At 61.4% G+C, this 115,343-nt stretch carries 108 protein-coding genes (2 of these 108 cut by a window edge); 51 read left to right on the top strand and 57 right to left on the bottom strand.

Annotated features, from left to right (window positions below; all coding sequences use genetic code 11):
- A protein-coding gene (locus tag NG895_RS17860; protein WP_252853880.1) for an inositol-3-phosphate synthase crosses the window boundary here: on the bottom strand, positions 1-10 show its 5' portion. It extends 1,202 nt beyond the left edge of the window; the window shows 10 of its 1,212 coding nt (coding positions 1-10); its start codon is at positions 8-10; the stop codon falls past the left edge of the window.
- A 222-nt stretch (positions 11-232) separates the two neighbouring features.
- Between NG895_RS17860 and NG895_RS17855 the strand changes: the two genes are divergently transcribed.
- Together NG895_RS17855 and glgA are read left to right on the top strand one after the other, a co-directional pair.
- Positions 233-1,429: an amino acid aminotransferase gene (locus NG895_RS17855; protein ID WP_252853879.1), complete on the top strand. Its 1,197-nt coding sequence runs from the start codon at positions 233-235 to the stop codon at positions 1,427-1,429.
- A gap of 271 nt (positions 1,430-1,700) precedes the next feature.
- Positions 1,701-3,182 carry a glycogen synthase GlgA gene (glgA, locus tag NG895_RS17850; protein WP_252853878.1) on the top strand — a complete coding sequence of 494 codons (1,482 nt, stop codon included), beginning with the start codon at positions 1,701-1,703 and terminating at the stop codon, positions 3,180-3,182.
- Between the two features lie 54 nt (positions 3,183-3,236).
- Here the strand turns inward: glgA and NG895_RS17845 are convergent, their stop codons facing one another.
- From NG895_RS17845 to NG895_RS17755, 19 genes are all read right to left on the bottom strand, one after another.
- On the bottom strand, positions 3,237-3,866 hold the full coding sequence (locus NG895_RS17845; protein WP_252853877.1) for a hypothetical protein: 630 nt from the start codon (positions 3,864-3,866) through the stop codon (positions 3,237-3,239).
- A 129-nt stretch (positions 3,867-3,995) separates the two neighbouring features.
- Entirely contained in the window at positions 3,996-4,205 is a 210-nt protein-coding gene (locus NG895_RS17840) for a hypothetical protein (protein WP_252853876.1), read from the bottom strand.
- 150 nt (positions 4,206-4,355) lie between these two features.
- The gene (locus NG895_RS17835) at positions 4,356-4,754 is read right to left on the bottom strand and encodes a hypothetical protein (protein WP_252853875.1); all 399 of its coding nucleotides are present in this window, start codon (positions 4,752-4,754) and stop codon (positions 4,356-4,358) included.
- The gene (locus NG895_RS17830; RefSeq protein ID WP_252853874.1) at positions 4,754-5,599 is read right to left on the bottom strand and encodes a LamG domain-containing protein; all 846 of its coding nucleotides are present in this window, start codon (positions 5,597-5,599) and stop codon (positions 4,754-4,756) included. Before NG895_RS17830 ends, NG895_RS17835 begins: the two co-directional genes overlap by 1 nt.
- Before the next feature lie 6 nt (positions 5,600-5,605).
- A complete protein-coding gene (locus tag NG895_RS17825; RefSeq protein ID WP_252853873.1) occupies positions 5,606-6,112 on the bottom strand; it encodes a hypothetical protein in 507 nt (168 codons plus the stop codon).
- A gap of 215 nt (positions 6,113-6,327) precedes the next feature.
- Positions 6,328-7,485: a phage major capsid protein gene (locus NG895_RS17820; protein ID WP_252853872.1), complete on the bottom strand. Its 1,158-nt coding sequence runs from the start codon at positions 7,483-7,485 to the stop codon at positions 6,328-6,330.
- A 59-nt stretch (positions 7,486-7,544) separates the two neighbouring features.
- Positions 7,545-8,018 carry a capsid cement protein gene (locus tag NG895_RS17815; RefSeq protein WP_252853871.1) on the bottom strand — a complete coding sequence of 158 codons (474 nt, stop codon included), beginning with the start codon at positions 8,016-8,018 and terminating at the stop codon, positions 7,545-7,547.
- A gap of 66 nt (positions 8,019-8,084) precedes the next feature.
- Positions 8,085-8,963 carry a hypothetical protein gene (locus NG895_RS17810; RefSeq protein ID WP_252853870.1) on the bottom strand — a complete coding sequence of 293 codons (879 nt, stop codon included), beginning with the start codon at positions 8,961-8,963 and terminating at the stop codon, positions 8,085-8,087.
- 204 nt (positions 8,964-9,167) lie between these two features.
- Positions 9,168-9,353, bottom strand: coding sequence for a hypothetical protein (locus NG895_RS17805; RefSeq protein ID WP_252853869.1), 186 nt, complete (start codon positions 9,351-9,353; stop codon positions 9,168-9,170).
- Positions 9,354-9,538: 185 nt separating this feature from the next.
- Positions 9,539-10,903 carry a phage portal protein gene (locus NG895_RS17800; protein ID WP_252853868.1) on the bottom strand — a complete coding sequence of 455 codons (1,365 nt, stop codon included), beginning with the start codon at positions 10,901-10,903 and terminating at the stop codon, positions 9,539-9,541.
- A 126-nt stretch (positions 10,904-11,029) separates the two neighbouring features.
- Positions 11,030-12,586 (bottom strand): phage terminase large subunit family protein, encoded by a 1,557-nt coding sequence (locus tag NG895_RS17795; RefSeq protein WP_252853867.1) that lies wholly within the window; start codon positions 12,584-12,586, stop codon positions 11,030-11,032.
- A gap of 38 nt (positions 12,587-12,624) precedes the next feature.
- Positions 12,625-13,089: a hypothetical protein gene (locus tag NG895_RS17790; protein WP_252853866.1), complete on the bottom strand. Its 465-nt coding sequence runs from the start codon at positions 13,087-13,089 to the stop codon at positions 12,625-12,627.
- 48 nt (positions 13,090-13,137) lie between these two features.
- On the bottom strand, positions 13,138-14,268 hold the full coding sequence (locus tag NG895_RS17785) for a hypothetical protein (RefSeq protein ID WP_252853865.1): 1,131 nt from the start codon (positions 14,266-14,268) through the stop codon (positions 13,138-13,140).
- A gap of 94 nt (positions 14,269-14,362) precedes the next feature.
- The gene (locus NG895_RS17780; protein ID WP_252853864.1) at positions 14,363-14,914 is read right to left on the bottom strand and encodes a ParB N-terminal domain-containing protein; all 552 of its coding nucleotides are present in this window, start codon (positions 14,912-14,914) and stop codon (positions 14,363-14,365) included.
- A gap of 4 nt (positions 14,915-14,918) precedes the next feature.
- Positions 14,919-15,176, bottom strand: coding sequence for a hypothetical protein (locus NG895_RS17775; RefSeq protein ID WP_252853863.1), 258 nt, complete (start codon positions 15,174-15,176; stop codon positions 14,919-14,921).
- Positions 15,177-15,347: 171 nt separating this feature from the next.
- A complete protein-coding gene (locus NG895_RS17770) occupies positions 15,348-16,187 on the bottom strand; it encodes a hypothetical protein (RefSeq protein ID WP_252853862.1) in 840 nt (279 codons plus the stop codon).
- Between the two features lie 119 nt (positions 16,188-16,306).
- Positions 16,307-16,507 carry a hypothetical protein gene (locus NG895_RS17765; RefSeq protein WP_252853861.1) on the bottom strand — a complete coding sequence of 67 codons (201 nt, stop codon included), beginning with the start codon at positions 16,505-16,507 and terminating at the stop codon, positions 16,307-16,309.
- A gap of 43 nt (positions 16,508-16,550) precedes the next feature.
- A complete protein-coding gene (locus NG895_RS17760; protein WP_252853860.1) occupies positions 16,551-17,507 on the bottom strand; it encodes a S1 family peptidase in 957 nt (318 codons plus the stop codon).
- A 127-nt stretch (positions 17,508-17,634) separates the two neighbouring features.
- On the bottom strand, positions 17,635-18,210 hold the full coding sequence (locus NG895_RS17755; RefSeq protein ID WP_252853859.1) for a hypothetical protein: 576 nt from the start codon (positions 18,208-18,210) through the stop codon (positions 17,635-17,637).
- A gap of 363 nt (positions 18,211-18,573) precedes the next feature.
- On the opposite strand from NG895_RS17755, the gene NG895_RS17750 reads away from it, so the two are divergent.
- From NG895_RS17750 to NG895_RS17740, 3 genes are all read left to right on the top strand, one after another.
- Positions 18,574-19,080: a hypothetical protein gene (locus tag NG895_RS17750; RefSeq protein ID WP_252853858.1), complete on the top strand. Its 507-nt coding sequence runs from the start codon at positions 18,574-18,576 to the stop codon at positions 19,078-19,080.
- Between the two features lie 158 nt (positions 19,081-19,238).
- Complete coding sequence (locus tag NG895_RS17745) at positions 19,239-19,499, top strand: hypothetical protein (RefSeq protein ID WP_252853857.1); 261 nt, start codon at positions 19,239-19,241, stop codon at positions 19,497-19,499.
- Between the two features lie 150 nt (positions 19,500-19,649).
- Positions 19,650-20,279 (top strand): hypothetical protein, encoded by a 630-nt coding sequence (locus NG895_RS17740; protein ID WP_252853856.1) that lies wholly within the window; start codon positions 19,650-19,652, stop codon positions 20,277-20,279.
- A 644-nt stretch (positions 20,280-20,923) separates the two neighbouring features.
- Here the strand turns inward: NG895_RS17740 and NG895_RS17735 are convergent.
- On the bottom strand, positions 20,924-21,487 hold the full coding sequence (locus NG895_RS17735) for an HYExAFE family protein (RefSeq protein ID WP_252853855.1): 564 nt from the start codon (positions 21,485-21,487) through the stop codon (positions 20,924-20,926).
- Between the two features lie 462 nt (positions 21,488-21,949).
- Here NG895_RS17735 and def point away from each other — a divergent pair, with 462 nt between their 5' ends.
- The 5 genes from def (at position 21,950) to miaB (ending at position 26,107) form a co-directional block, all read left to right on the top strand.
- The gene (gene def / locus NG895_RS17730) at positions 21,950-22,537 is read left to right on the top strand and encodes a peptide deformylase (RefSeq protein WP_252853854.1); all 588 of its coding nucleotides are present in this window, start codon (positions 21,950-21,952) and stop codon (positions 22,535-22,537) included.
- 135 nt (positions 22,538-22,672) lie between these two features.
- Positions 22,673-23,101, top strand: a complete 429-nt coding sequence (locus tag NG895_RS17725; RefSeq protein ID WP_252853853.1) for a hypothetical protein — start codon at positions 22,673-22,675, stop codon at positions 23,099-23,101.
- A gap of 97 nt (positions 23,102-23,198) precedes the next feature.
- Positions 23,199-24,134 carry a methionyl-tRNA formyltransferase gene (gene fmt / locus NG895_RS17720; protein ID WP_252853852.1) on the top strand — a complete coding sequence of 312 codons (936 nt, stop codon included), beginning with the start codon at positions 23,199-23,201 and terminating at the stop codon, positions 24,132-24,134.
- A 248-nt stretch (positions 24,135-24,382) separates the two neighbouring features.
- Positions 24,383-24,571, top strand: a complete 189-nt coding sequence (locus tag NG895_RS17715; protein ID WP_252853851.1) for a hypothetical protein — start codon at positions 24,383-24,385, stop codon at positions 24,569-24,571.
- Positions 24,572-24,679: 108 nt separating this feature from the next.
- Positions 24,680-26,107, top strand: a complete 1,428-nt coding sequence (miaB, locus tag NG895_RS17710) for a tRNA (N6-isopentenyl adenosine(37)-C2)-methylthiotransferase MiaB (protein ID WP_252853850.1) — start codon at positions 24,680-24,682, stop codon at positions 26,105-26,107.
- Positions 26,108-26,173: 66 nt separating this feature from the next.
- On the opposite strand, the gene NG895_RS17705 is transcribed toward miaB, so the two are convergent.
- Entirely contained in the window at positions 26,174-27,484 is a 1,311-nt protein-coding gene (locus tag NG895_RS17705) for a basic secretory family protein (RefSeq protein WP_252853849.1), read from the bottom strand.
- Positions 27,485-27,683: 199 nt separating this feature from the next.
- Here NG895_RS17705 and NG895_RS17700 point away from each other — a divergent pair, with 199 nt between their 5' ends.
- The 5 genes from NG895_RS17700 (at position 27,684) to NG895_RS17680 (ending at position 31,211) form a co-directional block, all read left to right on the top strand.
- Entirely contained in the window at positions 27,684-28,670 is a 987-nt protein-coding gene (locus NG895_RS17700) for a hypothetical protein (RefSeq protein ID WP_252853848.1), read from the top strand.
- A gap of 90 nt (positions 28,671-28,760) precedes the next feature.
- A complete protein-coding gene (locus NG895_RS17695) occupies positions 28,761-29,489 on the top strand; it encodes a MotA/TolQ/ExbB proton channel family protein (protein ID WP_252853847.1) in 729 nt (242 codons plus the stop codon).
- An 83-nt stretch (positions 29,490-29,572) separates the two neighbouring features.
- Positions 29,573-30,151, top strand: coding sequence for a hypothetical protein (locus tag NG895_RS17690; RefSeq protein ID WP_252853846.1), 579 nt, complete (start codon positions 29,573-29,575; stop codon positions 30,149-30,151).
- Between the two features lie 38 nt (positions 30,152-30,189).
- A complete protein-coding gene (locus NG895_RS17685; protein ID WP_252853845.1) occupies positions 30,190-30,606 on the top strand; it encodes an ExbD/TolR family protein in 417 nt (138 codons plus the stop codon).
- Positions 30,607-30,767: 161 nt separating this feature from the next.
- Positions 30,768-31,211 (top strand): ExbD/TolR family protein, encoded by a 444-nt coding sequence (locus NG895_RS17680; protein ID WP_252853844.1) that lies wholly within the window; start codon positions 30,768-30,770, stop codon positions 31,209-31,211.
- 200 nt (positions 31,212-31,411) lie between these two features.
- Here the strand turns inward: NG895_RS17680 and hisS are convergent, their stop codons facing one another.
- From hisS to NG895_RS17665, 3 genes are all read right to left on the bottom strand, one after another.
- Positions 31,412-32,734 carry a histidine--tRNA ligase gene (gene hisS / locus NG895_RS17675; RefSeq protein ID WP_261361294.1) on the bottom strand — a complete coding sequence of 441 codons (1,323 nt, stop codon included), beginning with the start codon at positions 32,732-32,734 and terminating at the stop codon, positions 31,412-31,414.
- 156 nt (positions 32,735-32,890) lie between these two features.
- Positions 32,891-33,373 (bottom strand): hypothetical protein, encoded by a 483-nt coding sequence (locus NG895_RS17670; RefSeq protein ID WP_252853843.1) that lies wholly within the window; start codon positions 33,371-33,373, stop codon positions 32,891-32,893.
- 131 nt (positions 33,374-33,504) lie between these two features.
- Complete coding sequence (locus NG895_RS17665) at positions 33,505-33,951, bottom strand: YkgJ family cysteine cluster protein (protein ID WP_252853842.1); 447 nt, start codon at positions 33,949-33,951, stop codon at positions 33,505-33,507.
- 197 nt (positions 33,952-34,148) lie between these two features.
- Between NG895_RS17665 and NG895_RS17660 the strand changes: the two genes are divergently transcribed.
- The 3 genes from NG895_RS17660 to NG895_RS17650 all read left to right on the top strand — a co-directional run bounded on the left by NG895_RS17660 (position 34,149) and on the right by NG895_RS17650 (position 37,113).
- The gene (locus NG895_RS17660; protein WP_252853841.1) at positions 34,149-34,880 is read left to right on the top strand and encodes a class I SAM-dependent methyltransferase; all 732 of its coding nucleotides are present in this window, start codon (positions 34,149-34,151) and stop codon (positions 34,878-34,880) included.
- Positions 34,881-35,232: 352 nt separating this feature from the next.
- The gene (locus NG895_RS17655; protein WP_252853840.1) at positions 35,233-35,817 is read left to right on the top strand and encodes an HdeD family acid-resistance protein; all 585 of its coding nucleotides are present in this window, start codon (positions 35,233-35,235) and stop codon (positions 35,815-35,817) included.
- Between the two features lie 570 nt (positions 35,818-36,387).
- Entirely contained in the window at positions 36,388-37,113 is a 726-nt protein-coding gene (locus NG895_RS17650) for a hypothetical protein (RefSeq protein ID WP_252853839.1), read from the top strand.
- 361 nt (positions 37,114-37,474) lie between these two features.
- On the opposite strand, the gene NG895_RS17645 is transcribed toward NG895_RS17650, so the two are convergent.
- The 3 genes from NG895_RS17645 to NG895_RS17635 all read right to left on the bottom strand — a co-directional run bounded on the left by NG895_RS17645 (position 37,475) and on the right by NG895_RS17635 (position 40,996).
- Complete coding sequence (locus NG895_RS17645; RefSeq protein ID WP_252853838.1) at positions 37,475-38,857, bottom strand: sulfatase-like hydrolase/transferase; 1,383 nt, start codon at positions 38,855-38,857, stop codon at positions 37,475-37,477.
- Between the two features lie 74 nt (positions 38,858-38,931).
- The gene (locus NG895_RS17640) at positions 38,932-40,200 is read right to left on the bottom strand and encodes a DUF1963 domain-containing protein (protein ID WP_252853837.1); all 1,269 of its coding nucleotides are present in this window, start codon (positions 40,198-40,200) and stop codon (positions 38,932-38,934) included.
- 58 nt (positions 40,201-40,258) lie between these two features.
- Complete coding sequence (locus tag NG895_RS17635) at positions 40,259-40,996, bottom strand: hypothetical protein (RefSeq protein WP_252853836.1); 738 nt, start codon at positions 40,994-40,996, stop codon at positions 40,259-40,261.
- Positions 40,997-41,185: 189 nt separating this feature from the next.
- On the opposite strand from NG895_RS17635, the gene NG895_RS17630 reads away from it, so the two are divergent.
- On the top strand, positions 41,186-41,851 hold the full coding sequence (locus NG895_RS17630) for a hypothetical protein (protein ID WP_252853835.1): 666 nt from the start codon (positions 41,186-41,188) through the stop codon (positions 41,849-41,851).
- Positions 41,852-41,918: 67 nt separating this feature from the next.
- Here NG895_RS17630 and NG895_RS17625 read toward each other — a convergent pair whose 3' ends face one another.
- Complete coding sequence (locus tag NG895_RS17625) at positions 41,919-43,082, bottom strand: tetratricopeptide repeat protein (protein ID WP_252853834.1); 1,164 nt, start codon at positions 43,080-43,082, stop codon at positions 41,919-41,921.
- Positions 43,083-43,268: 186 nt separating this feature from the next.
- A complete protein-coding gene (locus tag NG895_RS17620) occupies positions 43,269-45,686 on the bottom strand; it encodes a hypothetical protein (protein ID WP_252853833.1) in 2,418 nt (805 codons plus the stop codon).
- A 530-nt stretch (positions 45,687-46,216) separates the two neighbouring features.
- Between NG895_RS17620 and NG895_RS17615 the strand changes: the two genes are divergently transcribed.
- Positions 46,217-47,278, top strand: a complete 1,062-nt coding sequence (locus tag NG895_RS17615; protein WP_252853832.1) for a hypothetical protein — start codon at positions 46,217-46,219, stop codon at positions 47,276-47,278.
- Positions 47,279-47,325: 47 nt separating this feature from the next.
- Here the strand turns inward: NG895_RS17615 and NG895_RS17610 are convergent, their stop codons facing one another.
- Positions 47,326-48,033, bottom strand: coding sequence for a hypothetical protein (locus NG895_RS17610; RefSeq protein ID WP_252853831.1), 708 nt, complete (start codon positions 48,031-48,033; stop codon positions 47,326-47,328).
- A 317-nt stretch (positions 48,034-48,350) separates the two neighbouring features.
- Between NG895_RS17610 and NG895_RS17605 the strand changes: the two genes are divergently transcribed.
- Positions 48,351-49,877, top strand: coding sequence for a C25 family cysteine peptidase (locus NG895_RS17605; RefSeq protein ID WP_252853830.1), 1,527 nt, complete (start codon positions 48,351-48,353; stop codon positions 49,875-49,877).
- Between the two features lie 97 nt (positions 49,878-49,974).
- On the opposite strand, the gene NG895_RS17600 is transcribed toward NG895_RS17605, so the two are convergent.
- Together NG895_RS17600 and NG895_RS17595 are read right to left on the bottom strand one after the other, a co-directional pair.
- Entirely contained in the window at positions 49,975-50,490 is a 516-nt protein-coding gene (locus NG895_RS17600; RefSeq protein ID WP_252853829.1) for a DUF6933 domain-containing protein, read from the bottom strand.
- 314 nt (positions 50,491-50,804) lie between these two features.
- Complete coding sequence (locus NG895_RS17595; RefSeq protein ID WP_252853828.1) at positions 50,805-54,872, bottom strand: hypothetical protein; 4,068 nt, start codon at positions 54,870-54,872, stop codon at positions 50,805-50,807.
- Between the two features lie 379 nt (positions 54,873-55,251).
- Here NG895_RS17595 and NG895_RS17590 point away from each other — a divergent pair, with 379 nt between their 5' ends.
- Entirely contained in the window at positions 55,252-55,785 is a 534-nt protein-coding gene (locus NG895_RS17590) for a helix-turn-helix domain-containing protein (protein ID WP_252853827.1), read from the top strand.
- Positions 55,786-55,830: 45 nt separating this feature from the next.
- On the opposite strand, the gene NG895_RS17585 is transcribed toward NG895_RS17590, so the two are convergent.
- Together NG895_RS17585 and NG895_RS17580 are read right to left on the bottom strand one after the other, a co-directional pair.
- Positions 55,831-56,697, bottom strand: coding sequence for an ATP-grasp domain-containing protein (locus NG895_RS17585; protein WP_252853826.1), 867 nt, complete (start codon positions 56,695-56,697; stop codon positions 55,831-55,833).
- Positions 56,694-57,038 carry a P-II family nitrogen regulator gene (locus tag NG895_RS17580; RefSeq protein ID WP_252853825.1) on the bottom strand — a complete coding sequence of 115 codons (345 nt, stop codon included), beginning with the start codon at positions 57,036-57,038 and terminating at the stop codon, positions 56,694-56,696. The genes NG895_RS17585 and NG895_RS17580 overlap by 4 nt, the downstream gene beginning before the upstream one ends.
- Positions 57,039-57,283: 245 nt before the next feature.
- On the opposite strand from NG895_RS17580, the gene NG895_RS17575 reads away from it, so the two are divergent.
- From NG895_RS17575 to NG895_RS17565, 3 genes are all read left to right on the top strand, one after another.
- Positions 57,284-57,547 (top strand): hypothetical protein, encoded by a 264-nt coding sequence (locus NG895_RS17575; RefSeq protein WP_252853824.1) that lies wholly within the window; start codon positions 57,284-57,286, stop codon positions 57,545-57,547.
- Between the two features lie 229 nt (positions 57,548-57,776).
- Positions 57,777-58,571 (top strand): thymidylate synthase, encoded by a 795-nt coding sequence (locus tag NG895_RS17570; RefSeq protein WP_252853823.1) that lies wholly within the window; start codon positions 57,777-57,779, stop codon positions 58,569-58,571.
- Between the two features lie 14 nt (positions 58,572-58,585).
- On the top strand, positions 58,586-59,140 hold the full coding sequence (locus NG895_RS17565) for a dihydrofolate reductase (RefSeq protein WP_252853822.1): 555 nt from the start codon (positions 58,586-58,588) through the stop codon (positions 59,138-59,140).
- A gap of 106 nt (positions 59,141-59,246) precedes the next feature.
- Here NG895_RS17565 and NG895_RS17560 read toward each other — a convergent pair whose 3' ends face one another.
- Positions 59,247-59,945 (bottom strand): hypothetical protein, encoded by a 699-nt coding sequence (locus NG895_RS17560; protein WP_252853821.1) that lies wholly within the window; start codon positions 59,943-59,945, stop codon positions 59,247-59,249.
- A gap of 420 nt (positions 59,946-60,365) precedes the next feature.
- Between NG895_RS17560 and NG895_RS17555 the strand changes: the two genes are divergently transcribed.
- Entirely contained in the window at positions 60,366-60,929 is a 564-nt protein-coding gene (locus tag NG895_RS17555; protein WP_252853820.1) for a cob(I)yrinic acid a,c-diamide adenosyltransferase, read from the top strand.
- Positions 60,930-61,237: 308 nt separating this feature from the next.
- Complete coding sequence (gene glnE / locus NG895_RS17550; protein ID WP_252853819.1) at positions 61,238-64,408, top strand: bifunctional [glutamate--ammonia ligase]-adenylyl-L-tyrosine phosphorylase/[glutamate--ammonia-ligase] adenylyltransferase; 3,171 nt, start codon at positions 61,238-61,240, stop codon at positions 64,406-64,408.
- Between the two features lie 31 nt (positions 64,409-64,439).
- Here the strand turns inward: glnE and NG895_RS17545 are convergent, their stop codons facing one another.
- The 5 genes from NG895_RS17545 to NG895_RS17525 form a co-directional block, all read right to left on the bottom strand.
- The gene (locus NG895_RS17545; RefSeq protein ID WP_252853818.1) at positions 64,440-65,510 is read right to left on the bottom strand and encodes an endonuclease/exonuclease/phosphatase family protein; all 1,071 of its coding nucleotides are present in this window, start codon (positions 65,508-65,510) and stop codon (positions 64,440-64,442) included.
- Positions 65,511-65,648: 138 nt separating this feature from the next.
- Complete coding sequence (locus NG895_RS17540) at positions 65,649-66,053, bottom strand: hypothetical protein (RefSeq protein WP_252853817.1); 405 nt, start codon at positions 66,051-66,053, stop codon at positions 65,649-65,651.
- A gap of 101 nt (positions 66,054-66,154) precedes the next feature.
- Positions 66,155-68,794: a [protein-PII] uridylyltransferase gene (gene glnD / locus NG895_RS17535; RefSeq protein ID WP_252853816.1), complete on the bottom strand. Its 2,640-nt coding sequence runs from the start codon at positions 68,792-68,794 to the stop codon at positions 66,155-66,157.
- 213 nt (positions 68,795-69,007) lie between these two features.
- Positions 69,008-69,346: a P-II family nitrogen regulator gene (locus NG895_RS17530; RefSeq protein WP_252853815.1), complete on the bottom strand. Its 339-nt coding sequence runs from the start codon at positions 69,344-69,346 to the stop codon at positions 69,008-69,010.
- A 135-nt stretch (positions 69,347-69,481) separates the two neighbouring features.
- A complete protein-coding gene (locus NG895_RS17525) occupies positions 69,482-70,957 on the bottom strand; it encodes an ammonium transporter (RefSeq protein ID WP_252853814.1) in 1,476 nt (491 codons plus the stop codon).
- A gap of 284 nt (positions 70,958-71,241) precedes the next feature.
- Here NG895_RS17525 and NG895_RS17520 point away from each other — a divergent pair, with 284 nt between their 5' ends.
- Positions 71,242-71,658, top strand: coding sequence for a flotillin-like FloA family protein (locus NG895_RS17520; RefSeq protein ID WP_252853813.1), 417 nt, complete (start codon positions 71,242-71,244; stop codon positions 71,656-71,658).
- Between the two features lie 47 nt (positions 71,659-71,705).
- On the opposite strand, the gene NG895_RS17515 is transcribed toward NG895_RS17520, so the two are convergent.
- Positions 71,706-72,665 carry a VWA domain-containing protein gene (locus NG895_RS17515; RefSeq protein WP_252853812.1) on the bottom strand — a complete coding sequence of 320 codons (960 nt, stop codon included), beginning with the start codon at positions 72,663-72,665 and terminating at the stop codon, positions 71,706-71,708.
- Between the two features lie 333 nt (positions 72,666-72,998).
- On the opposite strand from NG895_RS17515, the gene NG895_RS17510 reads away from it, so the two are divergent.
- The 4 genes from NG895_RS17510 to NG895_RS17495 all read left to right on the top strand — a co-directional run bounded on the left by NG895_RS17510 (position 72,999) and on the right by NG895_RS17495 (position 77,752).
- Positions 72,999-74,381, top strand: a complete 1,383-nt coding sequence (locus NG895_RS17510) for a phenylacetate--CoA ligase family protein (protein ID WP_252853811.1) — start codon at positions 72,999-73,001, stop codon at positions 74,379-74,381.
- Between the two features lie 90 nt (positions 74,382-74,471).
- Complete coding sequence (locus tag NG895_RS17505) at positions 74,472-74,855, top strand: VOC family protein (protein ID WP_252853810.1); 384 nt, start codon at positions 74,472-74,474, stop codon at positions 74,853-74,855.
- Between the two features lie 654 nt (positions 74,856-75,509).
- A complete protein-coding gene (locus tag NG895_RS30655; protein WP_252853809.1) occupies positions 75,510-76,229 on the top strand; it encodes a PEP-CTERM sorting domain-containing protein in 720 nt (239 codons plus the stop codon).
- A 155-nt stretch (positions 76,230-76,384) separates the two neighbouring features.
- On the top strand, positions 76,385-77,752 hold the full coding sequence (locus tag NG895_RS17495) for a vanadium-dependent haloperoxidase (protein ID WP_252853808.1): 1,368 nt from the start codon (positions 76,385-76,387) through the stop codon (positions 77,750-77,752).
- A 68-nt stretch (positions 77,753-77,820) separates the two neighbouring features.
- On the opposite strand, the gene NG895_RS17490 is transcribed toward NG895_RS17495, so the two are convergent.
- Positions 77,821-79,398 carry a phytoene desaturase family protein gene (locus tag NG895_RS17490; protein ID WP_252853807.1) on the bottom strand — a complete coding sequence of 526 codons (1,578 nt, stop codon included), beginning with the start codon at positions 79,396-79,398 and terminating at the stop codon, positions 77,821-77,823.
- 330 nt (positions 79,399-79,728) lie between these two features.
- On the opposite strand from NG895_RS17490, the gene NG895_RS17485 reads away from it, so the two are divergent.
- The 3 genes from NG895_RS17485 to NG895_RS17475 all read left to right on the top strand — a co-directional run bounded on the left by NG895_RS17485 (position 79,729) and on the right by NG895_RS17475 (position 82,452).
- The gene (locus NG895_RS17485; RefSeq protein ID WP_252853806.1) at positions 79,729-80,421 is read left to right on the top strand and encodes a DUF1559 domain-containing protein; all 693 of its coding nucleotides are present in this window, start codon (positions 79,729-79,731) and stop codon (positions 80,419-80,421) included.
- A gap of 286 nt (positions 80,422-80,707) precedes the next feature.
- On the top strand, positions 80,708-81,049 hold the full coding sequence (locus NG895_RS17480) for a DUF433 domain-containing protein (RefSeq protein WP_252853805.1): 342 nt from the start codon (positions 80,708-80,710) through the stop codon (positions 81,047-81,049).
- Positions 81,050-81,402: 353 nt separating this feature from the next.
- On the top strand, positions 81,403-82,452 hold the full coding sequence (locus NG895_RS17475) for a helix-turn-helix domain-containing protein (RefSeq protein WP_252853804.1): 1,050 nt from the start codon (positions 81,403-81,405) through the stop codon (positions 82,450-82,452).
- Between the two features lie 158 nt (positions 82,453-82,610).
- Here the strand turns inward: NG895_RS17475 and NG895_RS17470 are convergent, their stop codons facing one another.
- The 3 genes from NG895_RS17470 to NG895_RS17460 all read right to left on the bottom strand — a co-directional run bounded on the left by NG895_RS17470 (position 82,611) and on the right by NG895_RS17460 (position 86,472).
- The gene (locus tag NG895_RS17470; protein WP_252853803.1) at positions 82,611-83,534 is read right to left on the bottom strand and encodes a DNA integrity scanning protein DisA nucleotide-binding domain protein; all 924 of its coding nucleotides are present in this window, start codon (positions 83,532-83,534) and stop codon (positions 82,611-82,613) included.
- A 215-nt stretch (positions 83,535-83,749) separates the two neighbouring features.
- Positions 83,750-85,501, bottom strand: a complete 1,752-nt coding sequence (locus NG895_RS17465; protein ID WP_252853802.1) for a prenyltransferase/squalene oxidase repeat-containing protein — start codon at positions 85,499-85,501, stop codon at positions 83,750-83,752.
- 290 nt (positions 85,502-85,791) lie between these two features.
- Positions 85,792-86,472: a HEAT repeat domain-containing protein gene (locus tag NG895_RS17460; RefSeq protein WP_252853801.1), complete on the bottom strand. Its 681-nt coding sequence runs from the start codon at positions 86,470-86,472 to the stop codon at positions 85,792-85,794.
- A 164-nt stretch (positions 86,473-86,636) separates the two neighbouring features.
- Here NG895_RS17460 and NG895_RS17455 point away from each other — a divergent pair, with 164 nt between their 5' ends.
- Entirely contained in the window at positions 86,637-86,831 is a 195-nt protein-coding gene (locus NG895_RS17455; protein WP_252853800.1) for a hypothetical protein, read from the top strand.
- 45 nt (positions 86,832-86,876) lie between these two features.
- Here the strand turns inward: NG895_RS17455 and NG895_RS17450 are convergent, their stop codons facing one another.
- Positions 86,877-87,248, bottom strand: a complete 372-nt coding sequence (locus NG895_RS17450; protein WP_252853799.1) for a hypothetical protein — start codon at positions 87,246-87,248, stop codon at positions 86,877-86,879.
- Positions 87,249-87,477: 229 nt separating this feature from the next.
- On the opposite strand from NG895_RS17450, the gene NG895_RS17445 reads away from it, so the two are divergent.
- The 3 genes from NG895_RS17445 to NG895_RS17435 all read left to right on the top strand — a co-directional run bounded on the left by NG895_RS17445 (position 87,478) and on the right by NG895_RS17435 (position 92,862).
- Complete coding sequence (locus tag NG895_RS17445) at positions 87,478-89,130, top strand: ABC transporter permease (protein WP_252853798.1); 1,653 nt, start codon at positions 87,478-87,480, stop codon at positions 89,128-89,130.
- 158 nt (positions 89,131-89,288) lie between these two features.
- A complete protein-coding gene (locus tag NG895_RS17440) occupies positions 89,289-91,877 on the top strand; it encodes a hypothetical protein (protein ID WP_252853797.1) in 2,589 nt (862 codons plus the stop codon).
- Between the two features lie 58 nt (positions 91,878-91,935).
- A complete protein-coding gene (locus tag NG895_RS17435; protein WP_252853796.1) occupies positions 91,936-92,862 on the top strand; it encodes an ABC transporter ATP-binding protein in 927 nt (308 codons plus the stop codon).
- Between the two features lie 69 nt (positions 92,863-92,931).
- On the opposite strand, the gene NG895_RS17430 is transcribed toward NG895_RS17435, so the two are convergent.
- The 7 genes from NG895_RS17430 to trpB form a co-directional block, all read right to left on the bottom strand.
- Positions 92,932-93,462, bottom strand: a complete 531-nt coding sequence (locus NG895_RS17430) for a hypothetical protein (protein ID WP_252853795.1) — start codon at positions 93,460-93,462, stop codon at positions 92,932-92,934.
- A 341-nt stretch (positions 93,463-93,803) separates the two neighbouring features.
- A complete protein-coding gene (trpA, locus tag NG895_RS17425; RefSeq protein ID WP_252853794.1) occupies positions 93,804-94,604 on the bottom strand; it encodes a tryptophan synthase subunit alpha in 801 nt (266 codons plus the stop codon).
- 77 nt (positions 94,605-94,681) lie between these two features.
- The gene (locus NG895_RS30650) at positions 94,682-95,062 is read right to left on the bottom strand and encodes a phosphopantetheine-binding protein (RefSeq protein WP_252853793.1); all 381 of its coding nucleotides are present in this window, start codon (positions 95,060-95,062) and stop codon (positions 94,682-94,684) included.
- A gap of 71 nt (positions 95,063-95,133) precedes the next feature.
- Entirely contained in the window at positions 95,134-95,889 is a 756-nt protein-coding gene (locus NG895_RS17415) for a hypothetical protein (RefSeq protein ID WP_252853792.1), read from the bottom strand.
- Positions 95,890-96,154: 265 nt separating this feature from the next.
- Entirely contained in the window at positions 96,155-97,549 is a 1,395-nt protein-coding gene (locus NG895_RS17410; RefSeq protein ID WP_252853791.1) for an alpha/beta hydrolase family protein, read from the bottom strand.
- A 123-nt stretch (positions 97,550-97,672) separates the two neighbouring features.
- The gene (locus NG895_RS17405) at positions 97,673-98,515 is read right to left on the bottom strand and encodes a YwqG family protein (protein ID WP_252853790.1); all 843 of its coding nucleotides are present in this window, start codon (positions 98,513-98,515) and stop codon (positions 97,673-97,675) included.
- 137 nt (positions 98,516-98,652) lie between these two features.
- Positions 98,653-99,876, bottom strand: a complete 1,224-nt coding sequence (gene trpB, locus NG895_RS17400) for a tryptophan synthase subunit beta (protein WP_252853789.1) — start codon at positions 99,874-99,876, stop codon at positions 98,653-98,655.
- Positions 99,877-100,053: 177 nt separating this feature from the next.
- On the opposite strand from trpB, the gene NG895_RS17395 reads away from it, so the two are divergent.
- The 3 genes from NG895_RS17395 to NG895_RS17385 all read left to right on the top strand — a co-directional run bounded on the left by NG895_RS17395 (position 100,054) and on the right by NG895_RS17385 (position 102,934).
- Positions 100,054-100,911 (top strand): hypothetical protein, encoded by an 858-nt coding sequence (locus NG895_RS17395; RefSeq protein ID WP_252853788.1) that lies wholly within the window; start codon positions 100,054-100,056, stop codon positions 100,909-100,911.
- 3 nt (positions 100,912-100,914) lie between these two features.
- Entirely contained in the window at positions 100,915-101,790 is an 876-nt protein-coding gene (gene mutM, locus NG895_RS17390) for a DNA-formamidopyrimidine glycosylase (protein ID WP_252853787.1), read from the top strand.
- 97 nt (positions 101,791-101,887) lie between these two features.
- Positions 101,888-102,934 (top strand): DUF3500 domain-containing protein, encoded by a 1,047-nt coding sequence (locus NG895_RS17385; protein WP_252853786.1) that lies wholly within the window; start codon positions 101,888-101,890, stop codon positions 102,932-102,934.
- A gap of 85 nt (positions 102,935-103,019) precedes the next feature.
- Here the strand turns inward: NG895_RS17385 and NG895_RS17380 are convergent, their stop codons facing one another.
- Complete coding sequence (locus tag NG895_RS17380) at positions 103,020-103,442, bottom strand: RrF2 family transcriptional regulator (protein ID WP_252853785.1); 423 nt, start codon at positions 103,440-103,442, stop codon at positions 103,020-103,022.
- Positions 103,443-103,570: 128 nt separating this feature from the next.
- Between NG895_RS17380 and hmpA the strand changes: the two genes are divergently transcribed.
- A complete protein-coding gene (hmpA, locus tag NG895_RS17375) occupies positions 103,571-104,809 on the top strand; it encodes an NO-inducible flavohemoprotein (RefSeq protein WP_252853784.1) in 1,239 nt (412 codons plus the stop codon).
- Positions 104,810-104,829: 20 nt separating this feature from the next.
- Here hmpA and NG895_RS17370 read toward each other — a convergent pair whose 3' ends face one another.
- Positions 104,830-105,516, bottom strand: coding sequence for an NAD(P)H-hydrate epimerase (locus tag NG895_RS17370; RefSeq protein ID WP_252853783.1), 687 nt, complete (start codon positions 105,514-105,516; stop codon positions 104,830-104,832).
- Between the two features lie 90 nt (positions 105,517-105,606).
- Between NG895_RS17370 and NG895_RS17365 the strand changes: the two genes are divergently transcribed.
- The 6 genes from NG895_RS17365 (at position 105,607) to NG895_RS17340 (ending at position 112,618) form a co-directional block, all read left to right on the top strand.
- A complete protein-coding gene (locus tag NG895_RS17365; protein ID WP_252853782.1) occupies positions 105,607-106,482 on the top strand; it encodes an NAD(P)H-hydrate dehydratase in 876 nt (291 codons plus the stop codon).
- A gap of 168 nt (positions 106,483-106,650) precedes the next feature.
- A complete protein-coding gene (locus NG895_RS17360; RefSeq protein ID WP_252853781.1) occupies positions 106,651-107,610 on the top strand; it encodes a bifunctional riboflavin kinase/FAD synthetase in 960 nt (319 codons plus the stop codon).
- Entirely contained in the window at positions 107,610-108,605 is a 996-nt protein-coding gene (locus NG895_RS17355; RefSeq protein ID WP_252853780.1) for a DHH family phosphoesterase, read from the top strand. Before NG895_RS17360 ends, NG895_RS17355 begins: the two co-directional genes overlap by 1 nt.
- Before the next feature lie 259 nt (positions 108,606-108,864).
- Positions 108,865-109,461, top strand: a complete 597-nt coding sequence (locus NG895_RS17350; protein ID WP_252853779.1) for a QcrA and Rieske domain-containing protein — start codon at positions 108,865-108,867, stop codon at positions 109,459-109,461.
- A 142-nt stretch (positions 109,462-109,603) separates the two neighbouring features.
- On the top strand, positions 109,604-111,754 hold the full coding sequence (locus NG895_RS17345; protein WP_252853778.1) for a cytochrome b N-terminal domain-containing protein: 2,151 nt from the start codon (positions 109,604-109,606) through the stop codon (positions 111,752-111,754).
- 111 nt (positions 111,755-111,865) lie between these two features.
- The gene (locus NG895_RS17340) at positions 111,866-112,618 is read left to right on the top strand and encodes a hypothetical protein (RefSeq protein ID WP_252853777.1); all 753 of its coding nucleotides are present in this window, start codon (positions 111,866-111,868) and stop codon (positions 112,616-112,618) included.
- 103 nt (positions 112,619-112,721) lie between these two features.
- Here NG895_RS17340 and NG895_RS17335 read toward each other — a convergent pair whose 3' ends face one another.
- Positions 112,722-113,759 (bottom strand): tetratricopeptide repeat protein, encoded by a 1,038-nt coding sequence (locus NG895_RS17335; RefSeq protein ID WP_252853776.1) that lies wholly within the window; start codon positions 113,757-113,759, stop codon positions 112,722-112,724.
- 199 nt (positions 113,760-113,958) lie between these two features.
- Here NG895_RS17335 and NG895_RS17325 point away from each other — a divergent pair, with 199 nt between their 5' ends.
- A complete protein-coding gene (locus tag NG895_RS17325) occupies positions 113,959-114,897 on the top strand; it encodes a DUF1559 family PulG-like putative transporter (protein ID WP_261361281.1) in 939 nt (312 codons plus the stop codon).
- An 89-nt stretch (positions 114,898-114,986) separates the two neighbouring features.
- On the top strand, positions 114,987-115,343 hold the beginning of the coding sequence (locus NG895_RS17320) for a PQQ-dependent sugar dehydrogenase (RefSeq protein WP_252853775.1). Its footprint extends 1,089 nt past the window's final position; only the first 357 of its 1,446 coding nucleotides appear in the window; its start codon is at positions 114,987-114,989; its stop codon lies off the right edge, out of view.

The following is a 115,343-nucleotide window of genomic DNA, read 5'->3' as shown; positions in this document are numbered from 1 at the left end:
TGTCCGCCATGGGTCTCTCGATAGAAGTCCAGGTAGTAAGGAAGTTCGCCTACCCGTCCCAGGCCCTTAGGCGGGTTCGCATGCCGATGACGACCCCCCGAACACTATCAACCAGAGGGGTGTCGCTCTATAGTCGATTTTGTAGTGCCAGCTGGCCAGTGGCAAGCGACTAATAAGGGTAGCTCACTGCCACTTTCCGAGAGTTGTACCTGCCTCGAACCCCCCAACTTGCATGTTTGAATCCATCCAACCCGCACCAGCCGATCCCATTCTTGGACTCACCGAGGCATTCAAAGCCGACCCCAACCCCCAGAAGATCAATCTGGGGGTCGGCGTCTACCAGGACTCGACGGGCAAGACACCCGCATTGTCGTGTGTTAGAAAGGCGGGCGAGCTGTTGGCTCGCTCCGATGCTGGCTCCTCTTATCTGCCGATCCCGGGTCTGGCCGAGTACACCTCGGCGGTGCAGCAGCTGGCCTTCGGCTCGGCGCATGAGGTCGTGACCAGTGGTCGCGCGTTCTCGGCCCAAACCCCTGGCGGCACCGGCGCACTGCGCGTGGTGGGCGACTTCCTTGCTGCCAACATGCCAGGCACCACGTTGTGGGTTACCGATCCCACCTGGGCCAACCACGCCAACATCTTCTCGGCCGCTGGCGTGTCGCTGGCCAAGTTTCCGTACTTCGACAAGGCCAACAACAGCCTGGCTTTGGCCGACATGCTCGATGCACTGCAGAAGATCCCCGCTGGCGACGCGGTGTTGCTGCATGGCTGCTGCCACAACCCAACCGGCGTTGATCCCACGCAGGAGCAGTGGGAGAAGATTGCCGATGTGCTGTACGCCCAGCAACTGTTGCCGGTGCTCGACTTCGCCTACCAGGGCTTCGGCGATGGCATCGACGAAGACGCCGTGGGGCTGCGAACCGTAGCTCGCCAGGGCGAGGAGTTCATTCTCTGCAGTTCGTTTTCCAAGAACTTCGGTTTGTACAACCAGCGCGTCGGCGCGGCGACGTTCGTTGCGACCGATGCCGAGCGGGCCAACGTGGTTGGCAGCCAGGTCAAGCGCGCCATCCGCGCCAACTACAGCAACCCGCCCGCCCACGGTGCGCGGTTGGTGGCTGCGGTGCTGGGCGACGACGACCTCCGCAGCGAGTGGCATACCGAACTCACGGCCATGCGCAACCGGATCAACGGCATGCGCTCTCTCTTGGTCGACAAGCTGGCCGAGAAAAGTGTGCCGGGCGACTATTCGTTCATCAAGGCCCAGCGAGGCATGTTCTCGTTCTCGGGCCTTACCAAGGAGCAGGTCCTCGCGCTCCGCGAGCGGCACGCCATCTACATCGTCGATTCCGGCCGCATCAACGTTGCTGGCATCACCGAGTCGAATGTCGACCGCCTGACTGAGGCCATCGCCGACGTAGTGGGGGGCTGAGCGGCAAGCTGGCATTTTCTCCGCTGGTCAAACCGCATTCGCCGCTCCACTTTCCCACCGCGATCCGCCTGTTTCGCTCTTAACGATTGCACCGTGCCGTGGAGAGCTTTTCGGCTGTTGCCGGTCGCGCAAGCTCAATCGGGTGACGAAACCTTGCCGATCGTGGTATCGTTGAGTCATCGCTTGTGATCTCGTCGACCTGCCATAACCGGCAAAATCGATTCGGCAATATCCAGTTTGGCCGTTTTCCGCCCACCGTCCACTGCCTAATATGAATGTCTTGTTTGCTACTGCTGAAGCGGTTCCCTTCGCCAAAACTGGCGGCCTGGGCGACGTCTGCGGCAGTTTGCCGCGCGAACTGGCTGCCCGCGGCGTGCATGCCAGCCTGGTGATGCCCGCTTTCCGCCAGACCAAGAATTGCGGCCAGCCCCTCGAACCAACCGACCTGGAAATCGAGGTGCCGATTGCGGGCCAACCCATTCGGGCGACCGTGCTGCGGAGCCAGCTTCCCGATTCCAACGTGCCGGTTTATCTGATTGACCAGCCCCACTACTACGATCGGCCGGAACTGTATCGCGAGGCGGGTGAGGACTACCAGGACAACTGCGAACGGTTCGTGTTCTTCAGCCGCGCGGTACTCGAGGTGATCAAGCACTTCGAGCCGGAGACTCAGATTGTTCACTGTAACGATTGGCCATCAGGTCTCATTCCGGTGTATCTGAAGACCGAGCCGGCAGGAGAATTCAACTACGATCGCATCGCCTCGCTGTTCACCATTCACAACCTGGCCTACCAAGGATCGTTCTGGCACTGGGACATGGCCCTTACCGGCATCGACTGGAAGTACTTCAACTGGCAGCAGATGGAGTTCTACGGCAAGCTGAACTTCATGAAGAGCGCCCTGGTGTTTGCCGATGCCGTGAGCACCGTGAGCCCCACCTATGCCAAGGAGATTCAGCACTCCGAGCATGGTTGTGGCCTGGAAGGCGTGTTGCAGGACCGTTCGGAAGACCTGTTCGGCGTGCTCAACGGCTGCGACTACGGCCTCTGGAATCCCGAGTCGGATCCTCACATCGCCATACAGTACTCAATCGACGACTTTGTCGGTGGCAAGGCGGAGTGCAAGCGAGCGCTGCAGGAAGAATTGGGGCTGCCGCAACGGCCGGAAGTGCCGGTCATCTCGATCATTAGCCGACTGGCCGATCAGAAGGGTTTCGATCTGATCGCTCCGCTGATTCCGCAATTCGCCTCTCGCGGGGCGGTGCAGTGGGCCATCCTCGGCACCGGCGAGCCCAAGTATCACCATCTGTTTACGGAACTGGCCGAGCAATTTCCTGAACAAGTTGCCGTGCGGCTCGAGTTCTCCAATCCGCTGGCGCACCGCCTGGAGGCGGGTGGCGACATGTTCCTGATGCCCAGCCGCTACGAACCGTGCGGGCTCAATCAGATGTACAGCCTGCGGTACGGCACCGTGCCGGTGGTCCGTGCCACGGGCGGTCTTGCCGACACCATCACCGACGCCACCGATCACCACCTGAACAACGGCAGCGCCAACGGCTTCTCATTTGTGGAATACACGTCCGACGCCCTGGCCGCCACCATCGAACGGGCCCTGAGCCTGTACCGCATCCCCGACGCCTGGCGCCGCCTGGTCCGCACCGGCATGGAGCAGGACTGGAGCTGGAAGACCAGCTCCGAACAGTACGAGAATGTGTACGAAGAGACGCTGTCGCGGGCGAAGTCTTTGGTGTAGCGTGACCGTTCGTCGTGCGGTCCCAGGGTTGCGTTACAAAGGCTACCCCGGTTCTCACTCACGTCGCACCACCGCCGCCGCCAGATCCCCCAGCCTTTCACCCCCGCTGTAGCTCACCAACCGATACACCGTCCCATCACCACTCGCCAGGCGATGGTTGTGATCCAGCGGCGTGTCGTCGTCCAATAGCACTCGGTAGGTTGTCGTCGACGTGATGGGCGTGCTCGACTCGTCCACCGTGGTCTCCAGCGGCTGAATCCGGGCGTGCACCGCCGGCCGGAACGTGGTCCAACCGGTGATGGCGCCCGCATCCCACACGGCCAGTTGAATATCGACCAAACAATCGAGGCCATGGGCGATGCGCAGATTCCGCGCTTCGCACTTCAGCCGGGTGTTGCCTTGCGTTCTCTCTACAGCGAGCAGCGTATAGTACTCGCCCTTGGTGTCGCGAATCCGATCGCCCACTTGCGGCGGCCGCACCTCGGCGGGCCACTCGAACTGCCACACCACGTCGGTCGCGGGGGCGTATCCGTCCGAGGGTTCGCGCTCGGTCGTGCGGTGGCTGTAGCGCCAGGCCACGTCGATGTCGGTCGATGTGCGCGATCCGCGCCGCAGCAGCACGATGGTCTCGCTGGCGTCGACAATCGCGGCGAAGTCGCCCACGGGGTTCCAGGTGATGGTCATCGTTGTCCTCGTCGTTGATGGTGGCCGTTCGTTTGTGGCCGTTCGCTCCGCGAACGAGCGTTGAATGAACTCAAGTTGGACCGGGGGAACTTGCTGCTCTTCACTCGTTCGCGGAGCCAGCGGCGACACTCAGATGCCTCGCGAGCGGATTTCGAACGTCTCGGCTTCAAAAATCTTGCGGTCGCACCAGTCGACCGTCGCTTGGAGCGATTCGACGTACTCCTGCCAGTGCACCCGCTGGCCGTCGAGCCAGTAGGTCGGCTTGGGATCGGCGCGGATGTCTTCAATCTGCGCGAGCGTCGTGGTGCGGATGGTTTCAAGTTGCTGCGTATCAGTCATTTGAGAATTCAGGGGGCGGGGGTCAGGGGGCAGGGGAAAGCAATGGAAAGCGTGGAGGGAGCACATAACTGGAATTGAGAGTAAGGAAGTCTGCACTGGCGTAGCCAGTTCCGTCGTCCCTGACCCCCGACCCCTGAATCCTGACCCCTCCTAAATACACTTCACCAGAAAGCGAAACACAATCTTCTGGCCGGCGACAGGCGTCACTTCGTACCGCACCTGATAGTCGACGCCGGCGTTGGGGAAGGCGTCGTCGGTCGAAACGTCCAGGTCGTGGCGAAAGTTGTACCCCACATCGTCAACCGCCCAAGGCCCGCCTGTTTGCAGGCTGTCGTAGAAGACATCGTCGACATCGAGCTCCACGTTGTCGTGCCCGTCGATCGGCGACAGGTAGTCGTGGCTCGAGTGGTCGACTTCCAGCACGCTGTAGTGCACCGCCGCAATGTCGCTGGTGGTCACCGACTGGCCATCGGATCCCACGATGCGCCCCATCAGCACAGCGGGGCCATTCTTGAATACGGTGCCTCGGATATCGGTTGCGATAGCCATCAGTTGAATACCTCGCCAATCGGAGATGTAGCGCCCGCCAGGACGCCCGGAAGAAAACACGCAGCCGCCTGGCTGCCATCGGTGTTAATTGTGGCCACCTTGCAGCGGTACGGTGCCACGGCGGAACTCGCGGGCATGCTGCGGCATAGCGTTACGGCCGATCGAGGCCCGATCACCCGCGGGTGTGCAGCCGTGGCAAAGGAACCGATCGAAGTAACGGTGGGGCCGATACCAGGGCGATTGAGTCCGCGTACCAGGTCTTGATACAGCACTGGCCACACGCCTTCGGTAGCCAGCGACAGAGGCGACAAGCCTGCTGCCAGGCGGGCGACGTGCGCATCGGTCAAAGCCTTGTCCCACAGGGACATTTCGGCCATTGAGCCATCAAACCAACCGGTGGCTGCATCGATTCCCAGGGTTGCATCGTCGGTGTTGGCCACCAGTTGGCTATGTCCCACGGTGCTTTGCACGTACGCGTCTTTCGTGCCGTTAACGTAAATGCGGAGTCCCTGGCTCACTCCGGCTTCGAACACCATCGCAACATGACACCACACGCCGGCGGTGTTGAGCAGATTGTTGGACCCTTCGACACGCAGCGGTCCGACATCGGTGTTGACCAGCACGGCCAGCGTGTTGATGCGGCCGGTTGTGTAACCCACGTCGTCTCGCCACAACGACCAGGGCGACGTCGCCGAGACGGCGGCGCCGCGAATGGCGATCACCGCGTCGGCGTTCACGTCGTTCAGCCGCACCCAGCCTGCGATGCTCAGTTGACTGGCCCCACTCAGCGCATCGAGAGATCCGAGAACGACCCGCGAATTGCTACCTGCAAACGATAGTGCCATGGCGAGCTATACCTCCCGCAGTTCAACCGCCACCAGTTCGGCGTCGTCGGTCATGGTGTCCGAACCGCTGGTGGCCACCCGGCTGACGCGTAGCCGAAACGACTCGCCGGCCGCCGGATTGTCGGCATCCGTTGCGGGCAGGTCGATGATGGTCTGCATTAACTCACCGGCACTGGTCGACGTGGCGGTCGAGGCCGTGGCGGCCGCGCCAAAGTCGTCGTTGTCCAGATCATGCGTGCCCAAGGTGCTGTCGTCGATGTGGTGTCGCTCGAACTCCGCTTGCCAGACCACATCGCCGGTCGTGGCGGAGGTGGCGGCCCACGTGACCACCACCCGCAGGTCGCCGCCCGCGTAGTCTTGCGGCAGCACGCTGCAAAAGTCGATCGACTCAGCCGCCGTGTCGTCGAAGTCGAGCACGATATGGTCGTTCCGCACGTCGAGTTGGGCGAAGTTGGCACTCGGCGGCCGCCCAGCCAGGGCGTCGAATACGGAGAGTGTTTTGGAAGTAGGCATGGTGGAAATGTCCAATGACGAATGACAAAGAACGAACCAGGCGAGCCGAAAGTGTTAGCGCCCGGAGCTGAGCAAAATGACCAATGTCGAACTAACAATGACCAACGGAGGGAAGCAGCAAGTTTGCGTTTGCGGCTCTTGAGAATGGAGAGGGTTGGGAGTCGAAACGTAAAACTTGAACAGGGAGACTTCCCTCATTGGTCATTGGTCCTTGACTACCCCGTGCACTTCACCACAAAGCGGGGATCGATCACGGCCGCGGCGCCGCGTTCGCTCGCCTTGAATCGCAGCACGATGTCCTGGGCGAACTCCGCTTCGCTGCCGCGGGGGGCTTGCGTCACGGTAATCGGCCAGTTTTCCATGTAGGCGAACGCCTTGCGGAAGTCGCCCAGGAACCACCACTTCTTGGCATCGGCCGCCGTTTCGCCCGAAGCCACGATCCGGCGATAGGCCAGTCGGCTCTCGGCCACGGTGTAGTTGCCCAGCGGGTTGGCCGCCAGCGTGGAGGTCGCGCTATTGGCCGCCGAGTACTGAATCTCGGCCGCGTTGAACACCCGGTGCGCCGCGTGGCGATAAGCAGGCATCACTAGCACGGTGGTGCCGGAAACCAAAACCGGCTCGCCCGTGTTGGGATCGAGGATGTCGGCCAGCAGTTGTTCGGCCGCGTCCACGTTTTCCCAGTCGACTAGCTCGTTGCTTGCCAGTTCGTTCACCCAGTCGCCACTGGTCTGGTAGGTGTCGTAGCTGGTGCCGCGCCACTTGTAGTTGTTGGTGACGCCGATCACCAGGTCGAGCAAACGCTTCTCCTTGTTCAGGCCCAACAGTTCGCCCACTTCGCTGGCGCGACGCAGGATCAAGTTCGTGCGGTCGAAGAAGATCGCCTCCTTGGTGACCGGGACGATGAACCCCCGCTTGGTGGTGGCGGGCGTCTCGATGTAGTCCTCGCCGAAACCGACGTGCGGGAACGGCATACCCGGTCCCACCTCGGCGTCGACGTCTTCCAGTCGGCCAACGCCAGGAATCTTCTCGCCATCGAGTCGCGTGGGCACCGTATCGACCAGTTTCGACACGACGAACGCCTGCTGCGCGTAGGCGTCGAGAATCTTCGAGTAGATCACTTGTCCAGCAACGCTCTGAAACGCCGTGGTGTCGACACCGTCCGCTGCTTCCAGCACGTGGGTACCGCCGGACCGCGGGTCGAGCGTCCGCACCCACTCGCCTCCGTCGGGCACCAGGGCCTCGGCCAGGTCGCGGATACTGAAGTCCTCGGCCACCAGGTGTTTTTCGCGGAGCGCTTCACTCAAATGCTCGACGGTTCGCTCGCCGCCATCGAGTTGATACCGCCGCTTCAGTTCTTTGTAGGCAATCGTCACGTGTCGTTCCTTGTTGAGGATGGTTGGCTGTTAGTTGTTGGTGGTAGGATGGTCACTTGTTACGCAGCCGCTTGGGGGCCGCCGCGGGTTACGGTGCCGACGATGTCGACGTACACCGAACTGCTGGCCGAGGGCTCGCGCTTCGCGCAGCGGCCGATTGCCAGGTTTTCGGTCGCCACGGCGATGGCCTGCTGGTCTTCGAGCGCCGTGCCACCGGCATTCTCAGCGGCGCCCACCAGGTCGCCGACTTCGAACGTGGTCGACACGCAGTCGAGTTCGAACACCCCGGTCGTGGCCACCCGAATGTCGGTCACCTGGCCCGCACTGGAGGCCTGCATCGCCACCCCGACAAACGCATCGTGCAGGGCCTCCTGGTTGGCGGCCGGGGTGCCGCTGTCGCTCTGGCTCGACGCGGGCTTCGCGTCGTCCGTGTCCAGGTAAACCAGGTCACCAATCTCGATCACGGTCGCGGCATCCACCGGCAACATCACCGGGTTCGTGTCGCCATAACGCCATCGCATCTTGTTAGCCATTTGAAAGTCTCCAGAGGTTGAAAGTTGGTTTTTGTGTCATCCTGCGAGCGGAGCGAAGGGTCACGTTCACCGCCGCAGCGACGCCGCGAACTGCTCGGCCGTTTCCGCAGGACGGCGCGGTTCACCGGCCAGCCACTGCTGCTCACGTGCGACGATTGGCCGGTAGCCGCCAGTCGCACTCCGTGCGAGGGCCGCCCGATCGGCCACCAGGGTTTCAAGCACCTCTTCGCTGGCGGCCGATATCAGCGTGTCCAGGAAGGCCGGTGTCGTCACTCTCTCAGCGTGTCTGGCGCCGGGCAGTGGCAGGTTGTGCTCGGCCAGCAATTCCGCGATCCGAACGCGGCGTTTCAGCAACGCAAGTTGCTCCACCAGCGGACGCTCGATCGCCTCGACCAGATCGGCCCGCTCGCTCGAGAGCCGCTCGACGGTGAGCGACTCCAGCAGTTGGGCATTGGCCGCGGTGTGCTCGAACAGTCCGCGCGTGGTGGCTGGGTCGGCCACCAGGTCGACGCTTTCGACGCGGGTGATCGCTTCGACGACGGTCGTGTCGCCCTCCCGCTTGGTGCGGGCCAGCACGTTGTGCGACAGGCCCACCTGTTCGGGTGCGTGTTGGGCATCCCAGGCAAGTTGCTCGGCCAGGGCGTGCTTGGGATTGAAGTGCAAATCGCCAAACAGCCCTTCGCCCGGGCGGTGTTTTACCTCGCGAACGACGCCCAGGCGGTCCTGGTAGTCGCGCGGCGCTATCGGCGAGCCCTTGGGGTGATTCACATTCACCTTGGCCCCCTCGTACAGCGGTATCGCACTGGCCAGGGCCGCTTCGCGGTAGGTGCGTCCGTTTTTCGAGGCGAGGCCCAGCAGCTTCACGCCCCGCAGCACACCGCGCTCGGCGTCCACGCGAATCGATTGGCCCGTTGAGTCGACAAATTCTTGCAGTCGTTGTTCCATGTGTAGTTGGGAGTTGGAGGTTAAGTGTTGGAAGGAGTTGCCATAAAAAAAGCCCATCATCGAGCGCGCGTGTGCGCTCGATGATGGGCTCGTTGCGATACCGGCCGTTTCGGCCAGCTCGATGCGATACCGGTTAGGGTTATAAGCTCCAGGCTTTAGGCTGTTGGCTTTCTTTCTTATCGCTGAGAGCCGTTAGCCAATAGCTCATTTCACCATTCTTTCGACGTTCACTTTCAGGTGTTGAATGTGTCCGTCCTGGATGCTCAGCGTGATGCCGGCGGTGCCATGGAAGCCGCGCTCCGAGGCGCTGGCCAGCAGCCTGGCAAATTCTTGTTGCGCCTGCTGGGCCTTCGATGGCTTCGTAACTGGTTGGCGAGTTGCAGTTGTCATACAGCCCAAGATAGCAATTGGAGCAACGATTTCTACGGCGATTTTTTTACACGTGCGATTTTGTAGGAGTTGTTTCGAAGTGGTGTTTTGCTGGGGTAAGCAGCGAGCCGGAAACGTCAGTGGCCGGAGCTGTTGGAATGACTAATGACGAATTAACCATGACCAATGATGGCAGACAGAATCGCTCATTGGTCATTGGGTACGTCGTCATCCGACATTCCCCCCTCGTGCATCATCCGGTTCTGTTGTTCCTGGTCGTAGTCGAGGCCCAGTTGCCGGCTCCACGTCTGCGGCGAGACGATGCCGCGGCGGTAGGCCAGGTCCATTATTCGGGCGTCGTCCAGTGCGTTGCGGCTCACGACCTCGGGCGGGGTGATTTGGACGTCGACCAGTTGGCGAGTGTTCGCCGGTAGCCTGCCTGTGGCCACGGCGTTGGTTACCACGCGCCACATCACGTCGCGGTCGTCGCGGGCCATCGCGGCTTGCAGTCGTTCGAACATCCGTACCGCGGGACCCTCGGCTACCATCGTCGAGGCGTAGTTGGCGTTTGATGCGTCGCTGGTGAACATGAACTCGGGCATCACCAGCCGCGCGGCAATCGCGCGTAGCTCTGCCTGCAGGATGGACACAAACGCCGAGGCGTCGACCCCTGTGGCGGGGAAGTCGTACTCCACGTGGGCCGGCGCGTCGAGAATCGTGCCTGCGCCGTATTGCGTAAGTTGCTCGATGCGACCCGAGGGCGTCGCGGTGGCCGCATCGGAGCCGCTAGCGACCAGTTGTTCGACACCGGTTCGCGTGGCGGCGCGATGCTTGCGAATCAGGGCGATGGCCGATTGGATCTCGGCCACGACGCTCATGTTCCGCAGTAGCTTCTCTGCCCGTCGCAGATTTTTCCGCACCGGCGTGTAAAGTGGCAATCCCCGCTTGGCGTTGCGGTCCACGTTCGCGCGGCGGTGCTGTACTTCACTGGCGTCGAGCAGCACCCCGTCGACATAGTAGCCCCGCACCGTTTCGACGTCGGCCGGGTCGGTCAATACGCCGTGACTGGCCGCGGGGTCGTCGCGCAGACGGTCGGGCGTGCGAACGTCTTCGGGATCGATAAACCGGACGCGCGTCTCACCACTCGGGTCGGTGAACAGCCGCAGCAAGGCTTCGCCATCGCGATCCATCCGCCGCACGATCTCCTGCTGGCGATTGTGCCACTCGTTAGCTTCGAGGAATTCGTCCAGCACCCGCTGCACCTCACTGGCCAGGGCGTCGGGGGCCGCAGCGTGCTTGCGAATCACCGCCTGGTATGTGTGCCCGCTGCCCACGATGTAGCTGATGCGATTCTCGACGCCGTTAATGGCGTACTCGTTCGTTACCAGCAACTGCCGGCAATCGCGGCGAACGTCGGCCAACCGCTCGAGGGCCAACGGATGACTGGCCGAACTACCAGCCGCCACGTCCTGCCACAACTGACCATCGTCGCCGGCGAGCGCTTCGCGGGGATCGACAAAGTCGGAGATCAACGTTTCGAAGGCTTCGTGGAGTTGCTTGAGATTGTTCATGTGTGTCTCCTGAGTGTCTAACTTGTCGCGGATCGGCGCGGATCAGAGTGAACGGAAACGGATCCGCGCCAATCCGCTCAAATCCGCGTGCATCCGCGACTGATTTCCTTCTCCAAAAATTCGTGGTTACTTCCGCAGCGCCAGGTCCTCCGCCAACCGCAAAGCCATCTCCAGCGCATCCGGCCCATCGTCGTGCGCGCCGCCGGGGAAGTCGCGGAGTTGATCCACCAGCATCCGTGTCGAGTGCGAGTGGCGCTTGAACCGCAGTCTTCTTCTCGACAGGTGCTGGCCGAGGCGGCGGATGCGGACTTGTTTGTTGGTGTGGTTGGTGATCGTGGCGGGCGCGATCTGCAGTTGCCCCTGGCGGCGGAACTCGGCCGCGAACTCGTCGGCCAGCAGGTCCTGCCACTGGTTGGCTTCGACCCCGAACACCGCGGGGCGGAACCGCTCGCAGATGGCCACCCCGTCGGTCACCATTACCGGCGTGGGACGGCGGGCCAGGTCGGCATCGACGTACAGCACCCCGTCGGCATCGATACCCAGCATGACGAAGGCCGAGTAATCGCCCCGCCGGGCGTCGGCCCCTTTGCTGGGATCGAGCGCCACGGTGCGGAGCACCAACTCGTCGGGCCACTGGTCGAACCACAGGTGTTCGCCAAAGTACTCCTCGGGCCACTCGCAACCATCGGGATCGATCGGTGCGCCTTGCTTCTCCCGCTCGAACGCCGTGCGGCCGCTTTCCACACGCATCTGCATCAGCGTCAGCAGGTCTTCGACCTCGGGCCACAGTACTTCGGCGCCGCCGTGCATCGCCGTGCGGTTCACTTCATAGAATTTGCGGGCCGTCTCTGCCGCGTTGGGGTCGTCGGCACGAGTGTAGAGCCGCTCCCACTTCCGCCACAAGTCGTCGCGCTGAGGCCACCGTTCGATCGCACGAAACAACCGGCTCTGCCAGCCCGGCGTCGTTTGCAGTTGCATGGCCAGCGCGTCGCGGTGCAGCGCCGTGGCCAGGTTGACGATGTTGGTTCGGGGAGTGCCCGCCTTGAGCAAGGTGCCGTGAAACCAATTGCGTGACGAACTCCTTTGATTGGCGCTCGACATGTGGGCGTCGTTCTGGATGTCGTCGCATACAATTAACGTGGGGCGATGCTCGCCCCGCCGGCGGCCGCGAATCCGCTGCCCGGTGCCGTACGCTTCGATGGCGACCCCATTTGGCAGTTTGATGGCCGCCGCCTGCCACCGCGGACCGGTGCCACACGCCCCGGGGTACGCCGCAGCCAGCAGCGGGTTGCCCGTGAGTTCTGACTTGACGTTCTCCAGGTGCATGCGGGCTTGAGCTTCGGTGTCGGAGACGATCCAGATGTACGGTTCCCACGCCTCGCACGCGGCGCGGAGCACGTATGCCAAGGTGCCAAGCGTCGACTTCGCCCCGCCGCGCGGCCCGATCACATTCAGCTTGCTACCCCGCCGGGTGTGAAAGGTGCCCAGCTGCTCGGCAAGCCATCGGTGCATCGCCGAGGGCGGTGCCGTGAAGTGCCCAGGCAGGTATCGCTGTCCCCATTCGATAAGGTCGACCGCCGCCACCCGCGCGTTTCGGCGGGTCCGCAGTTCGGATAACTCGCGGGCGAGCTCCTGACGTTGTTGCCGGAGGAAGTTCAAAGGGCTGGACGTGTGTCGAAGCATCGCGTTGGTCGGAATACAGGGACAAGTCAGCGGAAACGCTACTGGTCGTAGATGGTGGTGGAAGTGGAATCGGCAAAGCGCTCGGCGGCAAAACTCGGGATGGACAGTTCTCCCAGCCCGGCGATCAGGCGGTCGTGGTCGTCGGCATGGCGGACTTCGCGGTCGACCAGCCGGGCGATGTCGCTGCGGAAGGCGGCGAACTGCTCCTCGGTAATCGTCCGCGGAGCCTTGGCCAGGTAGCGATGGCCGCGGCAGCGTTCGAGCCACCACACGCTGGCCCGCCAGTTCTTCGGTTCGTTGCCCGCCAGCCTCACGTTTTGGAGTTGGCGGACTTCGGTCAGGGCGCCGGCTCGGTGCGCGCGGTACGGAAACTGGGGCTCGCCGTGCATCGCCAATTCGAACTCCGCCGGCGACACTCCGGTTGCTTCGAGCGCCGTCTCCACGGGGCATCCCGCCGCCAGCACTCCAACTAGGTCGTGTACTTGTTGTTCAGTTATGGGCAAAACGCTGGTTCCTCATCGCATCGGGCGGATCAAGCTTCGCCTGAGCAGCTATTCCCCCACAAACTCAAACGACACCACGGCCCGTCCAGTGCTGCTGCGGTAGTTGTTGAAACCGCGGGTTCCGGTGCGCGACTGGCCGGTCTTCTTGACGCTTACCGCCTTCCAGTCACGCGACCGTTTGCAATGCTGGATCAACGCAGGGTGGCTACTGGTAACACTCACGCGGTGGCCTCGTTGGCGTTGCAGTTCGGCCACAGCGCGAACGCTCCGCATGCCGATACCGATGCCCTGGTAGTCGGGCAGCGTAACGATTCGCGTAAAGCGCCGGCGGCCGCGATAACCGATCACCGGAATGGTCGCGCAGAAGTTCACTGGCTCGCCACGCCAGGTGGTCAGGTAGCATTCGCTCTGCGGAGCAAGCGAGCCGCTTAAATAGTGATGACGCGCAAACAGCGGCCACGCCTTAAGCTCGGTGCGGTGAACTTCCAGTTCGATCTTCGGTCGCCGAAGGCACCTCCGGGTGAGTCGCCGCGTGGCCATGTCGAGCACCCAATCGGCCTCGAGCCACTCGGCCACGTCGTAGTGGCAGGTGACGGCCACAAACTGGCAACTCACCCTGCGGCCACGAATTGCCTTGGCCACAGCCGCCGAACAAACTCGCGCGACGTTGCGATCGACCACGCTGGTGAATTCGTCGAAGGCGACGCAGGGCACACGATTCGGCGGTTGGGAGGCCGCTGAGGTTTCGGCTGTCCCATTCGCCAGTGCGCGCGCCAGGTCGCAGCGGAAACGCTCGCCGTTCGAGAGCACCGCGTACGGTTTGATCCACGACGGTGGTGAGCTGAACCCCACGGCCGTCAACAATGCAGTCGTCTCGCGAACCGAAAAGCCCTCGAAGCAATCGATCACTGCCCGATCGGCCGGCCAGTCGCTGGCCGTGTAGAGCGAGTGGCCAAACGCCGCGCGGGCGACGCTCGACTTGCCACTGCCGCTGGGGCCAACCACGAGTCCGATCTGCCAGTCGTTGTCGGTGGGCAACTCCACATCGAATTCCTCGGTCAGTCGCTCGGCCAGCGGCACATCGAACATGCCGGCCACCTGTTGAACGCGGAACGAATCGTGGACGGGGCAGGAGAGAGAGATGTGCATGTTGTTCTGGTTCGTTGTAGTTCGTGTCATTCTGAGGGAGCCCAAGCAACTGATGGATCTACTGAATGCGGAATCGTTGTGATGGAGGGCTGTTCCGCCTTCCGAATTCCGAACTCCGCATTGGTCAAAGTGTCATCACCCGGCAGCGGAATCCTTCGCCACGAAGCCGGTTGAATAGCAGCTCCTGCTCCTCTTCGCCCTGGCACTCGACCACCACCTGATACGACTCGGGCACGTCGATTTCAGGGCGTTCGGCATCAGCGAGCAGGGGGGCGTTGTCGGGCTTCATGCCGGCAAACATCGACTCGACCGCTTCGCTTTCGAACTGCGCCTCGTCCAGCAAGGTCGCAAGGTTCTCCTGATCGACGCCCACCATCGTGGCCAGGGCATCGTGTGTCAGCAGCACCTTGGTTGCCTCTTGGTCGTCCAGGTCCACCACCAGCACGGGCACGGCCGCGTCCTGCATGGTTTCGGCCCGCAGATGACCGTCGATCAGTTCGAGCGTTCCATCGGCAAGTTCCCGTGCCACCACGGCATCGGCGAATCCCACGTCGGCCAGCACGCCCCGCAGCGCGTCGCGCTGCGCGACCGGGTGCGTCCGCCAGTTTCGCGGATTCGGTTTTAGCTCGCTCGCCGGCACGCGGCGAAGTTCTTTCACTCGGTCTTGGATGTTCATGTTTTTAATCACCATTCTGAAGTTCGTCGCGCGCGGCGAGACGCGTGACGTCGTTGCGGATTTCGTCCACCTTGGTATCCATGCGGTCGAACAGCAGGCAGTTGCGCTCGAGTTGCGACTCGAGCACCTTCATCCGCGGTTCGAGCCCGCGCACTTGCGTGGTGAGCGCAAAGCCCTCGATCACCAGAGCGAGCAAGAGCGCGAGTCCGCCCCAGCGAAATAGCATGGCTTGCAGACGGTGTTCGTGTTCTTTGGTGTTCATGGTTGTTGATGGAGTATTGATTGTCGCAAGATGTCACGCAGAGACGCAGGGGACGCAGAGAGAGGGAACTATCGAGCGAAGAGGGAAGCTGCAAATTCTGCTTGGTGCTTTTGGCCGCCCGATTCCCTCTGCTGTCTCCGCGCCTCTGCCTGACACAATGTTCCTCGCCAACTACGGAGTCGGCGCCGGGGGAATGATCGGTGCAGCAGTCGTGCCATTCACAGGTGTCGTGTTGCCGCCGATCGTGGAGTCGCTGCGCGACGAGCGGTAGAAGTTGGTCAGGTTCGTGGGCCAGGGGGCGATGTCGGCAGGCAACTCCGTCACGGGGATTCCTTCGGAGAGCAGCTCCAGCCGGTCTTCGGTCAGCACGCGGTCGAGTCGTGGTACCGTGTCGACCATTTCCGTGGCGGTGAAGAACTCGCCCGGGTTGTACGCGGCGAAGTCGGCTTCGGTGAGCACGAACCCATCGGCCGTGGCGGCGGTACGGTCCTTGCCAAACAGCTCGATCGCCATGTTGGCGTACACCCGCCGCAGATACTGGCCCACCAGGCCGGCGAACGCGGTGCTGACTTCCATCTCTTTGCGGTTCTCGGTGTGCTGCATTGCCTCGGCCAGCGAGAGCAGTACCATCTCGGCCCACCGTTTCAGGAATGGGTTGCGAACCTTGAAATACGGCACCGGGTACACGCGAAACACCTCGCCCGCGGGCCGCACGTGCTGCACCTCCATGTTCCGCTCGCCCGGCGGCACCGCGCGGCCCGCCAGGATGCTGGCCGCCCGCAGATAGAGCTTGTGGATTCGCTCCAGCGTGTTTCGCGACGGCGGGATTCGCAGGTCGACGTCCTCGTGATGCATGATGTGAAACAGGTTGCGACCAACCAGCTGTGTCCAGTCGATGATCGTCGGATTCAGGCTGCCGATGTCGTTCGACCAGTTCGGCACGGCATACCCGGCCTCGCCGAAGATGCCAACGTTGTAGTGAAGAATCGCATCGGAGTTCGTGATAGGCATGATGTTATTAGGGGCTAGGGACTGGGGGATAGAGATTGGCGAGCCGGAAGCGTCAGCGCCCGGAGCTAGGAGAAAATGACCAATGTCGAATTAACAATGCCCAATGAAAGGTGAGAGCATCATCCGTCATTCCCGTTCATCTGCTGCTGGATCAGACTTTCCAGTGTGTGCAGCGTCTCGACACTCGCGGGCAGCTTGCGGGCGACCTGGCTGGCGGCCCAGGCATAGGCGTTCTGGAACTTTGAAGTCTCGTATGGCACATAGGTGTTGGTCTCCACGACTTGCGGCTGGTTGGGTGGGGCTTCGAAGGCCACTGGCACGGCGCGTTGCTCGCGCTCGTTCCAGCGGTAACAGTAGGTGTCACTAGTGGTTTCGGTGTTGTTGGTGGGGTTGGTGGTGAAACGTCTCGGTGCGCGGACCTCCCAGGCCACGCCGGCGGGTACGGCGAACACGCACCAGAAACCCTGCCGCCACGATCGCCACGCCGAGCGGTGTGCTCACGCCCAGCGCGGCCGCGGCGAGCTTGAGCCAATCGCCCTCTGGCGTGACGACGCGCGGGGCAGGGGAGGGGAGTGATGGTTGGGAATGTGTTAGTTCCTTGAGCTGCTGTTCGATTCGTGCAAGTCGCTCATCGCAATCACAAACTCGATCCCCGCCCTCGTCGGAAGACGAGGGTTTCGTAACCAAGCGTCTTTGTGGCTGGTTGGAATTCTCGCGAATTCCGCTACGTTGATACCGCTCGACGAGTGCTCGCACGGGACCAATGGGCACCAGCGCTGTGCCGCCGCTGGGGTTGCCCCACACGACTCCCACCAACCGCCCCTGGCTGTAGACGCCGCCGCCGGAGTTGCCGCTGCGACTGGCGCCAGTGGCGAAGAACCCACCGGACCCAGCACCGTGGTAGCGGTTTGCGACCTGTCCGAAGTATTTGCGGAACGTGACTCCCGCATCGAACGCGCGGAACTGCACAGGCGTGCCGATCGAGACCTCGCAGCCCAGTTTCACGTAGGGCCACTCGGCGCGGACTGAAAGTAATGCGAGATCGTTCGCGCGGTCGATGGCCACGACCGTCGCCGGGGCCGAGCCGCCATTGCCGGCGTGCACCAGCACGCGCTGCTGGCCGTCGATCACGTGGTGGTTGGTGATGATGAGCGTACCGCCGCTTGCGCTGCGCGCCACCGAGGTGCCGCTGCCCCGCGAAGTGGGACACTCCACGCGAATGTCCATGGCGGTTGGCTGCGCCCGCTGCTCGGCAGGCAAGCACCGCCAGGTACCGTCGGACTGGCGAACGCATTCGGCGTGGGCTACTGAAAGACTCATCGCCGAGGCACAGAGCACACGGTGGAAAATTGGAGCGAGTGGTTTGAACACAGCGTCGCTTTCCAGGGTAGCGGCTACGTCGCAACCCTTCGCTGGGAGACAAGTTGAATTGTGTCGCTGCGTCGCTTTAGACCAACGTCAGCACGTATTGATAGAACGGGCTCTGCGCCAGGTCGGCCGGCTCGGTCAGTCGGTCGGCCAGGTGCGGAACTGGGTCGACACCACCGGCCAGACGGTCGGCCATCGCCACGGCCTGACTGCAGAACGGTGGGCGGCATTCGACTTGTTGATCTTCGAGGTTGGGGCGGGCGAACAGCCGTACGATCGGCAGGTGCAGCAGCGACGCCGTGGCGACACCGCCGTAGCCATAGTCGCAACCTGCCAGCCGCCGCATGTAACGCACGGAAGCCAGGCGGTCGTAGTATTTCCACCGCAGATCGGGATTGGTGCGAAACAGGTCGATGCGGCCGGGGTACTTGTGGACCTGACTGGCAAGCGTCACCGCGCGGCCGCCATACCACTCGCGAACCTCGCAGCAGAACGGCTCGTCGCCCCACCAGGCGAGCTTCGCCGCATGCGAATGTACGCCCCGCCCGGCAATGGCGATGAGCGATCCGAAGGACCATCGCCGCCGGCGAAACAACAACAGGTCGCCATCGAACAGCTGCGGCCGAGCATCTTGTAGCGAAACGTAATGTTGCATGGAACTAATGCCTGGTGCCTAGCGACAAACGACTACTGCAACAAAAAAAGCCCGCCGCGAGAAACACGTTTCTCGCGGCGGGCTCTTTTGGATACCTGATTCTTCCCAGCAAATGCGGGAAGCTTGGCTCCACTGGATACCTGCCAGTGACTTGATGCGTGAATTATGAACGAGTGTGTGTAAAAAAACTACAAAGAAGCGCGAAGAAATGGAGAATAGTCTGTGGTGTGGAGGGTACGCTGTGGCGGGGAACACGAATCGACGCTAACGCCCGTTGCCGACGCATTGCACAGAGTCGCTGTTGCGCCAGCCGGTACAATAGGATCGGCTGAAACTTGCGAGCTTGTTGAGGACTGTTTGAGCGTGGACGCTAACCTTTCATTCCGAGGTGCACCTACTGAACCGTCGCAGTTTCGGCTGCGTACGTTGCTGATTGCCTTCGTGGTCGTTGGCGCAGCATTGGGTATCTTTGGGAGGCTCCTGTTGCCATCGCCCGAGGAAGTCGAAACGGATCGGCTACGGCAAGAGCTTTTCCGTCGATACCCGACGATTGAAGCGTTGAATGCCGCGTTGGAACAAGAGTTTCGTACGGTGAATCCACCTTCCATTCGGGGATGGCGGTTCCAGCGTGCAAACAAGACGAATCAGTGGAACGGGTGGCGGAGGCGAGGTATCGCCTACTACGATCGCAACAATGACGGCAAAATCGACATGAAGTACCGCTACGAGCCACGAACGAGTACGAACGAATACTGGTGGGAGGATAGCGATTTCGACGGCGACTTTGACACCGAAGTGCAGCAAGGCTGTTTTCATCACAACGAGATCCCTCTTACGCCGAAAGTTGCGGTGCCTCGGGTGAACGAATAATCGTTCGGGCAATCGCGTAACGCGGTGGCCACCGCGGAGTTCCATAGGCGCGAATACGTGTTACCTCTCGGGATCTTTGGGCAAACCTTGCACGCACTTCGCTGTCGTTGATACAACGGAGTAGGTTTACGGCACACTCAGCTCAAGGAGACCACGCGATGGCAGAGAAGAAACTCGGTAGCGACAACCCCAAGGCCTACTTGCCGCTGGGGCACATCGATACGATCGAGAATAAGGCGCCCAAACCGGGCGAGCCGGCGCGGTGGGCCCGGGTGCGGTTGCAGCACGAGGATGGCTCGGAGGGGACGTTCCTGTTGACGTTTGAAGAACTGAAGAACGGATTGATTCGTGCGGAGACAAACAAGGAAGACCTGCCTCCCGAAGGATTGTTGCAGAAGCTGCAGAATCTGTTGGATTGAGCAGCGGCGATCACCCACTCGATGCCGGCCGGCAAATTCTTGACCCCTTCCGCCCACCGCCTGGCACTGTTATCGGTATCGAGTTGTGTACGTGGTGGGGGCTCGCGGAGCTTCTGGACGGGCAAGGTTGGATCCACACGGGAGGCGAACATGTTGAAGCAGATTCCGACGGTGCTATGGCTTGCGTTGGCGATTCCCGTGGCCACCGCCGCCGAGCCCAAGCCCATCACCGAGGCCTCCACGGTGCTGGCCATCTACAACGAAGACTGGGGCCTGGCGGCAGCGGACGGACCGCAATTGATCTTCTGCCTGTGGGACGATGGCACGCTGGTCTGGTCGGACGATCAACAGCACGGCGGGGCGCCTTTCCGTTCGGCACAGTTGTCACCCGATACGTTGACCAAGACGCTCAAGCAATTCGAAGACCGCGGACTGTTCGAGGTGCCAAAACTGAAGCATGCCAACTGGGGGCCGGATTCATCGTTCACCAAGATCGTCATTCGCGGCAAGGACCACCAACTCGAGATGGAGTCGTGGCACGAATTGTTCGAGTCGGGTGGCAAGACCATCGCGGCATCGCATGGGCTGACGGGGCTGAACGGCAAAAAACTACTGCCGGCGCTCGCCCAGGAGCCAGCCGAGTACCTGCACTATCGCATGACCTGGCTGGAATTACGGCTGGCGGCAGCCAACCTGATTCCCAAGGCGGGCACACCCACTGCAGGCACCGCCACAATGAAGGCCGGCAAGATTTCCTGGTATCCGGCAGTTGCGGAGTAGGCTTCGCTGGAGCACGGAACCGTGGTGTAGCGTGGAGCTCCGCCACGCCCGCGAACTCCACCAGGCGGTAGAATTCTCTGTTTTACGAAACGAAATCAGCGCTGCACGATGCGCCCCGGTACTTAAACAAAAAAACCCGTCTTCGAAAGCGAGCTTTCGAAGACGGGCCCTTTGGATACCAAGGTCCTTGGGGGGCTTAAGACCTCGGTTCCGTGGTCGGTCTTAGTGCAAGTTGCACACGCGTGACTTGTTTTGGTGTACCGTTTTGCTGGCCATCATTTCGGCAGCCCCCTGGAATGGTCGATTTTAAACCACTCTCGTACAACCAGTCTGGCATGCTGGTCGACGGCTTTCAACAGTTGCCATCGAAGAATCCGCAAAAAAGTGCACCGCGTACATATCGTCTAAAATTTCCATGTTCTTGAAGCTCTTAAATGGATTTCAAGAGTACCAAGCCCACTGAGCCGTGAGCCGCGGTTGGTCGCTGGTGCAAAGCCCTTGCACCTTTTTCCGAACTCGCATGTTAGAAACGTCGTAGTGGGGCTTCGCTCAGTAGGCTACGTTACGAGGCTCCCAGGGGTGGAGCTGTACGCAACCCCAATCTTGTAGGGGGGCAGTGTGGTCGCATCCAGGTAGCAGGGCGATCAGCGGCCCAGGAAGGTTCGCCAACTGGCCCCGTATTGGCGGAACGCCTCGGTGGGCATCGACACCGTGTCCCAACGAGGCGACAGCGTCCGGGCGGCGTGCCAGTAGTCGGCCAGGCGAACGCCGACAAAGCCATAGCGGCGGTCGCGAAAATGCCACACGTCGTCCGGCGGCACCGGAGAGCGGTCGGCCGTTAGCTCGAAGGCAAATACCAGCACGGGCGCAAAGTCATCGCCAAAGTAGCGGGCCCACTCGGCCAGGCTCCGCAGGTCGTCCCGAGTCGACCAGTTGCGCCAGTACTGCTTGTTGGTGCGGCCGGAGGGAAACTGTCGCCCCTTGATGTCGACCAGGTAGCTGGTGGGCCCCGGCGGCGAGACCAGGAAGTCGACACTCTTGAGCGATTGGCGACCCGTCTGCTGGGCCACGAGGCTCCGCCGCTTTTCGTCCACCGCCACGTAGGGGGTCCGCCACTCGCGCAGCAGGGCCTCGAACGCCGCCTCGTAGTGATTGTGCCGTTGTGCCATGGCTTGTGTGAAATGAATGCGGTGGGTGGCGCCCCTCACCCTACCATCCTCGGGAGCTTGCATCCATTAGAGAAATCCATGAAGTCCGCGGCAAAATAGCGTGGTAGGCGATTGGATGAACCTCGGAGAGCAAAGAGGTCACGGAGTTTTGGAACACCACTAACCGCTAATCATCTATTGGCGAAGTTTAGCGGTTATTGGCGTTCCTAACCTCTTCTTCGCTCCGTGTGCTCTGAGCTCTCAGTGGTTGTCCCTGGGAGTTCTTCGCGGTTGATTCTCGGCGGTCAGTCTGGCTGCCAGGGTAGCGGCTACGCCGCAACCCTTCGCTGGGAGCCGAAACGCCTTCGGCGTAGAAGTGTCAGCTCTCTGGCTGTGCGGTTTTCCTGTGATTGGGCATTGGGTCCTTCGTGATTGGTCATTCCCCAAGGTCTGCCATTCTCCTCCGTATTTCCCTATAATTGAGCGTTTCCCCATCCGCCTACCGCTTTTCTCTGTTCTCGCATGCCTCTTTCCATCATCCATTACCCGCATCCGACGCTCCGCCACAAGTCGCAGCCCATCCGCCGCGTCGATCGCGAGCTCAAGACCTGGGTGGCTGAGATGTTCGACCTGATGTACGAGCACGAGGGCGTGGGGCTGGCGGCCAACCAGGTCGACTTGCCGTATCGGATGTTTGTGATGAACCCCACCGGCAACAGCCAGGAGAAAGACGCCGAGCAGGTCCTGATCAACCCGGTGCTCTCGAAGATGAAGGGGCAGCAGGAGGGGAACGAGGGCTGTTTGAGCATCCCCGGCGTGCACGCCGACGTGATGCGGGCCAAGACGCTCCACGTCGAGGCGTTCGACCTGGCGGGAAACCTGATCGAAGCCGACCTCGATGGCTTTGCCGCCCGTGTGGTGCAGCACGAGAACGACCACCTGGATGGCATCCTGTTCATCGACCGCCTGAGCGACGGTAACCTGGCCGAGATCCGCGGGCTGATCGACGAATTCGAAGTCGACTTCCAAAGCCGCCTGGCCACTGGCGAAGCACCGACCGAAGAGCAGGTTGCCAAGAAGCTGGCGGAGCTCGAGCGGTTACGCACGTAGTCGTACCAACGGAATTCATTCCGTTGGCGGAGTTTTCTTGGCCGTAAGAAATCAGTCGCGGATTGGCGCGGATTTGGCAGGATATACGCGGATTAGGTGTGGGGAGCATTTGCGATCTTTAGTTGGGGGGAAGCGATGGACGATGCGAAGCTCATCGAGATAGCCGAGACGTTAGAAACAGAGAACGATTTGAGCGACGCGCGGAGCAGGGTGGCACGCGGACACCCTCCGAACTATGTGTTTCCTCTGGCCAACCGTGCTGGCTATATTCGCTTGGCAGCATGGTTTTTGCGTGCGGCGGCATTGCCTTCTAAGGCCGTGGAGGGTGCGAAGCAAGTATTCATCGACGAATCGTTGCAGCAGATATTGCTCGACAAGAACGATCTGCATATCGACTTTCTGGGACGTGATGAGGACTTGCCGGGTCCTTCAGTCAGTCCTTCCGTGGTTCGAGAGGGTCTGGGAACTTTCGTGAGCTTTGCGGTGTGGGCTCTAGGCATAATTATCTTTGTCCTTGGTGTGAGGTCACTGCTACAGATACTCGGCCTGCTGGTCGGACCGTGAACCACTGTCGCTGATCTGCGTCTATCCGTTACAATCCGCGCTAATCCGCGTCGAGTTCTACTAACCAACGGAATATATTCCGTTCTACGAGGTATTAATGAAGCTTGTGATGCTCGGAACTGGACCCTTCGCTGTGCCCACGCTGCGGGCGCTGGCTGCCGGTCCGCATGAAGTGCTGCTGGTGGTCTCCCGGCCGTTCAAGGGGCGTAAGAACGCGCCGAAGCCGCCGATGCACGACGCGGCCGCAGAGCTCGGCATCGAGTTGTGGACTCCCCCGAGCGTGAACCTGCCGGAGTCGATCGAGCGGCTCGAGTCGCTTGGGGCGGATCTCTTGGTGGTGTGCGACTACGGCGAGATCTTGAAGCCTGCCGCGCTCGGCGCGACAAAGCTGGGCGGCGTGAACCTGCATGGGTCGCTGCTGCCGAAGTATCGCGGCGCGGCGCCGGTGCAGTGGGCGGTCCTTAGTGGCGACGCTGTGACCGGCAACACGGTGATCCAGATGACCGCGGGACTCGACGCGGGACCGTGCCTGGCCCAGCAGAAGGTGGAGATCGATCCCGACGAGACGGCCGGCCAGCTCGAAGAGCGTCTTGCGGATCTTGGCGCGGAGGCCGTGGTCGAGGTGGTCGAGAAGCTGGCCGCCGGCACCGCCGAACCGGTGGAACAAGAACACACCGCCGCCAGCAAGGCGCCGCGGCTGGCGAAGCAGGATGGCCTGGTCGACTGGACGCTGTCGGCCGGGGAGATCAAAAACCGCGCGCGGGCGCTCTCGCCGTGGCCCAGGACGTTCAGCTTCTGGCAAATTGAAGGTCGCGAGCCATTGCGGGTGGTAATCGACCGCGTGCAAGTGGAATCAGAGATGAGCATTGATTCGCTGTCGCCCGGAGAAACGCAGAGTGAAACTGGCCGATTGTTTGTGGGTACCGGGGCGGGGCTGCTCGAGATCCTCGAACTCCAACCAGCCGGCAAACGCCTGATGCAAGCAGCCGAATTTCTGCGGGGGTACGCCGGCGGGCGATTCGTGAGCGAGTAAGTAAAGCAATAGCCCCAAAAAAGGCACCATAAGGCACAAAGAGGCTCGCAAGCTTTACGGTTTTCGTGCTTTTTTGTGCCTCTTCGTGGCGAACTGAGGCCATTGGGTTAGCTCTGCGAATCTGACCGGGCTCGAGGACGAGCCGACTTGCTCCGGCGATCCGCAATTCCCCTCGCGTCGACCGGGGGGTATTGAGTACCATAGTGGGTCGCCGCAATTTGGATCCCCACAGGCAGGAGCCCCCCTCGATGGAACGCTGGGACATCGCACTGTTCGTCATCGCCGCGGTGGTGGCGGTCGGCACGCTGGTGCGATTGATGCGCCGCCGCCGCGATCAGCTGGTGGCCGACATCCAGCAGCAGTTCGAAGAGCATCGTCGCCGCCAGGCCGAGTTCGAAGAGGAACGCAAGAATCGCGAGCGAGAAGGCGCGGCGTGACGCGGTGCGTTGTTTCACGACGAGGTGTAGCTCGTTGGCTATGCGCGAACCATTTTACTTAATCTCTCACCGATCTGCCCGCGGCTAGCGCCGTCGGCCAACTTTGCAATGCCGAAGCTTTATATCGAAACCGTTGGCTGCCAGATGAACGTGCTCGACAGCGAGCTGGTAGTCGCTGCCCTGCGCAAGGAAGGCTACGAGCTGACCAGCGACTCGGCGGCCGCCGACACCGTGATCTTCAACACGTGCAGCGTTCGCGAGCACGCCGAGGAGAAGATCTACAGCGCACTGGGCAGGCTGAAGAATGCCAAGCAGCAGAATCCCGACAAGGTGATCGGCGTGATTGGCTGCATGGCGCAGAATCACCAGCGAACCGTCTTCGAGCGCGCACCCTACGTCGACCTGGTCGTTGGCCCGGGCCAGTTGCACCAGGTGCCCGAGCTGATTCGCAAAGTGCAAACCACCGGCGACCAGCAACTCGAAGTGAGCCTGGGCCGCAAGGAAGGTAGCCGCACCGAGATCGCTCGCAGCCACGAGAGCTTCGACCCGCTGCGCGACCCCACGATGCGGCCCACGCCATTCCAGGCGTACGTCCGCATTCAGATTGGGTGCGACAAGTTCTGCACCTACTGCATCGTGCCGAGCGTCCGCGGCCCGGAACAAAGCCGCCACCCCGAGGACATCCTGGCCGAGGCGCGGCAACTGGCCGGCGAAGGGTGCAAGGAGATCACGCTGCTGGGGCAGACCGTCAACAGCTACAAGTACAACGAAGGCGAGCAGACCACGCGGTTCAGCGACTTGATTTACTCGCTTCACGATGTCGACGGTATCGATCGCATCAAGTTCGTCACCAACTATCCCAAGGACATGACCGACGACCTGCTTGAAGCGGTCCGCGACCTGCCGAAGTGCTCAAAGTACCTGCACGTGCCAGCCCAGAGTGGCAGCGACGCGCAGCTCAAGGCCATGCGTCGCGGCTACACGGTCGGCGAGTACCGCGAGATGCTCGCCCGTACGTACGAGATGATTCCCCGTGTGGCGGTGACGAGTGATTTCATTGTCGGCTTCAGCGGCGAGACCGACGAAGACTTTCAGATGTCGATGGACCTGGTCCGCGAGTCGCGATTCAAGAACAGCTTTATCTTCAAATACAGCGAGCGCCCCGGCACCAAGGGCGCGCAACATCTGCCGGACGATGTGCCCGACGCCGTAAAGCGGGCGCGCAACAACGAAATGCTGCAGCTGCAGAACGAAATCAGCGAGGCGGACAACCAGCGATTCCTGGGCGAGGCCGTGCAGGTGCTGGTCGAGGGACCAAGCAAGGCCGCCGCCAAGAAGGAAGCCGAACTCGGCGCCGTGCCCCTGCAGACACAGCTCACGGGCCGGACAATGTGCGACCGCATCGTGGTGTTCGACGGCAACCGCCGCCAGATTGGCGAGACCATCGACATTGCGATCTACGACGCCAATGCCCACACGCTGTTCGGCACGGTGGTCACCCAGCACGTCCAGCCGGAACTGGTAACGTTGGGGTGAGCGTCGCCAGGCTACGTTGCCGCAGACTGGCGACGCCACATGTTCTATGGACGCAGTGACTGGCGATTAGTTGCCACCGCTCTGCTGGCTTTCGCCAAACGCAGTCCATAATTCCGGTGCTGTCTTGCCGGTGAGTTCCTTCCAAATGTCCGCGTCGTAGCGGCCCTCGCGCATCGCGGCGTTGAGTTTCGGCAGGATCTCTTCACCATGCTCGGCGACCACGTAGTTCAGGAACGCGCCGGTCACGCGATAGCTGTCGTCGTAGTTGTCGCGACTGAAGTTCACTCGCGGCCGCTGGCTCTCGGGTTCGTACATAAACCAGCGAATGTAGTCGCAGACACCTTCGACCAACCAGCCCGGATTGCGGCGCGAGCGATACTGCTGCACGACGTGGCACAATTCGTGCACCACGGCGCCGGCGGCTTCGCCCTTCAAGTTGCGGCTGAACCATACGCCTGCACAGTGAACGTCGCGCCCTTGCGTGTAGGCCACGCCGTTCATGTTGTTGCGGAAGTAGATGGTAAACTGTGTGGGCGCCTCGAAGTTCTCGCTCGGCAGCATTTCGACGATCTTGGGATACCATTCTCGGCACACCGGCTTGAGCACTTCGTCGACCCAGCCGCGAAGTTCCGGCGCGCCGGTAGTGTCGAAGTAGATCTCGTACTTGTCGTCGATGACTATCGAATCGACTTGGCCCTCGTTATCGGGCTGCTCATACTCGTTGCCATCCACCACGTCGATTTCGGTATAGAACGTGTTGCCAAAGCGATGGTCGGGTTGCGACTTCTCGACGTCCAGCAACAAGTAGCGGTAGTTGCCCAGTGCCTGTCCGTTGCCGCCGGAAATGCTGACACCAATCTGTCCTGCATTGCCGCCATCGGTGTTGTGGGTATCGATATCGGCCACTTTGGTCCAGCCGTACCTGCTGGGGTCGTTGCTGCCCGCGCGACGGAGTCGCCCACCGCGGGCATCGTCGCCGGCGGCCCACAGCGTATAGACCTGGGCCGCCCGGGCGCCTGTGTGCCACGAGTAGGTGTTGAGCTGCTTGATGTCGATCTCGCGGCCGAGATCCAGCATCACTCGGCCACCCTCGCCGCGGAAGAAGAAGCACTTCTGTGGATCGTCGTCCTGTGTTGCGAGCTCGCCATCGACCAGCGCGGTAAGCGGTTGCCCATTGGGGTCCCGCGTACCGTCGAGCAGGGTGATTCGAGCCAGGTTGCCTGCATCCGACGACGAAGGAGCAGGAAGATTTTCGAACTTGAAGGTGGGGCGGGCTTCGCCTACTGGCCGCACCTCGATGGTTACCTCGACTTCGCCCTGGACAACGCCGGGGCACACAAACAACAACAACCAACTGCAGACGCTAAGCAAGCGCATAGAATTCTCCCAGTCGCAACATGCGAACTTGCCGAGCAGTTCCGAACCCGGCACACGGGGGCAGTACCCAGTAGTGTAGTTGCTGCCGAGCGCCGTGACTAGCAACGCTCCGCACGTGGGGGAATGTCCGCCTTGCCAAGCTCGCGGGAAACCTCGAAACTAGGCTTTTCCCTGCCATTTGCCCCTTGCCGCCACGCCCATGCTCCGCCCAGCCATCTCGATCGTCGGATGCCTGCTCGCCAGTTGGGCCATGGCCGACACGGTCACGCTGTCGTCGGGCGACGATGGTCAGGGCCGCATCGAGATTTCCGGCACGGTGGTCGACTGGACAGGGCAGCAGATCACCATTCGCAACGCCAGCGGTGCCGAGCGAAAATACCCAGCCGAGCGGGTGCGGGAAGTCGATACCAAGTGGCCCGAGGGGTACCAGCAGGGCACCGACGAACTGGCCGAAGGCAACTATTCTCGGGCAGCCGAGCTGTTGGCCGCGGCCGCCCGGGCCGACCAGCGCCCCTGGGGCCGGCGTCTTGCCATGCAGCAGCTGATGAAGTGCTACGCCGGGTCGGGCGACGCTGCCACGGCTGGACGGCTGCTAGTGGAGCTGGCCAAGAGTGACCCGGCCACCCCGGCTTTGGAGCGTGCCCCTTTGGCCTGGCACGCCAGCACCCAGGTGGCCCCCGCGGTGGTCGACGAGTGGCTCGCCAGCGACCAGCCGGCCGCCAAGCTGCTGGGAGCCAGTTACTCGCTATCGGGCAGCAAGCGGGCCGCGGCACTCGCCGCATTGGCGGCGCTCGCTCGCAGCGGCCACGAGCAGATTGCTCCCTTGGCTGAGATGCAGCAGTGGCGCACCGAAGTGGTGACCGCCACGAAGGCGGACGTCGAGCGTTGGCAACAACGTCTGGCCGCGTTCCCCAATGCACTGCAGCCGGGCGGTTGGCTGGTCGTCGGCGACACCTGGCGACAATTGCGCGAGACGGACGCCGCGGCTCTAGCGTACCTGCGCTCGAGCATGCTGGCCGAACAGCAACCGCAGCTTGCAGCCGCCGCACTGTTGCGCGCGGCGAAGGTGCTAGGTTCCGGCGGACACCAGGAGGAAGCCAAGCGGCTGGCCACGCGATTGGTGCGCGAGTACTCCAAAACTGCCGCAGCAGCCGAAGCGAAGGATATGCTACAATCGGCCGAATAGTTGGATTTCGAAGCGTTGCGCCCCCGGCTTCCACCTTACCACCCATGGCCTCAAACAAGGACGTTTCGATTGCTTCGCACACGCTTTTCGATGTTGCTTGCCGCAATGCTAACGGTGCTAGCCGCGCCAGTGGCCCTGGCTCAGCAACCTCCACAGCCTGATCCCCCGGTGGCCGGCGACTCGATTTCGGACATCATCTTCTCCGGCGGCATCGTCGGATTCCTGATCGTTGCGCTGCTGCTCCTGCTGTCGATGGGCGGGCTGGCGCTGGCCGTGGAGCACGTGATTACGATACGCCGCAGCGTGCTGATGCCCGAGGAACTGGTGACGCAGCTCCGCGAGTTGCTTTCTCAAGGACAAGTGGGCCAGGCCGTACAGCGCTGCGATGCCACGCCGTGCGCGCTGGCGTCGATGATGAAAGCGGCGCTAGTGGAAGCCGAGTCGGGCTGGGCCGCCGTGGAGAAAGGTCTGGAAGAAGAGACCGCCGAGCAAGCAGGGCGGCTGTTTCGCAAGATCGAGTACCTCAGCGTGCTGGGAAACATCGCCCCCATGGTCGGCCTGCTGGGCACGGTTATCGGCATGATCATGGCCTTCCGCGAAGTGGCCGATACGCAAGGCGCAGCCCGCGCCGGCGAGTTGGCCTCTGGCATTTATCAAGCGCTCGTCACCACGGTGGGCGGCCTGTTGATCGCCATCCCGTCGCTCGCCGCCTACGCTGTGTTCCGCAACCGCGTGGACGGCCTGGTCGCCGAATGCATGGCCACCGCCAAAGGACTGTTGGTCCCGGTGAAACGGGCACTGTTGAATCGTAAAGCGTGAGGTGCGAATTTAACCACGGAGGGCACGGAGATTGCCCGCGAATTCACGCGAATGGTCGCGAATTATTCTTGCCGAGGATCGAGATGTTCCCCGAAGGGGATTCACAACAGAGCGAGGGGCAGCGCAGCGCCGCTTTTTCCTCAACAAACGGCGAGCCAGGCGCCACCCTGGATGAAGATGAGAGAACTGACTTGTACTCAGAGTTCACAAACCTCGACATCGATTGTTGGAAGCACGGTCACAAGCTCGGGCACGCGGAACCCTGCATCTGCATGAAAGCCTCAGCCGAGGGCATTCAGCCGTTGCTGGATGCCACCGATTTGCTTAAGGATAATTCTGAACTGGATAAATTGAAATTGACTCTCCGCAAGTTCAACCGCGGATCCAGCATCACGAGTCTCACAGTGCGTCAAACCCCAGCCTGTGATGAGTTGCTGGAGATGTGCCTGTCGCTCCAGGGAACAAACGCTGAGTTTGAATTCACACCCGAAGGGATGGGCCTATTTCGAGAAGCATTAAAAAACTGGCGACAGGGCGTTAGCGATTTCTGCTGTAATCCCAATATCGATCGTGCGAAGAAGCATCGCAAGAAAACTAGAATCGCTCCTCGCGACCTCGAGTCGGGCGAAGTTTGGTTTTGGTCGCCGTTTATGGATCCGTAACTTCCTCCGTGGTTAATCTTCCCAGTCTCTAGAACCCAATGACCAGCGCCCGCTATCGCAAGCCGATTTCGATGAACATGACGCCGATGATCGACGTCGTGTTCCTGCTGATCATTTTCTTCCTCGTGAGCAGTCACCTCGCGCAGCAGGAGACACAGCTCGAACTCGACCTGCCCTTAGCTTCGACCGGCGACGAGCTCACCGAGACGAAAACCGAGCGGGTGACCATCAACCTCAAGGCCGATGGTACCGTGCTGCTGGGAGCGGGCGCCACGACGATCGACCAACTCGACACCCGCCTCGCCTACGAACACGACCGCGCCACGCTCCCCATCGAAGTCCGCATCCGCGCCGACTCGACAATTCCCTTCGGCGAAGTCAAACCAGTGCTCGTGGCCTGTGCTAAAGCGGGCATCTGGGACGTGAGCTTCGCGGTGGTGGAGGAGGGACAATGACCAAGTACACTGCCACGAAACACTGCGCTGCTCGGCGCGCCAAGGCGGAAGGCAGAAGGCGGAAGGCGGACGCAGAGCGTACCTTATTCCTCCTTCCCCCTTCCACCTTCCTCCTTCGGCAGATCGCGTGCGTATGTTTGGCAAGGGAGGTTTAAACCACCATGTCCTCCTGGCGTCATCCCCGTTTTCGGCAGCAGTCGGGCGAGTTGTCCATGACGGCGATGATCGACGTGGTGTTCCTGCTGCTCATATTCTTTGTTTGCACGGCCAGCTTTCAGGCGGTCGAGTTGGTGCTGCCGTCGAACTTGTTGGTAAGCAGCAACGCCTCGGTGGATGTGCCGATCGAGCCGCCAGACGACTTAGAGCGAATCGTCGTCGAGGTGGCCACCGGGGGGGATGGCATTACGTGGCGGGTGAACGATCAGCCCTGCGCGTCGCGCGCGGAGCTCGCCGAACTGCTGGGCGCGATCGCCAGCGTCGACGCCTCGCTGCCGGTGGTGGTCGACTGCCAGGACGCGGTACCGCTAGCCGAAGCCATCACGGTGTACGACCTGGCCCGCTCGCTGGGGCTGGCGAAGGTGCAGTTTGCAGCCGATGCGGAGTAGCCATTGTCCTGCACAGATTAGTCGCGGATCTGCGCGGATTTTACCGGATTAGCGCGGATCAGAGTGAATTGACAACCAGTGATCGAGCAAAGTGACTCGATTAGTAGAGACTCAACATCGCGATTGTACTTCTGAACGGCGTCCATCCGCTCAAATCCGCGCGATTAGCCGCGTCTAATTCTCTCCGCCTAAGTCAACTTCTACTTTCCCGCCAGAATTTTCTCGATCTCACCGGCGGCTGCTTCGAGTTTGACCGTCGCGCTGGAGCCGTCGGCCAGGTTCTTCACCTGGCACTCGCCGGCTTCGATCTCGTCGGGCCCTGCGATCACGGCCACTCGGTGGCCACGTTTGTCGGCGTACTGCAGTTGTTTGCCGAGCTTCTTGGGCTCGTTGTACAACTCCACCCGCAAGCCGGCTGAGCGGAGATCGTTCGACAGTTTCAGCAGCGGGCCCAACAGTTCCTCGTTGAACAGCGGTACGAAGACTTCGGCCGGTGTGCGGACTTCTGGCACCATGCCGAGTTCTTCCATGGCCGACAGCAGACGGTCGAGACCCAGCGACGCACCAATTCCAGGTAACTTTTGCTTGGTGAACATCTGGGCCAGGTTGTCGTAGCGGCCGCCGCTGGCCACGCTGCCGATGTCGGGCAGTTGGGCGAGCGTGGTCTCGTAGATCATGCCGGTGTAGTAATCGAGCCCGCGGGCGATCGACACGTCCAGCTTCACTCGCTCTGGCGAAACGCCGGCGGCAGCAATGCCGGACAGTACCTCTTCGAGCCGCGCCAGGCCCGCTTCGCCCACCTCGCTGCCAGCGACCATCGGCTTGAGTTGCTCGAGCACCTGCTCGTTGGGACCTTCGAGCGCCGCGAACTGCAGCACTTCGCCAGCTTGCTCGATCGAGGCGCCGGCGGTCTCCTGCATTTCGGCGGCTACCTTCTCGGGGCCGATCTTTGCCAGCTTGTCGATGGCTCGTAGGACGTGCGTCGATTGGTCGGCCAGGTCCAGCGTTTCCAGCAGCCCGTTCAGCACTCCGCGGTGATTCACCTGGATGGTGAACGCGTCGGCAAAGCCGATCTTGGTCAGCAGGTCGTGAATCACCAGGGCGGTTTCGATGTCGCTCGCTTGCGATTCGGTGCCGATGGTATCGAAGTCGCACTGCATGAACTCGCGATAGCGACCCCGCTGCGTGTTCTCGCCCCGCCAGACGCTGGCGATGTGGTACCGCTTGAACGGCAGCCCCAACTGCTGCGCGTACTGGGCCGCAAACCGGGCCAGGGGCACCGTCAGGTCGAACCGCATGCCGACCTCGCGCCCGCCGGCGTCGGTGAACTTGTACAACTGCTTGTCGGTTTCGTCCGAACCCTTGCCCGCCAGGATCTCCAGGTACTCCAGCGCCGGCGTATCGATCGGCGCAAACCCGTACGAACGATACACACCGCGGGCGGTCTCGATCAGGTGCTCGCGGGCCAGCATCGCCTGCGGCAAGTAATCACGAAAACCTTTAAGCGTACGGGGCTGGATCATTTGGGAGGGTGGAGTATTGAGGGGTCGGGGGGCAGGTACAAAGCGACCAGCCCGCGGCGGAAGCCGTGGGTTTATGGTAATCCATCGCGGACTAACGCTGATTTTAGCGGATCGACGCGGATTGAGGCAGGCAGCACCAATAGACGCGAATTGACGCTATTCGGTTCGCTTGCCGATCGAGATGCGGCCCTCAGGCGCGCCATATAACCACCATGTGCCAGTGGGAGCTGGCTCGAGTGTGCCGGACAACAGCTGGCGAATAGCCTGCCCAAGCTCAATGACTGGCGCGGTGTGATAGCCACCATGTCCGCGATCGAACACGCCTTGCCCTTCAAGAATGTTCCACCCGGACATCTCTTCTGCCGTGAAATGCCCGTGCTCGGCGAGCGTTCGGCAAGCTTGCTGCAGCAGGTCGTCGACGGTTGCGAATTGATCCTGAGACCAATCGTCGTCCAAGTACAGTCCGCAGTCAGCAACAACAGCGTTGAATCGCCATTGCTGAATCAGCTTTTGAAGCCAATCCGATTCCGTACCAAGCGAAACGGCGTGATCGATCACCTGTTTGAAGAGCATCCCGAGCGCGACGTCGTACGCCCAGAATCCATCTCCTCTGAACTCAACAAAGGCGGTCTTGGACATGTTGAGATTAGCGCAGGATTAACGTTCCCCAGGAATAAGATCCGTGTTCATCCGCCCCGATCCGCGCAAATCCGCGACTGATTCACGAACCCTCGGCTTCCGCCGCGGGCTAATGTCTATCTTTGCTCGCCTTAGGCGACCACTGGCAGCAGGTCCGGTTTGGGGCTGCGGATGCTCTTGCCCTTCGACTTGTAGCAAGCTTCGGTGTATTCCCACACCTGCTCGTGCGTCTCTAGGTAGAAGTCGTAGGTCCAGTCTTCGTCGTATTCGCAGTTCTTGAAGCTGTAGTCGCGGCAGATTTGCGGGCGGCGTTCGTAGATACCGCAGCGGTAGTCGTCCTGCAGCTTCTCGCACACCGTGTGTACCAGTAGGTACCAGTCTTCGTCGTCCTTGAAGAACGTGGCGTTATGGTGCAGCACGATCCAGCGGATGTACTCCATGTCCTCGAAGCAGTCGGGCGTCTCGTAAGGCACCGCGATGTAATGGCAGCACTTGGCGGTGCAGAACTCGCACAGGTTGCCATCCTTCGGCAAGTCCTCGCGTTTGATCTGTTTGGTACCGAAAGCAACAGCAGACATAGTTGGAAACTGGAGTTGGAGGATTCGAAATAGGCGATGACCTGCGTGTCATCGGAAAAAATGGATAACAGCGGATGATGGCGGATTGTAACGAATCGGCGCGGGTTTGGGAAATGATGAACCTGGGGAGCCGAAAAGTGTCGTGGTATAGTTTTGTCGCCCGTTCCCAAGGAGCCCCCCTCGCCGGACGAGATGCCATGCCGACGCCCCTGGATCAGAAGTCGTCCACCGAAACCATACGCCAGCGGTTCGATGCCGATGTCGAGCGGTTTTCTAATCTCGAAACGGGCCAATCGGCCACCATCGACGCTCCGCTGGCAATGGAACTGATCACCCGGGCGGCCATTGCCAGTACGCCCAGCATTGGCCATGTGCTGGATATTGGTTGCGGGGCGGGCAACAACACCTTGAAGCTGCGGATGGAACTGGGCACCGACTTCGACACCACGCTGCTCGACCTTAGCGAACCGATGGTCGTGCGGGCAGCCGAGCGTGTGGGCAGCGTGAACCGCGGAACGCAGCACACGGTGGTGGGCGACTTTCGCACCGCCGAGTTGCCATCCGACACGTACGACGTCGTGCTGGCGGCAGCCGTGTTGCATCACTTGCGGGACGACGACGATTGGCATCAGGCGTTCGCGAAGATCTACCAACTGCTGCGTCCCGGCGGCAGTGTCTGGATCACCGACCTGGTGACCCACGAGTTGCCCGCCGTGCATCAGATGATGTGGCAGCGGTATGGCGAGTATCTCACTTCGCTGGGGGGCGACGAGTATCGTGAGCGAGTGTTCGAGTACATCGACTTCGAAGACTCGCCCCGCCCAGTGACCTATCAGCTCGATCTGTTGCGGTCGGTGGGCTTCGCGCAGGTCGACTTGCTGCACAAGAACTCCTGCTTCGCGGCGTTTGGAGCCGTCAAAGGTCCGTAGCAAAGACTGCGTCGCCAATCAGCGCAGTGCCCTTGTGATGGACCGCCAGCCAATCTCCCATCTGGCAGTGAAGCCGGCTGCTAGCTCTGCCGAGGGGCCGTGGATGGATCGATAGCGACGGATGTAGCGATCCTGCTGCTGGTACTTGTTGTACAAGCTGCGCGGGCGCTCTCTGCGGGACCATGATTCTCACCAAGTCCCCTGCGTGACAGTCGCAGGACAGGTCGGCGGAACAAACTGCTGGTTGTCAAGGAAGAATTTGACTGGCTGCAAATTGCGACCCAAAGTTACTCGGGGCAATTTGGTGCATCGCTTCACATTGCGCAGACTACCGTAAACAAAGGGAATCGTTATGTCGTTTGATAGCTCGTTGATTGAATCGCAGGAACTGCGGAAAGCATGGGGCTGGTTGGTTGCGTTAGGCATCGGCCTGATTCTGGCCGGCCTGGCTGCCATTAGCTCTCCCTACATGGGCACCCAGATCATGGTGGTCCTGCTCGGTATTTTGCTGATCGCAGCCGGCATCGCCCAACTCGTGAGCACCTTCCATTGCAGCGGCTGGAGAGGCGTGATGCTGCATCTGCTCGTTTCGATTCTCTACTTAGTGACCGGCTTCCTGGTGCTCGAGAAACCGTACAAGGGGGCTATGGGACTTACGCTGATCCTGGCTGCTTTCTTCCTGACCACGGGTTTGATCCGCATCGTGGTGGCGCTCAAGGAACGTTTCCCCGGGTGGGGCTGGGTGCTGTTGAGTGGTGCGGTGACCGCGCTGTTGGGCATCATCATCTGGCGGCAATTTCCCGACTCGGCTGAATGGCTCATCGGCCTGCTGGTCGGCGTCGACTTGGTGTTCGGTGGCTGGATGTGGGTGATGCTGGGCTTCATGTTCCGCCAGATCCCCAAGCACGAAGCACCTACCAGCACCGGCACGATGTAGGCACTCGCGTCGACACGAGTCCGCACCGGACACGTCACCACGACGAGACGACTTAGCGACCCCCGCTCGGGGTTGGTTGCCCAGTCGTTTCGTCGTGGTTTTTTTGTTGGCCGATGTACCGCTGCAGTCACTGCTACCGGCACCCGGTCGCGGCAGCGTGGCTCTTGAGCCGTTTCGAATTGTCCATTGCTGGCACGCCGCGAAGTCGTACGTGTTGTAACGGTTGTGCGGCTCGTACCGTGCGGCAATCGACGGTTTGTCGTAGGCGTGCAGTTGATTGCAGGCCGGGCCGTGATATTGTTACAGCGGAACAGCAATATCCCGTGCGCCACGGTGCTACGAACACTTACCCCATTGATGGGCCTGGCGCACATTCCTAGTCATCCTGCGTAATACACCGGCAACTCTGATTTCTCCCCTCGTCGGTTGTTCAGTCGGTTTGGATCGTTGAATTTGCGCTGCTCGCCTTGCGCGCATCGCTGGAAAACGAACGTCGATCTGTACCCTCAGCACCCACGGCTGAAGGTAAGAGCTTCTTTCCCTTACGAGAAAAAGAAACTGAGGTAAACGATGAAACCTGCCCTGTACTTTGTTGCGCCGCTGATGGTCGGGGGTTTGATGCTGGCCCAGGCTAGCACCGCCCAGCCGTACACCGTGTACTCTCCGCAGACCACGTTTGCCGCTGGTCCGGCGTGTCAGACCTGTCCGCCCCCGGTGCCGCCGCCGGTGGTGGCCCAACCAGCACCGCGACGGTGTTGTATTCTGCGGTTCTGTGATTGGCTGTGTGGCCGCAACCGTCCCCAAACGACGATTGCCGCGATGCCGATCGTACAAGCGCCCCCGGTCACTTGCGCTCCAGTTTGTGCGCCCAGCTGCGGATGCTCGCCATGCGAGTGCGGCAACTGCCCCAGTGGCGGCAGCTTTGGCACGATGCCGGCGCCGTCGCTTTCGAGTCGCCCGGTCGCGCCATCCACTTACGCGGCTACGGCTCCCGCGAATTACCGCCCGTCGTATCCGGTGCAGCAAGCCAGCTATGCCCCCCCGGCCAGCGGCTATGCCCAACGGACGACTGCTTACGCTCAGCCGACAAGCACTTACGCCCAGCCGGCTCGCGGCTACGCCGCGCCGACGAGCACCTACGCTCCCCCGGCCAACACGTACGCCCAGCCCACTCGAACCTACGCCCAGCCCACTACCCCCGTGCGGCAGGTGAACTACACGGCCCAAGGCGCGCCGCAGAGCTACAGCCAGCGCGCTCCGTACCCGGCCGCCATGCAATGGGGCGCCGGACGTTAACACGCCTGGCGAGTTCCAGCAGGACAACAGCAACAACGCAGTGGCGAACCAAGGTTTGCCGCTGCGTTGTTTGCGTTCTGGATGGAGAGTTCATCAGTCGCAGATCTCCACCGACGTTGACGGATAGTCGCGGATCGGGCATCACGTGTCATCCTGAGGGAGCCTAAGCGACTGAAGGATCTACGTTGCCGAGCCCCCAATGTCGTTCATGTAGGAGCTCTAGGTACCAAGCTCCCCAAGTTGCGGCGTTTTCCAACCGGCTTGCCAGATTTCTCAGTCGGCGAGCCTCCTTCGAAATGACACGGTACTTTGTATCCGCCAAAATCCGCGCCACTCCGCGACTGATTCCTCCCCGACTCAATTACTCCACTGGCTGCCAATTCGTCAGCGGCGGCAGTTTGTCGCGGCCCACATCGTAGCGCGGCACCTGTTCGGCCGCCTGCCAGCTGAAGAAACGTTCGAGGCTTCCCTGCAGCCGCGAGACCACCTCGGGATAGTCCGCCGCCACGTCGGTTGTTTCGTGGGGGTCCTCGGCGATGCGGAACAGTTCGTATCGCGACTTTCCTTTCTTGGCATCTGGTGCCGGGCGGTGGGCGACCAGCTTCCACTCGCCCTGGTGCACGGCCAGTTTCTGCTGCCGGCCGCCGCCCTGGTCCTGGTAGGTGAACCACGGCCGGGGGTCGGCCGGTTCACCGCCCCGCATCGCGGCGAGCATGTCCACACCATCGAGCTCATTGGTCGGAGTTTGCGCGACGCCCGCCACGCTCATCACCGTGGGAAACACATCCAGGTAGCCCATCGCTTCGTCGATGCGGCCACCGCCCGTGATGCCTCCCGCGGGCCAGCGCACCGCCGCGGCCACACGCACACCCCCTTCGTAGGGTGTAAGCTTCGAGCCTCGTAGCGGACCGTTATCGCCTACCTGGGCGACGCCCCCGTTGTCGCTGGAGAACAGTACGAACGTATTGTCGGCATCGCCCCGCGCGTCGATGGCCGCCAGGATGCGGCCGATGTTCTGATCCAGACAATCGACCATCGCGGCGTAGGTTCTCTTCTTCCCTTTGCGATTCGGGTACTTGGCCAGATCCTCATCTTTGGCCTGGAATGGCGAGTGCGGTGCCGTGAAGGGCACGTACAGGAAGTACGGCTTATCGACAGGAACACTCTCGATGAACTCGATAGCCGCATCGCCAACCAGGTCGGTCACGTAACCGTCGGTGCGGTCGGGCTGGCCGTTACGATGCCAGTCGAGCTGCCCGTCGCGCTCGTGGGTGAAGTAATCGATGGCCCCGTTGTAGCAGCCCACCGCATGCGTGAATCCATTGGCCAGCGGCAACCATTTCTCGCGGCGATGCCCTAGGTGCCACTTGCCGATCACCGCGCGATGCTCGTAACCCGCGGTGCCGAGCATCTCGGCGATGGTCACCTCCGCCGGGTCGATGCCAAAATCCCGATACGGCGGCACCACGGAGCGCATCATGCCAAAGCGAAGCGGATAGCGACCCGTCATCAATCCAGCCCGCGTCGGCGAACACATCGGGCAGACGTAGTACCGCTCGAGCACGGTGCCCGAACTGGCGAGGCGATCGAGGTTCGGCGTCCGGATATCGCTGCCATGAAAACCAACGTCGCCATAACCGAGATCGTCAGCCAGCAGGATCACGATGTTGGGCCGCTCAGCGGCTTGGGTAGCAGCAGTTGCGGTGAGTAATAGAAGCGCGAGGGAGAGATGTTTCGGATGCATCAGTGTTGCCTGAATGGTTTGGAAATCAGTCGCGGGTCTACGCTGATTCTAGCTGATTTTCGCATATGAAATGTCTACGTTTGCTGGTAATTGGTGGCCGTCATGGGACAGGTGGTGCAAATGAACGTGTAGTAAGTTCCTTCACTGAGATCTTCGATTTCGGCGTGGTCAATTTGGGCCAGGAACATCATCGTTTGCGAGCAATTTGGGCACGTGGGGTACTCCGCATGTTGAACCCAGGTCGGATGGCCACCTAGCTGAGAGTAGGTGGTCGGCAATGTCCAGTCGGCTGCATGGAACACCGAACGCTCTGCTGCAATCTGTAGGCTATTCGTCGGCATACGGCTCCAGCTATCCGATTCGTCGGGAGTGTATGAGTCTGGCTTGCGGTTTGATTCCGACCATCGAGCCAAACCTGATTCATTGTAATCACCGTAGACCGTCGCAAACGCAGTGCATTCTTCACATGTACAGACTTGAATGTGCCCGACAGCCAAACTTCGGAGTTCCGATATATGTCCAAGGTTCAGTTCAAGCAGGTTTGTCAGAGTGTGGGACCCCCAGGGACACTTATCGTCACGGGGAGCGACAGCTCGGAATTCCTGCAAATCGGTTGATGGTCCCGCGCGCAATGCTAAGCATGTGGAAAAGTACAGGTCGCGTCGATCACCGCTGTGCGTCAGTTCCCATCCAGCAAACTTCGGAATGTCCTCTAGCTTCCACGAACCAGGTATCAACCAACCGGGTGGATTATCCCGCCAAAAGGTGAATTCACGCATCACCTCCGAATCGCCAATCCATGCTAGCGCCATTAGAATTACCAAGCGATTCTCATCGTCGGTTTCAACGTGAGCAAATAACTCGTCACGTAATTCTGCGGATGCGGTGCGGAATACAAAGCTGGGCCAGAAGTTTTTCCTTTCCACGAGTTTTCTCAAGCAACGTTCCAGATTAGCGTGTGTAAACGAGGCAAGCGAGCCGCATATCGCTTCGCCTTCGTCTTGGCGATCGGTTCCGAGGAGTGTCTCTGCATATTCTGCCAGACGAACTTGCTCCGCATCGCTTAAACTGAGATAGACTTGGTCGGCAGGAGTTGGATAAGGAATGTAATTGATCAGCGGATCGCGTGGTCGATCACTGTGAATGAGCTTGATGATTTCTACCGGGTCGTTTACCCCGTCGAACACATTCACATCTTTCCGATTGTCTCGAATAAACGCCTCACGCTCCGCCGCTTTTGCCTTCTGGTAGCATGGCATGCAAGGCCCCCCCGTCCGCTCTGCCGTAGAAGGCAAGATCATGTTCGAACAACCGGGATTGGTGCAAACGACTTTTTCAGGCATCGGACTTCCCTCCGCGTAAATCTGCTTAAATCCGCGCCAATCCGCGACGAATTTCTTCTCACCCCTCGTACATATAGAAGAATAACACTTTGGTTCTTTCTTTGTTGGCAATGATGGCCTGCGTGCAAAACGTGCCACACGACTCCTTCTGCTCCGTGGTGAGGTCTACCTCAAAGACGTCGAATGGTTCGAGATCGCGTAAATGAATATCCAGGTACTTTTCAGCGAGGTCATCGAGTCTCCCTGGCGAGCCCTTCTGGTATTCATGCGGCGCGAGCAACTTAGGGAAATCTTCCGGCGCAATCTCGAAGTACAACACCGTGTATTCACACAAGAGAGCCCACTGGCCGCCGACACGAATATTCTGCACCGTCGGAGGTATCGGGGAGACAACAAGTTGCTCGAAGCGATTTCGTGGCAATGAATCCCACGCGGGTACCGCAAGGATCACGATCGAAATAAGCACCGCGGGGGCGAGCCACACGGTCGTGCCGATGCTGCCAGGTCCTCGTTCCGATTTGTGGTAGACAAAACGCATCGCGTAGTGCCACACCACGATGAATAATAGCGTGATTCCCCACGGCACAAGCACGAGGAGTGATAGCGGCCCAAACCAAGGGATGACAAACAGAACCGTGAAGAACCCCCAGCCGAAACTCAGTATCTTCACCGAAGTCCACAGTCGCGGCTGCCGATCAGGCTTGGCCTCCGTTGTCACGTTCTCCGCCTGGTCGCTCATGAACCCGCCACACCGCGAAATCGAAATTGCACCATCGTCGACTATAGAATAACACAAACTGGCCCCCAATCAGAATGGAAGGCGTGGATCTGTTGTGCCGTAATGGGCTTCCTAACGATCCGCGACCATCCGCTTCAATCCGCGAAGAATTCCCTCCTTCCATCAAGTAGCGAACTTCTGCGGCCCGCGGTATAATCGGCGAACTTGCTTCGAACGTCTGAACCACCTGCTGGTGGAGGAGTCAGCATGTCGAACGGTTCTCTTTTCCGTCTGTTGATGGGCCTTGTTGTCAACACTGCGTTCCTTGCAACGACGCAGGCAGAGATTATCGAGGCAACTTTCCAGGGCGAAGTCACCTTTGTCGACACGGCGACCGAAGCGGCTGGTTCGCCTTACGACGAGATTGATCTCGGCGATCTGTTTACGTTGCGGTACGTGTTCGATTCGCTCACGCCCAACCTCACTCCTGGTGGCTCGATTGGCGACACGACGGCGCGCTATGCGGTGCAAGAAGTCGAAGCGAACATCGGGCCGTTCCATTCGTCCGTCATCCCCAACAGTCCTATCGAGGGACTCATTGTGGTGCGTGAGGGTTCGTCCGAGGACAGCTACCGAGTTGGCGCCGAGATTCCCGAAATGCTGTTGGGGTTTGATTTAGTCGTCGTGGCGATTCTCGAAGATCCAACGGCTACCGCCTTCTCAACGGCAGAACTACCGCTAACGCTAGACCTCGGCGACTTCGACACCGCCGTACTGCGTTTGGGGCAGGCGGGCTCGTTCCTTCCGCCCGCCGAACCGAGGCTGTTCGTCGAGGCCGACATCTTGGGTTTTGAAACTCGCCGAGTTCCAGAACCCTGCTCGCTGTGGATGCTCGCCGCGATGGTCTTCATGAGAATCCGCCGCCGGCGCTAGTGTTCGAGCCGCTCGTGGGATACTTCCGCCCTGGGTGGTAGAATCAGTCGCCGATCCGCGTCGAACTCTAATCCCCCAACCGCTCGTGCGCCTCTTCCGCCCACGGGCTCTCTGGCGCCAGATGCAGGAACAATTGCCAGTGCTCGCGGGCGTCGTCCGTGTGGCCCAGACGCTCCAGCGTCGTGGCCAGGTGGTAGTGGGCGTCGGCCAGCTGCGGGTTGGCGGCCAGTGCGCCGCGGAAGGCGGCCGTGGCGTTCTTCACCTCGCCCAACTCTAGCAGCACGCAGCCCAGGTTCACGCGGGCTTCATCGTATTCGTCGTCCAGCTCGATGGCCATGAAGTATCGCTCGCGGGCTGCGGCCAGGTCGCCCAGTTGGTACAGCAGGTCGGCCACCAGGAACTGGTCCTCGGCGTCCGCTTCGCCGGAGAGGAGCACTCCGCGGTAGACCTCGAGCGCGTCGGCCGGCTCGCCGCTGTCGGCCAGTTCCATGGCCGCGTCGCGCAGTTCGTCGGCCGTGGGCGGAGCGTCGGCCATGCCGGGATTGGCCACCTCGGGCACCGGCACCACTTCGGCAGGTGCGTCGAAGTCGATCAGCAGTTGGCCGCTGGGCTCGGTGAGTTCCGCGCCACGTCGCAGAAAGATCTTGCCTCCTTCGACCACGATCGACAGATCGGCCAGCGGGCGTTCCACGTCGGGAGCCAGCCTGGTGAGTTGCGCCATCTGGCGATCGATACTCACCAGCGACACGCCAGCGTGCACCAGTTCGGCCAGGCGGCGGGCCACGCGGACCTCGGCAAAGTCGAAGTACGGCAGCTTGCGAACCTCGCATGCCGGCTGCAAGTAGCCGCGGCGATGCCAGCGATGGATCGTGCGGGAGTCGACCTTGACCATTTCGCCCAGCAGCGCCGGCGTATACAGGCGGCTCACGCCTACCTCTTCGTCGACCAGCCCCACCCGCCGCCAGAGCTGCGTCTCGTCGACCAGCGTGACCAACCCACTGGCGAGCGCCTGCTGCACCACGGCGGGCAGATCGGCGGTGACACCAGCCATCGGCACCTCGTCGCCCTTGACGACCAGCGTGGTCGACTCGTCGGCCTTCTGCTGCAGTACCCCACCATGCGCGGCTACCACTTTGACGGCCTCCGTGCGCGACATACTAGCCAGCCGCCCAGCGAGCGCAATCCGTTCGCCGGCGAGTTTCGATTCGGTAGTGGTGGGCGACTCGTCCATGACCAGCAGTTTAACAGCGGCACGTAGGTCATGGGCAGGGGCGGGAATTCGCGGCAAGGAAAGCAGAGAATTCGCCGCGGATCGGCGAGGATTTGGCCGGCGTGTGTCATCCTGAAATGTTCCCCAGCGTAGCGGCGTAGCCGCAACACTGGATAGCTTCGGAACGGCACGCAGGTCGATCCGCGACTATTTCCGCCCACCCAACAACCGCGTCAGCTTCTCGAGCTTCTCCGCCTCGGCGCGGCGCCCGAGTTGGGTAAGGAGCTGGATGCGTGCCTGGCGGGCGCGGTGCCAACGGTCGGTGCCGCGGCGCGTAGCGGATTCGATCAGTGCGTACCGCGCGAGCGCTGCTTCGCGGTCGTTGGCCGTATCGCTAGCAGCCAATAGCTCGGCGTACTCTTCCTGGATGTCGCCGTTCTTGGGTAGCTGCCCCGTGAGCGATTCGTACAGCTGGCGGGCCTCCGCCTGGTTGGCCACGGCCGCCAGCGCCGCGGCGCGATAACGGTCGGCCGGCAGTTTCCAGGTCGAGGTTCCCTCGCCCGCGGACTTCACTACTTCCAACAGCAACTGGCCGAGCGCTGCCCGTTCGTTGCGGCGGGGTGTCGGGCTGCGGGCGTACTCGGTGAGCTGCGTCGTCAGGCGGTCGGCCAGGGCCTCGAGCGATGCGCCCGAGCCACCCCCTTGCGCGGTGCCCCGCAGCTGGTCCATCGCCTCGGCCGTCTTGCCACCAGCCACCAGGGCCATGGCCAGCACCGGCGCAGCGCGGTTCACGTACTCGGGGGGCGGCGGTGGTGGATCGTTCAGGGCCTTGGAGAGCAAGTTCTGAGCGTAACTGGCGTCGCCCGCGTCGAGCATGATGCGGGCCAGCTCCAGCGCCGTGGTACGTTGCGATTCGCTCCACTTGGCGGGCCAGCGGGCCGTGGCGCCCTGACCGACGATGGCTGGCTGCAGCTTGGTTCGCGCTTCGCCCACCAGTTGCAGACGTTGACTATTGTCGTCGAGCTCGGCGATGCGCTCGCGGTACGTGGTGGCCAGCAGCGCGATGGCCTCTTCGTAGTAGGGCGAGGTGGTGTCGACTTCACTCAGCACCGCCAAGGTGGCCTGCCACTGCCCGCGCGCAGCCAGCGCACTGGCCAGCCACCAGCGGACTTCGGCCGCCGTTTGTCCCATGGGCCAGTGTCGCAGATGCTCGCGGCAAAGTTCCAGGTATTCGGCCATCGCCTGGTCGGCCGCCTCGCCGGTAGAGCGGCGGGCCATCTCGGCCAGCGACAGAATGGCTTCGCGGTGATCGATGGCCGAGTCGTCGCGATCGATTGAGGCCAAAGCCAGTCGGCGGAAACGTGTGGCTGCCTGGTCGTAAACGCGCTGCCGTTGCATCACGGCCGCGGCCGAGCGTTCCGCGGCGAATGCCCGCGGGCGGTCCTTTTGCTGGCGATACAACTCGGCCGCCTGATCGTACGCCGCCACGGCCGCGGAGTAGTTGCCCGCGCGGTAAAAATGCTCGGCGGCCAACACCTTGCCTCCGGCGGTGGTCTGGTCGCCCGAGGCGGCAAACTGCTCGCCCACCATCGCCTCGGCCTGACGGACGTAACGCGGCGCGTGATTTCCGCGCACCACGGCCAACTGCGCTTCGATGGCTTGCGAGTCGCGCTGATTCTGCGACAGCAGCAGTTCCAGGTGCATCAGGTCCACCGCGGCCGACTTGCCCGGTGGCGTCGCGGCCAGCTTCGCCAGGGCCTGGTCGGTGCGACCGGCCGCCTGCAACAGTCGCGCTTCGGCGGCTAGCAATTGGTCGTCATACTCTGCAGGCACCTGCTCGGCACGCCAACTGGCGAGTTGCACGAGACCTTGTTCCGTTTGATTGAGTTCGGCCAGCGCCCGAGCCAGCGCCAATCGGGCCCGCCAAACCAGGTCGTCGGCCGGCGTGGCGGCCGCCAGGCGGGTGAGCGATTCGGCCGCTTGCTGCAAGGCGTTTACCCGGTCGGCCGAAGCCGGTGGATAGGTCAGCCCCTGCAGGCGGTACGCGCGGGCGAGTTCGATGGCGATGCTCCGCTCCAGCCCAGCCAGTTCGGTGGCGGAGAACTCGGCGGTGGTTCGCGACTGCCCCAGGGCCTGCTCGCGGCGGCGCTGCTCCACGTCGTCCGCGGCACTTTTCAGCAGAGCGATGGCTTGCCGCAGCCGGGTCTGCAACTGCTCGATCTCTGCCGGGTCGCTTCGACCCAGCGATTCGAGTTGCGTCAGCTCCGTCTCGGCCAGCAGGTTGAGTGCGTCCTGCAGCTCGGCCAGCAGGCTGTAGGGTTGCTTCGTTTCGATCCAGGGAGCGATGGCCTGATGCGCCGCTTGCCAGTGCTCCTGCCGCTCGATCGAGGGCACATCGTATGCTCGGGCCAACTCGACCAGCGAGTGCTCGATGGCCAGCTCCACCTCGCCGCGGGGATCCAGGTCGCCAGATGTCAGCCGCTGTCGGGCGTAGAGTTCCGCCAGGCGGTACATTTGCTGCTCGCGCAAATAGCCCATGTAGCGCTGGTCGGTCGAATCGCCACGGGCGACACCGCCGCACAGCAACGCCAGGGTGAAGAGCAAGATGGCAGATGGAGTTTTCACGCGCAGGTCGTAGGGAGGGACGGCTCGAGTTCACTTCCACTGTCGCCGGAAACGGTGCTTCCTGTCCAGAGCAGGCGCAACAATTGCCAGCCGCGTTTTCCATCGTACGCGCCGGACGCTCATCCGCTCGACTCATGCACCTCACGACGGGCTGTTCGTCGGCGGAGCGAGGTTCGCCGTCTTAGCTTGGGTAAGATGCGTTGTTTTTGCCAACGCAATCGATGCCAAGCACTTGCTCAAGCAGTGGATTGCCGAGAAACTGCTTGACTTTTGGCCATGCGGCGCGACAATGTCGCCAACGAGAGACATGTAACTCTAGCTGCCCCGCGTGTCATTGATGACGGCTTCTATTGGGTTCTGGATGGGATCGGCCTGGTGCCGTTCGGGGACACACGTGGTGGCGAGCTGGCGAAGTGACTATCGGCCCCCCTGTCGCTGTGTTCTGGCCGAACTCCACTTTGGTAGTGGCGAAAGGACTTGTCGATGTGGACCCATCGCCACCAAGCGCTTGTAGCGAGAATCGTACCATTATGGCTAGGAAAGCCGCCTCTACCAATGTTTACCGGCAACTAGGTACCTACGAACGGCTTCGCCGACGGTTGCTGGATGCGCCCGACGATGGGCGCCTGGATAAGCAGCTTTCTTACTGGGTATTGCCGAGCGACCGCAGGCTGCCCATTGCGTTCCTCGATCGCGATCTGCGGTCGCTGCTCGGCAAGTCGTTCGATCAATTGCTCAAGACACCCGGCGTTGGGCAGAAGAAGATCGAAGGCTTCTTCGAACTGCTGCGCCGCGCGGCCGCCGCGCAATCGCCCGACGAGCCGTTTGGTTTGGAGGAAGTCACGCCTGCGGAACTGGCTTCGGAGTCGCCGGGGTTCGATCCCACCAAGGTGTCCGAATCGCTGTGGAGTACCTGGTGCGACACGGTGCGGCAGCAGGGCTTTACCAGCCACACGTTGGGTCGGCTGGCCCCCACGTTGCAGACCCTACCCACGGTGATCTGGCATACCCCGCTGGGCGAGTACGCCGAGCGCAGCTTGGCGCAGATTCGTCGCCTGCGGACGCATGGCGAAAAGCGGGTGCATGCCATCCTCGAGGTGTTCGCCACGGTGCATGAAGCGGTCTCCACGTCGGCCCGCAGCGAAAGCCTCGACATCGACCTGGTGCCCCGGTTCCTGCCTCCGGTAACGCGGTGGTTGAACCTTACGCTGGTGGCCGACAAGCCACCCACGCTGGCCGAGGTCCGCCGGCAACTGGTGCAAACACTGATCGATCAATTAGAAGTCGACCTGGGCGAACAAGTGGCCCTGCTGGCCCGCGAGCGATTGGGGCTCGAAGGCGCCACGGTGAGTGTCAAGCAACAAGCCGAGCACCTGGGGGTGACCCGCGCTCGGGTGTATCAACTGTTCGAAGATTGCGGCAAGGTCATGGAGGTCCGCTGGCCCGAAGGCCGCTGGCTGCTGATGCCGCTGGAAGCCAAATGCCAATCTGCCACCCCCGCGACGCGCCGGCTACTGGCGTCCGCGCGCGACCTGTTCTATCCGCAACTCGACGGGCAAGTGGTGGTGGAGTATTGGGCAGAGGAGGCGTAGCGGGGGCCGACTGTAGTTCACCCGCGCGCCCCAGCAATCTGTCGCACCTAGCTATTGGCAACAGGTGCTTGCAGAGAACCTCGGTACCAGGCCAGGCCAACGCCCGTTAGCAGGATGCACGACCAGACAATCAAGCTGGAAGCTTCGGGCACAACGGCGTACTCGAAAGTTGCCGCTCCGAAGTTGTAGTCTTGTGTGCTGGCCGAGTTGCCGGCGCCGATGGTCGGCAACGAAGCCGAAGGGCTGGCGGAGTACCGGCCGCCGGCAGCGACCAGACCTTCGGTTGAAAACACAACGTCCAAGCCGGCCAGGTCGAAGTTCGTGTTGAAGTTCTTGTCGATGCTATCGAAGCCATAAGCCACGGCGCTGTAGGTCTGACCCGCGGCCAGTACGAGTGGCGTGGCCAGTGTCTGGAAGATGTAGTTGTCTTCGATGGTCGAGCCCGGTGTGCGGCTGCCAGTGGCGGCCACCGTCTCCTGGTGAACCAGGGCACCCGTCTCCACGTTGAACAACTGCCAAACCAAATCGCCGCTGGTGCCATCGCCATCGTCGTCGAAGACGCCAATGCTGGTGATCTTGATCGTGGAGGTCGTATTGAAGTCGTCCCCCAATTGCCCGGTCCAAGCTTGGTTGCCAGGAATCGGCAGGCTGCCACTTCCGTCGACAAGGTCCGCTACAAAGAGCGACGCAGAGACGCTGGAAGACAAAACGAGCGAGCAAAGCAAACCAACGGATGTCGCAACCAATTTCTTCATGATCTCAGTACTTTTGTAGGAGCAAGATGCAAGCAAAGCGGGGTCGGAAGTCGGTTAGTCATCGTAACCGCAAACCGCGTATGATTGTAGTCACTGGCCCAGGCAACTTGCTAGCAAGATTAGTAGCTTTTCTGAGATTCTCACAATCGATAACTTTGTCCCGATAAATAAGCCCTATTTGGCGTCGAATACCGGTCAGAGGCTGCGGATTCAGAGAAACACTGCAAAAAAAGGCTACCAGCTTTACCTGAGGGGGCGGGCGGCGGGCGAAGCCGCTACTGTATACCCATCGGGATATTCATAGGGGAAAAGACAAGATGACCCTCCGCTTGCCAAAAGAACACCACGTCGCGTTGTGGATAGCCGCGGTGTTGATTGCGGCCGCCACGGCGACCACTGCCCAAGCCAAGCTGTGGTTGGCCGTTACCACTGCCGAATTGGCCCCTGGTGTGAAGACGCTCGCCGAGCATCGAAGGAAGGACGGGCTGAAAGTCGAAGTCTTCGTGGGGCAGCCGCAGGCGGCGCTCGAGAAGTATCCCACGCCCGACTATCTACTGCTCGTGGGCGACGTAGCGGGCGAAGGGGAACGGCCCGACCCCGTTTGGCAGGTCGACGCCCGTGTCTGTTCGCTCTATCGCTGGGTGTCGCGGCAGCCCGATGAGTTCTATTCCGACTCGATGTGGGGCGACCGGAACGGCGACGGCATGCCCGAGGTGCCAGTGGGCCGATTGCCGGCCCGCACGCTCGCGGAACTCGACGTGATGACTCGCAAGATCATCGCCTATGAAGAGCGGCCGTGGACCACCGACGACTTGCGATTTCCCACCTGGGTGGGACACCCCATGGCGACGCCCATGTTCAATCGCATGGCGACCGGGCTGGTGGTGAGCCAGATTGGCAGCCGTTTGCCGGGATGGAGCGAGTTCTCGATGATCAGTGGCGATCCCGATTCAGCATTTTGCGGTTGGGCCGCGGACCAGCCACACACTTTCCATCAGTGGCTCGCGCGGGGCGGGCTGCTGGCCACTGTTGGCGCTCATGGAACCGAGTACTCCTGGTTGTCGGTGCTCGATGACAATCGCGCCACCTACTACGATGTGCGCCAGCAGGCCGAGTCGCTGCAGCAGGGCGGTCCGACGTGCCCGCTGGTGTTGTTCACCTGCCTGTCGGGCAAGTTCACCGCGCCGCAGCGTTGCGTGTCGGAGAGCATGGTCCTGGCGCCCGGCGGACCGGTGGCCGCGGTGGGGGCCACCACCGAGTCGCACCCGCTGCCCAACACCCTCACGGCGTGCGGCCTGCAGCAGACGGTCGCCTCGCAGCACGAACGACTGGGGGATCTATGGCTCGAGTCACAGCTCATCGGCTACAAGATCCGTGACTTCATGCTCGAGACCTTGCTCAAGGACCTGGAAGGAAGCCTCGAACAGCCGATCGACACCGACAAGCTCCGCCGCGACCAACTGCGCATGTACGCGCTTATGGGCGACCCGGCCACCCGTATCCGCCTGCCGCGCGAACTGAACGCGAAACTCGCGAAGACCGACGATGGTTGGCAGTGGAAGGTCGAACGCCCGGAAGCAGCCACCAGGCTGCACGTCCACTTCCGCCCGGCCGGCGCCCAGATGCCGACCCGCCCGCCAGGTATCGACCAGCATCAGGCCAAGAGGTTGCTCGGTGAAGCCAACCAGATGTTCGCCTACGAGCGGCGGGGTACGCTGACCGCCGACGAAGAGTGGACCGGCAGCGTCAATCAGCCCGGCGAGATCCGCCTGGTAGCCCAGACGCCCGACGCCTGGTACGCGGCGGTGTTGAAAGTGGAAGAGTCGAGTGGGGCAGGGGAGTAGTTACCCATTGTGATCCCGCGCTCTGCTTGGGAATCAGGTTCATCCGGAGTGGTAGGTGCGCGCGATTAACGCGTCCGCGCTGGCCCCAAGGCAATCCCTATTGCCCCACCCCATCCAGCAATCTCTTGAATACTTCCTTTGGGTAGCCGTATTTTTTGCCATCCCCGCCGATGAGGGCCGACATAGGGGTCTCGTTGAGGACGTGGCCGATCTCGCTCGGCGGTTGTTCGTCTTCTTCCAATAGAATCTTGGCGAATTTGACTTGGTCGGTCATCGATCCGGTTACCGAGCGATTCAGAGCCTTGGCGAACTTGACGGTAGCTGCAGAGGGGGCAATGAATCGCTGATAGACGAACTGCTGACCATCGTCTTCCATGAACTCGCGGATGGCATCCAACGCGCGACCTATCAAGCGGTTGTCGTCGGTAATCCCCCGCCCGTAGAGCACGCATGAATAGAGCGACGGCGTGTTGGTCAGCAGGATATACTGCGTGCGAGCGGCGGTAAACAAACTGGCCGACCAATCGGCGTACAGGTTCTCATCGAGCGGCGACTCCGCCAGTTTGCTGGCTTTGATCTTCGTGGCCAGCTTTGCCGAGAGTCGCACGATCATCCCCGTCCCCCTTCGCAGCAGGTTTCCAAAATCGTGTGGCACCTGGCGCATTGGAGCTTGGCGCGGATCTCGATGAGCTGGCCGCCGCAGACGGGGCAGACGCGCTGGCAGGTTGGCGTGTCCTTGGGTTGTTCGTCGTCCTGCATAGTGGCAAATTCCAGTGGGCGGTGTTTTCGACCCTTCTAGCTTGCGACGTGGCGCGCGGTTCGGCAAGGGGTGCACTCCTTTCGCGCATGCAGAGACACAGCGCCACCGTGATGGCGCGACGTTAGTTGCGACCCGCAGGTCCTCGCGGTCGATCGTGTGCGCGGAGCTCAGTCGACGTCCGGTTCCAGCTTCACCTTGCTGTGCTCACGCCAGGCGGTTTCGTGGGTGAACTGCTGCCAGGCTTGTTTCAGCCAGCGGACCAGCGAACTGGCCAGCCACAGCGCCCAGAGCAGCATCAGTCCGCGGTACCACCACACCGACACGCTTACCATTGTCGGTTGTGGCAGGTCGACTCCGCTGCGGGGCTGGAACCAATTGAGGTACGTTGGCGACGATCCGTTACCGACGACGAACATCTCGGGATCGCCCAGCAGGCCTTCGTGCACCACCACCAACAGCACCAACAGGGCGGCCAGCGTCAGCAGCACCAGCAGGCACTGCAGCAGGTTGAAGGTGCCGATGTGCATCGAATGGGGGTCCATCCGTCCGCGCCAGGAGAACACCAACAGCCAGGCGACTACCAATAGGGCCGGAGCCACGTTCACCTGGGTAAGTCCGATGCCCAACAGCACCCACTCCCACGAACGCAGCGGCGAGTGAGGCAGCCAACCCAGCGCCACACCAGCCATCACGGCCACAACGATGATGGTCCAGAACCGCACCGCGGGGCCGCGCAGCGGGCCGGCGGTCCAAAGCAGCCAACGGTCGGCCGACGGCTGCATGATACTGGTTACGTTGGCCGATTCGGACGGCAGCGTCACCGCATCGGGCGAGGCGACCATCGGCAGCGGCGCGGACAGCTTCCACGCCACTTCGATTTTCTGTCGGCCCGGACTGGTCGGTACCACCAATTTTCCGTCGTCGCGGCGGACCGGAATCTCCCGTCCGTCCAACTTCACGGTGGTCACGTCCGCGTCGGTGGGGATCTCGATCATGAAATCGCCCGCCAGGCTTCGCTCGATCTCCATCTGAAGGGTCACGGTTCGCAATCGGGCGCCCAGCGAGGTGTTGTGTTGCACTTCGTGGATGGTCACCGTGTCGCCTTCGATCGGCTCGGGGCGGCTGAACGACAGCGTGGCTTGCTCGCCCGGCCAGGGATGCCACACGGGTTCGAGCTTCTCGGTTCCCTCTTCGAACACCGGCGGCAATCCTGCGAACGTGGCGTCCCAGACAGGCGAGAGCATCAACCGCCACTGATCGACCCACTGGTCGGTGTCGGCCGCCGTGAGTTCGAGCTGCGGTGTGATGGGCAATTCGCTCTCCCAGCGATACTCGTCTTGTCCGGCGCTCAGACGCACGTTGATGTAACCCTCTTCCACGTTGGCCGAGGTGGTTTGCACTTGCTCGCCGGGCAGCAGCGGGATCCGCAGCGCCACGGCCTTGCCCGGTTCGGACAGGCGTCGCACCGTGTTGTGCACTTTCCAGACCAGGCCAATCTCGAGTTGACGATCGACCACCACGGCCACGTTGAAGTGCCGCTGATCGTAGGCCGCCTCGCCCGGCGCTCGCTCTTGCTTGGGGGCGAAGAACACCTGATCCTCGGGCACGCCATTGGGCTTTACGCCAGTGACGGTCCAGTCCGGGGCGTTGATCTCCACGCGGCGTGGCTTCAGCAAGAAGGTCCATTGCCAGTCCGAAGCATCGGGCAGCAGCCCTTCGACCTCCACCTGGTGAACTCCCTCGGTCAGGCTCACCCACAGGTAGCCATCTTGCCGGCGAACCGCGGTCTGCGCTTCGCCATCGATCGTCACCGACAACGGCGACCAACTGGGCAACTGGCCCGGTAGCGGTACTGCCACGTTGGCCGCGGCGTGAACCTGGGCCGACAGCTTCAAACGTCCTTCGCTGACGTCGAGCGTGGCAGTGGGAATCTCGGCAGCATTGGGAAATGCGTCGCTTGGTTCCAGCAGCCGATTGCGTAGCGTTTCCAGCGTCTGCTGATCGGGAATCTGCGCTTGGGCCGTCACTGGCGTCAGCAGTGCCAATAGCATCAGCGCTGCCGCGGTGGCGCGGCCCGAGGGCCTGGGCAGTTGCCTGCCCAACAGCACGGCCGCCAGCAGCAATAACAGGATCAAGCGAACAACGGTCAGCAAGCGATGCACATAGGGCGGGATCAACACCGGACGCACCCGCTGCGTTTGGTCGACCGGACCATTCCAGTAGCAGTACACACTATTCCAGCTCCACGTTGGCTTGGCCGGTCCGGTCTGAACCACCGCCTGGGGACTGAGGGCCATGTTGCCCACGTACTGTTTTTGGAGTTTCGACGACTCGGCCACTTGCTTGTTGTACAGACTTGACTGGCTGCTAAAACGGGCGCCCTTGCCCGATTGGGGCGATTCGTCGGTGGGCGCCGATTCGAGGGGTGTTTCGTACAGATTCGCGTCGCGGGCCGCTTCCCTGGCCGCATAATTCATTGCCCTGGGCAATAGAGTACGCTCTCCGTAGGTAATGCCATGTGGTTCCAACTGCGGGTAGAGTGCGCTCTGCACCTGACTGGCGAGGAACGGGATCAAGAACAACGCCAGCAGCACCAACGCCAGGTACTTCCAGGCGACCAGCAGCTTTTGCATCGGGCCCTCTTTCACCACCTGCAGCAATGCCAGCGGCGCGAGCAGGAACAACCACGTCAAGCGTGGCGCGCCGGGCTCGTGGTACGCCAGCCCAAAAGCCAACAGCGCCAGCAGACCCGCCCGCCAGTTCCACATGCGGGTAATGGCGATGGCGAACACCAGCAGCAGGAACAAATCGAGCAGCGACCAGGCCGTCAGCCAGTCGCCCTCCACGCTATCGGCGCCAAACAGCGCCAGCACACGCCAACCTGGAGGCAGATTGAGCGTTAGACTCAAGTTCTCGGCATCGGCTTGCCAGCCCGTGGCCGGCAGGTTGCCGATCTGGTCGGTGCGGCCCACGGCTTCGAGATTGAGTTGACGATCGCGGAGCTCAACGCCATGAGCCCCCGTGGTGGGATTCGCGGTAATGAGTTGCGACTGGCCATCGGCTCGCACCGCGCCCAGGTTCTGCCCATCGGCCGCGTCGAGTCGCCACTCCTGAAAGGCGTTGCTACGTACCTGGTCGCAATACGTACCGGCCTGGCCGTCCTGGTCGAGCCACAACTCGCGAGCGATGGTCAGTCCCGCTGGGGCTCCGTCGCCCATGCCGCGCTGCCGCTCGACCAGTTGAAAGCTCGAGTCGGTGTTCCAGCGGTAGACGGGCAGATTGCGCCACGCCTTGGGAAAAGTTGTCTGGCTGGCGTCCACGGCATTGACGCCCTCGATCTCGGCGATGCGGAACCGAGGATTCGCGCGATAGCCAATCAGCTCTTCGGCAACCATGGGCTCGGCGCCTTCGGCGTAACCGAACGTCTGGAAGTCGTGCGTGCGAAACGCGCGGGCCTTGATGGTCCACTCGCCGGCCCGCAATTGCGCCGTGAGGACACCGCGATTGTCGACCGCCACCGGAATGGGGCTATCGAGCGTGGCCAGTTGCCATCCCTCGGGCAGCAGCGCGCCGAGCGTTTCTTCGCGGCTCTTACCCGACACCCCCAGCACCACTTCGGTGTCCAGCCACAGCGGTACGCCATCGTTCAGCACGCGGTACACACGTCGGGTCAGTTGTTGCTTCTCTTCTTCTTGCTGCTGCGTGCGCCGGAGCCACAAGTCGCCGCTGGCGTCCCAGTTCGGTACGGCAACCTCTTGTCCTTCCACCACGAGCGCCACCAGGCCCACCTGTTGGGGCAGGTGCACTTTCTGCGGCATCGCATCCCAGCGAAACGTTCCCTCCAGTTCGTGTGTGCCGGCGGCCAGGTGGACATGCGGCCGGCCTTCGCGAGTCACCACCACCACCTCGTTGCCGTTGGCCATTACCGTGAGTGGCCAGATGTTGGCATCGCCGGGCAGAGGTACCCAGCTTTCTTCGAACACACGGACGTTCAAGTTCCAGGTGCCTTGGTCGGCGCCTGCCTCGAGCGTTAGCCTCGATGGCCAGAAGCAAATGTGCTGACCGGCATTGTTGTAGGGCGAAGGACAATCGGCGTGGCGGTCGCCCCAGGTGGCCCAATCCTGCCAGGGCTGTAGTTCCGGTGGAACCCGCGGGTCGGTGCTTTGTGCCCCCGCGTTGGCACCCCCCAATAACACCGCCGCCAATACCACCAGCCGCACACGTAGAGTAAACATGCTATGTCCGCCACTCGTTGATATTCTGGGACTACTTATCCCGTGTTCATTGTATGGATCTGCGGTCGCGGGTTCGACCAACTGCTCGGCAGCAGCCAACGCGGCGCGCGCTGTCGATACTGAAGCCCCCTGTCTTTCGACGAATCACAGCGTCCCCCGGTTCCCCAGGAATGGTCGCCTGGTTGGTGGGCCGCGCTACCGAAGGTTAGCATTTTTGCGGGTACGCGCTCGGCCGGTTCATCGGTTCCAGCGAAAGTGGACAAGGTGGCAATCTACGGCGGAACGTGCAATTCTGGCTTATCTGGTTGACGTGCTCAGCAGGGTAGTGTAAATATGAACACATTCCCCGCCGAGCCCTATGCACCCCGGGATTTTGCCGATGTCCGCCGCCGCGCCCGTTGCCCCGTCCCATCCAGCGACTGCTCGCGTGGTGGCGCACAATCTGCGGCGGCTGATGGCTCTGTACTCATTGACGTACGACGAAGTGGTCGAGGCCTCGGGGCTCGACCAGCGGACGGTGCGGGCCATCGCCCGGGCCGAAAAGAACACCCACGCCCGCACTTTGCGGCAGCTGGCCGAGGGCCTTGGCGTGGCCGTGGAAGAGTTGTTTGTCGACGCCGGCTCGATCGCCGCGGCCGGCTTCGACGAGGCCACGAATCCGATCGTCAGCCAAGTGATCGAAAGCCACGCCTGGCTGTTCGAAGGTTGGTCGGCGGCCGACTTCGCCGAACTGCACAGCCGCTTCGGCCACGGCGGCGAATTGAACGAACAGGGCACCATCCGGGCGGCCGAGGCCATGAATCGCAAACGCGAGGTCGTTCACCAGGCCCGCGTGGTGCTCGAAAGCACCGATGGCCCACTGCTGGAAGAGTTCGTGCGAATGCTGTACGACCGCGTGCGAAAGACCGAGTAGTGCTTTGCAGTACGTTGCCGCTGCAAGTTGCCAATAGCCGAGGAGCTACGCCTCGTCTTTAACGCTGGCCGATTGTTGCTCTTCCCAAACGCGTCTTGCCGTCTGGGAAACGGCCGATACCACGTCGGTCATGTTGCACGCATAGAGATTGGCGAAACTGAATCCACCAATTTCCAGCAGTCGATAGTCGCCCTCGGTGGTTTGGCAGATGTCGATGATCCACACCGGATCAGGTTGGAATTCGTTGGCGGCCACCTCATCTGCCAGTTCGCGAGCGGCGCTCGGGTACTCGGCCGAGAAGACATGCTCGTTTCCGGCCACGTACTGGCAACCCGCCACCACACGTCGGTCGGCCACGACGAATCGCCATTCGTAGGCAATCGATTTCGGGGAGCTGACCACAACCAACGAACTTAGCGGAAACTCATAGAACCCCATAAACTCGACATCGGCCGCAAAGTTGTCGCGCTTGGCAAGCTGACCAGCGAACAGTTTGAGCGGCGAATCGGGACGCACAAATACCTGACCGCTGTTGCCGAACGAGTTGAATAGAAAATCCTGCTGCCTCAACAGTTCGCCAAAGGGCAACATCGTGTAGTCGCTGTTGAGAAGGTACTGGCCGAAGTGGGGGAAGTAGCTCGTGCAGTGGTAGTTTTCGACCGTGGCAAATACGCCGGGCGTCCAATGTTCGTCGCGGCCGATGCGCGTGATCAGTTCGATGTCGCCATGCGCCACGACACAGCTTCCAGCGGGAAACTCGTGGCGGTAGGAGTCTTGGACGTCATCCCAGCGATAGGGAGGTTTCGGTGCATCCACCAAATGAGCCGTATGCCCTTGCTGCTCGATGGCAGTCTCCAAGTCGTTGCAGTAGTTGGGAAACATCTCTGCATCGATCAGCCACCCGACTTTCACGGCCCCACCGTCTCGTTGAGTTTGCTCATGTCGATCACCCGCTCGTAACTTACCGCGGGGAGCACCAGGATTTTGCCGTCGCCCATCCGGCCGGTGCGTGCTACCTCCACCACGCGGCGGATCACTTCTTCGGTGCGAGAGTCGTCGACCCACAAGACGATTTCGACCTTCGGCAGAAACGCCTGGCTGTACTCGCTGTCGGTGTACTGGTCGAGGTAGCTCTTCTGCTTGCCAAATCCCTTCACCTCGCGGACCTCAACCGCCTCGAGCGGGGCCCGGCGGAGGTTATCGAGTATCGTTTCGACCAGGAAAGGTTTGACGATCGCAATGACTTGTTTCACAGCACGGGTCGGGGGTCAGAGGATCGGAAGTCGGGGAACGCATGCGAACCGCCAGACTGATCATTCTAATGAGGCCTGATCGCGATTGGCAAATGGATCGCAGCGGGTTACCGATATCCACATTGCTGTCGCCCGGCAGAATTTACCTATTTCCCCCCGGTAGAGCCTCGTCTGGGCTTCCACGCCAGTGGCCGCTAGAATCGACCACCTGACTCACCAGACCTTCGTACCACCAGGCGTGCAGCATGGCTAAAGAATACTCCAAATATCAGCAAAACATCATCAAACGCTACTACGACAACCGCGAGGCGGTCTCGTTACAGCGACTCAGCGAACTGGTCACCGAACTGTACCTGGCCGAGGGCAAAGCCCGCGAGAAGCAGTGGAAGTACATCGTCGCGGCCTTGGAGAAACTCGAAATCCCCCAATCCCGTATCGACCACCTCCGCGAGCAAGACGACCCGCAACTATTGGCCAAGCTGGTAGAAGAACTGATGGCTGGGAAATGACGAATGACGAAATACCCAATGACGAACTACCCAGGGGCCAGCGAACTTTGTGTCATCCTGAGGGGAGAGCCTAAGCGACTGAAGGATCTAGTTTGAATCGCACAAGTTCACCGCCCTTGTGGGACGCTCAACGAAGGGCCACATAGATTCCTCAGTCGGCGAGCCTCCTTCGGAATGACACGATCCATTCGAATCAGATTTAACCTCAAAAGCTAATCCTCCTCTCGTTATGCGTCAGTACTTAGAGCTTCTCCAACGCGTTCTCTCCACCGGCACGACGAAGTCGGATCGCACCGGCACGGGCACCCGGAGTGTGTTTGGGCATCAGATGCGGTTCGACCTGGCTGATGGGTTTCCGCTGGTCACAACCAAGAAGCTGCACACGCGGTCGATCATTCATGAGCTGTTGTGGTTCATCGCTGGCGATACCAACATCAAGTACCTGAACGACAACGGCGTGTCGATCTGGAACGAGTGGGCCGACGAGTCGGGTGAGCTGGGGCCCGTGTATGGCAAGCAGTGGCGTAGCTGGCAGGCGGCCGACGGGCGGGTGATCGACCAACTGACCGACGTGCTCGAGCAGATCAAGACCAACCCCGACTCGCGGCGGCTGATCGTCACCGCGTGGAACCCGGCCGACATCGGCCAGATGGCGCTGCCGCCGTGCCACTTGTTGTTCCAGTTCTACGTGGCCGAAGGCCGGCTGTCGTGCCAGTTGTATCAGCGCAGCGCCGACGTGTTCCTGGGCGTGCCGTTCAACATTGCTTCCTATGCACTGCTGTTGATGATGGTGGCCCAGGTTACCGGCCTCGAGCCCGGCGAGTTCGTCCACACGCTGGGCGACGCGCATCTGTACGACAACCACCTGGAGCAGGCCAGGAAGCAATTGGCCCGCGAGCCACGATCGCTACCCACCATGACGCTCGACCCAGCGGTCGACTCGCTATTCGACTTCCGCTACGAGCATTTCAAGCTTAGCGACTACGATCCTCATCCCCATATTTCGGCGCCGGTGGCGGTGTAAGGAACGTACCGACGTTGAACGATCATCCTTCTACGCAATCCGAACCTGGCGCCAGCCGGGCCATGTTGCTGTCGCTGGTGGTGGCCGTGGCCGAGAACGACGTGATTGGCAACGCCGGCGACTTGCCATGGCGGATGTCGGGCGACCTGCAGCGGTTCAAGAAGCTGACCATGCATCACGCGATGGTGATGGGCCGTAAGACGTACGAGTCGATTGGTCGGCCGCTGCCAGGGCGGGTGACCATCGTGCTCACCACGCAGTCGGACTACGATCCCCAGCACGCCGAGGTGCGGGTGGCTCACTCGCTCGACGAAGCCACGGCCCTTGCGCAGCAAACCGACATGCAGCAGGACGAACTGTTCGTCGTCGGCGGGGCAGAGATTTACCGCCTGGCGTTACCCCAGGCCGGGCGAATCTACCGCACGGTGGTGCACGCCACGCCCGAGGGCGACACGCGGTTTGCGAAACTCGCTACGGACCAGTGGCGCATCGCAGAACAAACCGAGTACCCGGCCGACGCAAAAAACCAGCACGCCTGCACCTGGCAGGTGCTGGAGCGTGTCGAATAGTTCCGCCGCGCACGATTCTTACCACAAAAAAAATAGCCGACGAGATAGGCCTCGTCGGCTATTGGATTCTGATTAAACGATGGCGCGAGTGCTTCGCGATGGTCAGCTACTCGCCGTCCATGCCCAACCGCATCTTCAGTTCTTCGAACTGATCGACGAACCGCTCGTTGCTGGAGTGGACGTGTTCGGCCTCGGTGATGAATCGCATCTGCTCGCGGCAGGGAATCTGGTGGTCGTCCAGAATCTCCTCGTACGTCTGCAGGCTCGCACCGTAAGCGATCAGCAGCTTGTGTTCATCGAGCTGCACCTCTTGCGGCACCGACGGATTCAACACGGCAATGCCGGTACAGCCGTCGTTGGCCAGCAGATCTTCGAAGTCCCACAGAATGCTCTGCAGGATCGGCATGTCGATCTGCTCGCGGTACAGATCGGTATGGTGGCCGGCGCGATGTCCGTGGCTGGTCTCGAGCACCACGTCGACGGTCTCGCCGAGTTGCTCGATCAGTTCCATGAAGATGTCCAGCAGGCGCTCCTTCGAAGCGGCGGCCATCAACACCGGCACATCGGCGCGGTTCTCTTCGTCGCGGTAGACATCGTGCCGATAGCCGGCCGAAGGGACTACCTCCAGGTTGTACGAAGGACGTACCGCATCGGTCAGCGTGAAATCGCCGTACTGCGCGACTTGCAGATGCGCTTCAAGCTGCCCTTCGCTCAGCTGCTCGAAGCTGCTGGTCGGCGGGGCGGCCATGGCCGTCGGGCGTTCGTCAGCGAACACGTCGTCGAAAAAGTTCTTCAAAAATCCCATCGCAATTTACTCGCAAACGAACGGATGTGGTTGCTCTGGACCCTGCCATGTCCACAACGGCGGCAGTGCCAATGGGGAGGGATGGGAGAGTTGTTCCGGTAGTTAGCAGTGTCAGAGGCCGTGTGGAAACGGTTGCCCCGCAGCAGGCCTCTGCTCAAATCTAGGTTACCCCAACCCCACAATGGAGAATCCGCCCGTAGCGGTCAGGATTTCGCCCAAACTGATGGGCGACAAAATCACTACGACCGACAACGCGCTTTGGGTCTCCTCGGGCATCCACAATCCGCTACCCAGACGCGTTTCGCACAGGCCATTCCATAAAGAAACTGGACACAGCGGGGGCCGCGACGCGTTGCGCCTGTAGCGGTGGTGCGGTATGATGGACGCATTGCGAACAACTGGAACTACGCACGAACGACTATGAAGATCTACACAAAAACAGGCGACCAGGGAGAAACCTCGCTGTACGGCGGCCAACGCGTGGGGAAAGACCACCTGCGAATTGACACTTTTGGCACCGTCGACGAATTGAACGCCACGCTGGGAATGGCGCGGGCCGAGGTTGCTCGCCTGCCCGAAGCTTTCGCTCCCATCGGCCAGGTACTGGGGCACGCCCAGAATCATTTGTTCGATCTGGGGGCCGAGTTGGCCACGCCCGAGGCCGCCAAGAAGGGCACCGAGCTGTTGGGCCCCGCGGCCACCGCAACGCTCGAGTCGGCCATCGATCATTGGGACTCGCAGCTTCCCCCACTGACGCAATTCATCTTGCCCGGCGGCAGCGAACTGGCGGCCAGGTTGCATGTGTCGCGGTGCGTCTGTCGCCGAGCGGAGCGGGTGTTGGTCACGTTGATGCGGGCCGAGACCTTGCGACCCGAGCCGGCGGTGTACCTCAACCGCTTGGGCGATCTGCTGTTTGTCCTGGCCCGGGCTGCCAACCACCTGTCAAAGGTACCCGACGTGGCGTGGAAGAAGTCGGGGACTTAACCAATGGTGACAGCCAGGCTACCACTTTTGGCACATGTGGTGGACCGTAGGTTCTAGCGTTGGCTTTAACCTTACTACCCAAACGCGCTATCTCCCTAGTTTCGCAGCGTGCAACCTTGGTATTTGGCGCGCGGGAACATCCATGTCGATCGATCCCGCGATCCGAACTTGTTGAGACCGACTCCCATGAGCCAGCGAATTGCAGAATCGGTGCGCGAGCGGGTGACTTTTGTCTCGGCGCCAGGTACAATTGGGAACTTGACGGGAAGTAGACCCAGGCGGTCGCAGCTTTCTGGTGACTACCTGGAATGAAAATCGACGTTCTGCGGCAATACCTGGACGAGCCGGCAGCCGCCAAGTCTTGGTTAGACGAGGCGCTCAGGCTTCGGGAGACCAATACTGGTCATGGGAATCTGCGCCGTATGGCCGAGGCGGGCGTCACGCTCGATCTGTTGGCCGATCTCTGCGATCAATTTGCCGCGGTAGCTCCGCGACTTGCCGACGCCGATATGGCGTGGAACAACCTCGAGCGATTTGTCGTCGCATCCCGCAATCCTCTTGCCGCCTGTGCGCTGTTCGAACGCGATCGTCAGGCACTGCCTCGACTGTTGGCGCTGTTTAGCACTAGCCAATACCTCAGCGACTTGTTGGTCGTGGACAACGAAGCCTACGACCTGCTTCGCATGACCGAGGGCCAGCCCGTGGCCCGCGAGCTGTTGGTCGAAGAGCTGGTGGGCGAGATACTCCATGTCACGCATCCGTCCGAGGCGATGCGCATCCTGCGCAACTTCAAACGCCGCGAGACGCTTCGCATTGCTTATGGCGACATCGTTCGCGAACAACCCATCGCCACGGTGGCCCGGCAGATTTCGTTCGTCGCGGACGCAGCCGTGGAAGCCGCCCTGCGTTTCGCCCGCCGCGCGCTGGAAGAGAAGATGGGCACCCCCATGCATCAGGGGCGTCCGGCCAAGTTCGTCGTGCTGGCCATGGGCAAGTTGGGCGGACTGGAACTGAACTACTCCAGCGACATCGACCTGATCCTCATCAGCGAAGGCGACGGCAAGACCACCGGCAGTCGGCAGACCAGCAACCAGGAGTTCTTCGAACGGCTGACCCGCGATATGGTCAAGTTGCTCACCGAACCAACCGAGCTCGGCACCACCTACCGCGTCGACCTGCGGCTGCGTCCCGAAGGTTCTCGCGGCTCGGCTGCGATCACCTACGAGCGGGCGCTGGCCTACTACGACAACAAAGGTCGCACTTGGGAACGGCAGGCCATGATCAAGGCGCGGCCCATTGCCGGTGACATCGATCTGGGCGCGTCGCTGCTGGCCGAACTGGAGCCGTGGATTTACTCCCGTTACCTGAGCCTGGCCGACATCACCGGCATCAAGACACTCAAGCGGCAGATCGAACAACGCACCACCGCGCAAGGTACGCATCAACTCGACGTGAAGACCGGCGTCGGCGGCATCCGCGACATTGAGTTCGCCATTCAGTTCCTGCAACTCCTCAACGGTGGCTCGCAGCCCGAGGTCCGCACCGGCAACACGCTCGAGGCAATCGATCACCTGGAGAAAGCCGGTTGCCTGAGCATCCAGGAGCGGACCATCCTGGAAGAGAACTACTGTGCCTTGCGGAAGCTCGAACACCGATTGCAGATTCTGTACGACCTGCAGACGCACACGCTGCCCGAGAATCCCGACGAACTGCGAAAGCTGGCGATGCGGATGGGATACTTTCCTTCGCTCGAGCGGTCGGCCACCGCGGCGTTCGAAGAGGACCATCGCGAGCGGACGGAACTGAATCGCAAGATCCTGAACCATCTGCTGCACAACGCCTTTGGCAACGACGCCGACTTGGAGCCGGAGATCGACCTGGTGAACAATCCCGCGCCGACGCTCGATGAAATTCGGGAGGTGCTGGGCAAGTACCCGTTCGAGGACATTCAGAACGCTTACCACAACTTGATGGCGCTGGCGACCGAGAAGATTCGTTTTCTCTCCACCCGCCGCTGCCGGCACTTCCTGGCATCGATTGCGCCCCGCCTGCTGGAGGCCATCGCCGCCACGCCCGAACCCGACACCACGCTGGTGAACCTGAGCCGGGTGAGCGATTCGCTGGGTGGCAAGGCGGCGCTGTGGGAATTGTTCCGCACCAACCGGCCATCGCTCGAGTTGTACGTCACGCTGTGCGCGACATGTCCCTACCTGTCGAGCATCCTGACGTCGAATCCCGGTATGATCGACGAGCTGATGGACAGCCTGCTGGTGGAGGGACTGCCATCGCAGGAGATGCTCGGTGCAACGCTGGCCGACCTGTCGCGCGGCGCCGAGGACATCGACCCGATCCTGCACAGCTTCAAGCACGCTCAGCACTTGCGGATCGGTGTCCGCGACATCATCCACCGCGACGATGTCGAGCGGACCCACGCCGCGCTGGCCGACGTGGCGGAGGTCTGCCTGACGCAGATCGCCCGCAGCGAACAACAGCGGCTCGACAACAAGTTCGGCACGCCGACCATTCCTTCGTTCGAACACAACGAACAGGCCAGCGACGAGCTCCGCGCGCGGTTCGCCGGGCGCGAGGGCGAGAAGTGCGAACTGGTGATTCTGGCCCTCGGCAAGCTGGGCGGCAGCGAGCCCAACTATCACAGCGACCTGGATGTCGTCTTCCTGTACGAGGCCGAGGGGCGGACCTTCCACACCGACTACACCGGCAGCAAGGTCACTAGCGCCACGACCACCAGCAACAATCATTACTTCAGCGAGCTGGGGCAGCGGATCATCACGCGCGCCAGCCGCATCGGACCTTACGGCCGGCTGTACGAAGTCGATGCCCGCTTGCGTCCCACCGGTAAGAGCGGCTCGTTGGCCGTACCGATCGACTCGTTTGCTAACTACTTTGCCTCCGGCACGGCCGACTTGTGGGAGCGGCAGGCGTTGTGCAAAGCGCGGGTCATCTTTGGCGCACCCGGCGCGGCTGCCTATGCGATGGAAGCGGTCAACAACGCGGCCTTCTCGCCCGCCTGGTCGCCGGAAGACGCCGAGGGTATCCGCTCCATGCGGCATCGCCTGGAAGAGACCGCCACCAGTCGCAACCTGAAACGGGGCCGCGGCGGCACCGTCGACACCGAGTTCCTGGTACAGATGTTGCAGCTCAAGCATGGCGGCGCCGACCCGTCGGTTCGCGTGCCCGGCACCCTGGCCGCGCTCACGGCGCTGGAGCAGGCGGGCTACCTGGCGGCGGACGACGCTGAGTTCTTCCGCAACAGCTATCGCTTCCAGCGCACCGTGGAGTCGGCCATCCGCCTGATGGATACCACCGGACGCCACGAGCTTCCCACCGACCACCGCGAGCTGGCCAAGTTGGCCTACCTGATGGGATACAGCGATGCCTCGGCGCTGGAGAACAAAGCGCTCGAACTGTTCGACGCTACCCGCGAGCGGTTCGACAAGATCTTCGACGCCCAGCGGTAAGTGGTGCGGTGGCTGAACCGTCGGTTGTTGCTTATCGCGCCCCAACCGCAGCGCCGCTGGCCACGCGGTTCGACAGACCTGCTTCGGTGACGCTGAACTCCGCCCATACCGGCAGGTGATCCGAAATCTGCTTGACCTGTTCGAGCGATAGCCCGTGACGCGACTGAATGTCGTACACGCCACCGCGACCGGTGAACTCGGCCGTGCTGGGGCGGTGAAACAGGATGTTGTCGTGCAGGTAGCTTTTCACCACGTTGGTTGGCTGGTTTTGAATCACCGGGTAGATGTCGGTGATGCGCCCCAGCCCAGCCAGATCGTCGGGCTTCAGCGGTCGGCTCGAACGGCCGAACGAACCACTCGGCGCGCTGGGCACCTTGGTGTTGAAGTCGCCCAGGATGATGATGTCGTCTTCGGTTTGCTGGTCGGCGCCGATCGGCTGGCGGCGAACCACCGAGTAAACCTGCGCCAGGGCGTCCATCTCTTCCTTGGCCACGTCGGGATCGGTGTGCACGTTCACCAGCATGAACGTGAATCGTTGGTTGAGATCGGAAACACGTGTGGCGAAGAACCCGACCATTGGTTCGCGGTGCAGCAGGTTGTCGGGGTCGCGAATCGTGTAGACATACTGCGGGTGGACCTCGATGCGGTTCGCGTCGAAAATGAACGCGTACTGCTCGGTGCTGCGGGTGTTGCCCAGTCGCGGCCCGACGCGAAAGTCGTATTGGCGGCCGGAAAGATGATTGAGTCGCTGGACGAACTTCTGGATGAAGTAGTCGTCCTGGGTGCGGATCTCTTGAATGGCGACGATATCGAAGTTGCTGATGATCTGGCAGATCGTGTCGATAACGTACGGCTTTTCGGCCTTGGCGTCGCCGAACACCTGGATGTTGAACGAGGCGATCTTGATCGTCGCGCCTGGGGGCGGATTCCAGCTGGGGCTGTTGGACACCGGCGAGGTGCCGACCATCGGTGCGCCGGAGTCGGACGACTGGCCCGTGACGATAATTTGCTTAATGTCTTCGAGGTGCAGCCCCTTGAAGAACATCCAGCCGCCACCACCGAAGATGGCCACCATCAATGCTGTCGAAATGAACCGCTGCACCGCAGTAACCCCTCCATGGGCTGCCGGGACGTCCTTGTCGAGAAACTATCGCGAACGCAGTTTAGGTGGCTCGCATAATTGGGGCTAGGTGAGTTTCCGCGGTGCTAGCACTATGTGGAAATGGCGACTTCCGACCTCTCACGACGGTTTCCGGCGGTCTGGCTCGTCCGGCTGCCGACAAATCTCGATCAGCAGACTGGTGGCGACGCCGGTAAGGATTGCCAGGTAGGTGGATTGGGCTATCGACTGTGCCATGGCACTGGCGAACACCCAGGGGATGATCCAGACGAGGATCGGCCAGGCCAGCATCACCAGCACCAGGATCAGCCGAAACAGGGCACGCAACTCCAGTAGCAGCGACAGCGGCAGTACGGTCCAGAACGTACAAAAGAACAACAGGCTGCTGTCACTCTCGGTCATGGTTCGCGTGGCGTAGAGGAACCAGACCGCGCTTTCGAAGAAGCCCAGATAGAGCCAGGTTCGGAGGCGCGTCCGTTTCAGCCACGGTCCGGTCTGCAGGCGGGCTTCCCAGTCGATGGCCATCGTGCGATCTTGCCCCTAAGCGAAATGCAGCGCTAGTCAGCGAGTGGTGCTGTCCGCCATGGGTTGGCGCGGCGGACAATGCCTTGGCGGCCGGAAGTTGCTCACACGTTGGCCCCCTCTTTCGCCACCACTTCCATCATCCGCTCGTAGATACCGTGCAGCCGCTCGTGACCGCCGGGCTTCGAGCCATCGCGCTCGGTGACGTAGAACACATCGACCACCTGGTCGAGGTGCGTGCTGATCTTGGCGAAGCGGATGTTCAGATGCAGTTGGTGGATCGTGTGGGCCAGGTCGTACAGCAAGCCAATCCGGTCGAAGGCGAACACCTCGATGATCAGGTTGTCGGCCGAAATGTCGGAGTTCAGCCGCACTTCCATCGGCATGTTCGACAGCTTGGCCGTCTCGGTATCGGGTTCCTTGCCCCAGATGCGGCGGAACTTTGGCGGCTCGTCCGAGTCAATCGAGGTGACCATCGCCCGGGAGATTTCGTCCAGGCGTTTTTGTTCGGTGGGGCCGTTCGATTCGGTATCGACCGCACAGTAACGCAGTAGCAGGATGTCGCCGTTCAAGACGGCCGTCTCGGCGGCCAGGATGCTCATGCCGCGGGAGCTCAACACGCCGGCCATGGCCGAGAAGATGCCGCGACCAACGCCCTGGCTCACGCCGGCGGAGAACTCCACGGTTTTCGACTTCTCGAAGTACTGGCCAGCGGCTGTGCCTTGACCATCCTTCAGGTTGTGCAGATTGCGGAGCGTTTCGACCACATGCTGCGCGTTTACCTTGGTGACGAACGACTCGGGCAGGGCGCGGAAGTACTGTTCGAACCACAGATCCTGGCGTTCGTCGCTGGTCAGCAGGTCCCACACTTTTTGTTTGGCCGCCACGCGGCGCGACAGTTGTTCGTTCTCGGGCACTGGCGACAGCAGGACTTTGGAGCGCTTGAACAGGTCGCCCAGGATGCCCACCTTCCAGTCGTTCAGTACGCCAGGACCCACGGCCGCCATGTCGGCGCAGCTCAACACGTACAGCATCTGCAATTCTTCGACGGTGGAGAACTTCTCGGCGAACTGACGAATATAGGCCGGGTCGGTGGTGTCGTGTCGCAGTGCCGCGTGCGGCATCCACAAGTGCTTGAGGATCAAGTTCGCCAATAACTCGATGTCGGCCGGTTCCAGGTCGAGCCGCTCGCCCACTCGTCGAGCGATGTCGGCGCCCAGCACGCTGTGGTCGCCCTCGCGGCCTTTGCCCAGGTCGTGAATCAACAGCGCCAGATGCAGCAGCCACTTGCGATTGAGCTTACGATAGGTGTCGCCCACCAGATCGTCACGCTCGCCCAGCCGGGTGGCTTCGCCCACCGAGCGGATGCAGTGCTCGTCCACAGTGAACTTGTGGTAGCGATTGAACTGCAGCAGGCAGCGGGCGTGGGTGTAGTCGGGAATCACCTTCTCCAGCACGCCCAGCTCGTGCATCCGGCGGAGCGCGTCGCCCAACAGCAGCGGCGTGGCCAGCATGTCGAGGAACCGCGTGATGCTGGCCTCGGACAACTCCATCCAGTAGCTCGGCGCCGAGCGGTACACGTGGTACCAGGTTTCCTGCGAGATTCGCTTGTCGTACAGCCGCGCCAGGTCGACCAGTCGCACGGCGTCTTCCAGGTTCTTGCTCAGCTTGGTGGTGCCGAGCTGCGTCGCGCTGATCTCCCAGGGGCTCAGGCGAAACTCGGCCGACAGGCTCTGGCTCAACACCGGCTGCAACATCCGCGAAACCACCGGCGGCGGACAAACCAGGTCGCTCATCCGCGTGGCCAGGAACGACACGTGGCTCGTGTGACGAAAGTACTCCCGCATGAACTGCTCGACCGGCAGCATGCCGCTGCGGGCGCGGAACTGTAAAGCCTCGGCGATGCGTTTCTGTTCGGCCCGGTTCAGCACGTCACTGCCATTCTCACCGCCGAAGTGCATTTCGTTGCGGACGTGCAGCAGGAAGCTCTGCGACGACATCAACCGGCGATGATCGAAGTTGGAGATCACGCCTTTGTGCAGCAGACGATTCGGGTCCGACTCGCCGCTCTTGGCGTACCACAACCAGCGAAGCAGATGGATGTCGCGCAAGCCGCCCGGTGTCCGCTTGATGTTTGGTTCCAGTAGGAATACCGTCTCGCCAAACTTGTGCCGTTCTTCCTTACGGGCGGCGATGAACTCGCGGCAGAACGCGGTGCCGCGGCGCTCGACCATCTGGCGAAATGCCTGGCGGAATTCTTCGAACAACCGCGTGGAACCAATGATCAGCCGCGACTCGATGAGCGACGTACAAATCACCGTGTCGCCGCGGGCCAGGCGGACCGCATCGCCCACGTTCCGTAGGCTGTGCCCCGGCTTCAGGCCGGCGTCGAACAGATCCTGCGTCAGCTGGGCGGTGAAGTTGCGGACGCTTTCGTCCAGCGTACCGGAGTACAGGATCATCAAGTCGACGTCCGAATAGGGCGCCTGCTGCCGGCGGCCGTAACCGCCAATGGCCACCAGGGCCAGCCGGCCACGCAGCTTGTCGTCCTGGCCGTCGGGCGCCTTTTTCAGGGTCGAGTCGAACAGCTTGACGACCACCTGGTCGATAATCGACGAGATCCGCGCGCACACCTGCACGCTGGCCATGCCGCTCTGATGCAGTCGTTTCACTTCCGCCAATCCACTCTGCACCTGCTCGCGGGCAGCGAGGACGTTGGAGCGGAGGCGCAAGGAGGAACTCATGAGACTAACTGGGTGGAAAAACCGGTACGAGCGGGCGTGTGCTACTGATTCAAACGGACTTTACGGGCGGCAATCTTAGGGCAATTCGCGGGATGCAGGGAATCCCCGCGACGGGCATCCGAAAAGTTCGGCTCGACTCAATCATACTGCGCAACGGCACACTCGAACCCGCGAGGGTGGCCGGCAGAACTGCCCCGAAAGCTGCTTACCCCATTATAGGGCCTCGGTACCGGTTTCGCCCGTCCGGATGCGGATCGTATCGAGAAGATCGGAGACAAAAATTTTACCGTCTCCGATTTGTCCGGTTTGGGCAGAACGGAGAACCGTATCGACGGCCGGCTGTACCCGTTCGTCGTCGACGACGATCTCGATTTTCACCTTCGGCACGAAATCCACGGCGTATTCAGTGCCGCGGTACATTTCGGTATGGCCTTTTTGGCGGCCAAACCCGCGGACTTCGGTAATCGTCATCCCCACGACCCCCATTTCGGCCAGGGCATTCTTTACATCCTCGAGTTTATAGTGGCGAACAATCGCCTCGATCTTCTTCATGTCCGCTACTCCTACAAGACGGGGATGCACGCCGGGGTCGGCGTCGTCGATATCCTATTCTAGCAGAAATTTCCAGCCTGTCCCAACAGCCACCCGGCGGATTTGTTTTCCCCGCGGCCGCCTGTCGGGCGCCGGCTAGAACAAAATGTAACCTTCCTCTTCGTGCTGGCTGACGTCCAGGCCGGCACGTTCCTCGGCTTCATTCACGCGAAGACCAATAGTCAGGTCCACGAGCTTCAGCAGCACAACGGTCACCACCACGCTGTACAGCCAGGTGACCGCCACGGCCGCGATCTGGCCCACCAGGATCCGCGACTCGCCTTCAATCAACCCCAGCGGCCGGCCATCGTCGATGTTCCAGCAAGCCCGGGTGGCGAACACGCCGGTCAGGATGGCGCCCAGCGTGCCACCGATGCCGTGCACGCCAAAGGCATCCAGCGAATCGTCGTAGCCAAACTTGTTCTTCAGTGTCCCACAGGCGTAGGCACAAACCACGCCGCCCAGGGCGCCCATCAGCAGGGCGGGCATCGGGTTCACGAAGCCGGCGGCCGGGGTAATGCACACCAGGCCAGCCACCGCGCCCGACGCGGTGCCCAGCACGCTGGGCTTGCCCCGTGTTACCCACTCGTACACGGCCCACGCCACCGCGCCGGCGGCGGCTGAGAAGTGGGTGACGCAGAACGCGCTTTGAGTGAGGTCGTCGCTTAGCAGTTCGCTACCGGCGTTGAAACCGAACCACCCCACCCACAGCATCGCAGCGCCCAGCGCGGTGTAGGTCAAGTTGTGCGGCCGCATGTCGTCTTGTCCCCAACCAATGCGGCGACCGAGGAAGATCGCGCAGATCAGGGCCGAGATGCCCGAGCTGATGTGCACCACGGTGCCACCGGCGAAGTCGAGCGCTCCACCCGCAATGGAGTGGCCTTCGCCCGATTCGATTTCCGCCGTGGTGTTGAACGCCAGGATGCCGCCGTCCCACACCCAGTGACACAGCGGACAGTACACCACCGTGCCCCACAGCACCAGGAACACCACCATGGCGCTGAACTTCATCCGCTCGGCAAACGCGCCGCAGATCAGCGCCGGGGTGATGATAAAGAACATGCCCTGGAACAGCATGTGCGTCATCGTGGGGATGGGAATCTCTTCTTCATCGAAGATCGGCGTGTAAGGCTCGCCCGTCTCTTCATCCCATACCCGCTGCACGTTGTTCATGAACAGGTATTCGTCGTTGCCAATCCACTTTCCATCGCCACCGAACGACAAGGAGTAGCCGTACAGACCCCACAGCACGGTCATCAGGCCCATCAGAAACAGGCACTGCATCATCACGCTCAGTACGTTCTTCTTCCGTACCAGGCCACCGTAGAACATGGCCAACCCCGGCGCGGTCATGAACAACACCAGCGCGCAACTGGTCAGCATCCAGGCGTTGTTTCCGGCCAGTGCGGCCGACTTGGCCGTCTCATGGGCGGCGTCGACTCTGTCGGATAGGTTGGGATTGGCGGCTTCTTGCGCCATGGCCGAAGAGCCAACCACGCACAGGCATAGGACGGCCCAAACCAACTGGCGGCCCCCAATCCAAAGTCGGTGTCGCCGAGCCAGAGTGCTCATCGCCCGTATCCTCCCAATCGCGTTAGACACTTGAAAAAAGCCGGAAAAGGTTGGTGGAACCCTTGGTCCTCACCCAGGCTCGCCAAAGCCTGCCAAGGAACACGACCGGCAAGCGCCGCCTGTCGCCGCCGGTGTGTGGATTCCACGTGCCCTAAGATACTCGCCCGGCGGGGGAACCGTAAAGATGGTGCGGCCGCCCCGATGTTTCCCGCCGGCGGGCGTTCGGCCATAATCAAAGTGCGCCCGGTGCCGGTCGTCTCTTCTAGAATCTGCGAGGACGCGTGATGCCAATCCATGCACTAACGTTGGCGGCCGATCAGCAGACGATCTTCGCCTTGGTGGTTCTGATAGTCCTCGTGCTGCTGTTTCTGGTGCTGTCCATCATCGTGATTGGGCTGCTACGGCCCTGGATGCTCGCCACGATGGCCGGGTGCCAGCTCTCGGCCGCCCGGCTGATGGGCATGCGCCTGCGGCGCGTGAACGTTGCTGAGGTAGTCCAGTGCGGAGTGATGTGCCACCAGGCGGGTTATCCCGTTGGATGGGACGAACTGGAGCGGGCCGCGCTGCAGGGCGTGGATCTCGAAAAGGTGACCTTGGCCTACATTAAATCGCAACGCGAAGAGCTGGGTTACACATTCGGCAACCTGGTCGACGCGGACCGCGACCATCGCCTGGCCGAAATGTTACAAGAACGTGGCTGACGCATGAGTCGGCGTGCCGCGCCTGGGCCGGAGATCGCCACACCGCGCTACTGCCCCCGCAGCGTGTTGGTGTTGACGTACCCATACTGGCCGCCGGTTTTTTCGGCCAGGGCTTTGAGGAAGTTGTACCGCTTGGGGTCGGGGCCGCGGCCAAACTCGATGGTGCAGATCGATGCGTGGTGGCGCCGGTTCTCTCGTGCCACGTCCTGCAGTTCGACTTCCGACATCGGCGAGTCGGCGTCGGTCAGGAAGAAGATCACGTCGGGGCCCAGACGCAGGGCCGTCGACAACGCGTTAGGGCGATCGGTGCCGCCGTGGGCCGACACACCGCGGAGCAGCCGCTCGGCCATCCGTTTGTTTTGATCCGTGGCGAACGCGATACGTTGCCGGCCGTCGATGGTAAAAGGCTGCGCGCTGGCGTTGAAGAAGATGATCTGAAACTGATGCACCTCATCCAGCGATTGCAGGCTCTCGATCATCTGCTGCTTGGCGGCGGCCAACGGCCCGCCGTTCATGCTGGCCGAGTAATCCACCAGGTACACGAACTTGGTGCCGGTGCCTTGGACGCCAAAGAACTCGACGTTGGCTTTCTCGCCCAACTCGCCAGGCGCACCGCCAAGGGTGCCGCCGCCGGCGGCAGCCATCGACGAGGCCGTGGCGCCGGGCTCGGCCAGTTCGCCCACCCCGGCGTCGGTCGGCAGGGCATCGGCCGAGTTGGAATTCTCCGCCAGCGTGGGAAACGCCTCGTTGGCTTCGGCCGGTATCGGGTTCTGCGAGTTGGTATCGGCCGTCTTGTCGGCCAGCGTGTCTTGTTCGCCTTCGAACTTCACGCCATCGGAGGTCGACCGCTTCAGCACGATGCCCACGTCCCGCCCGGTCTCCTCGGCACTGCCTTGCGGTGCTTGCGTGGCCCACAACAACAGCAACACCACCAGGCACGCATGCACCACCATCGAGGTGATCCACGCAGGAAGCCTGGCACGATCTTCGGTCGAGGCGGAGTTCATGGAGAGGAGCTTTCAGCAGTCGGCTGTTGGTTCGTTCGCGCGAGGGATTCTAGGGCGTACTGGATGTTTGGTCAACTTGAGCTCCCAACCTCTGGGAACGGATGGAAGAGCCACAAAAATGGCACCAATGGCCACAAAATGGGAAGATAACTCGCCCCAATTGCCGCAGGCCGACGCACTGGAATCACGCCCTTTTGCTTCTTGTGCCTTTTCTTCCTCTTCGCGACTATTCCTCCTCCAAATCGGCCCCGGCTGCCAAGCGATTTCGGTTACAATCTCATCCATCTACCTGAATCGTGCCCGTTCGCCACCAGCTCTCATCGCAGGCCCGCCATGGACAGCTTTGCCGAACTTCGCCGCCGGCATATCGCTGACGTCCAGCGGTTCACACCCACGGCGGTCGCGCAGCTCGACTGGACCCGAGACCAGGTCCGCGCACATCAGACCCAGCGACTTCGCCAGGTGGTGGCCCACGCCCAGCAGCACTCGCCGTTTCATGCCGAGCGGCTCGCACACCTGGAGGCCACCGGGCTGGAGCTCGACGACCTGCCGACCATCCCGCCGATGACCAAGGCGGATGTCATGACTCACTGGGACCAGATTGTCACCGATCCACAACTGCACCTCGAGGGAGTGATCGACCACCTCGATGGGCTGCACGCCGGCGAGCACCAGGACTACTACTACCTGGACAAGTACTACGCGGCCGCCACCGGCGGAACCTCGGGGCAGCGGGGCGTGTTCCTGTGGGATTGGGAAACCTTCGTCGCCACGGCCAACGTGACCTACCGCATGGAAGTCCGCGACGATCAACTTCGCCCGCCCACTGGCCCGCGGCGCACGGCCGTCATCTGCGCCGGTTCGTTCGTGCACGCCAGTCGCCTGCTGTTTCCCACCATGCTCGATCCCCAGCGCGACGTCATGGTGCTGTCGGCAGGCACGCCGATCCGCGACATGGTGCAGCAACTGAACGACTATCAGCCCGACCGCCTGGTAGGGTACGCCTCGATCGTGGAAGAGCTGTGCGCCGAGGCGCTCGACGGTCGGCTGAAAATCTCTCCTCAGCGAATCCTGACCAACTCCGAACCACTGCTGCCCGAGGCTCGGCAGATGGCGCTCGAGGCCTGGGGCATCAACATTCACAACAGTTGGGGCTCGGTGGAGATCGGGTTGGCGGCCGCCGAAGGCGAATCGTTCTCGGGCAGTACGTTGGCCGAAGACTTCCTGATCGTCGAACCGGTTGACGCCGACCACCGCCCCGTTGCCGACAACACCCAGGCCGATCACGTGCTGGTCACCAAGCTGGTCGGCACCGTGATGCCGCTGGTGCGTTACGTGATGACCGACACGCTCATCCTGGACGACGGACCGAATCCCGACGCGCCCGGCTATCGGCGGATCGTCGATATCCAGGGTCGCTCCGACGCGTGGTTCAAATACGCCGGTGCGGTGAAGATTCACCCCATGGTGTTTCGCAGCGTGCTGGGGCAGGACCGTCACATCAGCGAATACCAGGTGCAGCAGACCGAGCGCGGCGCCCGCGTGCTGGCGATCACGCATGGTGAGTTTGACCCGGCGGCCCCCGTGGCCGCTTTGCAGCAAGCCCTGGCCGAAGCCGGCCTGCAGGGGGCGGAAATCTCCATCGAATGTGTCACACAATTGCCCCGCCATCCAGAAACCAACAAGCTAAAATGCTTCGTCCCGCTGCCTGGCTAACGACTATTGACGGTATGTGTACGTTAGTATATCATCCGCGTGTCGCCGACGCGTGGGGTGTTGGCTTTCTTCACTCAAGGAGTTGTCGCCATGCAACCCAATCCTGTTAATTGGTTCGAAATCTACGTGCAAGACATCCAGCGGGCCAAGGCTTTCTACGAGCAGGTGCTCCAGGTCGAGCTTTCGCCACTCGATTCGCCCACGCCGGAAATCGAGATGTTCACCTTCCCCATGGAGATGGGTGCGCCCGGCGCTGCCGGGGCAATCGCCAAGGTCGAGGGCGTGCCTTCAGGCGGCAATAGCACGATGGTTTACTTCAGTTGCGACGACTGCGCGGTCGAGGCTTCGCGCGTGGAAGCCGCGGGCGGTAAGATTTGCAAGGACAAATTCTCCATCGGCCAATACGGCTTCATCGCCATCGCCTCGGATACCGAAGGCAACGTATTCGGCCTGCACTCGCGTCCGGCCGAGTAGGCAGAGCCGTCCACGCCACCGCCAGAGCAAGCTCCACCTTCGCCACAGGCGAGGGTGGAGCCGCCAGTTACATGCTCACGCGGTTAGGTGCCCGCAGGGTAATCGGCGCGCCTTTCACCTACCTTGTTTCTTCACGTGGCGTACCTGCTTGCGGCGGGTAAGCTCTCCGCGGCGATTCTCTCTCGCCGCGGGCCATTGTCTGTAATCGAGTTGCGTCTCTAACTCTGCGCCTGCAACCCGACTTCGATCACTGTTTGGCAAGAAGTTGCCAGTTTCTTCAGAAACGTTGGCGCACCCCGATCTGGAACGGGGCATTGCAGAGTAGGGGGTCTTCTTTCGGCCTTCTTCGAGGGATTGTCGCCGGCGGCGATGGTTCAAACTTTGCGGAAGCCTTCGTCCCAGTAGGACTGCTCATGAAATCGACGACAAGTCCGCACGTTGGATGAATGGGGAGCTGTCCAGCGGTGGTAGTCCAACGGCGGAGCCCAGCATCAACTGGTAACGCCAGACAAACGAAAAATTCCGGCCGGTGAGCCTGTAGCGCCAACCACACCTCACCGACCGGTGCCGGATGTCCCGCGCACGGCCTGCGCGCTGGAACGATGGCTTTCTGCATTATATCGCAGGCCTCATGGGAGGTGAAATCTGATGAAAGTGAGTGCTGCTACTATTACGCGTCTAATCACCCTGGTTGTGGTGCTACCCCTGGCGGCGATGGTCCAGGGGCAAACGCTGACCATGGACAACGTGTTCATGGACGACCTGGGGTACCCGAACGCCAGCGCAAAACTGACCTACACGCTGGCAAACGGCTCCACCGACGTGGAGATCGACGTCAGCAACGCGGTGCCCAACCAGTTCTGGTCGATCTGGATGAAGCTCGATGGCATCAGCCCGTTGACGGGCATCGATGTCGTTCCATTTGCCGGCGTGTCGGACATCCCGTCGATGGCGGCGTCGACACCCGATTCGGCGCTAACACCCACGGCAAAATCGCTGGGTCTGGTAGGCGACGATGGCTCCGGGTCGACGAGCGGTCCCAATGGTTTCTTCACGGACGCCAACGGCGACGCAGCGTTCTCCATTACGCTCGACTACCCACTCGTAGAAGGAGGTGTTCTTCCGTTCGACCAGTTCGACGCCAGTTTGTCGCCGGTGCCTTTGGGCTCGACGCCGTTTCTGCTCAACACGTTGATCCACACCGACCAGCTGGGGTACGGGCTCATGCCCGATGGGGGACCTGGCACGGCCGCCGCCTGGTTTTGGACCTCGAATTATGCCGTCCCCGAGCCAAGTTCTGTGTTCCTGCTCGGGACGACCTGCATCGGGGCACTCGTGTGCTGGCGAAGGAAACCGCGCAAGGCAGCGCATTAGCAGCCGCTAGCACGTGAAATGCGTCGGCCGACAAGCGTGTAAAACGAGCAACACCTTGCCGGTCGGCGTCTATTTGCTTGGTCCTGTTTCGATCTGGGGCGACCACACGATATCGCGTGCGGTTGAAGACCATCGACATCGAAGGGGAGGCAGTCATGCACTGCAAGTTCGCAGCTCAGGTATTTGCCACGGTGTGCGTGGCGCTCGCCGCCGCGCATGCTGGTGGCGACACCATCATCGAATGGAATCGCGTGGCCTCGGATGTTCTGCTCGTGGACTCCAACTATCAGAATCCAGGCATGGCGTCGCGGTCGATGGCGATGATGAACCTCGCGATCTACGACGCCGTGAATGGTGTCCTGCCGAGGCATCGGCAGATGTTCACGCACGGTGCCGCGCCGCAGGTGGCATCCCCGGAAGCCGCCGCCATACAAGCGGCCTACCGAGTGCTCTACTCCATCTACCCCGATCAACAGTCGTTGCTCGACTCCGAGCGTGCAACCAGCCTGAACCTGATTGAGAACAGCCCCGCCAAGGCGGAAGGTATCGCGTATGGCGACCTCGTGGCCAGCCAAATCGTCGCCGCCAGGGCCACGGACGGCTTTGACAACATGGTGCTCTATACACCACAAGGCGATCCGGGACGCTGGGAACCCGATCCGCTGAACGCCAGTCAAACGGCCTGGGGACCGCAGTGGGGTGACATGCAGACCTTTGCCCTGGAGAGTACCAGTCAGTTGATCGTGCCTGCGGTTCCCGCGCTCAGCAGCCAGCAGTACACCGACGCCTTTGACGAAGTCAAGTCGCTCGGCGCCCTGGACAGCTCCACTCGCACCCCGGAGCAGACGGAGATCGGCCTGTTTTGGTCGTACGATCGGCTCGGCATGGGAACTCCCATGCGGATGTACAACGCGATCCTTCGTACGGTGGCCGACCAGCAGGGAAACAGCTTGTCGGACAACGCCAGGTTGTTTGCCATGGCCACCACCTCGGTGGCCGATGCCGGTATCGTTGCTTGGGACACCAAGTTTACGAATGACTTCTGGCGACCCGTCTCTGGTATCCGCCGGGCAGACGAAGATGGCAATCCCTACACGGTTGCCGACCCGGGCTGGGTGCCTCTGGGCGCACCGGGCGGCATCGCGCCCGACGGTTCTTTGATCGATCCTTTCACGCCTCCTTTCCCCACCTACCTGTCGGGACACGCGAGTTTCGGTGGCGCGCTGTTCCAAAGCCTGGAGAACTTCTACGGCACCGACGACATCTCGTTTGAAGTCACTTCGGACGAGTTGCCGGGTGTGGTCCGCAGCTACACGTCCTTCAGCCAGGCGAGTGAGGAAAATGGTCGCAGTCGCGTCTACCTCGGCATCCATTGGAACTTCGACGACATCCAGGCCCGAGCCATGGGAGCGAATCTCGCCAACTACGTAAGCGACCACCACTTCCTGGCAATTCCGGAGCCGAGCAGCTTGTGCCTGGCAGTGTTGGGGGTTTGCTGTTTCGTCGCGCGACTTCGCTGGTGATCGATCCACCCATCAGCGGCCTCGGGGAAAATGCACACCCCGGTCCGACCTCGCCCCTAAGATCGTTCTCACCCGAACTTAATCCCCAGGTCCCCATAAATCACCTGAGCGGCATTCCGGCCGGGTGCCATCGTGATGCCGGGGCCGGGGTGGCTTCCGGATCCGCAGAGGTAAACGTTGCCGATCGGGGTTCGGTACCCGCCCAGTTCCGGTAGCGGTCGCATCCGCCCCACCTGGTACGGCAAAAAGGCGCCGTGGGTGTTTGTCCCTTCCAGGGCGCTCGGCAGCAACTTCTCGATGTCCACCGGGCTGTGCACCACCCGCTTCAGGATGCGGTCGGCGAAGCCGGGGATGTAGTCCCTCGTTAGATGTTCGATCACGCGATCGGCCAGCGGCTCCTTCGCATCGTCCCACTCCGTGACCTTGATCTGTCCAGCCGCGTCGCCCTCGATGCGATAGGGAACCGGTTGCACGACCAGCTTCATCAACGCCTTGCCGTCTGGCGCGCGACTCGGATCGCCAGCCGTGTCGTTGCACACCAGGGCGAAGGGCTGCTGCGGCAGCAGGCCGCTGCGGGCGTCGGAGAAAGCGCGTGAGTAGTACTCCAGCGAGGGCTCGCTGGGATGCGCGTAAACGGAATGACTCACTGCCGAGCCGGCCGCAAACTCGGGGGGCCGATCGAGCGCCAGATAGACTACCATCACGGGGTCGCCGAGCTCGTACAACCGCATCTTATTGGCCAGCTCCGGCCCTACCTGTTCTTCGCCCAGCAAGTCGAGCACCAGGTGCCGCGGATGCGCGCTCGATGCGACCAGCTGCTTGCAGTGGATCTGCTCGCCGTCGGCAAGTTCCACGCCAACGGCCTTGCCACCTTCGGTGAGAATCCTTTTCACCGGTGCGTCGACGCGGATACTGCCACCGTGCGCCTCGAGATAGCCGGCTAGCGCCAGCGGCAGTTGACGCATGCCACCTTTCACCACGTTGTTGCCAAAGTGCTGAACCACCATGGAAAACAAACAGGCGATGCTGCCGCCACCCACGTCGTCGGGCGCGGCCCCCACATGCACTCCCCAAGCCGCCGCCATGCACTTCGTTTCCTCGGCCTCGAACGTCTCATGGCACCAGGACCGCAGGTTCTGCATCTCGTGCCGGAAGTGATCCGGACCGAACGGCGGCTGCTGTTCGGTAGCGAGCTCGGCGAATGACGGGGGAGGGTTGTTCATCGACGCACTGATGGCCTCCCGTTGGGCGAGGAACTCCTGGTAGAGCCTGCGCCAGGTCTCCGCGTCGCGTGCCGAGAAACGGCTGATGCTTTCGCAGGTCCGGTCAATATCGCGATAAACCGACAGCCCGCGACCATCGGGAAACGGATGCGACCAGCACGGGTCGGGATGCAGCAGTTCGTAGCCGTAGTCGGCCAACTGCAACTCGTCCGGCACCGGCGAGAAGTTGGCGAACTGAATGCAGATGGCGTGGGTGTCCGAATGGAAGCCGGGCAGCGTCAGCTCTTCCGTGTTCGACATACCCCCGATCGACCCGTACTTCTCCAGCAGCACGACCTTGAGTCCAGCCCTGGCCAGATAACAGGCGCACACCAGACCGTTATGACCGCCCCCAATCACGATGGCATCGCATTCAGCGGACATGTTGATTCCTCGCACGGGAGACGTGGGTGTGGTGAGTGCCGCTAGCTCCCGTCAGTGTAAGTCAACCGTGTGTGCTTTGCACGCGGGGTGGCACTGGTCCCGCTACTCCTCCCGTGTGCCACTCCCCTTCGCCAGGGTTTTGATCTGCCATGCAGTTAAGCCCGCCGAGCCCCACTGAAAACGAGTTCGGCCCTTCGGAGGTCGTTAACCCATCTCGGACCAATGGTATGACCGTAGTGGAGTGCAAGCCGAACGGAGTTAGCCTACACTGGAAGAGATTAGTGGCACTCAGGATTGCAGTGCCACCCTGCCGAGGAGAGCTCTACTACAATGAGAATAGATCAAACGACAAGTACCTCTGCACTCTTGTTTATTTCGTGCGCTGTTCTCCTGCTTTCGGGCTGTCAAAAACCTGAAGGTAGAGAGGCTTCACCTGAAGTGTCTTGCACTTGGTATTTGGAGTCGGTGGCGAAAGCCTTAGAGCTTTACGAACGCGAGAACGGGCGCTGTCCGGCGGTGGTAGTAGACGAGACTGGTGGTCCGCACAGTTGGCGGATGCTCATTCTTCCCTTTATCCTGAGGGAATACGATGGTGCTACTTATTATCTTGATTACTTTTCCTACCGTTTGTCCGAAGCTTGGGACAGCGAACACAACAAATCTTTGCTTAATAGCGTTCTGGTTCACGCATTTCACTGTCCTGCTGATGAAGGCAGTTGGGATGAAACATCGTACTTGATGTTGGTTAGACCGGCAGATGAAAGTGGAAATCCAGCAGACGTTCCGCACAACGCAGTGGTTGTAGTCGAGTCGTCAGGTTGCGGAATCGGTATGGCTCAGCCGAAAGATCTTAAATGGGAGGACCTTTGGAAAGGAGAGTCGCCGTACGGAAAGGGAAAGCTAAATTCCAATCACAAGAGAGTGATCAAAGCGATCCGTGCTGATGGGACCATCATTGATATACCCAAGAACCTGAAACGCGATAAGTTGAAACAGCTCCTGCAGGGAAGTGTCGACCCATGAGGGCGTATCAGCAGCGAAGCTCTTCCCCGGTACGGCCGTGTGGCACTGGCCAGCCACTACTTCGCCAGTGTTTTGAACCACCATACAGTAAAGCTCCGAGAACGTAGGGTGGGTGGTCCTGCCGGATTTAGTGTTGCGATGCCTTGGTTCTCACCACCGGCTCACTTCACCCACCGTTGAAGCCAAACGCAGATGGTGGGTGAATCCATCGGCGGGTGGATGCGCTCGCCACGACAAGTTGTCACCGCCGACGGAACCACCCACTATACGACTTAGGACCTGGCAAATGACCCGTAGAATTGTCAACACTAAAGATACTTGTGCTGGTGAACCTCGTATCGAAGGCACGCGACTTACCTGTTCAGATGTTGTACTAACACTGACCGTTGGACAAATGCCACTTGAGGAGTACCTCGAAGTCTACGACTATCTGTCCCGTGACGATATTGAAACGAGCGTAAGCTATTGCGCAACCAAGATGTGCATGCTTGAAAATGTAATAGCATTTTGTCATGGATGCTCACTGAATACTTCCAGTGACTATGTCGCCGTAGAGTTTGAATCCCTGGAAGATGAAGGCAAGTTGGATGTTTGGCGACATGCAAACGATCTTCTGAGGAAACTTTGAGATACAATGCAGGTATACTTGTCTAGGGAAACAAAAGGGGGCATTCTAGTTGTGCGTGTGTTCCATGCCATGGTGGGTGAACCCATCGGCGGGAAGATTCGCTTGCCACGACAAGTTGTCACGGCCGACGGAACCACCCACCCTACGACTTCTTTGTTTCCTTCGTTGCCTTCTGTTCAAATTCCCCTGCTGCGGTCCGAATTCTTGCGAATCCGGCTACGAATGTATCCACGTGAAAACTGGGCGTTTTGGCTTGGTTTACGCTCATTTTTTTACACTCCGCGGGGTATAACGGGGATGCGGTGCGCACTGTACGCATGTTTATTTCCCCTCGAGAGCTGGAGAACCGAAAAATGGCACGACCACGAGTGTTGGACGATGTGAAAAAAGGCGAAATCACCGCGCTGATTTCGGCCGGGATGAGCATGGCGAGCATTGCTCGCTACGTCGATTGCGATCGGAAAACGATTAAGCGGGAGCGCACGGTTGACGAAGATTTTGACCTCCGCGTGCGTCGCGCGGAGATGGCGGTGCAGCTCAAACCGCTGCAAGCCATCCAGCGGAAGGCGGACACCCATTGGCGGGCGGCGGCGTGGTTGCTCGATCGGCAGGAGAAACGGCGTTTGGAGCGGCAAGCGCGACGGGATGCGGCCAATGCGGCCGATAAAGTGACGCTTACGCGCGTCGAACTGGTGAAACTTGCCGGGCAGGTGAAAGACGCCGTGCTCTGTGCGGCCGTGTTTCGGGAGGACGAGGCGTACCTGGGCCGGAAGATCGATCAGGCGTTCGTGAATCTGGTGCCGGAGTTGGCGGCGAAGCCGGGAGATACCCTGCCGCCCTACGAACCTGCGTGGTGGCCGAGAGATTATGCGGCGGGTGAAAGGACCAGCGATTTTGCCACCAACGATGCCGCGACGGACTCCGTTCAAGATGCTTCCGACGCCCCCTCGAAGGATGCTTCCAAGGATGACACAACAAGTCCTCCCGGTGTCTCGGCCGAGGCTCAGCCGGAGACGTTGCCGCCGATGGACGGGCAGGTCGCGAAGCCGAAGTGGGTGCCGCCGCGCGGGCAGACGTGGCAGCAGTCGGCCAGGAATTTGGAGAAGCTCAACCCGGCGCGGTATGGCAAACAGCCGGCGCCTGGCCCGGTGGTCGATTGGGCAGCGCTGCAGAAATTTCGCGACGACTTGATTGGGGTGATCAGGAAACAACGCGCTGAGTCAACTTCTGCATCGGCCCCGGAACCATGCGGGGAACAACGCGCGGGGGCAAACTCTTCGGAGTCGCCAAAAGCGTCGGAAAAAGCAGCGGTTTGCCAGCCGTCGCCGACGAAAGGGCCAGGGAGTTTTGGGCCCACGAATCTAGATCCCGGAAGTTGTCCCAAAACCAACGAGCTAAAATAGCCGGACCGCCACGCGGTCCGTGAGACTCTTCGCTCAGTTGATTGTGGGCTGTTTGCTGCGGCTCGTGGAACTCGACCCCAGGCACCCTGCGGCGTTTGTGGTGGGGGCCACCGTTTGGCGACGGTGGCTACGGGGAGATTGCGCGTGGGGGATGCGTGTTACGACGGACTGTCGGTGTCGAAGGCTTTCCACTTCATGGCGCGGCGGAACGGTTCGATGCGGAGTTTGACTTCGCCGTTTTGGAAGACGCGGACGGTGCCATTCGATTCGCTGATGGCGATGGCAATGGCTCCCGTGGCGGCGGTAATCTCTGCGGCGGCCCAGTGCCGGGCGCCCATTCCCTTGGGCAGACTGAGTTCCGGCACGTTCGGTGCGCTGAGGTGCTGGGCGCTGGCGATGATCGTGGCGTCGGCCGACACGATGAAGGCACCGTCCATTTGGGCGATTTCCTTCACGCCATCGCGGACCTTGGCATCGTTCAGTTGCCGTTCGGCCTTGTTGTATCCCTTGACGGGATCGAACCCCATGGGGTGGCAGAAGCTCATGGTCTTGCGATGATCGCCTACCACGAACAGCGACCCGACCGGTTTGCCTTCGCGACCTTCGCGGCCGATCTCCACGGCCAGGTCGACCACCAGCTTGATGGTCTCGACGGGAATCTTGGTCTTCAGTTGGCGGAGGTCGCGAACCGTGAGTCGGCCGAGATGTTCGTCGAGCTTGATGAGGCTGAGCGAGTCGATCACGCCGGCCTCGAAGCCACTGTAGACGGCCACCACCGAAGCGCCTTCGGCGAAGTACTCGTCGGCCACGGCTTCGAGCAGGGCCTGGGTCAGCCGCTCGTAAACTGGTGCCTCGTCCGGCATGTTGAGCAGGATGGTGTCGAACTCGGACTCGCCGGACCCTTCGAGGGCGGCCTTCGTATCGCCCGCGACGACCACCATCTCCTCGGCGAAGGCTTTTTCAAGCTGCTTGAAGTCGGTGGGACGTTCGAGCAACAGCAGAATGGCGTCGGCTTTTTGTGCGTTCTTCAGACCGATTGCGATATCGCAAAACGCTTGGAATTGATCGCTAAACTTCGCCATTCACCTTCACCACGAACCATTAGAGACCAAAGGACAGGAGCAATGGCCTTGGAGCAACATCCGCAGCAGTGGTTAACTTGCCACGCCGATCCTTTGCCCGCCAAGGGGAAAGGGATGGGACAAGGAAGTTGCCGGGGGGCCATTTCGGAGTATCGGCTTCGGCAGCCGACACTGTAGTTTAGCCCATTGAGCGAGGAGCGACAATTCGGCCTATGTCACCTGTTCCACCACCAGCCGCCCTTGGAGCGATCGGCCGACTTCTCTTGGCGCGGAATGGTCCGCATCCGCTGACTGTCGGCCACCCATTTCGGCTTGTCCGCGCCGTTGTCGTCCGATTTGGCCATGGGACGGGCCTTGTCGTGCGGCTGGAACACCCGTTGGTCGTACAGCGACAGGGCGTGCAGTGCATGGGCCTGCGGGCCAATCTCCCAGGCGTTGTCCGAATTGCTGTAAAGCAGATTGGTCAGGTAGTTGGTCGCCTTGACCAGTCGGTACGAGGTAAGCTGATCGTCCTCGGCCTGGTACAGAGCCCACTCCAGCAGGTGGCCGGTGGTGCGGCAGCGACGGTCGATATCCGACTCGCGACCAGGTCCGCGGAACCATTCGGTGCTGAAGCTGCCATCGGGATTCTGCAGGCGGTACAGGTACTGTTCGTACTTCTCGGTAAACTGCTTGGCCTGCAGCCAGACACCTTCGACGGGCTCGCCGCGGGCTTGGCGCTTGCGGACCGCCAGGGTGAGTCCGCCCAGTCGGTGGGTGCCACCGCAGGCGGCGCCCCGAATGGGCTGTTTGAGTTCTTCCTCGATCAGCTTCTCAATGTTCCACTGCTCGCCGCGGTCGTTGACCCACTGACTGTCCGAAGGCAGGTAATGCATCAGCGCGATGAGTTTGAACGTGAGCTCGGTGTTGGGGTAGCAGGTCTTTTTCTCGGCCTCGATCAGGTCGCGGATGGTGAACTCCTTGCCATCCACGCGGATCGGGTAGCTGGGATCGACGTTGCACTGAGCCAGCATGGCCAGGAACTGTCCCATGTGTCCCTGCAGACCGACGCCGTACTGCGCGCGAATCTCGCCTTCGTCATTCAGAATCATCAACTGCTTGCTCTTGCAGGGGTTGTTGTAGCAGAGCCAGCCGATAGCGGTCATCGATTCGCCCTGCGGTCCTCCGGCCTTGATGCGGCTGTGCAGACCGTACGCCAGCATCATGTGCATGGCTTCCCAGGTGTCGTGCTCGTGACTGTTGAGCTGCTGGCGGTAGTAGTAGCTGAGCACCTTGCGCATCTTGTTGCGCAGGTAGATCTGATTGCGAGTGAGCGGCTTCAGCGGCTGGGCCGGTTCGATGTCGGCGGGCTCGGGCGTCACCTCGTCGGCGGCCACCGAATCCTGCTTGAGCGGGGCGGCCTGCTGCTGGCGTTTGGTGTCTTCGTCTTGTTTGGCGATCACCTTCGGCTTGGCAGGCTTTGCTTCGTTGGTTGGTGGTTGCTTGACCACCAGTGGCTTGGCGTTGTCCGACTTAAGCGTGGAGGGAGCCTGGGGCGCGGCGGTTTCTTCGCGGACCTTGGCAACCTTGCCGCTGGGACGCCACTCGGGTTGGAACTGCTCGGGCGCCGCGGGTGGAGCTTCGCCCTGGGTGGCTGGTTCTTCGCGCGCGGGCAGCACATCGGCCAGCGGAGCATCGCTGGGTTCGACCAGTCCCGGCATCATCAGCGCGGGACCTTTGCTGGCGAGCGGCGCCGGTTGGACCTTGGCCGGCGATCGCCGGGAGAGGCGCAATTTGGTCTTGGCAGGCTCGCTGAGGTCGAGCCCATGCACGTCCGGCAACGATTCGATGGGCAAGCTCTTGCGCCCCGCTTCGCCGATGGTGGCCCTAAGCGTTGCGGGCGCGTTGATATCGATCGCCGGCCGCGAGGAACCTTGCTGTCCCACGGCCGCGTATGAACCACCAAGCGCCACAGATAGGGCCGCCACACCAAGCTGTGCTCTGAAACCGCGCAGAGCCAGCCATTTTGGTAGGTTGAATGGCACCTTCCCCCCCAGTCGCAAACATCATCAGTAGTACTAGCCAACTGCCAGGGTGCTAGCATTGCACAGCAGCTATGGCAACGGAGCACGCAGAAGGCTCCTCACTGATGACTGTATCGGGCGATGCCGAGCAAAACTCAAGTGTTCTGGGGCAATGAATCCTTGAGTCCGATTTACGGAATTTGCGGTATGAAAAGGCGAAAGTCGTGGTCAGAGCAACCGACGGCTTAGAAGCGCTAGAACGGAGTGAGACCACGGATGCGACGGGCGATGGAGATTTCCTCTTCGGCTTTGCGCGTGGGCGTTTCGCCACGGGCGTACTGCAGCCAGGTGGAAACATCGTTGCCCAAGTCCTTGCCGCTGATCTGTTTCATGCTTTCGACGCCAGCATACTGCATGGCCGGGTTGCGGTCCTCCATGGCCACGGCCAGTGCGGTATACGCGTCGGGCGAGTTGATTCTGCCCAGGGCCTCGACCGCCGCGACACGGACCTGCAGGTCCTGCTCGGCGTTGATGGCCCGTGCCAGCACGGGCACGGCAGCCGGATCGCCCCGCTTGCCGAGGGCCTGGCAGCAATGACGGCGTACATGCAGATCCTCGTCGCTGAGTCCGGCTTCCAGCACCTGTGCCGCGAGCGGCGTGCGGAATTCGGCGATGGTGTCGACAATGGCCTCGCGGACCAGCGGATCGGGCTCTACCTGGATTTGCCGGGCCAGTTGATTGACGATCTCGCGTTGCTCGGGCGTATCGACCCCGGTGGATTTGGCGCGGAACTCGCGCACGGCATCCATCCGCATTTCAGCGGTGCGATAGGTAGTTCGCTCGGGCCGCTGGAGCAATCGCAACGGCCAGGGCGTCGTTTGACACCCTACGAACAAGGCCAGCGAGGCAAATAGCAGCGAAAGGCGTAAAATCATGCTAAATTAGAAGCATCGAAAAGGTTGACAATACCGTTCCCACAACCATCGCGCAGGAAGTCGGGGCGGCAAACCTTAGCAAAGCTCTGCCGGCGGGGCTATGGCGTTTTTTCATTCCGATCCGGGCGTGCTAGCACCGCCAACCAAACCCCTTAGAACAAAACATGTCGCACGAAACGCGTCACGCCCAACTGGTTGCCTGGCTCGAGAACCAAGGGCACTCGCAAGAAGAGATCGAGAAGATCCTGGTCAAGGTGGCCGATTACGACGCCAAGACCGTGCACGAGTCGATCTTCGATTCCATTGAAGGGGGAGCCTTCGATATTCAGCAGATCATCGACGATGCACTGGGGGAATGAATGGGCTCGGACCGGGTTGCGGTGGATGACAATATTGGCTCAGGCCTAACCCTGGTCCATGAAGTGGCCGCACGCGGGGCACTTGGCATACCACATGGGGACCGACTGGTTGCAGAACTCGCACCGCACGTGGTGACGAATGACGCTGGAACCAAGCAAGCTGGCGCTGGTGCTGGGATCTTCGTCATGGGGAATGTCGTCGAAGATGGATGAGCTGCCCGAGTCCACCGCGTGCGACGCGCGATGCTCGTCCGTCACGGCCTTGCGATACGCCTTGACCATGGCGTCGGAGTTGTCGGCCGAGGGGACCTCCACAATGACCTGTTCGGTGCAGTGCGGACAAAGCCCGCGCTTGCCGGCGTACTTGTCCTTAACCTTAAAGACATGCCCGTGCGGACACCTGACCTGAATGCCCATATCCTGCACTCCTTACTGCAGCCGCGCGATGAAAAGCTCGCCTGCAGTTCGTTCCCCAGTCGCCGGGACCCCCCGACAATTGGGGTTTAATAGAAAAGATCCACCTCTCCGTAGCATATCGTTTGCGGCGGTCCGAATCAACAAAATCTCCTATCTGCCCAGTCGCCAGGTGCGGTGAAGGGCAGTTTGCCCCGAGTTGCTCGTTGTCCCGATTGCGGTGCACCAAGTCTTGAATAGCAAGTTACGAACAATCTGGTGGTCCCTGCCGCTGGCGGTGCTGGTGCTGACCTGCCTGCTGGTCATGGGGCCGCGGGTGCGTGGAATTACGCTCGATACCCTCTATCTCAGCGGCGCGGCGACGGCCATCGCCATGTTGCCGGGCGTGCTGGCCGCCGTGGTGCTGACGAAGACCAACTGCCCCGCCCGGCGGTGGATGCTCGCGGCGTTCGCCGTGATGTTGTTCATTCCGCTGTTCGTGCATGCGGGGGGCTGGATGGGAGCCCTGGGTGTCGGGGGGTGGCTAGTTGCTGTCTCGCCGTCGGGAGAATCGCACGCCTGGATGGATGGCTGGACCGGAGCCATCTGGATTCACGCCATGGCCGCCGTGCCCTGGATCGTTTGCATCACCTCCGCGGCGCTACTCCGTGTTCCGGCCGAGCTGGAAGAGACAGCACTGCTCGCGATGCCTGCTAGGCGCGTGCTGGCGACGGTCACCCTACGGGCCGCGCTACCCGGCATTGCCATCGCAGCGGTCTGGACGGCCGTCAGCATTGCCGCCGAGATGACCGTGACCGACTTCTTCCAGATCCGCACCTTTGCCGAGGAGGTTTACATCACGGCGGCCGCCGGTGGTTTTCCCACCGACAAGCTTTCGCCCGGTGATAACCTGCTGGTCGACCAGGCCTCCTGGGCGTGGGCTCGCTACGCCGGTTTGGTTACCGGCGTGGTGTTGCTGGCAGGCACCATGCTGTGGGTGCTGGTGCCGGTGGTTTCGAGCCTGGCCACACACGCCGACTCAACGGCCGAGCATCGTTGGCAGTGGCGCCCGGCTCGCGGCCGTTGGCAGCTGTTCTTCGTACCGCTGGGCGTGTTGCTGTTGGTAGCCGCGCTGCCGATCGCCGCGTTGGTCTACAAAGCCGGATTGGGGGCACTGGAAACCGATGGCGGCTGGCAGCGAGCCTGGCAACTCAGCAAACTGTTGGCGGAACTGCTCGGCGCCATGGGGCATCATTGGCGCGAGCTGCTGCAGACCTTGGGGTTGGGCGCCGCGGTGGCCACCACCGCAACGCTCGTCGGCTGCCTGCTGGGTTGGCACCTACGGACCAGTCGCCGCACACCGTGGGTGGTGCTCGTGGTGTTTGCGTTTGCGATGAGCGTGCCCGGGCCGATCCTGGGCATCATGACCATCAAGCTACTGAATCACCCGCTCGACTCGCCGCTGGCATGGCTCACGCGGGCGTACGACCGGACGCTCCTGGCTCCCTGGCTGGTGCAAACCATTCGCTTTGCGCCGGTTGCCTCGTTGATCATGGCGGCCGGCTTTGCCACGGTGCCCCGACTGTTGATCGACGCGGCCCGTACCGACGGGGCAAGGTGGTTTGCCCGCTTCTGGCGAATCGGCGTCCTGCAGGTGCTGCCGCAGGTGCTGTCCACCTGGCTGGCCACGTTTGCACTGTCGGCAGGCGAACTGTCGGCCAGCGTGCTGGTGATGCCCCCCGGCCCGCCGACGCTTACCATCCGTCTTTTCGGGCTATTGCACTATGGGGTCGAAGACCGCGTTTCGGCCATGTCGCTGGTCCTGCTGGCGGCAGTGGCCCTGGTGGCGGCCGTGGCAGTGTGGCTCATTGGTCGTGGCAGACGCGGGGCCGATGGGCGGGTATAATCCACGACGAAATAAACTTTTTTACTCGTGCGTACCGGTCATGTATACAAGACACCGGTATTTGGTTCGAATGCCTGTTAACTATCCGTCCAAACGGTGGGGCGGTTTGACTACTAACCACGGTTACGAAGTCTATGCTGACCAAGCTTCATCAATCCATGCGATCCATCGTCTGGCTCCTGCTATTGAGCTGTATGCTTGGTACCACCGGCTGCGGCGGATGTCGCAGCGAGACGCCGCAGGAGCGACAAGCACGGCTTGCCAAGGAGGCTGAAGAGAATAAGAAAAAGGAAGAGGAAGAACAGAAAAAGAAAGAAGAAGAAAAAAAGAAGCAACCCTTTATCGTCGAGCCACCGGTTTCCAAGCCCAGCGACACCGACGTGAAGGTTTCTCGCGTCAAACCGGGCCACTGGATGACAGTGACCCAGTTGATGAAGTCCAACTACGAGGACTGGGGGGGCGAAACCACCTTGCAGGTCGTGGATAACGTGGGCCGACCGGTGCCAATCGAGGAAACACCGTTCACGCTCAGCAGCTCGCGTCCCGTGCAATTGGCCAAAGGTCGCCCTCGGCAAGTCGAGAACGTCTTCCTGGCGCCCAGCGTCTCAGGCATGGCGAGTGTAAAGTGTACGCTCCGCGAGCGAAACTACGGCGCCGTCGTAGGTGGCAACGCCCAGGGATCGCCGCTATCGAAGATGGAGCCATACCAGTACTTCTTCGTCGTCATGGCCAAGGAACCCAGCCGGTACAGCTTTATCAAGTCGCTCAATGGCGTTACCGTACCGCAGGACCAGATGGACTACCGCTCCGGGGGCGGCGATCTGGCCCACTACCAGGTGCTGCTTCCCGATATCTCCAAGCAGGTCCCGCTGCCCGACAACCCGATGTGCTGGACCACCATTGCCTACATCCTGTGGGACGAGGTCGACCCCGACCAACTCGACCGCCAGCGCCGCGAGGCGCTCATCGATTGGCTGCATTGGGGGGGGCAACTCATCATCAATGGGCCCGATTCGCTCAAACTGCTTGAGGGCAGCTTCCTCTCAGAGTACCTGCCAGCCACCGATGGCGGTGCAGCGGAGATCACGCAGGACGATGTTCAGGTCATGATCGACTACTGGACCGAAAAGAACGCCCGCGGCCGCAGCGCTAGACCACCCAAAGAGCTCAAGCTCACACGCAATTGGTCAGGCATCAATCTGAACCTGACCGAGCGAGCCGGGCAGGGCGGGGGACTGGCTGCCGCTACCGGCGGTTTGCTGGTCGAAGGGCAGGTTGGCCGCGGCCGTATTGTCGTTTCTCGCATACAACTGGCCGAACGCGACCTGCTTACCTGGTCGCCTCATTTCGACGACCTGTTCAACGGGGGCATCATGCGTCGGCTGCCGCGCGAGTGGAGCATGGGCGACAATACCTATGGAGTCGGCAAGCTGCACGCCGAGTGGAAAGACAAACAGGGCGCGATTCGCGACGCCCAGTACATCACGCATCTGCGACTCTTTTCCCGCGACGTGCATGCCGATCCCAACGCCACGAACTTCGTACCGGCGCAACTGATTGACGAGGACAACTTCGACCAGTTGACCAATCCCAACAAACAGGACACCGAGATCAAACCGGCCGAGCAGGTCGGTGGCATTGGCGCCTGGAACGACTTCAACGCCACGAGTAACGCTGCTCGCGAATCGCTCCGCGAGGCGGCCGGTGTTCAGGTGCCCGACGCAATGTTTGTCGTCACGGCACTGGCCGTGTATCTGGTGGTGCTGGTGCCAATGAACTGGATTTTCTTCAAGGCGTTAGGGCGCGTGGAATACGCCTGGATCGCGGCCCCCATCATCGCGCTATTGGGCACGGTGGCCGTGGTGCACCAGGCGCAGCTCGATATCGGGTTCGTCCGCGCCCAAACCGAGATCGCCCTGCTCGAAGTGCAAGGCGAATATCCTCGGGCTCATTTGTCCCGCTACACCGCACTCTACACTTCGCTGTCGACCAGCTACGACACAAGCTTCGATGATCCGACGGCCGTCGCAGCCCCGTTCCCCAACAGTCCGCGAGGCGAATTCCGCCTACTGCTGGGGCAGTCGCGGTCCAACGTCGAGCTGACTCAGGCCAAGGACGTCCACCTCGCCGGGCTGCAAGTCTCCAGTGCCACGACCGACATGGTGCACAGCGAGCAGGTATACGCGCTGGATGGGCCGATCGTCTTTGAGCAAGGCGAGGGAGGAGCTCCGCGGGTGGTCAACCAGACACAGTTCAAACTGAGTAGCGTGGCAGTCGTCAAACGCACGGACGATGGCACCGGCGAGCCGGTGCTAATTGGATGCTGGGTAGGCGACATTGAGCCCAACCGCGGGTCATCGGTCGGTTTCACACCCGTTGGCGAAGACCGTTTCGCCGCGGAACGGGCTGCCGAGGCCGGCGAAGACGACAAGCGGTTGCAGTTGGAGCCGCTGTTTCGCCTGGCGCTCGATCCAGTGCACATCGACCCGGGCGAGGTCCGCCTGGTGGGACGTGTCGACGAGGTGCTGCCGGGCGTCGTGGTCGAGCCGGCCGCCGCGCAATCTCGCGGTACAGCCCTGGTCGTGGCCCACCTGGCTCGAGCTCCGCTGACCCCTCCGGAACCGGACGCCAATACCCCGCTGGACGTAATGGACAACTACGACGAACTCGGCGGCGAGGATTTTGGCAATCCCGAATTCGACGACGAAGACCCCACCATGAGCGATTTATTTGGACCTGCCAACTAGCCACCACATCGCTCAACTAGCCTCCTGATCCCCGACCCCTGATCCCCAGTCTCCCTCCATGATCTCCATACGCAACTTCGGCAAGACCTACGGCGACTTCGTGGCCGTTGAGAACCTGGATCTCGACATCGCGGCGGGCGAAATGTTCGGGTTCATTGGTCCCAACGGCGCCGGCAAAAGTACGACCATTCGTTTTCTTGCTACGCTGCTGCGGGCCACCCATGGCGAGGCCACCGTCAACGGGCATAGCGTCACCCGCGAACCTCTCAAGGTGCGGCAGAGCGTCGGTTACATGCCCGACACCTTTGGCGTGTACGACGGCATGAAGGTGTGGGAGTTCCTCGACTTCTTCGCCGTGGCCTACCAGATTCCCAAGGCCCAGCGCAAGGGCGTGATCGGCGATGTGCTGGAACTGCTCGACCTGACACACAAACGCGATGATTACGTCAACGGACTATCGCGTGGTATGAAGCAGCGGCTATGCTTGGCCAAGACGCTGGTGCACGACCCGCCGGTGCTGATTCTCGACGAACCGGCCAGTGGTCTCGACCCCCGTGCGCGTCTGGAAGTCAAAGCCCTGCTCAAAGAATTGCGGCGCATGGGCAAGACGATCCTCATCTCCAGCCACATCCTTACCGAGCTGGCCGACTGTTGCACCTCGATCGGCATCATCGAGCGGGGCCAACTGCTGCTGCACGGACCAATCGACAAAGTTTACCGCCAGATCCAACGCCACCACCACATCGAGGTCCGCTTCAGTGGCGACCAGGAGGCCGGCGTCAGTCTCATCCGCAGCGACCCCCACGTCCGCAGCGTGCAGGTCAACAGCCGCAACTGCGTGGTCGAAATGGGTGGCGAAGACGCCGACGTCCAGCGCCTGATGCGGCAACTTGCCACCTCCGACGTCGGTCTGCTATCCTTCGCCGACAAAGAGCCAACCCTGGAAGACGTCTTCATGATGGTCACCAAGGGCCTGGTGACTTAGGAAAGCTTCGAGTGCGCAATTGCGAACGACAACAGCAATTACGCACGTCTGTCGCCGCTGCCATCGACGTCAATCCAGCAGAATCGGCCCTGCGATGCCGTCTTCTTCTTCCCAGGCCTTGCGGACTTCCTGCAGGCCGTAGGTGCAGATGTCGAAGCAGTCGCTGAGCCGCTGCAGCACTTCGCTGGGGGCTTGCTCGCGTTCGACGGGAATGTTGCTGGCGATCAGGTAGTTGCGTTTACCTTGATCACGATAGTCCAGCAGCATGTCCTTGCCACCGGTCCGCTGCATGCGGTCGGCTACCTCGGGATAAACGCCCGTCCAGAACAGGGTGAAGTCTCCGATGTGGCGATGCAGTTGCCGCTTGGCGGGGCCCTGGCGGTGCATGGCTTCTTCGAGCATGTCGGCCACCTGGGTGAGCCGCTGCCCGCGTGGACTCCGCACGGCGTACACATCCTCGGATCGCAAAAAGCGAGTCAGCAACTCGCTGATATAGTCCACGAGCGGAGGGTCGACGACCCCTAGCCGAGTCTGGAAGACATACTCGGTAACTCCGGCGAAAAAGCGGCGGACCTGCTCGCCGCGGCGATGCTCTTGCATGTCGGGAGGCCTCCTCACGAAACCTGTTGAGCTCGGAAATCAAGCTCACGCCTGTAGACACACCATTAGCCAAGCGACCCTATATCAGGATTACGCCGACTACATCAATACTAGTTTGCGGCTATTGGACAGGTCAAACTTTTCGCGCACGATTGTTTTTCCAGGCGAAACGCTAAAGCATTGAGGAGCAAAGAGTTGCGACGCAACCCAAGGGGGAACCGCAAATGGATGTACACCGAGCGACCACTAACCGGGGGCTCACTCGCCTCCAGGAGCACAATCAATAGGGCGACGCGGACTTCGTAGATGTCCCGCCAAGGATGGCAACGACAACCGGTCGGCTACTCAAACGCCGCCAGCAGTTCCGCCACGTAGTCGCCCACTTCCTTCAGCACTTCATCGCGGGGGCGTTCGGCGGCCGTGGCCACGCGGCGGACGATGGCCGAGCCGACGATCAGACCGTCGGCCACGGGGGCGAGCAACTTCACATGCTCGGGCTGGTTGATGCCAAAGCCGATGCAGATCGGCAGCGGGGTTTCGCTCCGCAGCCAACTGACGTTCTCCACGATGTCCGGCGGTAGCTCGGTTCGCTCGCCAGTGATGCCAGTCACGGAGACGTAGTACACGAAGCCGCTGGACGTTTCGCAGATCTTGAGGGCCCGGTCCCTGGGCGTGGTGGGCGTGACCAGTTGGATGAGCGACAGGTCGCGCTCGCCACAGATCTTGGCCAGTAGCGGCGACTCCTCCACCGGCAGGTCGGGCACGATCAGGCCTTGGGCGCCGGCCGCCTTGGCGTCGTCGCAGTATTGCTCGAGTCCGTGGCGGAACACAATCGCGTAGCTGACCATCGTCACGACCGGCGCTGTGAGCTTGGGTGTCACGCCGCCGAGCATCTGGAGTATCGAGGCCAGCTTCACCTTTTTCTCCAGTGCCCGCGTGTAACTGGCCTGGATGACCGGCCCATCCGCAATCGGGTCGCTGTAAGGAATACCCACTTCGCATAGGTGCGCACCGCGGCCAACGATCTCTTCGAGCACGGCCGCCGTGAACTCCACATCGGGATCACCCGCGGTGACGAAAGGCATCAGGGCCTTCTTGTTTTCGGAGCGGAGCTTTTTGAACAGGTCGTCGATGGCGGACATAGCAGTGAGATGCGAAGGCACTTTGGTACGGGTGGACGATATCGAGCTGCTGACAAATGGGCGTCGAAATGGCCGCCTCAGCCAGCTGCTCCGCCGCGGAGGCGACGTTCCAAATATCGTATCACGTCGCCGATGGATCGAATATCCTCGGCTTCCTCGACGGGAACGTCGAGATCGAACTCTTCTTCCAGCACCATCACCAGCTCGACCAAATCGAGCGAATCGACCTCCGGGCCACCGAGTGGCGTCGAGGCCGTGAGGGGGGCGTCGCTCGAGCCAATGCCGTCCCACCAGCGTCGCTGAAGCACTTCCAGCGCCTGGGCAGCGAACCAAACCAGGTGCCCACACACAGGACAGGGTGCGTCCTTGGCAGGTTCGGAGAACTCCAGCCGAAACGCGGCGCCACACAGCGGGCAGCGGCTCGGCAGGCCTTCGGGCGTTCGCGACGAGATGTTCACCCCAATGACTCCGAGGGGTCGAAGATACCGCTTGCCCCGACTCTTGACGCGGCTGGCGGCCTGCTCGAATACTACCAGAGAGTGTCGAAAACACTCAAATTCCCCTGCACCTCGCCCTCGACCAGGGTTATCCCCTCGATTGGACCACAGACACGGCACTCGGGCAGTTGAGTCGATAATTCCACCACCGCTTCAAACGTCAATCGGGGCCCCACCACGATCAGCGATTCAAGATTCTTCATGCCGTAGAGCAGCGGCAGTCCTTCGTCGGAGATGTCCGCTCCGTTGATCGTCAATCGGCGGAGACCTTTCATGTGGCAGATCAACCGCAAGTCGTCGTCGTTGAAATCGGAGTGCAAGACAATCAGGGTTTCGACGTTGGAAGCATTGGCCACCTGTTGGAGAAAACCGTTCTTACCACCTTTGAGTCGAGACCACCTCGGGGACCTCAGTGTGATCTCCTCCACATGCTGAAAGTACTCATCTCCCACCATTCCCCTGAGCCAGGCCGGGCCCTTGGGGTGATCTGCATGCATTGGAGCGGCGCCGGCTGCTCGCATCGCTTGCAACCGCCTCTGACGCTGAAGCCTATCCAGCTGCTCCGCCGGATCGGGCTGCCAGTCGTACCGAACTTCACCCCCCACGCGATCGATGGCGGCCACCAGGCGTCGCTGCTGTCGAGCTTTCGTCGCCAGGGTGCCGATGGCGACACATAGCAGCGTCACCATCACCAGAAAGGTCCGCAAACCGAATCGCCGCCACTGCCGACCCGTAAGATGGGGTACTTCCACCGCGGATGCCACGTCCGTTTGATTTTGCCAGATCATGACAGGTACCCGATCCTTGGTTGGTTACCTCCGAGCTCCAGTGGCTGCACGCAGGCGTTTGCCCAGCGAGCTTTGCCAGCACCAATGTACCACGCACGCGGCCAGACTTAAAAGCATGATTACCAACGACGAGCTGAACACAAACCACCGGCCGGAATGGTGCCAAAGAAAGGCTGGTGCGGGGATCCAGCAGATTCCACCTACGAGCAAAGCGAGCAGGGCGAATTCACCAAAGCCAATCGTCATGGGTGGATGCCTTTGGGGGCTACGGGACTTCGATTTCCACGCGGCAGGTGGCTGCCATCGTGGGATCGGGACGCTCGGCCAGCGAAGCCACGATGTCGGCGGCCGAGCGACTGGGCGTGACACTGCCGGTGGCTTGGCCATTCACCTCGATTTCGATCGTCTGGTCGAGGTTCACCAACTCGTCCGACAATAGCAGCGTCAGGCTGGTGCCCGAGAGTGGTTTAGCGTCGGTCGCCATCTCACTCAGGTGCGTTGGGTGAACGTCCTTCGTCTCCGGCGATAGTTGCTCGGCCGCTAGCGCGATCTTCCCCGCGTCGCGGTCGGCCTGGCCGACAACTCGATTCAGTCCCTCACGCTGCGAGTCGTTGAACTGCACCCAATAGAACCGATCGCGACGATGCTTGTGCAGCGGTTTGTCGACCCACACCACTTTCGCGGGGAAGGGGGTACGGGTGTGTTCGGCCATCCATTTGGGCCCTAGGGCGTAGTTGATACCGTGGCCGCGACCTTTCTGCACATTGATGCTGTGGGTGTAGCCTTCGGGGTCCGCCTCATGCAGCTTGTCGAGCTCCTCATGGAACGCGACGGCCAGTCCCTTGCGGTCGAACATGTTGTCCTGCGCGCCGACGTCGGTGCGGAAGGCCACGTTGCGCAGGTTCGCTGGCGGGTTGCCCAGTCCCACGCCCGCGGCCATCGCGCAGCCGCCGGCAAAACGGTCGGCCATGAACGGGGTGAGGATATCGGTGCCGTAACCTCCCTCGGAGATGCCCAGCAGGTAGACCCGATTGGGATCGACACCCCAGTGCATGATGGCGTGGTCGATGACCTGGTCGATGGCTTGCTGATTGTGATAGTGCCACCAGCGTCCCAGCCGGTCGTCGGCCATCCGAGGAATCCAGTAGATGCCCTCCGAGGGGTAAACGCCCAGCGACAGTTGGATCTGCGCCTGCATCTCACGGCTGTTGATTGGCCAGGAGTGCGGGCCTTTGGCCTTGCCGTTCTGGCCACCACCGTGCAGGCAGAGAAACAGTGGCCGGCCAGCATCCAGGGTCTGCTGTTCGCGCCGCAACGTTACGTATGGCATGTTGTGTTCACCCAGTGGCAAGACGCTGGCCTCCACGTCGAGTTTCCCATTCTGCTTCGACTCCTGCACCGTCTTCGGCAGCGGTCCCAGGGGCGATTGGCCGACCGGGTGAGCTTCTTTGATCAGCGACCAGACTTGCTCGGTCACCTCCTGGGCTTCCTCGCGGGTCAGCCCGTCCGGCAGATTCAGAGTTTCAATGTCAGGCCGCTCTGCGGCGTCCGTGGCAATCCACCCCTTCACCGCATCGAGCTGCTGGGGCGACAGGCGTGCGCGAGCCGGCGAAACAAGCAAACAAACGGCAAGCAGAAAACAGGGGGCAGTCCGCAACATGCTGGGAAGACTCTTCTCACAGGGGGAGGGAAGGTGGGTAGACTGGGGGTACTCGCTGAGGCTCGGCTGGGTTTCAAGATTCTGGCGGTTTGCCAGCTTGCACGCTGCATGCCCTCGCCTTGGCTAGTAGCACTGCAAGATTGTCCAAGTCTTGTCGAAACGCTGCTCGGCCAGGTCTTGCTTGCGAATCCAAACGTAAAGCCGGCCGCAGTCGCCCCACATCATATCGGCGTTGTCGTCTGAGTCGATCTGCATGAGCAATTGCCAGTCGGCCACCCCCGCCTGCAGAGTCTCAGCTCGTGGATCGTTGTAACCGGTAGCATTACCACAGTAGAGCCCATGGGATACGAGTTGGCACTCAAGCTCCATCGAGTCTTGAATCACGGCTGGGTATCCACCAAGCTGGTGGCCAGACTGACTTAATTCACTCTGCAGATCAAAATACCCACCAAACACGTCATCTGAGATATCAGCTGGGAATTCACTCGACTGGTAGTTGGGCAAGGTGATCGTTTCGTAAGCTTCCAGGTGACACTCCAAAAACCAACCTTCATCCTCGAGGGCTTCGGGAGTCTTTCGCCGTGACAGGGGTGTGTCGTTGTCGAAATAGAACACCTTGGCCCCGCCCGCGTGCTTGGGATCATAACCCCATGGCATGTCTTCGGTATCGTAGAACAAGGACAGCAAGCCGCTGGAAGGTAGAGGTAGATCTGTCCGGGAACTGGTCCCATCGGCCAATTGGATTTGGGCGATGAAACTCATTGGCCGACTATCCCTTTCGGGCCAGGGAAAATCTGGTGGAAGATCGGGTTCGCCGCCGATCTTCGAGCTGCCAATCGCTACTGCGGTCGCCTTGTCGCGGACGGAAACAAATTGAGTACACAGTTTCGAAGCCGATACCAGTTTTTCCGCATAGTCGGCTAGCCCCTCGTCTTCAAGCGTTTCGCGCAAATCGTCGTTTGTCATAGCAGTGGGGCTTGAAGGGGAAGAAGGCTACGGTTGGCAGCCCAGCAGCAGTAGAGTGCAGATCGACGTAATACTTACTGTATACGGTCGAGATCTCATCGTTGGTCCTGGTTTCTTGCCGAGCCAGCTGCCCTCCATCAACCAAAGTCCACACCCTTTAGTCGGGCGATTTCCATGGCGTCTTTGTCGCCGCGGCCGGAGAGGCAGACCACCACCACCTCGTCTGGCTTCCGCCCTTTGGCGATTTCCATCGCCTTGGCCACGGCGTGCGACGATTCTAGCGCTGGCATGATGCCCTCGCTGGCCGCCGTGGCGTCGAAGGCCTCCATGGCGGTGGTGTCGCCGCAACTGGTGTACTGCACGCGGCCCGAATCCTTCCAGTAGCTGTGTTCAGGGCCAACTCCTGGATAGTCGAGGCCAGCGCTCATCGAGTGCACATCGCAGGTCTGGCCATCCTCGTCCTGCATGACGTAGCTGAACGAACCATGCAGCACGCCTGGCTGGCCATACGTCAGGGGCGAGGCGTGGTCGCCCGGCTTGTCGCTCCGCCCACCTGCTTCGACGCCCACCAGTTCGACGTCGGTGTGCTCGACGAACGGGTAGAACATGCCGGCTGCATTCGAACCACCACCCACACAAGCCACCACCACATCGGGCAGGCGCTTGAGTCGTTCGCGGCATTGGTCGATCGTCTCGCGGCCAATCACCGATTGGAAGTCGCGGACGATCTGCGGGAACGGATGCGGGCCGACGACCGAACCGAGGATGTAGTGCGTGTCGTCCACCGAGCTCATCCAATCGCGCATCGCTTCGTTGATGGCGTCGCGCAAGGTCCGCGAGCCGCTCGTCACGGGACGGACCTCCGCGCCGAGCAGCTTCATCGAGAAAACGTTCGGCTTTTGGCGGCGGATGTCTTCCTCGCCCATGTACACGACGCACGGCAACCCAAAGTGGGCACACGCCGTGGCGGTCGCCACGCCATGCTGCCCGGCGCCGGTTTCAGCGATCACGCGGCCCTTGCCCATCCGCATGGTTAGCAGGCACTGGCCGATCGTGTTATTGATCTTGTGGGCGCCAGTGTGATTGACGTCTTCGCGTTTGAAGTAAATTTGCGCGCCGCCGCATTGCTCGCTCAAACGTCTGGCGTGGTACAGTGGACTGGGCCGGCCCACGAAGTCGCGAAACAGCAGCGACAGCTCTTCTTGGAACGCTGTATCGGACTTGGCCTTGGCGTACTCGTCGGCCAATTGGTCGAGCGCCTTGACCAACGTCTCCGGTACGTAGCGGCCGCCAAACGTACCAAATCGACCTGCGGCGTCGGGCAGGGTGGGCGAAACAGGGGAAGTAGGAGTAGTGCTCATAGTAATTGGGTTCCTTTGAAGCTCAATTGTCGACTGCCAGCGAAGATGGTTCAAGGGCTGCGGTTCAAGGGCGACAGCCTTGGGCTGTATTCAGGGTTCGGCCGGCAGGGGTGGAACTGGCCGGACCGGTGCTGTTTATTGGTGGTTTAGTGACCACCCTGTATTCCGGCCATCCCCATGTGTGAAACAACGGAAACGACGCAGCCGGAAAGTGAGGTCGACGCTCGCCAAAAGCTTCGCGAGCGGTGGGCGCACTTGGGGTTGGTGCTGGCGGGCGGGTTCTGGAACTTCTTCACTTCTCCTCTTGGCGCTGCGTTCGACGAAGCAAACTTGATGACCTATCCGATTTTCGCAACCCTCGGCACGGTCGTCGTCCAGCCGGCGCTCTGTGCGGTGTGGGGAGCGCTAGCCACGCAGCGTTGGATCTGGCGACTACCCTCGGGTGCTGCAGCTTGTACCTTTCTGTCGCTAACGATGCTCGGCTTGGGAGCCCCCGTCGATAACTTGGCGGTCAATCTGCTGATGTTTCTAGTGTGCTTAGGGGGGCTCGCTGTGGTCCGCTGGAAGTTCAAGGTTCGACTAGAAGTTGCCGATTACGCCCTGCCGCAAGGGAGACGCTCGTCGACGTATGGCATCCGTTACTTGTTCCTGTGGACGTCGGTGTGTGCGGTGCTTGCGGCATTGGCAAAGATGGTGGCTGTTGGGACACAGGACTGGTTTCCGAGCCTTGATGGTATCGCAGCTTGGGCGTTCGGTTTCTTGGTGCTCCTCTTGCCAACCGTTTGGTTACTTGGTCAGTTGCTGCAACGGTCCAGGCCGCGTCGATTGGCTATTGCCCTGACTATTTTGACCGCCCCGCTTGTGACAGTAGTCGCCACACTTCTCCTTTACCGGCAGGTGGCGATATCGTTGTTTTGGCGAGAAATGTATCTGGCTCTCTTATTCGTAGGTGTCGGTGCCATGGCCGCTGTCGCCGTAGTCGCCATGGTGCTACGGTGGGCCGGTTATCGCATCTATCGCACTCGTCCAGCTTAAGCCATGCCCGAACTCCCTGAAGTCGAAACCATGCGCCGCGGCCTGCTGCCTATCGTGGGGCGGCAGGTGGTAGACGTGTTAAAGTTGCCATGCCCGCGGAAGCCGATTGCCGTTGTGCCGCGCATCGACCACATGCGCCGCCGGATGGTGGGCGAGACCGTCGAGGCGATCGACCGCGTGGGCAAACGCGTGGTGGTGGTACTGGCCAGTGGCGACCGGTTGGTGATCGAACCCCGCATGACCGGCCTGGTGCTCGTAGCCGATCCGCCCGATCCGCTGTACTTACGACTGCGGTTCGATGTATCGGGCCGGAAGCCAACGTCGTTCTACTACTGGGACCGTCGCGGCCTGGGGAATGTTCGCCTGTATTCGCCGGCGGAGTTCACCACCCAGCTGGGCCCCGAGAAACTCGGCCCCGACGCCCTGGTGATGACGGCCGACGAATACCGCTCGCGGCTAAAAGCCAGCAAGCGGGCGGTTAAGGTGGCCCTGCTCGATCAGAAAGTGGTGGCGGGCATCGGTAACCTGTACGCGGCCGAGCTTCTGTACGTGGCCGGCATCCATCCTGAAATGGCGTGCCATCGACTCACACGCGACCAGTGGCAACGCCTGGCCGACGCCTCGGTGGCGGTGCTCGAAGAAGCCATCCGTTACGAAGGTTCCACCCTCGGCGACGGCACCTATCGCAACGCACTCAACCAGAACGGCAGCTACCAGAACCTGCACCGCGTGTACGGCCGCGAAGGTTTACCCTGCCCCCAATGCGGCACGGCAATCCAACGCACCGTGCAGGCTCAGCGGGCGACGTTCTTTTGCGCGGCGTGTCAGAGTAAACGACGACGTCCAACGGAATTCGCTGTGTTTAAGAGGCAGCAGTAGGCGTTGGACGGACCGCTCGAAGGTTTTCTTTGCATTCGGACATCCAACTCCGCTACAATGCCCGGCGTCCTACCTTCCTCTCTCAAGGAGTCGAGCGATGCTGCTACCCAACGGGCGGAATGCCACGCGGCGTGATTTTCTCAGTCGGACCGGTAAGCTGGCCATTGGGGCGGGGCTCGCCACAGCGGTACCTGGTGTGCGGTTGCTGGCCGCCGAGGCACCCAAGCCGAAGTCGACGCCCGAGTCGCTTACCAAGGTGCTGTACGAGACGCTTTCGCCTAAGCAGCGGGAGACAATTTGCTTTGGTTGGGATCATGAAGACGGTCGTGGATTGCTGCGGACGCACGTGGCGGCCAACTGGCGAATCACCGACCCGTTGGTATCGAGCGATTTCTACACCAATGACCAGCGCGAGATCATCCGCCACATCCTCGAAGGCATTGTGCAGCCCGAGTGGCACGAACGGATCTACAAGCAACTGAAGGACGATTCGGGCGGATTTGGCAAGGAGAACAGCATCGCCATTTTTGGCGAGCCCGGCTCAAAGAAGTGCGAGTTTGTGCTCACCGGTCGCCATATGACCTTGCGAGCCGATGGCAACACCACGCCCCACGTGGCGTTCGGTGGTCCCATTTTCTACGGCCACGCGGCGCAAAGCTTCGACGAGGCGCCCGATCACCCCGGCAACGTCTTCTGGCCTCAAGCCCAGGTGGCGAACAAGCTGTACCAGATGCTCGACGGCGAGCAGCAGGACGCCGCGCTGGTGCGCAATCCCAAGATGCCGGCCGAGGACGACGTGTACTTCGAAGGCACGGGAGAGAAGGCTGCCAAGGAGTTCCAGGGCATTGCCGTCGGGCAGCTATCGAGTGATCAGCAAGAGCACATGCAGAAGGTGTTGAAAAAGCTGATTGAACCCTATCGCCAGAGCGACCAGGACGAAGTGGTCCGCTGCCTCGACAAATTTGGCGGCCTCGAGGCGTGCCACCTGGCATTCTACGAAGAAGACGACCTGGGTGGCGACCACGTGTGGGACAATTGGCGACTCGAAGGCCCGGCCTTCGTCTGGCACTTCCGCGGCGCACCGCACGTCCACTGCTGGGTAAACGTGGCCGATAGTCCCGAAGTGGAACTCAACGCGGGGTAGACTATCAAGGTTACCTCTCCCCGAGTGCGGGTGAAGGTCGGGGAGAGGGACCACAATCACAGCCAGCTCGTGTCACTCTGCTCCTCTACTTTACCTCGCACAGCGGCTTGATCGGGCTGGTGGAACTCAGCAGTTTCTTCAGCGTTACGCGGCCAAAGGCCGCTTCGGTCGCGGCGTAGGCGCGGTCCAGTTCTTTATGCAACGGGCAGAGCTCGGTGTGAGACTCCAATCCTAGAGGGCATTGGCGGATCCGCTCAATGGGCGAGACGGCATTCACGATGTCGAGGATCGTCACTTTGTTGGTCGCCAGGGAAAGTTCGTAGCCACCCCCGGGACCGGAGCGCGACCGCAACAGCTCGGCGGCGACCAGATCTTGCAGCACGCGATGCAGATAGCGGCGTGGCACCTTGGTTTTTTCGGCCAACAAGTCGGCCGAAGCGGGTTGTCCCGGTTGGCCAGCCAGAAAGACCATCGCCCGCAGCGCGTACTCGGCAGTTTTGGAAAGCATGGATCTGGTTCTCTTCCCGTCTAGCTAATAATGCACCTTGACGTGCAGGATATATTCTGTACCTTATTGTACACGATAGGGCCGGCGGTCGGCTATGTTTCGCCATTTACCAGCGATGCGAGGAATCCATGCTTCAACCGACTACCGTCGATATTGTCAAACAGATTACTCCTGCCGTGGCGGCGGAGGCCGAGACCATTACGCGGGCGTTCTACACCAGAATGTTTCGCGAGAACCCCGAAGTACAGGCCTATTTTAACGCCGCCCATCAGCACTCCGGTGGTCAGCAGCGAGCCCTGGCGGGCGCCATTTGTGCCTATTTCAGCAATATCGACAACCTCGAGCAACTCACCGGGGCCGTGGAACTGATTGCCCAGAAGCACTGCTCGCTCGGCATCCAACCCGATCACTATCCCATTGTAGGCAAGCACCTGCTGGCGGCCATCAAGGAGGTGATGGGCGATGCCGTTACCCCCGAGGTGGAAGCGGCGGTGCTCGATGCCTACCAGGTGCTGGCCCAGGTGCTGATCGACCGCGAAGCGGCCATCTATCAGCAGCAGCGCGAGACGCCCGGCGGATGGAACGGATACCGTGACCTGGTGGTGGAGCGAAGAGTGCCAGAAAGCGAAGTGGTCACTTCGTTCTACCTGCGATCTGGTGACGGTCGGCCGCTGCCCGACTTCGCCCCTGGTCAGTACGTTACCGTTCGCTTCGACCACCCCACGACGCCCACATCGCCCCGTAACTACAGCCTGTCGGATCGACCGGGCACGGGGTACTTCCGCATTAGCGTCAAGCGAGAGCGGAGCCTCACTGAGGGTGCGCCCAGCGGGTTGATCTCCAACCATCTTCACGACGCCGTGCAAGAGGGCGAGGTAGTACAGGTTGGTCCGCCGTGTGGCGAGTTCACCATCGAGCCGCCCGCGGACGCTCGGCCGATGGTGCTGCTTGCGGGCGGCATCGGCGCGACACCCTTGATGTCGATGGCGCGTCACCTTTCTCACCACGGTGCGAAGTGGCCGGTATACTTCCTGCATGCGGCGCGGAACAGTCGCGTGCAGGCATTTGCCAGCGAGCTACGTGAGTTGGGTTCCAGAGACAATTTCCACGTCCATGTCCGCTACGATGAGCCACTGGCGGACGATTTGACCGAGGGGCGCTGCGACAGCATGGGCAGGGTGGATATCGAGTTTCTGCGAAACTGGACTCCGTATCGCGATGCCGAGTTCTACTTTTGCGGTCCGTCGCCCTTCATGATTGAGGTGCATTCAGCACTGACGGAGCTAGGCGTGCGTCCCGACCGGATGCACTTCGAGTATTTTGGCCCGCGCCAGGAAATCGAGAGCAAAAGCCCCGTGATCGCATGAGCCAGAAATCCGCCTCGCTACTACGCTAGCCGCTCCACCAACCCCGGTGGAATACCGATATCGACTACACGCACTTCGCCCACGTACTCCCGTGCCGAAGGTTGCTCGTAGCCGATCTTCGAAGTGACGAACGTGGCGGTGACGTCCGCGCGAACTGTTGTCGCGGAGGCTTCGCCTGTGTCGCAGTCCAGGCCGCTGGGCACGTCGACCGCCAGTCGTTTGACCTGCTCGGCGTTCATCCATTCGATCAACGTGTCGTAGGGCGGGCGGGGAGCCCCGGTGGCGCCGGTACCCAGCAGGCAATCGACCAGCCAGTCGCAACCGTCGGCAGCAAAGTCGAGCGCCTCGGGCAGCGCAGCAGGGCCGCCTTCCTCGGACAGATGAACGATCAGCCCGTCGGCCTTCTGGAGTATGGCGAAGTTGGTCGCCGCGTCGCCCGATAGTTCGTCGGCCGGTGGCACCAGCAGTACTCTGGCCACGTAGCCGCGTATCCATAGATGCCGGGCGATCACGAAACCGTCGCCGCCGTTGTTGCCTTTGCCACACAGAACGCCAACCGGTCCACGGATGCCGAGCTGCTCGAGCAGATCGACACAACCGCGTCCCGCGTTCTCCATCAACACCAGGCCCGACATGCCGTATTCTTCGATGGCGATGCGGTCGACTTCGCGTGATTGCCGGCGGTTCAGTGAGCGTGAGGAGTTCATACAGGCTGTTATCGCACTTTGGGGGTGCCCGCGGCAAGTATCCGTCGAGCGAGGGTGGCGCTTGCGGCCTTACTATAGGGGTGTGATAGAATGCCCGACATGAAAGACGTTTCGACTCAACCGCTGCCCAAGCTCGAACCTCGCGACCGCCTAGGTCACAAGGGGAGCTACGGTCGTGTGCTTCTAATTGGCGGTTCGCGGGGTATGGCGGGCAGTATTTCGCTGTCGGGCATGGCGGCCTTGCGCTCGGGGGCGGGCCTGGTCACGATCGCCACGCCACGGTGCGTGCAGTCGGTGGTGGCGAGTTTCGCGCCGGCCTACATGACCGTGGGCCTGGCCGACAACGATGACACCTTCGACACGCCGGCCACCGAACCCATTCTGGAACTGGCGGGCAAGGCCGATGTCATCGCACTCGGGCCGGGGCTCGGCCGCTCGCCGGCCGTGACGCAACTCGTCAAGCGACTCTACGGCCAGGTGGCGACGCCCATGGTGGTGGACGCCGATGGATTGAATGCCCTGGCCGAAATGCCGGCGGTGCTGTCCAAACCGCCCGCGCCGCGAGTGCTGACACCCCACCCGGGCGAGTTTGCGCGGCTTACCGGCGAGAGCGTCGGTGTGCGACCTTCCACGCGTTCGCAGGCCGCGCTGCAGCTGGCCACTCGCGATCCTTCGGGCCAAACCGTCGTGGTGCTCAAGGGCGCCGGCACGGTGGTGGCTAACCACAAGCAGTACGCCGTGAACACGACCGGCAACCCGGGCATGGCCACCGGAGGCACTGGCGATGTGCTGACTGGCATTGTGGCCGCATTCGTTGCACAGGGGCTCGAGGCCTGGCAGGCTGCACGTCTGGCCGTGCACGTGCACGGACTGGCGGGCGATCTGGCTGCCGAACAAGTTGGTCAGGTCTCGCTGATTGCACCCGACCTAATCGATTTTCTGCCGGTCGCTTTCGATCAACTGTAAAGCTGGTTGGGACAAACCGCGACCCTTTTTCCGGTCGACTCGTAGCAATTGTTGGTGCTGTACCGCGCGATCGTCCCTGCGGCGACCAACGGGCCCGCGTTGACCTTCGTGGCGGGGCGTTCGATACTATAGTTCCCTCCCGTTTGCCTTGCCCGCCGAGTACCGCCAGTGCCCGTCATTCGCCACGTCCACGATTTGCCACCCATCGCCCGTGGGGGGGCAGTGAGCATTGGCAATTTCGATGGGGTGCATCGCGGTCATGCCCAACTGATCGAGCAACTGCGGCGGCGCGCCACCGAGGTGGGCGGCCCGGCCGTGGTGTTCACGTTCGACCCGCATCCGGCCCGCCTGCTGAGGCCCGAGGCCTGCCCGTCGCCGCTCACCTGGACCGAGCGGAAGGCCGAACTGCTGGCCGACCTGGGCATCGATTGGGTCGTGGCTTATCCCACCGACATGGGCCTGCTGTCGTTGGGGCCCCGCGAGTTCTTCGATCGAGTGATTGTAGAAGTCCTGGCGGCGCGAGCCATTGTGGAGGGGCCGAACTTCTTCTTCGGCAAGAACCGCGCTGGCAACGTCGAAACCCTGGCCGAGTTTGCCGACAGCGAAGGGATGACACTCGACATCGTTGAACCGATCGAGATCGACGGAGCGATGATCAGCAGCTCACGCGTACGCGATCTGGTGGGCCTGGGGCGTGTGGGCCAGGCACGAGAGTGGCTCACCGCGCCTTATCGAATTCGTGGCCTGGTGACGCACGGGGCAGGGCGGGGCACCGATCTTGGTTTTCCCACCGCCAACCTCGATGGGGTCGATACCCTGCTGCCAGCGCATGGCGTCTATGCCGGCGCGGCATGGCTCGGCAATCGGTCCTGGCCAGCGGCTCTGAACCTGGGCCCCAACCCGACGTTCGGCGACCTGGCCACCAAGGTGGAGGTCCACTTGATTGGCACCGACGAGCAGCTCTACGGCCAGATTATGGAAGTCGATTTCCTGGAGCGGCTACGCGATACGAGGGCATTCGATTCTGCCGAATCGCTGACGAAACAACTTAAAGCCGATGTGGCGGTTGCGAACCAGGTGGCCACCGACTACCTGTTGAGCCTCGGCCGAACCGTAGGGAGAACTTGATGGCGATCGCCTGGCGACCATTCGTAGATCTGGTGAGCGAGAACCAATCGTTCGTGCTGACCACGCACCAGCGCCCCGATTGTGATGCGCTGGGAAGCGAGATCGCCATGGCTGCGGCACTCGAGTCGCTCGGCAAGACAGTGCGGATTGTCAACGCCGATGGGGTGCCGCCCCACATTGCTTTTATGGATCCGCACAATCGGGTCGAAGTGTTGGGCGAGGGTGTGCTGCCGAGTGCCATCCTGGCCGCCGACATCGATGTGATCATGGTGCTCGACACCAGCGCCTGGCAGCAGCTCGCAACAATGGGCGACGTGCTGCGGGAATCGTCTGCTAAAAAGGTGGTGATCGACCACCATGTGGGTGGCGACGACCTGGGCGCCGAGGTGTTCAAAGACGACTCGGCCGAAGCCAACGGCCGATTGGTGCTCGAAGCGATCGAGGCCCTCGGCGTCTCGCTCAATGAGGAGATGGCCAGGGTGTTGTTTGCGGCCATTGCCACCGACACGGGCTGGTTTCGGTTTGCCTCGGTGGGGGCCGTGACGTACGCCGCGGTGGAGAAGCTGGTGGCGGCCGGCGCCTCGCCCGCCACAATCTTCGGTCACCTCTACGAGCAAAACACCCTCGCCCGCGTGCTGCTACATGGTCACATCCTGCAGGACATCGTAGTGGAGCCGGGAGGCCACTTGGCACATGCCGCGGCAACGCTGGAGGATTTCGCCGAGACCGGCGCCGACCCAAGCGATTCAGAAGACATTGTGAACCGGTTACTCACCATTGCCGGCGTGGAGGTGGCCGCCCTGTTTGTTGCCCTGGAAGGCCAATTAACCAAGGTCAGTTTGCGAAGCCGCGGCGATGCGGACGTCCGAGCCGTGGCTGAGGTGTTCGGCGGGGGGGGGCACCGCGCAGCCGCGGGTCTCCGCGTCGCCGAGTCGGTCGAAAAAACACGAGAGTTGGTTGTGGCGGAGTTGCGCAATAAAATGGGGGGAAGCTAGTCCAGTGTGGCCGAGCCACGACCGAAGCCGATTGAACCAGAGGGAGCAGAGGATACAAAGCCGCGACCGTTGGTCGCGCATTTCGTCGCTCGCGAATTGTCCCACCTGTTCGCGACAGTAATGTAGTGATGCGTGGAGACGTTCCTTTGCAGGGGGTCTACATCCAAGCCCCAGCGTCATGCTGGATAAGCTCGAATTGCACGCATCGTATTTGGATCATGAGCCCGCCTTGTAGAAAGCCAGGTAGGAGTCACCCCCCATGAGTGAAGTAACGACCAACACGACCGACAATAAGACGGTCGCAGAGCCTCGCCGATCGTTTGGCTCGAAGGTGCTTGCTGCGTTGGTTGGTATCGGCGCATTGCTGGTCCCTACGGCGGCCGGCTTTGCTGTGCTGCTGGACCCCGTGCTGAAGAAACGGAAACAAGGCGGAGATGGCGGCAGCGACGATGGCAACTGGATTCGTGTGGCCTCGCTCAACCAGATTCCACCCGATGGCGTGCCGCGGCAGTTCGCGGTGATCGACCCCAAACCAATCGACAAGTGGAACCGTTACGAGCCACAGTCCGAGCGGCCTGTGCTGTTGAGTCGGGACAGCGAGGACGAAACCCCCATGGCGATTAGCGTCACCTGTCCCCACCTCGGCTGTATCGTCACGTACGACGCCAAGGACGACACGATCCTGTGTCCCTGCCACAACGCTGTGTTCGACGCGGAAGGTAAGCGGTTGTCGCCCGACTGTGTTAGTCCTCGCGATCTCGATCATCTCGAGGTACGTGTTGACGAGCAGACGGGCGACGTGCTGGTGAATTACAAACGCTTCAAGGGTGGCATCGCCGCGCAAGAAGCCATTTAGCTAACGACGGGAAGCAGGCGCAGGTAGGGGGGCAATGGATGCCGCGCAGGTGGCGTCCTTCAGCAGCTCCCTCGCTCTCCTGGGAGGAGGGGTCGGGGGAAGGGGGGATTTCTGAAATTGAATTCAACTCGGGCGCTTCATCATGCAATCGATACTTAACTGGCTGGACAATCGAACGGGCTTCCGGCGGGCGGTGCATTCCGTGTTCTATCAGCGAGTGCCTGGCGGGGCGAAATGGCGCTACATCTGGGGCACCGTACTCTTGTTTGCCGTGGTAGTGCAGTTCATCACTGGCCTATTTCTGTGGATGCACTACAGTCCCAGCACGCAGACCGCCTGGGAAAGCGTGAACTACATCGAGCACGAGATGGCTGGTGGTTCGCTGCTGCGCGGCATTCACCACTACATGTCGTCGGCCGTGATGGTGCTGATCGCGCTGCACCTGATGCAAGTGGTGATCTACGGTGCGTACCGCGCGCCGCGTGAGGTGACCTACTGGATTGGTCTGGCGATGATGCTGGTGCTGTTTGGCTTGGGGCAGACCGGCTATCTGTTGCCGTGGGACCAACGCGGATTCCAGGCCTCGCAGGTGGCCACCAACATCGTGGGCGTGACACCTGGTGTGGGCGACGACATGAAATCGATCGCGGTAGGTGGTAGCGAGTTCGGGCATCACACGCTTACCCGGTTCTTTGCGCTGCACGCGGGCGTGCTGCCGGGCATCTTGCTGGTGCTGGTGGTGTTGCACGCCGCGGTCGGGCGCCGACATGGCTACACGCCCGACGAGGAAGCTGCCGACCAGCCCGACGCGCCGTACTGGCCCGATCAGGCCCTGCGCGACGGTGTGGCTTGTCTGGCCGTGATGGGCACGGTATTGGCCATCACCATGCTGCAGCCGGCCCATCTCGGTCCGCCCAGCGACGCGACGGTCGAGTTCAACACGGCCCGCCCCGAGTGGTACTTCCGCTTCCTGTTCCAGTTGCTGAAGTACTTCCAAGGCGCCAGCGGCATGTTCATCGCCTCTCAGTTGATTCCCGGCCTCATCATGCTGGTGATGGTGCTGATGCCATTTATCGGCAAGTGGAACCTTGGCCGCCGGTTCAACACGCTGTTTGTTCTGGCCGTGATGGCGGGCATCGTGGTGCTGTCGGCCATTTCGTTCCATGAAGACATGAATGGAGAAACCGAAAAGTCCAAGCACTACCTGGCCGACTTGCGACTCGCCAAGGCCGAGGCCGCCCGAGCAGTAGAACTGGCGTCGATGGGTGTGCCCGTCGCGGGGGCGCGCGAGCAGACGCGGCAGGATCCGATGATTGCCGGACGGCGACTCTTCAAAGTGTACTGTGCCAATTGCCACAGCCACCACGATCCCTCGCCCGACGATAAGATTGCCGATAAGTACGATGCACTACGCAACGTGCATCTCGAAGAACCCACCGCGCCGAACCTCTACGGCTTCGGCAGCCGCGAGTGGATGGAGGGCATGCTCGATCCCAAGCAGATTGCTGGTCCCAACTACTTCGGCCACACCATTTTTGCCGAGGGCGATATGGTCGATTGGGTCAACTACTCGATCGGCGACGAGTTGGCCGACTTGCCGGACGACGAGAAGAAGGCCTTCCAGATGAAAGTGAAGGCTGCCGCGTGGGCTATTTCGTCGCTTGCCGAATTGCCCTACCAGCGCGAGATGGACGAGCAGGACTCCGCCCAGATCGAGCAGGGCATGGAGTTGGTCCTCGAAGAATTCTCCTGCATCGACTGCCACACGTTGGGCGACGACGAAGGCGGGGCGGGACCCGACCTCACGGGGTACGGCTCCGAGGAGTGGCTTACCGAGTTCATTCGCAACCCGCAGACCGAGCGGTTCTACTACAACGAGGACAACTACGATGAAGTCGATCGCCTGATGCCAGGCTTCGTTACGCATCCGGACGATCCCGATCTGAATACGCTGACCGAGGAAGAACTGTCGTTGATCGTTCGCTGGATGCGTCGTGACTGGCCCGTGGCGGAGGAAGAAGCGGCCTCGGAAGAGTCCACTCCGCCGACAACCGAAGCCACCGAGGAGCCCGAAGCTGATACTTCGGACGAGTCGACTGAAGCTGCCGACGACGCCGAGGATGCTTCGGAAGAGGCAGACCCCGAGGAATCGGAGCCAGAAGCTACTGAGAAATCCACCGAGTCCGAGCCTGCTCCAGAAGCGAGTACGTCGGAAGAGACCGCAACGTCAGAACCCGAGGCCTCTCCAGAGGAGCCGGAAGCGTCTGAACCCGATGCGGATGACCAGCCCTAGCTCGCAGTGGCTGCTGCCCAACCCGCAAAATCGTCAAAGTTTCGCGCGGTAGCTGTCGATGCAAGTAAGGAGACTATCCCCTCTTCTCGACAGGCGAAGGATTGCGCGATCATGTGGTGCCAGCATTGCGGCCAAGACGTTCCTGCTATCACTGCCACGGCTGGCATGCCGGCTGAGTGCAGTCGTTGTGGGCGTCCCATGCACCGCAAGTCGGCTGAGGCGAACCAAACCGACACGGCAACCGAAACGAACGTCTCCGAAGAGTGGTCCACCGAGCGGCGATTGCGTCACATTGGCCGTTCGTTGCGAACACCGCTTTCTGTCACACAGCGGTCGGTCGAGGGCGACGTTGCGCTGCATTGGGTCGACACGGTCGCACTGCCGGCAGGCGGTGAGGTCTCCCGGGAGCGACCAGTTTCCACCGACTATTCACGCGCCGCTCGTGCCCGTCGCAATAGCGACCGCCGCATGCAACTGGTGGCCTGGCTCGCGCTGGTGTTGGGGCTAGGTCTGGCGGTAGGCGGTGCCGTGCTGATGGGGATGGGCATGTTTGGCGAGGAGCCACGCTTCTGGCAATGGGGCGTTGGCGTTGCACTCACAGGGCAGGCCGTTCTGATTGGTGGGCTGGTGCGCGTGCTCACCAGCTTGTGGAACGCCAGCCGCACCGCAGCGCGTCGCGTGGTGGAGATGCAACAGGAACTGGCCGAGGTAGGCCGCACCGCCGAAGCGATCATCGCTCAACGGCCGGGCGGACCGAGCGGCTTCTACGGCGAGCTGGCCCGCGGTGCCAGTCCCGCGCTGCTGTTGGCGAACCTGAAGGGCCAGATCGACCACCTCGCCACACGCCTGCATCAAGATATCTGATTGCAGCCGCAGCCCTCGGCGGCAGCCGTGGGTTTTCGTTGCTTCCCAACACCCCACGGTTTCCGTCGTGGACAATGCAGATGTGAGAGTCACGGTTCAAGCGCTAGGGATCCTGCACGGCATCCTGCAGGTCCGCGTTGGGATCGACCAGCGGTGGCTGAGCTGGCTGTGGTAACGGTTCCAGCGGCAGGAATGCCCTCGCGTGGGTGCCCACGCCAACCAGCTCGACCACACGGCGGAACCGTAGCTCGGCCGCTTCGCTCTGGCCATCGAAGTGTTGCAGTACGGCCAGCATGTACTGGGCGTCCGCGTCGTTGGGGTTCTGGGCCACATGGCTGTGCAACTGGCGGAACACTTCGCGCTTGGCTTCAGCGGTGGGATAGAGTTCTTCCAGCACAAAGCCGGAATTCGGCCAGTCGGGCTTCAGCTCTAGTCCCTTGCTGATCGCTGCCACGGCGTCGGGATAGCGCTCGGCACCCATCTCGGCGAACCCCTGGCGGAAGTAGATGTCGGCAATTTCCGAAGCTTGCGACTCTGCCTTGCGGTAACGCTCGGCCGCCTTGCGATAGTCGCCCCGTTTGAAGTGACGATCGCCATATTCCACGAACTTCCACGCCCGAGCGCGGGCGGTGGGGTTGCTTAGCTTGGGCGGAGCAGCTGGAGCCTGCGCGGCCGCCACGCGAATGGGGTTCGGGTCCGCCACGCCCGCGTTCTGATTGTTTCCGCCGACGCCCAGGAAGTTCTGCACCGCGCGCGGACCAAACACCGCGCCGGCGTCGCCCACGATGGGCGGGTAGTAGATCGGCCCGTAGTATCGGCACCCGCCGTTACACCATCGTCGGCCACAGTATGGGCACAGGAAGCGGTCGTTGAAGTAATACGAGTCGCTGTAGAAGTAATATCGCCCCGGATTCCACCCGTAGTAGTATCCGCCAGCAGGGGCGGAGTAGTGCCGAGTCCGCCGATTGGACGACTGCGGCTTGATGCCATTGCGGTCCACCCCAGTGCCCGGCTGATAGTTCGAGGGGGTCTTGATGTCCGGCGCCGTGCGGATGATTTGCGCGTTGCAGTCGCCACTCCAATTCAGAGCGGCAACAATGGCTGCAGCTACGATGATCGACGCGAACTGATATCGTTTCATTTTGCAGACTCCCCTGCGTATTGCACTCCTTAGGCCGCCTCTGCCTGAATTATTACAGCTTTGCGGCATTCATCAAACGAATTTGCGCCCCGGGACGCACTTGTGGAACCGCACAAGCGAGTCGTTTATACTGCACCCGCTTGGTTTTAGACGTACACCAAGTGGGTAAAGTTTCTTCCAACCACGCCACGTAGACAGCATGCCCAAAATCCGTCCCTCGCGTGGTTTTACACTTGTCGAACTGCTGGTGGTGATTGCCATCATTGGTATCCTCGTGGCGTTGTTGTTGCCCGCCGTGCAGGCGGCCCGCGAAGCGGCGCGTCGCGCCACGTGCCAGAACAACTTGCGGCAAGTGGGCATCGCCATGCACTCGCACCACAGCGCCTATGGGTATTTTCCCACTGGTGGTTGGGGATACGTGTGGACAGGTGATCCCGATCGCGGTTCCGATCGTCGGCAGCCGGGCGGTTGGGCTTTTTCCATTCTGCCATACCTGGAGCAGACCACGCTGCAGAAACTGGGTCGCGGAGCCTCTGAACAAGACAAACGCACGCTGGCGGCCGAAGTGGCTTCGACTCCGGTGGCTTCGCTCAATTGCCCCAGTCGACGAGCGCTCGACGTTTATCCCTACGGTGGTTCGCACGAGGTTCGCAACGCCGAGCCAGCGGAACTCGTCTTCAAGACCGACTACGCGGCCAACGCCGGCGACCTGGTGATTGGCGACCTCGGACCCGAGACTTTGGACGACGCCGTGAATGGCAACTACGACTGGAAGAACACGGCTGATGCCACCGGCGTGTTTTACCCCCGCAGTGAAGTGAAGACCGCCAAGATTACCGATGGCACGTCGCAGACCTACCTGGTAGGCGAGAAACGCTGCATCCTGGAAGGCTATGATTGGGGCGACGACCAGCACGCCTTCCTGGGGCACGGCAACGACACCGGTCGCTATACATCGCTCGACTTGCCACCTATCCCCGACGGCGAAACCGCCGGACACAAGCAGTTTGGCAGCGCCCACCAGGCGGGCTGCTACTTCGTGTTTGCCGACGGTGCGGTGCAGTTAATCGCGTACGATATCGATCCGGAAATCCACCGCCGCCATGGCCACCGCGCCGATGGGCTGCTGGTGGAGTAGCAACCACAATGCAGCGACCTCCGTTCCCTCCGGTTGAATAGCGCGGATACCCTGATATTCCAAACACCACCTAAGTGAGAGTTCCCTCCATGCCCACTGTTTGTCGAAACGTTTCTGCCTTCGGTCTGCTCCTATCGCTCTCTGCGGCGTGCCTCGCCCAAGGTCCTTCCAATGAGACGTTGCAGGAGGGCGAGCAGATCTACATGCAGCGTTGCGCCCAATGCCACGGCAAGGATCTTACTGGCGGCAATGCCCAGAGCATGGTCGATGGCGTGTGGCAGTTCGGGCGGGGCGACGGCGACCTGATGCGAAATATCAAGTTCGGTATCTCGTCGGTCGGCATGCCGGAATACAAGGACGTGATGTCCGACCGCCAGATCCGGGCGGTCATCGCGTTTATGAAAGAGGCCCAAAACCGAGCCGGAGTCGAGCGGCCGCCGCTGCCC

Source organism: Aeoliella straminimaris (assembly GCF_024054565.1).
GTDB lineage: Bacteria > Planctomycetota > Planctomycetia > Pirellulales > Lacipirellulaceae > Aeoliella > Aeoliella straminimaris.
The sequence above is the reverse complement of the archived record's forward strand: the minus strand, read 5'-3'. Positions and strand labels throughout refer to the sequence as shown.

Coding starts and splice junctions, on each gene's coding strand:
- NG895_RS17855 (WP_252853879.1), top strand. CDS start 233: ATGTTTGAATCCATCCAACCCGCACCAGCCGATCCCATTCTTGGACTC.
- glgA (WP_252853878.1), top strand. CDS start 1,701: ATGAATGTCTTGTTTGCTACTGCTGAAGCGGTTCCCTTCGCCAAAACT.
- NG895_RS17845 (WP_252853877.1), bottom strand. CDS start 3,866: ATGACCATCACCTGGAACCCCGTGGGCGACTTCGCCGCGATTGTCGAC.
- NG895_RS17840 (WP_252853876.1), bottom strand. CDS start 4,205: ATGACTGATACGCAGCAACTTGAAACCATCCGCACCACGACGCTCGCG.
- NG895_RS17835 (WP_252853875.1), bottom strand. CDS start 4,754: ATGGCTATCGCAACCGATATCCGAGGCACCGTATTCAAGAATGGCCCC.
- NG895_RS17830 (WP_252853874.1), bottom strand. CDS start 5,599: ATGGCACTATCGTTTGCAGGTAGCAATTCGCGGGTCGTTCTCGGATCT.
- NG895_RS17825 (WP_252853873.1), bottom strand. CDS start 6,112: ATGCCTACTTCCAAAACACTCTCCGTATTCGACGCCCTGGCTGGGCGG.
- NG895_RS17815 (WP_252853871.1), bottom strand. CDS start 8,018: ATGGCTAACAAGATGCGATGGCGTTATGGCGACACGAACCCGGTGATG.
- NG895_RS17810 (WP_252853870.1), bottom strand. CDS start 8,963: ATGGAACAACGACTGCAAGAATTTGTCGACTCAACGGGCCAATCGATT.
- NG895_RS17805 (WP_252853869.1), bottom strand. CDS start 9,353: ATGACAACTGCAACTCGCCAACCAGTTACGAAGCCATCGAAGGCCCAG.
- NG895_RS17800 (WP_252853868.1), bottom strand. CDS start 10,903: ATGAACAATCTCAAGCAACTCCACGAAGCCTTCGAAACGTTGATCTCC.
- NG895_RS17795 (WP_252853867.1), bottom strand. CDS start 12,586: ATGCTTCGACACACGTCCAGCCCTTTGAACTTCCTCCGGCAACAACGT.
- NG895_RS17785 (WP_252853865.1), bottom strand. CDS start 14,268: ATGACACGAACTACAACGAACCAGAACAACATGCACATCTCTCTCTCC.
- NG895_RS17780 (WP_252853864.1), bottom strand. CDS start 14,914: ATGAACATCCAAGACCGAGTGAAAGAACTTCGCCGCGTGCCGGCGAGC.
- NG895_RS17775 (WP_252853863.1), bottom strand. CDS start 15,176: ATGAACACCAAAGAACACGAACACCGTCTGCAAGCCATGCTATTTCGC.
- NG895_RS17770 (WP_252853862.1), bottom strand. CDS start 16,187: ATGCCTATCACGAACTCCGATGCGATTCTTCACTACAACGTTGGCATC.
- NG895_RS17760 (WP_252853860.1), bottom strand. CDS start 17,507: ATGAGTCTTTCAGTAGCCCACGCCGAATGCGTTCGCCAGTCCGACGGT.
- NG895_RS17755 (WP_252853859.1), bottom strand. CDS start 18,210: ATGCAACATTACGTTTCGCTACAAGATGCTCGGCCGCAGCTGTTCGAT.
- NG895_RS17745 (WP_252853857.1), top strand. CDS start 19,239: ATGGCAGAGAAGAAACTCGGTAGCGACAACCCCAAGGCCTACTTGCCG.
- NG895_RS17740 (WP_252853856.1), top strand. CDS start 19,650: ATGTTGAAGCAGATTCCGACGGTGCTATGGCTTGCGTTGGCGATTCCC.
- def (WP_252853854.1), top strand. CDS start 21,950: ATGCCTCTTTCCATCATCCATTACCCGCATCCGACGCTCCGCCACAAG.
- NG895_RS17725 (WP_252853853.1), top strand. CDS start 22,673: ATGGACGATGCGAAGCTCATCGAGATAGCCGAGACGTTAGAAACAGAG.
- fmt (WP_252853852.1), top strand. CDS start 23,199: ATGAAGCTTGTGATGCTCGGAACTGGACCCTTCGCTGTGCCCACGCTG.
- NG895_RS17715 (WP_252853851.1), top strand. CDS start 24,383: ATGGAACGCTGGGACATCGCACTGTTCGTCATCGCCGCGGTGGTGGCG.
- miaB (WP_252853850.1), top strand. CDS start 24,680: ATGCCGAAGCTTTATATCGAAACCGTTGGCTGCCAGATGAACGTGCTC.
- NG895_RS17705 (WP_252853849.1), bottom strand. CDS start 27,484: ATGCGCTTGCTTAGCGTCTGCAGTTGGTTGTTGTTGTTTGTGTGCCCC.
- NG895_RS17700 (WP_252853848.1), top strand. CDS start 27,684: ATGCTCCGCCCAGCCATCTCGATCGTCGGATGCCTGCTCGCCAGTTGG.
- NG895_RS17695 (WP_252853847.1), top strand. CDS start 28,761: ATGTTGCTTGCCGCAATGCTAACGGTGCTAGCCGCGCCAGTGGCCCTG.
- NG895_RS17690 (WP_252853846.1), top strand. CDS start 29,573: ATGTTCCCCGAAGGGGATTCACAACAGAGCGAGGGGCAGCGCAGCGCC.
- NG895_RS17685 (WP_252853845.1), top strand. CDS start 30,190: ATGACCAGCGCCCGCTATCGCAAGCCGATTTCGATGAACATGACGCCG.
- NG895_RS17680 (WP_252853844.1), top strand. CDS start 30,768: ATGTCCTCCTGGCGTCATCCCCGTTTTCGGCAGCAGTCGGGCGAGTTG.
- hisS (WP_261361294.1), bottom strand. CDS start 32,734: ATGATCCAGCCCCGTACGCTTAAAGGTTTTCGTGATTACTTGCCGCAG.
- NG895_RS17670 (WP_252853843.1), bottom strand. CDS start 33,373: ATGTCCAAGACCGCCTTTGTTGAGTTCAGAGGAGATGGATTCTGGGCG.
- NG895_RS17665 (WP_252853842.1), bottom strand. CDS start 33,951: ATGTCTGCTGTTGCTTTCGGTACCAAACAGATCAAACGCGAGGACTTG.
- NG895_RS17660 (WP_252853841.1), top strand. CDS start 34,149: ATGCCGACGCCCCTGGATCAGAAGTCGTCCACCGAAACCATACGCCAG.
- NG895_RS17655 (WP_252853840.1), top strand. CDS start 35,233: ATGTCGTTTGATAGCTCGTTGATTGAATCGCAGGAACTGCGGAAAGCA.
- NG895_RS17650 (WP_252853839.1), top strand. CDS start 36,388: ATGAAACCTGCCCTGTACTTTGTTGCGCCGCTGATGGTCGGGGGTTTG.
- NG895_RS17645 (WP_252853838.1), bottom strand. CDS start 38,857: ATGCATCCGAAACATCTCTCCCTCGCGCTTCTATTACTCACCGCAACT.
- NG895_RS17640 (WP_252853837.1), bottom strand. CDS start 40,200: ATGCCTGAAAAAGTCGTTTGCACCAATCCCGGTTGTTCGAACATGATC.
- NG895_RS17630 (WP_252853835.1), top strand. CDS start 41,186: ATGTCGAACGGTTCTCTTTTCCGTCTGTTGATGGGCCTTGTTGTCAAC.
- NG895_RS17625 (WP_252853834.1), bottom strand. CDS start 43,082: ATGGACGAGTCGCCCACCACTACCGAATCGAAACTCGCCGGCGAACGG.
- NG895_RS17615 (WP_252853832.1), top strand. CDS start 46,217: ATGGCTAGGAAAGCCGCCTCTACCAATGTTTACCGGCAACTAGGTACC.
- NG895_RS17610 (WP_252853831.1), bottom strand. CDS start 48,033: ATGAAGAAATTGGTTGCGACATCCGTTGGTTTGCTTTGCTCGCTCGTT.
- NG895_RS17605 (WP_252853830.1), top strand. CDS start 48,351: ATGACCCTCCGCTTGCCAAAAGAACACCACGTCGCGTTGTGGATAGCC.
- NG895_RS17600 (WP_252853829.1), bottom strand. CDS start 50,490: ATGATCGTGCGACTCTCGGCAAAGCTGGCCACGAAGATCAAAGCCAGC.
- NG895_RS17595 (WP_252853828.1), bottom strand. CDS start 54,872: ATGTTTACTCTACGTGTGCGGCTGGTGGTATTGGCGGCGGTGTTATTG.
- NG895_RS17590 (WP_252853827.1), top strand. CDS start 55,252: ATGTCCGCCGCCGCGCCCGTTGCCCCGTCCCATCCAGCGACTGCTCGC.
- NG895_RS17575 (WP_252853824.1), top strand. CDS start 57,284: ATGGCTAAAGAATACTCCAAATATCAGCAAAACATCATCAAACGCTAC.
- NG895_RS17570 (WP_252853823.1), top strand. CDS start 57,777: ATGCGTCAGTACTTAGAGCTTCTCCAACGCGTTCTCTCCACCGGCACG.
- NG895_RS17560 (WP_252853821.1), bottom strand. CDS start 59,945: ATGGGATTTTTGAAGAACTTTTTCGACGACGTGTTCGCTGACGAACGC.
- NG895_RS17555 (WP_252853820.1), top strand. CDS start 60,366: ATGAAGATCTACACAAAAACAGGCGACCAGGGAGAAACCTCGCTGTAC.
- glnE (WP_252853819.1), top strand. CDS start 61,238: ATGAAAATCGACGTTCTGCGGCAATACCTGGACGAGCCGGCAGCCGCC.
- NG895_RS17540 (WP_252853817.1), bottom strand. CDS start 66,053: ATGGCCATCGACTGGGAAGCCCGCCTGCAGACCGGACCGTGGCTGAAA.
- glnD (WP_252853816.1), bottom strand. CDS start 68,794: ATGAGTTCCTCCTTGCGCCTCCGCTCCAACGTCCTCGCTGCCCGCGAG.
- NG895_RS17530 (WP_252853815.1), bottom strand. CDS start 69,346: ATGAAGAAGATCGAGGCGATTGTTCGCCACTATAAACTCGAGGATGTA.
- NG895_RS17525 (WP_252853814.1), bottom strand. CDS start 70,957: ATGAGCACTCTGGCTCGGCGACACCGACTTTGGATTGGGGGCCGCCAG.
- NG895_RS17520 (WP_252853813.1), top strand. CDS start 71,242: ATGCCAATCCATGCACTAACGTTGGCGGCCGATCAGCAGACGATCTTC.
- NG895_RS17515 (WP_252853812.1), bottom strand. CDS start 72,665: ATGAACTCCGCCTCGACCGAAGATCGTGCCAGGCTTCCTGCGTGGATC.
- NG895_RS17510 (WP_252853811.1), top strand. CDS start 72,999: ATGGACAGCTTTGCCGAACTTCGCCGCCGGCATATCGCTGACGTCCAG.
- NG895_RS17505 (WP_252853810.1), top strand. CDS start 74,472: ATGCAACCCAATCCTGTTAATTGGTTCGAAATCTACGTGCAAGACATC.
- NG895_RS17495 (WP_252853808.1), top strand. CDS start 76,385: ATGCACTGCAAGTTCGCAGCTCAGGTATTTGCCACGGTGTGCGTGGCG.
- NG895_RS17490 (WP_252853807.1), bottom strand. CDS start 79,398: ATGTCCGCTGAATGCGATGCCATCGTGATTGGGGGCGGTCATAACGGT.
- NG895_RS17485 (WP_252853806.1), top strand. CDS start 79,729: ATGAGAATAGATCAAACGACAAGTACCTCTGCACTCTTGTTTATTTCG.
- NG895_RS17480 (WP_252853805.1), top strand. CDS start 80,708: ATGACCCGTAGAATTGTCAACACTAAAGATACTTGTGCTGGTGAACCT.
- NG895_RS17475 (WP_252853804.1), top strand. CDS start 81,403: ATGGCACGACCACGAGTGTTGGACGATGTGAAAAAAGGCGAAATCACC.
- NG895_RS17470 (WP_252853803.1), bottom strand. CDS start 83,534: ATGGCGAAGTTTAGCGATCAATTCCAAGCGTTTTGCGATATCGCAATC.
- NG895_RS17460 (WP_252853801.1), bottom strand. CDS start 86,472: ATGATTTTACGCCTTTCGCTGCTATTTGCCTCGCTGGCCTTGTTCGTA.
- NG895_RS17455 (WP_252853800.1), top strand. CDS start 86,637: ATGTCGCACGAAACGCGTCACGCCCAACTGGTTGCCTGGCTCGAGAAC.
- NG895_RS17450 (WP_252853799.1), bottom strand. CDS start 87,248: ATGGGCATTCAGGTCAGGTGTCCGCACGGGCATGTCTTTAAGGTTAAG.
- NG895_RS17440 (WP_252853797.1), top strand. CDS start 89,289: ATGCGATCCATCGTCTGGCTCCTGCTATTGAGCTGTATGCTTGGTACC.
- NG895_RS17435 (WP_252853796.1), top strand. CDS start 91,936: ATGATCTCCATACGCAACTTCGGCAAGACCTACGGCGACTTCGTGGCC.
- NG895_RS17430 (WP_252853795.1), bottom strand. CDS start 93,462: ATGCAAGAGCATCGCCGCGGCGAGCAGGTCCGCCGCTTTTTCGCCGGA.
- trpA (WP_252853794.1), bottom strand. CDS start 94,604: ATGTCCGCCATCGACGACCTGTTCAAAAAGCTCCGCTCCGAAAACAAG.
- NG895_RS17415 (WP_252853792.1), bottom strand. CDS start 95,889: ATGATCTGGCAAAATCAAACGGACGTGGCATCCGCGGTGGAAGTACCC.
- NG895_RS17410 (WP_252853791.1), bottom strand. CDS start 97,549: ATGTTGCGGACTGCCCCCTGTTTTCTGCTTGCCGTTTGTTTGCTTGTT.
- NG895_RS17405 (WP_252853790.1), bottom strand. CDS start 98,515: ATGACAAACGACGATTTGCGCGAAACGCTTGAAGACGAGGGGCTAGCC.
- trpB (WP_252853789.1), bottom strand. CDS start 99,876: ATGAGCACTACTCCTACTTCCCCTGTTTCGCCCACCCTGCCCGACGCC.
- NG895_RS17395 (WP_252853788.1), top strand. CDS start 100,054: ATGTGTGAAACAACGGAAACGACGCAGCCGGAAAGTGAGGTCGACGCT.
- mutM (WP_252853787.1), top strand. CDS start 100,915: ATGCCCGAACTCCCTGAAGTCGAAACCATGCGCCGCGGCCTGCTGCCT.
- NG895_RS17385 (WP_252853786.1), top strand. CDS start 101,888: ATGCTGCTACCCAACGGGCGGAATGCCACGCGGCGTGATTTTCTCAGT.
- NG895_RS17380 (WP_252853785.1), bottom strand. CDS start 103,442: ATGCTTTCCAAAACTGCCGAGTACGCGCTGCGGGCGATGGTCTTTCTG.
- hmpA (WP_252853784.1), top strand. CDS start 103,571: ATGCTTCAACCGACTACCGTCGATATTGTCAAACAGATTACTCCTGCC.
- NG895_RS17370 (WP_252853783.1), bottom strand. CDS start 105,516: ATGAACTCCTCACGCTCACTGAACCGCCGGCAATCACGCGAAGTCGAC.
- NG895_RS17365 (WP_252853782.1), top strand. CDS start 105,607: ATGCCCGACATGAAAGACGTTTCGACTCAACCGCTGCCCAAGCTCGAA.
- NG895_RS17355 (WP_252853780.1), top strand. CDS start 107,610: ATGGCGATCGCCTGGCGACCATTCGTAGATCTGGTGAGCGAGAACCAA.
- NG895_RS17350 (WP_252853779.1), top strand. CDS start 108,865: ATGAGTGAAGTAACGACCAACACGACCGACAATAAGACGGTCGCAGAG.
- NG895_RS17345 (WP_252853778.1), top strand. CDS start 109,604: ATGCAATCGATACTTAACTGGCTGGACAATCGAACGGGCTTCCGGCGG.
- NG895_RS17340 (WP_252853777.1), top strand. CDS start 111,866: ATGTGGTGCCAGCATTGCGGCCAAGACGTTCCTGCTATCACTGCCACG.
- NG895_RS17335 (WP_252853776.1), bottom strand. CDS start 113,759: ATGAAACGATATCAGTTCGCGTCGATCATCGTAGCTGCAGCCATTGTT.
- NG895_RS17325 (WP_261361281.1), top strand. CDS start 113,959: ATGCCCAAAATCCGTCCCTCGCGTGGTTTTACACTTGTCGAACTGCTG.